The 115,343-nt window shown below is 71.1% G+C and carries 99 protein-coding genes (2 of these 99 cut by a window edge); 53 read left to right on the top strand and 46 right to left on the bottom strand.

The features are described 5' to 3' along the window. Both AB0B39_RS14425 and AB0B39_RS14420 read left to right on the top strand, forming a co-directional pair. Positions 1–139, top strand: the end of a protein-coding gene (locus tag AB0B39_RS14425; protein ID WP_357574526.1) for a CDP-alcohol phosphatidyltransferase family protein. Its footprint begins 455 nt before the window's first position; 139 of the gene's 594 nt are visible here — the last part of the coding sequence; its start codon lies beyond the left edge, outside the window; its stop codon occupies positions 137–139. Beyond that, positions 136–606 (top strand): VTT domain-containing protein, encoded by a 471-nt coding sequence (locus AB0B39_RS14420; protein WP_357574525.1) that lies wholly within the window; start codon positions 136–138, stop codon positions 604–606. The genes AB0B39_RS14425 and AB0B39_RS14420 overlap by 4 nt, the downstream gene beginning before the upstream one ends. Positions 607–846: 240 nt before the next feature. Here AB0B39_RS14420 and AB0B39_RS14415 read toward each other — a convergent pair whose 3' ends face one another. Continuing rightward, positions 847–1,380, bottom strand: a complete 534-nt coding sequence (locus AB0B39_RS14415; RefSeq protein ID WP_357574524.1) for a hypothetical protein — start codon at positions 1,378–1,380, stop codon at positions 847–849. Between the two features lie 108 nt (positions 1,381–1,488). On the opposite strand from AB0B39_RS14415, the gene AB0B39_RS14410 reads away from it, so the two are divergent. From AB0B39_RS14410 to AB0B39_RS14395, 4 genes are all read left to right on the top strand, one after another. Continuing rightward, the gene (locus AB0B39_RS14410; RefSeq protein WP_357495417.1) at positions 1,489–1,911 is read left to right on the top strand and encodes a GNAT family N-acetyltransferase; all 423 of its coding nucleotides are present in this window, start codon (positions 1,489–1,491) and stop codon (positions 1,909–1,911) included. Positions 1,912–1,981: 70 nt separating this feature from the next. Then, positions 1,982–2,473 carry a YcxB family protein gene (locus tag AB0B39_RS14405; protein WP_357574523.1) on the top strand — a complete coding sequence of 164 codons (492 nt, stop codon included), beginning with the start codon at positions 1,982–1,984 and terminating at the stop codon, positions 2,471–2,473. A 387-nt stretch (positions 2,474–2,860) separates the two neighbouring features. After that, the gene (locus AB0B39_RS14400) at positions 2,861–4,150 is read left to right on the top strand and encodes a cellulose-binding domain-containing protein (protein WP_357574522.1); all 1,290 of its coding nucleotides are present in this window, start codon (positions 2,861–2,863) and stop codon (positions 4,148–4,150) included. 155 nt (positions 4,151–4,305) lie between these two features. Continuing rightward, positions 4,306–4,917 (top strand): YdeI/OmpD-associated family protein, encoded by a 612-nt coding sequence (locus AB0B39_RS14395; RefSeq protein WP_357574521.1) that lies wholly within the window; start codon positions 4,306–4,308, stop codon positions 4,915–4,917. A 111-nt stretch (positions 4,918–5,028) separates the two neighbouring features. Here AB0B39_RS14395 and AB0B39_RS14390 read toward each other — a convergent pair whose 3' ends face one another. The 5 genes from AB0B39_RS14390 to AB0B39_RS14370 form a co-directional block, all read right to left on the bottom strand. Further along, on the bottom strand, positions 5,029–5,331 hold the full coding sequence (locus tag AB0B39_RS14390) for a transcriptional regulator (RefSeq protein ID WP_357495405.1): 303 nt from the start codon (positions 5,329–5,331) through the stop codon (positions 5,029–5,031). Between the two features lie 3 nt (positions 5,332–5,334). Then, positions 5,335–5,790: a hypothetical protein gene (locus AB0B39_RS14385; protein ID WP_357495403.1), complete on the bottom strand. Its 456-nt coding sequence runs from the start codon at positions 5,788–5,790 to the stop codon at positions 5,335–5,337. Between the two features lie 148 nt (positions 5,791–5,938). After that, entirely contained in the window at positions 5,939–6,691 is a 753-nt protein-coding gene (locus tag AB0B39_RS14380; protein WP_357574520.1) for a GNAT family N-acetyltransferase, read from the bottom strand. A gap of 4 nt (positions 6,692–6,695) precedes the next feature. Further along, complete coding sequence (locus tag AB0B39_RS14375; protein ID WP_357574519.1) at positions 6,696–7,700, bottom strand: sigma-70 family RNA polymerase sigma factor; 1,005 nt, start codon at positions 7,698–7,700, stop codon at positions 6,696–6,698. A 263-nt stretch (positions 7,701–7,963) separates the two neighbouring features. Next, positions 7,964–10,027, bottom strand: a complete 2,064-nt coding sequence (locus tag AB0B39_RS14370) for a glycogen debranching N-terminal domain-containing protein (RefSeq protein ID WP_357574518.1) — start codon at positions 10,025–10,027, stop codon at positions 7,964–7,966. A gap of 594 nt (positions 10,028–10,621) precedes the next feature. Here AB0B39_RS14370 and AB0B39_RS14365 point away from each other — a divergent pair. From AB0B39_RS14365 to AB0B39_RS14330, 8 genes are all read left to right on the top strand, one after another. Then, complete coding sequence (locus AB0B39_RS14365) at positions 10,622–11,938, top strand: cellulose binding domain-containing protein (protein ID WP_357574517.1); 1,317 nt, start codon at positions 10,622–10,624, stop codon at positions 11,936–11,938. A 553-nt stretch (positions 11,939–12,491) separates the two neighbouring features. Continuing rightward, positions 12,492–14,033 (top strand): non-reducing end alpha-L-arabinofuranosidase family hydrolase, encoded by a 1,542-nt coding sequence (locus AB0B39_RS14360; protein WP_357574516.1) that lies wholly within the window; start codon positions 12,492–12,494, stop codon positions 14,031–14,033. A 95-nt stretch (positions 14,034–14,128) separates the two neighbouring features. Next, entirely contained in the window at positions 14,129–14,527 is a 399-nt protein-coding gene (locus AB0B39_RS14355) for a VOC family protein (protein WP_357495393.1), read from the top strand. Positions 14,528–14,789: 262 nt separating this feature from the next. Continuing rightward, complete coding sequence (locus AB0B39_RS14350; RefSeq protein WP_357495391.1) at positions 14,790–16,610, top strand: ABC transporter ATP-binding protein; 1,821 nt, start codon at positions 14,790–14,792, stop codon at positions 16,608–16,610. Positions 16,611–16,615: 5 nt separating this feature from the next. Further along, complete coding sequence (locus AB0B39_RS14345; RefSeq protein ID WP_357495700.1) at positions 16,616–18,388, top strand: ABC transporter ATP-binding protein; 1,773 nt, start codon at positions 16,616–16,618, stop codon at positions 18,386–18,388. Positions 18,389–18,411: 23 nt separating this feature from the next. Further along, a complete protein-coding gene (locus AB0B39_RS14340; protein WP_357495389.1) occupies positions 18,412–19,647 on the top strand; it encodes a glycosyltransferase in 1,236 nt (411 codons plus the stop codon). Between the two features lie 48 nt (positions 19,648–19,695). Beyond that, a complete protein-coding gene (locus AB0B39_RS14335; protein ID WP_357574515.1) occupies positions 19,696–20,973 on the top strand; it encodes a glycosyltransferase in 1,278 nt (425 codons plus the stop codon). Continuing rightward, on the top strand, positions 20,970–21,791 hold the full coding sequence (locus AB0B39_RS14330) for a PIG-L family deacetylase (RefSeq protein WP_357574514.1): 822 nt from the start codon (positions 20,970–20,972) through the stop codon (positions 21,789–21,791). The genes AB0B39_RS14335 and AB0B39_RS14330 overlap by 4 nt, the downstream gene beginning before the upstream one ends. On the opposite strand, the gene AB0B39_RS14325 is transcribed toward AB0B39_RS14330, so the two are convergent. The 3 genes from AB0B39_RS14325 to AB0B39_RS14315 all read right to left on the bottom strand — a co-directional run bounded on the left by AB0B39_RS14325 (position 21,754) and on the right by AB0B39_RS14315 (position 24,232). Continuing rightward, positions 21,754–23,001, bottom strand: a complete 1,248-nt coding sequence (locus AB0B39_RS14325; protein WP_234582946.1) for a sigma-70 family RNA polymerase sigma factor — start codon at positions 22,999–23,001, stop codon at positions 21,754–21,756. The genes AB0B39_RS14330 and AB0B39_RS14325 overlap by 38 nt on opposite strands. Position 23,002: 1 nt before the next feature. Next, positions 23,003–23,359 carry a YciI family protein gene (locus tag AB0B39_RS14320; protein ID WP_234582944.1) on the bottom strand — a complete coding sequence of 119 codons (357 nt, stop codon included), beginning with the start codon at positions 23,357–23,359 and terminating at the stop codon, positions 23,003–23,005. A gap of 114 nt (positions 23,360–23,473) precedes the next feature. Next, complete coding sequence (locus tag AB0B39_RS14315; RefSeq protein ID WP_234582943.1) at positions 23,474–24,232, bottom strand: LLM class F420-dependent oxidoreductase; 759 nt, start codon at positions 24,230–24,232, stop codon at positions 23,474–23,476. A gap of 235 nt (positions 24,233–24,467) precedes the next feature. Between AB0B39_RS14315 and AB0B39_RS14310 the strand changes: the two genes are divergently transcribed. Next, positions 24,468–25,706: a cytochrome P450 gene (locus AB0B39_RS14310; RefSeq protein ID WP_357495382.1), complete on the top strand. Its 1,239-nt coding sequence runs from the start codon at positions 24,468–24,470 to the stop codon at positions 25,704–25,706. Positions 25,707–25,796: 90 nt separating this feature from the next. Here AB0B39_RS14310 and AB0B39_RS14305 read toward each other — a convergent pair whose 3' ends face one another. Beyond that, complete coding sequence (locus AB0B39_RS14305; protein WP_357574513.1) at positions 25,797–26,537, bottom strand: SDR family oxidoreductase; 741 nt, start codon at positions 26,535–26,537, stop codon at positions 25,797–25,799. A gap of 248 nt (positions 26,538–26,785) precedes the next feature. Here AB0B39_RS14305 and AB0B39_RS14300 point away from each other — a divergent pair, with 248 nt between their 5' ends. Together AB0B39_RS14300 and AB0B39_RS14295 are read left to right on the top strand one after the other, a co-directional pair. Continuing rightward, positions 26,786–27,967: an acyl-CoA dehydrogenase gene (locus AB0B39_RS14300; RefSeq protein ID WP_234582939.1), complete on the top strand. Its 1,182-nt coding sequence runs from the start codon at positions 26,786–26,788 to the stop codon at positions 27,965–27,967. Positions 27,968–28,173: 206 nt separating this feature from the next. After that, positions 28,174–28,596, top strand: coding sequence for an SgcJ/EcaC family oxidoreductase (locus tag AB0B39_RS14295; RefSeq protein ID WP_234582937.1), 423 nt, complete (start codon positions 28,174–28,176; stop codon positions 28,594–28,596). A gap of 173 nt (positions 28,597–28,769) precedes the next feature. On the opposite strand, the gene AB0B39_RS14290 is transcribed toward AB0B39_RS14295, so the two are convergent. Next, the gene (locus AB0B39_RS14290) at positions 28,770–29,435 is read right to left on the bottom strand and encodes a MerR family transcriptional regulator (RefSeq protein WP_357574512.1); all 666 of its coding nucleotides are present in this window, start codon (positions 29,433–29,435) and stop codon (positions 28,770–28,772) included. 915 nt (positions 29,436–30,350) lie between these two features. Between AB0B39_RS14290 and AB0B39_RS14285 the strand changes: the two genes are divergently transcribed. From AB0B39_RS14285 to AB0B39_RS14270, 4 genes are all read left to right on the top strand, one after another. Further along, the gene (locus AB0B39_RS14285) at positions 30,351–31,163 is read left to right on the top strand and encodes a helix-turn-helix transcriptional regulator (RefSeq protein WP_357574511.1); all 813 of its coding nucleotides are present in this window, start codon (positions 30,351–30,353) and stop codon (positions 31,161–31,163) included. A 127-nt stretch (positions 31,164–31,290) separates the two neighbouring features. Next, positions 31,291–32,406, top strand: coding sequence for a carboxymuconolactone decarboxylase family protein (locus AB0B39_RS14280; RefSeq protein WP_357574510.1), 1,116 nt, complete (start codon positions 31,291–31,293; stop codon positions 32,404–32,406). 109 nt (positions 32,407–32,515) lie between these two features. Next, positions 32,516–33,073: a hypothetical protein gene (locus AB0B39_RS14275; protein ID WP_234582933.1), complete on the top strand. Its 558-nt coding sequence runs from the start codon at positions 32,516–32,518 to the stop codon at positions 33,071–33,073. A 2-nt stretch (positions 33,074–33,075) separates the two neighbouring features. Continuing rightward, a complete protein-coding gene (locus AB0B39_RS14270; RefSeq protein WP_357495371.1) occupies positions 33,076–33,609 on the top strand; it encodes a copper resistance CopC family protein in 534 nt (177 codons plus the stop codon). A 69-nt stretch (positions 33,610–33,678) separates the two neighbouring features. Here the strand turns inward: AB0B39_RS14270 and AB0B39_RS14265 are convergent, their stop codons facing one another. Beyond that, positions 33,679–34,839: an epoxide hydrolase family protein gene (locus AB0B39_RS14265; protein ID WP_357495369.1), complete on the bottom strand. Its 1,161-nt coding sequence runs from the start codon at positions 34,837–34,839 to the stop codon at positions 33,679–33,681. Between the two features lie 218 nt (positions 34,840–35,057). Between AB0B39_RS14265 and AB0B39_RS14260 the strand changes: the two genes are divergently transcribed. The 4 genes from AB0B39_RS14260 (at position 35,058) to AB0B39_RS14245 (ending at position 38,985) form a co-directional block, all read left to right on the top strand. Continuing rightward, entirely contained in the window at positions 35,058–36,383 is a 1,326-nt protein-coding gene (locus AB0B39_RS14260; protein ID WP_357495367.1) for an FAD-binding monooxygenase, read from the top strand. Positions 36,384–36,513: 130 nt separating this feature from the next. Beyond that, a complete protein-coding gene (locus tag AB0B39_RS14255) occupies positions 36,514–37,323 on the top strand; it encodes a TIGR03084 family metal-binding protein (RefSeq protein ID WP_357495365.1) in 810 nt (269 codons plus the stop codon). A 195-nt stretch (positions 37,324–37,518) separates the two neighbouring features. Then, on the top strand, positions 37,519–38,502 hold the full coding sequence (locus AB0B39_RS14250; RefSeq protein WP_357574509.1) for a DUF1702 family protein: 984 nt from the start codon (positions 37,519–37,521) through the stop codon (positions 38,500–38,502). A 33-nt stretch (positions 38,503–38,535) separates the two neighbouring features. Beyond that, positions 38,536–38,985, top strand: coding sequence for an SCP2 sterol-binding domain-containing protein (locus tag AB0B39_RS14245; RefSeq protein ID WP_357574508.1), 450 nt, complete (start codon positions 38,536–38,538; stop codon positions 38,983–38,985). 58 nt (positions 38,986–39,043) lie between these two features. Here the strand turns inward: AB0B39_RS14245 and AB0B39_RS14240 are convergent, their stop codons facing one another. The 3 genes from AB0B39_RS14240 to AB0B39_RS14230 are packed head-to-tail and all read right to left on the bottom strand — an operon-like array spanning position 39,044 to position 42,194. Beyond that, a complete protein-coding gene (locus AB0B39_RS14240) occupies positions 39,044–40,033 on the bottom strand; it encodes a carboxymuconolactone decarboxylase family protein (protein WP_357495361.1) in 990 nt (329 codons plus the stop codon). Next, the gene (locus tag AB0B39_RS14235; protein ID WP_357574507.1) at positions 40,030–41,667 is read right to left on the bottom strand and encodes a GMC family oxidoreductase; all 1,638 of its coding nucleotides are present in this window, start codon (positions 41,665–41,667) and stop codon (positions 40,030–40,032) included. Before AB0B39_RS14235 ends, AB0B39_RS14240 begins: the two co-directional genes overlap by 4 nt. Then, positions 41,664–42,194, bottom strand: coding sequence for a DUF5987 family protein (locus AB0B39_RS14230; RefSeq protein WP_357495698.1), 531 nt, complete (start codon positions 42,192–42,194; stop codon positions 41,664–41,666). The genes AB0B39_RS14235 and AB0B39_RS14230 overlap by 4 nt, the downstream gene beginning before the upstream one ends. A gap of 323 nt (positions 42,195–42,517) precedes the next feature. On the opposite strand from AB0B39_RS14230, the gene AB0B39_RS14225 reads away from it, so the two are divergent. From AB0B39_RS14225 to AB0B39_RS14190, 8 genes are all read left to right on the top strand, one after another. Further along, positions 42,518–43,501 (top strand): DUF1702 family protein, encoded by a 984-nt coding sequence (locus tag AB0B39_RS14225; protein ID WP_357495358.1) that lies wholly within the window; start codon positions 42,518–42,520, stop codon positions 43,499–43,501. Next, on the top strand, positions 43,498–49,281 hold the full coding sequence (locus AB0B39_RS14220) for an SDR family NAD(P)-dependent oxidoreductase (protein ID WP_357574506.1): 5,784 nt from the start codon (positions 43,498–43,500) through the stop codon (positions 49,279–49,281). The genes AB0B39_RS14225 and AB0B39_RS14220 overlap by 4 nt, the downstream gene beginning before the upstream one ends. A gap of 2 nt (positions 49,282–49,283) precedes the next feature. Continuing rightward, entirely contained in the window at positions 49,284–49,724 is a 441-nt protein-coding gene (locus AB0B39_RS14215) for an acyl-CoA thioesterase (protein WP_234582956.1), read from the top strand. Further along, on the top strand, positions 49,721–50,260 hold the full coding sequence (locus AB0B39_RS14210) for a flavin reductase family protein (protein ID WP_234582918.1): 540 nt from the start codon (positions 49,721–49,723) through the stop codon (positions 50,258–50,260). The genes AB0B39_RS14215 and AB0B39_RS14210 overlap by 4 nt, the downstream gene beginning before the upstream one ends. Beyond that, complete coding sequence (locus tag AB0B39_RS14205; protein WP_357574505.1) at positions 50,257–51,615, top strand: cytochrome P450; 1,359 nt, start codon at positions 50,257–50,259, stop codon at positions 51,613–51,615. The genes AB0B39_RS14210 and AB0B39_RS14205 overlap by 4 nt, the downstream gene beginning before the upstream one ends. 94 nt (positions 51,616–51,709) lie before the next feature. Beyond that, positions 51,710–53,680: a CRTAC1 family protein gene (locus AB0B39_RS14200; RefSeq protein ID WP_357574504.1), complete on the top strand. Its 1,971-nt coding sequence runs from the start codon at positions 51,710–51,712 to the stop codon at positions 53,678–53,680. After that, a complete protein-coding gene (locus AB0B39_RS14195) occupies positions 53,677–54,732 on the top strand; it encodes an enediyne biosynthesis protein (RefSeq protein ID WP_357495349.1) in 1,056 nt (351 codons plus the stop codon). Before AB0B39_RS14200 ends, AB0B39_RS14195 begins: the two co-directional genes overlap by 4 nt. A gap of 134 nt (positions 54,733–54,866) precedes the next feature. Continuing rightward, entirely contained in the window at positions 54,867–55,808 is a 942-nt protein-coding gene (locus AB0B39_RS14190; protein ID WP_357574503.1) for a hypothetical protein, read from the top strand. Here the strand turns inward: AB0B39_RS14190 and rph are convergent. Further along, positions 55,799–58,426, bottom strand: a complete 2,628-nt coding sequence (gene rph / locus AB0B39_RS14185) for a rifamycin-inactivating phosphotransferase (protein ID WP_357574502.1) — start codon at positions 58,424–58,426, stop codon at positions 55,799–55,801. The genes AB0B39_RS14190 and rph overlap by 10 nt on opposite strands. Before the next feature lie 248 nt (positions 58,427–58,674). Between rph and AB0B39_RS14180 the strand changes: the two genes are divergently transcribed. Beyond that, a complete protein-coding gene (locus AB0B39_RS14180; protein WP_357574501.1) occupies positions 58,675–59,238 on the top strand; it encodes an alpha/beta fold hydrolase in 564 nt (187 codons plus the stop codon). Positions 59,239–59,285: 47 nt separating this feature from the next. After that, the gene (locus AB0B39_RS14175) at positions 59,286–60,122 is read left to right on the top strand and encodes an alpha/beta hydrolase (RefSeq protein WP_357574500.1); all 837 of its coding nucleotides are present in this window, start codon (positions 59,286–59,288) and stop codon (positions 60,120–60,122) included. Positions 60,123–60,138: 16 nt separating this feature from the next. Here the strand turns inward: AB0B39_RS14175 and AB0B39_RS14170 are convergent, their stop codons facing one another. Further along, positions 60,139–60,852 carry a hypothetical protein gene (locus AB0B39_RS14170; RefSeq protein ID WP_234582908.1) on the bottom strand — a complete coding sequence of 238 codons (714 nt, stop codon included), beginning with the start codon at positions 60,850–60,852 and terminating at the stop codon, positions 60,139–60,141. A gap of 165 nt (positions 60,853–61,017) precedes the next feature. After that, positions 61,018–62,661, bottom strand: coding sequence for a lectin (locus tag AB0B39_RS14165; RefSeq protein WP_357495339.1), 1,644 nt, complete (start codon positions 62,659–62,661; stop codon positions 61,018–61,020). 275 nt (positions 62,662–62,936) lie between these two features. Here AB0B39_RS14165 and AB0B39_RS14160 point away from each other — a divergent pair, with 275 nt between their 5' ends. Further along, positions 62,937–63,830, top strand: a complete 894-nt coding sequence (locus tag AB0B39_RS14160) for an SGNH/GDSL hydrolase family protein (RefSeq protein WP_357574499.1) — start codon at positions 62,937–62,939, stop codon at positions 63,828–63,830. 133 nt (positions 63,831–63,963) lie between these two features. Here the strand turns inward: AB0B39_RS14160 and AB0B39_RS14155 are convergent, their stop codons facing one another. The 4 genes from AB0B39_RS14155 to AB0B39_RS14140 form a co-directional block, all read right to left on the bottom strand. Next, positions 63,964–65,109 carry a DUF6596 domain-containing protein gene (locus AB0B39_RS14155; RefSeq protein ID WP_357574571.1) on the bottom strand — a complete coding sequence of 382 codons (1,146 nt, stop codon included), beginning with the start codon at positions 65,107–65,109 and terminating at the stop codon, positions 63,964–63,966. Positions 65,110–65,117: 8 nt separating this feature from the next. After that, positions 65,118–65,525, bottom strand: a complete 408-nt coding sequence (locus AB0B39_RS14150) for a YciI family protein (protein WP_357495335.1) — start codon at positions 65,523–65,525, stop codon at positions 65,118–65,120. Between the two features lie 101 nt (positions 65,526–65,626). Next, positions 65,627–66,691, bottom strand: a complete 1,065-nt coding sequence (locus tag AB0B39_RS14145) for a LacI family DNA-binding transcriptional regulator (RefSeq protein ID WP_357574498.1) — start codon at positions 66,689–66,691, stop codon at positions 65,627–65,629. A 44-nt stretch (positions 66,692–66,735) separates the two neighbouring features. Then, positions 66,736–68,310, bottom strand: a complete 1,575-nt coding sequence (locus tag AB0B39_RS14140; RefSeq protein WP_357495331.1) for a glycoside hydrolase family 43 protein — start codon at positions 68,308–68,310, stop codon at positions 66,736–66,738. Positions 68,311–68,788: 478 nt separating this feature from the next. Here AB0B39_RS14140 and AB0B39_RS14135 point away from each other — a divergent pair, with 478 nt between their 5' ends. Further along, a complete protein-coding gene (locus AB0B39_RS14135; protein WP_357574497.1) occupies positions 68,789–71,635 on the top strand; it encodes a glycoside hydrolase N-terminal domain-containing protein in 2,847 nt (948 codons plus the stop codon). Between the two features lie 71 nt (positions 71,636–71,706). Here AB0B39_RS14135 and AB0B39_RS14130 read toward each other — a convergent pair whose 3' ends face one another. Next, positions 71,707–72,018 (bottom strand): hypothetical protein, encoded by a 312-nt coding sequence (locus AB0B39_RS14130; RefSeq protein WP_357574496.1) that lies wholly within the window; start codon positions 72,016–72,018, stop codon positions 71,707–71,709. 45 nt (positions 72,019–72,063) lie between these two features. Then, positions 72,064–72,513 (bottom strand): hypothetical protein, encoded by a 450-nt coding sequence (locus tag AB0B39_RS14125; protein WP_357495325.1) that lies wholly within the window; start codon positions 72,511–72,513, stop codon positions 72,064–72,066. 249 nt (positions 72,514–72,762) lie between these two features. Between AB0B39_RS14125 and AB0B39_RS14120 the strand changes: the two genes are divergently transcribed. Further along, complete coding sequence (locus tag AB0B39_RS14120; RefSeq protein ID WP_234582897.1) at positions 72,763–73,776, top strand: LacI family DNA-binding transcriptional regulator; 1,014 nt, start codon at positions 72,763–72,765, stop codon at positions 73,774–73,776. Between the two features lie 48 nt (positions 73,777–73,824). Here the strand turns inward: AB0B39_RS14120 and AB0B39_RS14115 are convergent, their stop codons facing one another. The 4 genes from AB0B39_RS14115 to AB0B39_RS14100 are packed head-to-tail and all read right to left on the bottom strand — an operon-like array spanning position 73,825 to position 78,649. Beyond that, complete coding sequence (locus tag AB0B39_RS14115) at positions 73,825–75,537, bottom strand: trehalase family glycosidase (RefSeq protein WP_357495322.1); 1,713 nt, start codon at positions 75,535–75,537, stop codon at positions 73,825–73,827. A 56-nt stretch (positions 75,538–75,593) separates the two neighbouring features. Continuing rightward, a complete protein-coding gene (locus AB0B39_RS14110) occupies positions 75,594–76,418 on the bottom strand; it encodes a carbohydrate ABC transporter permease (RefSeq protein ID WP_234582895.1) in 825 nt (274 codons plus the stop codon). Next, entirely contained in the window at positions 76,415–77,386 is a 972-nt protein-coding gene (locus AB0B39_RS14105; RefSeq protein ID WP_234582894.1) for a sugar ABC transporter permease, read from the bottom strand. Before AB0B39_RS14105 ends, AB0B39_RS14110 begins: the two co-directional genes overlap by 4 nt. Before the next feature lie 18 nt (positions 77,387–77,404). After that, positions 77,405–78,649, bottom strand: a complete 1,245-nt coding sequence (locus tag AB0B39_RS14100; protein ID WP_357495320.1) for an extracellular solute-binding protein — start codon at positions 78,647–78,649, stop codon at positions 77,405–77,407. Positions 78,650–78,949: 300 nt separating this feature from the next. Between AB0B39_RS14100 and AB0B39_RS14095 the strand changes: the two genes are divergently transcribed. Together AB0B39_RS14095 and AB0B39_RS14090 are read left to right on the top strand one after the other, a co-directional pair. Further along, positions 78,950–80,785: an RICIN domain-containing protein gene (locus tag AB0B39_RS14095; protein ID WP_357574495.1), complete on the top strand. Its 1,836-nt coding sequence runs from the start codon at positions 78,950–78,952 to the stop codon at positions 80,783–80,785. A 189-nt stretch (positions 80,786–80,974) separates the two neighbouring features. Further along, positions 80,975–82,567 (top strand): arabinofuranosidase catalytic domain-containing protein, encoded by a 1,593-nt coding sequence (locus AB0B39_RS14090; RefSeq protein WP_357574494.1) that lies wholly within the window; start codon positions 80,975–80,977, stop codon positions 82,565–82,567. 120 nt (positions 82,568–82,687) lie between these two features. On the opposite strand, the gene AB0B39_RS14085 is transcribed toward AB0B39_RS14090, so the two are convergent. After that, positions 82,688–83,305: a TetR family transcriptional regulator gene (locus AB0B39_RS14085; RefSeq protein ID WP_357495314.1), complete on the bottom strand. Its 618-nt coding sequence runs from the start codon at positions 83,303–83,305 to the stop codon at positions 82,688–82,690. Between the two features lie 176 nt (positions 83,306–83,481). On the opposite strand from AB0B39_RS14085, the gene AB0B39_RS14080 reads away from it, so the two are divergent. Both AB0B39_RS14080 and AB0B39_RS14075 read left to right on the top strand, forming a co-directional pair. Continuing rightward, entirely contained in the window at positions 83,482–85,122 is a 1,641-nt protein-coding gene (locus AB0B39_RS14080; RefSeq protein WP_357495312.1) for an MDR family MFS transporter, read from the top strand. Positions 85,123–85,206: 84 nt separating this feature from the next. Next, positions 85,207–85,977 carry a phosphatase PAP2 family protein gene (locus tag AB0B39_RS14075; protein WP_357574493.1) on the top strand — a complete coding sequence of 257 codons (771 nt, stop codon included), beginning with the start codon at positions 85,207–85,209 and terminating at the stop codon, positions 85,975–85,977. Positions 85,978–86,051: 74 nt separating this feature from the next. Here the strand turns inward: AB0B39_RS14075 and AB0B39_RS14070 are convergent, their stop codons facing one another. The 7 genes from AB0B39_RS14070 to AB0B39_RS14040 form a co-directional block, all read right to left on the bottom strand. After that, on the bottom strand, positions 86,052–86,621 hold the full coding sequence (locus tag AB0B39_RS14070; RefSeq protein WP_234582886.1) for a hypothetical protein: 570 nt from the start codon (positions 86,619–86,621) through the stop codon (positions 86,052–86,054). Positions 86,622–86,989: 368 nt separating this feature from the next. Further along, a complete protein-coding gene (locus tag AB0B39_RS14065) occupies positions 86,990–88,468 on the bottom strand; it encodes an arabinofuranosidase catalytic domain-containing protein (protein ID WP_357574492.1) in 1,479 nt (492 codons plus the stop codon). A 666-nt stretch (positions 88,469–89,134) separates the two neighbouring features. Continuing rightward, positions 89,135–89,494: a hypothetical protein gene (locus tag AB0B39_RS14060; protein ID WP_357574491.1), complete on the bottom strand. Its 360-nt coding sequence runs from the start codon at positions 89,492–89,494 to the stop codon at positions 89,135–89,137. 10 nt (positions 89,495–89,504) lie between these two features. Next, positions 89,505–91,271, bottom strand: a complete 1,767-nt coding sequence (locus AB0B39_RS14055; protein WP_357574490.1) for a hypothetical protein — start codon at positions 91,269–91,271, stop codon at positions 89,505–89,507. 19 nt (positions 91,272–91,290) lie between these two features. Next, a complete protein-coding gene (locus AB0B39_RS14050; protein WP_357495302.1) occupies positions 91,291–92,214 on the bottom strand; it encodes a hypothetical protein in 924 nt (307 codons plus the stop codon). Between the two features lie 473 nt (positions 92,215–92,687). Then, positions 92,688–93,020: a putative quinol monooxygenase gene (locus AB0B39_RS14045; RefSeq protein ID WP_234582879.1), complete on the bottom strand. Its 333-nt coding sequence runs from the start codon at positions 93,018–93,020 to the stop codon at positions 92,688–92,690. Positions 93,021–93,188: 168 nt separating this feature from the next. Continuing rightward, a complete protein-coding gene (locus AB0B39_RS14040) occupies positions 93,189–93,455 on the bottom strand; it encodes a helix-turn-helix transcriptional regulator (RefSeq protein ID WP_234582878.1) in 267 nt (88 codons plus the stop codon). A gap of 103 nt (positions 93,456–93,558) precedes the next feature. Here AB0B39_RS14040 and map point away from each other — a divergent pair, with 103 nt between their 5' ends. Beyond that, the gene (gene map, locus AB0B39_RS14035; RefSeq protein WP_357495299.1) at positions 93,559–94,377 is read left to right on the top strand and encodes a type I methionyl aminopeptidase; all 819 of its coding nucleotides are present in this window, start codon (positions 93,559–93,561) and stop codon (positions 94,375–94,377) included. Between the two features lie 12 nt (positions 94,378–94,389). On the opposite strand, the gene AB0B39_RS14030 is transcribed toward map, so the two are convergent. The 4 genes from AB0B39_RS14030 to AB0B39_RS14015 all read right to left on the bottom strand — a co-directional run bounded on the left by AB0B39_RS14030 (position 94,390) and on the right by AB0B39_RS14015 (position 98,141). After that, on the bottom strand, positions 94,390–95,385 hold the full coding sequence (locus AB0B39_RS14030; protein WP_357574489.1) for a histidine kinase: 996 nt from the start codon (positions 95,383–95,385) through the stop codon (positions 94,390–94,392). Continuing rightward, the gene (locus AB0B39_RS14025) at positions 95,382–96,554 is read right to left on the bottom strand and encodes a DUF418 domain-containing protein (protein ID WP_357574488.1); all 1,173 of its coding nucleotides are present in this window, start codon (positions 96,552–96,554) and stop codon (positions 95,382–95,384) included. Before AB0B39_RS14025 ends, AB0B39_RS14030 begins: the two co-directional genes overlap by 4 nt. A 72-nt stretch (positions 96,555–96,626) precedes the next feature. Next, the gene (locus AB0B39_RS14020; protein ID WP_357495293.1) at positions 96,627–97,271 is read right to left on the bottom strand and encodes a response regulator transcription factor; all 645 of its coding nucleotides are present in this window, start codon (positions 97,269–97,271) and stop codon (positions 96,627–96,629) included. Positions 97,272–97,313: 42 nt separating this feature from the next. Then, positions 97,314–98,141 carry a PIG-L family deacetylase gene (locus AB0B39_RS14015; RefSeq protein ID WP_357495291.1) on the bottom strand — a complete coding sequence of 276 codons (828 nt, stop codon included), beginning with the start codon at positions 98,139–98,141 and terminating at the stop codon, positions 97,314–97,316. Between the two features lie 202 nt (positions 98,142–98,343). Between AB0B39_RS14015 and AB0B39_RS14010 the strand changes: the two genes are divergently transcribed. Beyond that, positions 98,344–99,237, top strand: coding sequence for an alpha/beta hydrolase (locus AB0B39_RS14010; protein WP_234582869.1), 894 nt, complete (start codon positions 98,344–98,346; stop codon positions 99,235–99,237). A gap of 9 nt (positions 99,238–99,246) precedes the next feature. On the opposite strand, the gene prfH is transcribed toward AB0B39_RS14010, so the two are convergent. Together prfH and AB0B39_RS14000 are read right to left on the bottom strand one after the other, a co-directional pair. After that, the gene (gene prfH / locus AB0B39_RS14005; protein WP_234582868.1) at positions 99,247–99,855 is read right to left on the bottom strand and encodes a peptide chain release factor H; all 609 of its coding nucleotides are present in this window, start codon (positions 99,853–99,855) and stop codon (positions 99,247–99,249) included. Beyond that, complete coding sequence (locus AB0B39_RS14000; RefSeq protein ID WP_357574487.1) at positions 99,852–101,039, bottom strand: RNA ligase RtcB family protein; 1,188 nt, start codon at positions 101,037–101,039, stop codon at positions 99,852–99,854. The genes prfH and AB0B39_RS14000 overlap by 4 nt, the downstream gene beginning before the upstream one ends. Positions 101,040–101,276: 237 nt before the next feature. Here AB0B39_RS14000 and AB0B39_RS13995 point away from each other — a divergent pair, with 237 nt between their 5' ends. Next, a complete protein-coding gene (locus AB0B39_RS13995; protein WP_357495284.1) occupies positions 101,277–101,807 on the top strand; it encodes an adenylate kinase in 531 nt (176 codons plus the stop codon). Positions 101,808–101,962: 155 nt separating this feature from the next. On the opposite strand, the gene AB0B39_RS13990 is transcribed toward AB0B39_RS13995, so the two are convergent. Both AB0B39_RS13990 and AB0B39_RS13985 read right to left on the bottom strand, forming a co-directional pair. Beyond that, the gene (locus AB0B39_RS13990) at positions 101,963–103,192 is read right to left on the bottom strand and encodes an ice-binding family protein (RefSeq protein ID WP_357574486.1); all 1,230 of its coding nucleotides are present in this window, start codon (positions 103,190–103,192) and stop codon (positions 101,963–101,965) included. 204 nt (positions 103,193–103,396) lie between these two features. Then, the gene (locus AB0B39_RS13985) at positions 103,397–104,032 is read right to left on the bottom strand and encodes a methyltransferase domain-containing protein (protein WP_357495280.1); all 636 of its coding nucleotides are present in this window, start codon (positions 104,030–104,032) and stop codon (positions 103,397–103,399) included. A gap of 133 nt (positions 104,033–104,165) precedes the next feature. Between AB0B39_RS13985 and AB0B39_RS13980 the strand changes: the two genes are divergently transcribed. After that, positions 104,166–104,915, top strand: coding sequence for an NAD(P)H-binding protein (locus AB0B39_RS13980; RefSeq protein WP_357574485.1), 750 nt, complete (start codon positions 104,166–104,168; stop codon positions 104,913–104,915). 32 nt (positions 104,916–104,947) lie between these two features. On the opposite strand, the gene AB0B39_RS13975 is transcribed toward AB0B39_RS13980, so the two are convergent. Together AB0B39_RS13975 and AB0B39_RS13970 are read right to left on the bottom strand one after the other, a co-directional pair. Further along, positions 104,948–107,143: a hypothetical protein gene (locus AB0B39_RS13975; protein ID WP_357574484.1), complete on the bottom strand. Its 2,196-nt coding sequence runs from the start codon at positions 107,141–107,143 to the stop codon at positions 104,948–104,950. Between the two features lie 177 nt (positions 107,144–107,320). Continuing rightward, the gene (locus tag AB0B39_RS13970) at positions 107,321–108,247 is read right to left on the bottom strand and encodes an AraC family transcriptional regulator (RefSeq protein ID WP_357495274.1); all 927 of its coding nucleotides are present in this window, start codon (positions 108,245–108,247) and stop codon (positions 107,321–107,323) included. An 82-nt stretch (positions 108,248–108,329) separates the two neighbouring features. On the opposite strand from AB0B39_RS13970, the gene AB0B39_RS13965 reads away from it, so the two are divergent. From AB0B39_RS13965 to araB, 7 genes are all read left to right on the top strand, one after another. Continuing rightward, complete coding sequence (locus AB0B39_RS13965; RefSeq protein ID WP_357495272.1) at positions 108,330–109,298, top strand: SDR family NAD(P)-dependent oxidoreductase; 969 nt, start codon at positions 108,330–108,332, stop codon at positions 109,296–109,298. Positions 109,299–109,385: 87 nt separating this feature from the next. Next, positions 109,386–110,597 (top strand): FUSC family protein, encoded by a 1,212-nt coding sequence (locus tag AB0B39_RS13960; RefSeq protein ID WP_357495270.1) that lies wholly within the window; start codon positions 109,386–109,388, stop codon positions 110,595–110,597. 66 nt (positions 110,598–110,663) lie between these two features. Then, entirely contained in the window at positions 110,664–111,191 is a 528-nt protein-coding gene (locus AB0B39_RS13955; protein WP_234582859.1) for a hypothetical protein, read from the top strand. A gap of 59 nt (positions 111,192–111,250) precedes the next feature. Continuing rightward, entirely contained in the window at positions 111,251–112,093 is an 843-nt protein-coding gene (locus AB0B39_RS13950; protein WP_234582857.1) for a DUF4097 family beta strand repeat-containing protein, read from the top strand. A 33-nt stretch (positions 112,094–112,126) separates the two neighbouring features. Next, on the top strand, positions 112,127–113,104 hold the full coding sequence (locus AB0B39_RS13945; protein ID WP_357574483.1) for an ATP-binding cassette domain-containing protein: 978 nt from the start codon (positions 112,127–112,129) through the stop codon (positions 113,102–113,104). After that, positions 113,101–113,889 (top strand): ABC transporter permease, encoded by a 789-nt coding sequence (locus AB0B39_RS13940; RefSeq protein ID WP_234582854.1) that lies wholly within the window; start codon positions 113,101–113,103, stop codon positions 113,887–113,889. The genes AB0B39_RS13945 and AB0B39_RS13940 overlap by 4 nt, the downstream gene beginning before the upstream one ends. Before the next feature lie 680 nt (positions 113,890–114,569). Then, positions 114,570–115,343 carry the start of a ribulokinase gene (araB, locus tag AB0B39_RS13935; protein WP_357574482.1) on the top strand. Its footprint extends 909 nt past the window's final position, so 774 of the gene's 1,683 nt are visible here — the first part of the coding sequence; it begins with the start codon at positions 114,570–114,572; its stop codon lies beyond the right edge, outside the window.

The following is a 115,343-nucleotide window of genomic DNA, read 5'->3' as shown; positions in this document are numbered from 1 at the left end:
CAACACCGCCGGAGTCGTCGGCGCCATCGCGTTCGGCCAGTACCGGCTCGCGCTGGCCGTCGCCGTCGCCGTCGTCGTGGTCAAGCTGTGGTCGGTCGCCGCGGTGGCCCGGCTGCTCGACCGGGACGGCCGGGCGTGAGCAGCCTCGCCGAGGCCGTGGTGGCGCTCGGTTACGGCCTCGCGTCGGCCCTCGTTCCGGTCGTCAACGCGGAGGCGTACGTCGTGGTCGCCGGCCACCGTGGCGGCCCCGTTGTCGTCGCCGTGCTCGCCCTGGCGCTCGGGCAGACCGCCGGCAAGCTGCTCCTGTTCGAATCCGCGCGCCGTGGAACGGGACGGCTGGCCCGCCGGCTCGGGAGACAGCGCGGGTCAGGTCGTACGGCGGCCCGAGCCGCCCGGTGGACCGGGCCGATCCGGCGCTGGCTCTCCCGCCGCCGCACCGCGGTTCCCACAGTTCTGGTCTCCGCCGCGGTCGGGGTCCCACCGCTGGCCGTGGTCAGCGTCGCCGCCGGCACCGTGGGCCTGCGCCGCTGGGAGTTCGCCGCCGCCTGCCTCGTGGGGAGGGTGATCCGTTTCGCCCTCCTCGTCCTGCCGGCGACGCTGACCTGACCCCGTCGTCAGGTGGCCGCACCAGAGCGCGTACGTGTGGATGACCGGCAACCCGCCCGCCACGCGCACCGCCGCCACCTCGATCGACCGGTCCGGGTACGTGTCCCGACAGACCCAGGCGAGGATGTGGCAGGCCCCGGCCGCGAAGAACGCCTGGTCGGTCCGTTCCCAGCGACGCGCTGGTCTGATCGCTCGATCGCGGTCCGGCGAAAGGCTCCCGCTGCCTGCACCACGCGCACGTTAGTGGGTGACACGGGGCCGACGGAGTTCGCGCAGCACGCCGTGGCGGCGCACGGCCCACGCGAGGCGTCGGACGCTCGGGTGCCGCACGAACAGTGCCGCCGCCCGGCGGATCAGGCCGAAGCGGTTGTCGCTGACCTGGTTCTCCATCGCCTGCCAGATCAGCTCGCGCACCTTGGCGCTGTCCAGGGCCGCCCGTACCTCACGGCGTACCGCAGGGTCCTCGGCCGCCGCGGCGATGGCGGCGGCCAGGCCCGGACGGGCCGCAAGCGGCTCCACCGCCGCGGCGACGAGCGGCCGGCGCACCTCGTCCTGCTCCAACAGCAGCAGTACGGCCTCCCGGATCTCGACCGTTTCCAGGCCCGAGCGCAGCAGGCTCAGCAGGCTGCGCTCGACCTCGCCGTCGTGGTCCGGGACGGACAGCGTGGCCAGCAGCAAGGACACCTCGTCGAGGTCGATGAGGTGTCGCACCCCGCTGCGGAACTCCGGCAGCTCCCAGGCGACCTGGAGAGCCCTGACGAGATCGCGGTTCATGCGCCATCCGCTACCCGCAAGCGACGGCCGGCGAAACTCCGCCGGCCTGCCCGGCACGACGGGCCGCTCGGGCGCCCGCCGGTGCCGTGCTCGCCTAGACTCCGACGGGTGGACGTGCGCAAGGGCGGCGTGGCGGACGCGGCGGCGCTCGCGGAACTACGCGGCGTCGACGGACACAAGCTCGGGGCGTACGCGGACTGGGTGGCCGCCCACGCGGAGACCCACCTGCCGTTCGTCGCCGAACTGGACGGCCGTGTGGTCGGAGCCGCCTGGCTCCTCGTCGCCCAGCGGGTGCCCAGCAACGAGTCGATGGGCCGGTGGTACGGCGACGTGCAGTCCGTCGCGGTCCGCGAGGAGTACCGCGGTCGCGGTGTCGGTGGTGCGCTGATCGCCGCGATCCTGGCCGAGGCCCGGACGCGGGGGCTGCTGCACGTCACCGTTCACTCCAGCCGCCGCGCGGTCGACTTCTACCTGCGCAACGGGTTCGTCCACCACCGTGAGCTCCTGCTCTGGGAGCCGCCCGCCTCTTGACCGGACGGGTATCCCGCACGGGCGACGGGTCCGGCGGTGCCCGGGGCGGTCGGGGAACTATCGTGCTGGGGTGCACATCCGTTTCGACGTCCCCGCTGATCCCGACTACCCGGGGCGCGTGGCGGCCACGCTCGGCGGTGTTCGGCTGCGCCGGTACAGCTACGTCGGCGCGGTGCTGGCGGCGGTGGGGGTGATCGGTCTGGTCGTCTCGCGCGGATTCGCGTCCGGCGAGCGGTCGACACCGCTGTGGATGGCGTTGCTCGTGGGCGGCGTGCTGTCGATGCTGTACCTGCCGTGGGTGCGGTGGCGCGCACGTCGCCGCTCCGGTCGTTACGCCGTCGAGGGCGGCTACGACATCACCGACGACAACATCATGATGCGCAGCGGCTCGGAGTCCGGTGGTATCGCGTGGGACGGCGTCGCCCAGGTGAAGGACACCCCGGACTTCTGGATCGTGTACGTCGGGCGGATGCCGGCGACCGTGATCCCCCGGTGGTTGATGTCCGCCGAGGATGCCGAGACGCTGCGGGCCTTCATGGCCAACCGCGGGCTGCTCCGCTAGGCGCGACCTCGTGTGCCGCGTCGCGGCGGGCAGAGCACGGCGAGGACCCGACGTTTCAGGATCGGTGTCGGGGCTGGGCGGGGAAGCGCAGGTACTCCGGCCGGTCGAACGGGTTGCCCTCGGTGCGGGGCCGGTGCGGCGGGCCGCCGGACACCCTTGATTCGATAGGAATCTGTCAATAGATTGAGGGCGGGCGCCGCCGAGGTCCGGGCAACCGGGCCGTCGGCGACTGACAGGTCCACCCCGAGCCGGGCACGTCGGTCGTACGCATCGACCAGTCGCTGTGGCGCATCGCCGCGCCGCACCCGGCGCGTTTTGCCGCGCCGCGTCCGTCACGGACGCGCGCTGCCGCGCCGATTCCCCAGCTTGATGGCAGAAGGACTTCTCATGACGATTCTCCGCGCCCGCCCCGCCCCGACCCTGGCGGTCGTCGCCGCGCTGGCCGCCGCCGTGACCGCGACCGGAACGGCAGTGCTCGTGGTGCCCGCCGCGGCTGCCCAGGGCTGCCGGGTCGACTACACGCCCAACCAGTGGCCCGGCGGCTTCACCGCCAACGTCAAGGTCACCCCCGGCGACAGCGCCGTCTCCAGTTGGACCGTCACCTGGACGTACGCCGGGGACGAGCGCGTCACGAACGGCTGGAACGCCACGGTCAGCCAGTCCGGATCGACGGTGACCGCCCGCAACATGTCGTACAACGGCAGCATCCCGGCCGGCGGCGCCACCGAGTTCGGCGTGCAGGGCACGTACGGCACCAGCGGCGGCTCGCCGAGCGGGTTCAGTCTGAACGGCGTGCCGTGCAACGGCACCGGGCCGACCCCGACGACCGGCGTGCCCACCACGCCGCCACCGACGACGCCTCCGCCCACGACGCCGCCGCCGACCACCCCGCCGCCGACCACGCCTCCACCGACCACCCCGCCGCCGACGACGCCTCCGCCCACGACGCCTCCGCCGACGACGCCACCGCCCACCACACCGCCGCCGGCCGGGTGTGCCGGTGCGGTGCTCTGCGACGGCTTCGAGAACCAGACGGGCTCGACGCCGTCGGGTGACTGGACGGTGGTGAACCCGGACTGTTCCGGCGCCGGCACGGCCACCATCGACACGACCACCACGCACAGCGGCAGCCGGGCGGTCCGGATCAACGGCGCGGCCGGGTACTGCAACCACGTCTTCATCAGGTCCACCAAGAACCTCAGCAGCGTGGGCAGTGTGCGGTACGGCCGGATCTGGGTGCGGCACACCACCGCCCAGCCCACCGACCACACGACCATGATGGCGATGGCCGACGCCGCCGACGGCAACAGGGACCTGCGGATGGGCGGCCAGAACGCTGCCCTGCAATGGAACCGCGCCTCCGACGACGCGACCCTGCCCGAGCAGAGCCCGGCCGGGGTGGCGCAGAGCGTGCCGCTTCCCACCAACCGGTGGACCTGCCTGGAGTTCATGGTGGACGGCTCGGCCGGTCAGCTGCGTACCTGGCTGGACGGCACGGCGATCGCGGGGCTGACCGCGGACGGCGTACCGACGCACGACATCGACGGCCAGTGGTACAACCGCACCTGGCGTCCGCAGCTCACCGACCTGAAGCTCGGCTGGGAGAGCTACGGCAACGGGGCCGACACCCTCTGGTACGACGACGTCGCGGTCGGGTCCAGCCGGATCGGCTGCTGACCCTCCGGAACCTGGCAGGAGACAGCTGGATGTGCCAAGGGTGTGGCCCGGTCGACGTGTCACACCCTTGGCCGTTCCGACTGCCCCGGCCGGCGGTCGGGTCGGGACGTCCACCGACAGCCGTAGCTGTCACAGGGCGGCGATAGCCTGCTGCCATGGCGAGCGCCGAACTGGAAGAGTTGATCGTCACGGACGCCGGCGCGCTGCGCGCATGGTTGTCGGAGAACCACGCCACGTCGCCCGGCGTCTGGCTCGCCCTGACCAAGAAGGGCGGCACGGTCACCACGCTGACCTGGCAGCATGCGGTCGACGAGGCGCTGTGTTTCGGCTGGATCGACGGGCAGGCCCGCAAGCGGGACGAGCAGTCCTCCTGGATCCGGTTCACCCCTCGCCGGGCCCGCAGTGTCTGGTCCCGACGCAACGTCGAAAACGTCGCCCGGCTCGAGGCGGAGGGACTGATGATGCCCGCGGGCCGCGCGGTGGTGGAGGCCGCGAAGGCCGACGGCCGGTGGGCCGCCGCGTACGCCCCGCCGTCGGAGGCCGAGGCGCCGGCCGACCTGCTCGCCGCCATCGCCGCCGAACCCGCCGCCCAGGCCATGTTCGACGTGCTCACCAAGGCCAACAGGTTCGCGCTCATCTACCGCCTCAACGCCGTCAAACGGGCGGAGACCCGCGAGCGGAAGATCGGCGAGTTCGTCGCCATGCTGGCCCGCCACGAGACCGTCTATCCGCAGAAGGCCCGGCCGGCGGGCGCCCCGCCTTCGTGATCACGGCGCTCCGCTGGCCCCAACCCGGGGCGTCGAACAGGTCCGCCCGGCCGCGCGCCGCGACAACGACGTCCGCCGACCGTACGCGCCCGGGGAACGGCGAAAGCGCTCTCAGTCGGCGCCGTCCACGCGGGCGGCGATCTCGCGCAGGGCGGCGATGTGGGCGCTCAGGGCGGCCCGACCGGCCGTGGAGAGGTTGATCCAGGTCCGTGGGCGCTTGCCCACGTAGCCCTTGCGTACCTCCACGTACCCGCCGTCGCTCAACGTCGAGATCCGCTTCGACAGGGCGGAGTCGCTGAGCTCCACGGCGTCGCGGACGAACGCGAACTCGGCCCACTCGGTCCCCGCCAGCAGCGCCAGGATGGCCAGCCGGGTGGGATCGAGCAGGGCCGGGTCCAGCTTCGGGTCGGCCACCGGTCAGGCCGTGCGGGTGAGCACGCGGTGCTGCCACCACGGGCCGGCGGCGGCCAGCAGGACACCGATGATCACGCCGCTCCACAGCCAGACGTGCGGGACGTCCAGAGCGGTGGCGAGCGCGGTGCCGCCGATCAGCAGGGCCAGCACCAGTGCCGACCACAGCAGGCTGGCCGGGCTGGGGACGATGCGCGGGCGCACCGGCCGGCGCAGCAGGGTTGCGCCCCACCGGGTGTTGCCCGCCATGGAGAGCAGCAGCAGCAGGATGACGATTGTGGTGCCGTACGTGCGCACGAAGTCCGGATACCGGTCCGCGAGGACTCCGTAGGCCGCGACGAGGACACCGGCCCCGAGCCAGGTCCACCGTGACCGACTGGCGGCCGCTACGGTCTGGCCCCGCCGCCGGTCGACGTCCTGCAGAGCCCGTCGTGCCTCTTCGGGCGTCGGAGTGGTGCTCATCAGGCAGCTCCTCGGGGTGGGGAAAGTACTTGCTCGTACGGAAAGCTAACACTCACTTTCCGTACGAGCAAGTACTTGCCGGGGCGGGAGGTCCCGGGTGGCAGCGCTGCCGCCCGACAGTCATGGACCGGGCGGCAGCGCTGGGGAGTCACTCCGGGAGCTGGTAGAGGCGGTAGCGGGCGACGGTCTCGAAGCCGATCTGCCGGTACACCGGCTCGCCCTCGCTGCTCGCCTGGAGCGTGACGATCTGCCGTCCCGAGGCGCGGGTGAGGCGCAGCGCCTCGCGGGTGAGCGCCGTGGCGATGCCCCGCCGACGGAAATCGGGGTCGGTGGCGATGCAGTACAGAGCGCCGATGTTGGTGCCGAGCGACAGGGTGCACGTGCCGACGGTGCGGCCGTCGATCGTGCCCGCGAGGCGGACCACGTCCGGGTAGGCGAAGTTCAGCTCCCGGTCGACGGCGAGCCCGGGATCCCCGGGGAGGCCGAGCGGCCCGGCGTACGCGCCGACGTACTCCCGCATCTCGGACGGGTCGGCGACGTGCCGGATTCGCAGGTCGCTCGGCGCATCGACCTCGGCCACGGTGGTCACGTCCACCGCCATCACGGGCATGTCGGCGATCTGCTTCGCGCCGCGGTCGAGCAGGCCCTCGGCGGTGCCCTCGTCGCTGTCCGCCCCCACCCACCAGCCCCAGTGCGAGCCGGTCAGGTGCTTCCTCGCCTCCGTGATCGCCTCGTCGAGTGGCAGACCGCGGACGCGAAGGACCCCGTTGAGCAGCGGGTGCGCAATGTCGGTGCGATAGGTGGGCAGGTCGGTGTCGGGGTCGGTGCCCGCCCAGCCGCACCAGTACCGGCGGTTGGCGGCGAGTTGCGGTTCCAGGTCGTGGATGGAGTACGTGGTCATACCCTCAGGACATCGCTGGGCTGGCAGAAGTTCGATTCGCCGCGGAAGAAATCTCCGGCCGGGCCGGCCGCGGGGTGTGCAGGAGGCGCACCTCGCGTACCAGGCCCCCTTTCTCCCGGAGCAGCCAGGTCGCGCCGGGTGGGCAGTGGAACGGGTCCTCCGGCGGGTTGATGAAGGCGTTCTCCCAGATCGTGATGCCGGAGCCGGCCAGCACTCCGGTGATCTTGTGGCTGACACCGAGGTCGTTGTCCTGCCGAATGACCGCGAAGAGTGGTTCCCTCCCGATCGTCCGGGTGCCGTCCGGCCACCAGAAAACCATGTCCTCGGCCCAGCGCGCGGCCACCTTGGTCACGGACGCGCCATCGGCCACCGCCGACAGGATCGTCGCCGCCTCCTCGCGCCGCTCGGCGCGCAGCGTCCCGGCCCCGTCGTGCCGCGCGTCCCGGACGCGGGGGAGGACCTCGGCCAGCTGCCGACGCGCCTCGCTCAGGCGGCTGCGGACGGTGCCGACCGGGGTCCCGCACAGCTCCGCGATCTGCTCGTACGAGTTGTTCTCGGTGAAGTAGCGCAGCAACGCCACCGTCTGGGCGGCCGGCGACAACTGCTGCAGCCCGTGCCAGACCCAGTCCCGCATGGCGCTCTGCTCGATGCGGGCGACCGGGTCGTCGAGCTCCGAGGGGAGCAGGTTCTCACCTGCCACTCCGACCGGCACGGGCCTGCGCGCGCGCAGCATCGTCCGGCAGTTGTTGCGGACGATGGCGTGCAGCCACTGTCGCACCGCGCCGGGATCGCGCAGCTCACCGATCCGGCTGAACGCCGCGATCGCCGCGTCCTGGCAGGCGTCCTCGGCGTCGGGCCCGCCGCCCAGAATGCGGTGGGCCACGGCGAGCATGCCGGCGTAGTGACAGTCGAACAGCAGCGCGAAGCTGCGGGGATCGCCCTGCTGGGCGCCCCGGACCAGCTGCGCCGTGTCGTCGGCCGGCACGGGTCTCGAGGTCGAAAGGAGCATGCCGGAACGCTAGCTCGACCTCCACGAGAAGTGGTCTTCCCCGAATCTCGACAGCCAGGGCCAAAGCGGGCAATGGAAGCCGGGTGACGCGCCGAGCCAGGCACAGACCTGGGCGGTCGAGAGCAACGGCGACCACCCCAAGCTGGCGGACATGGCCGCGTCCGGTCAGGCCGGCCCGAAGGACGTCCGTGACCGAGCACGAGCCGCTCACCGACGCGATCGGCGCGTACCGCGATTTCGATCTGCGCAGCCCCGGGCGCCGCTCAGGCGGAGGAGGGCAGGCGCGAGCCCGAGGCGTCGACGGTCTGCCGCGTCCCGTGCACGGTGACGCCGGTCAGCCGGATGCTCCCCAGTGCCTCGGGGATGCGCGGATCGGTGCCGAGACGGCCGTCGCGGACGTCGAGCCCGAGCATCGACCGCAGGAGCAGCAGGGGTGCGCCGCTGGCCCAGGCCTGGGGATTGCAGGCGGTGGGGTAGGGCACGGGCCGTCGTCCGAGCGATCGGTCGTACCCGGAGAACGCCTCGGGCAGGCGGTAGTCGAAGTGTGCCGCCGCCTCGAGCATCGCCATCGCGATCCGGTTGGCCGCGTCCCGGTGGCCGTACCGGGCGAGCCCGGCCGCGATGATCGAGTTGTCGTGCGGCCACACCGTGCCGAGGTGGTAGCCGATGGGGTTGTATCCCACATCCTCGGTGGACAGGGTCCGGACACCCCAGCCGGAGAACATCGCGTCGGACATCAACTGCCGAGCCACCGCGGCGGCGCGATCGGGCGGGACGATTCCGCTCCACAACAGGTGACCCATGTTCGAGGTCATCGAGTCGATGGGCCGCTTGTCGGCGTCGAGGCCGATCGCGTAGTAGCCGCCGCGCGTCGGCAGCCAGTAGTCACGGTTGAACCGCTCGCGCAGATCGGCGGCCTCGCCACGCAGGCGTCGCGCCAACGGGGCGTCGGCCCACGGCCCGTCGGCGAGTTCCGCGGCGCGGAGCTTGGCGTCGTAGGTGTAGCCCTGGATCTCGCAGGTGGCGACCGGCAGGTCGGGGAGCCTGCTGTCGGCGAACTGCACACCGTCCGGTGAGTCGCGCCAACACTGGTTGCGCATCCCGTCGGGGGAGCGCGTGGCGTACTCGACGTAACCGTCGCCGTCGCGGTCTCCGAATTCGTCGATCCACCGCAGAGCGGCGTCGGCGTTGGGCCGCAACTGCCGCACCAACGCGTCGTCGCCCGTCCACCGCCAGTACTCCGAGAGCAGGATGAGCCACAGCTGGGTGGTGTCGGCCGAGCCGAAGCAGGGGCCGTACGGTGCGATGCCGAGCTGCGTCAGCTCCCCGGAGCGGAACTCGTGCAGGATCTTCCCGGGCTCCTGGTCGCTGAAGTGGTCGACGGTGTTGCCCTGGTGGGCGGCGAGCGTCACCAGCGCACCCCGCGCGACGTCCGGTCCACAGCTGATGCTCTGGTAGGCGGTGACCAGCGTGTCCCGCCCGAACACGGTCAGGAACCAGGGCATCCCGGCGGCCAGCAGGACGACCTTCTCGCCGTTGATCTCCTTGACGATGCGCATCGACAGCAGGTCGGCGGCGGACTTGTGATAGACGTTGCGCAGCAGTTCCGAATCCGCGCTGAGGTCCGGCTTGTTGGCCACCCACCGCGATGCCAGGTCGTCGGCGTCGGGGTCGTGTGCCTCGCCGAAGGCGCGGCCGCGCGGCCGGTAGTCCGCGCCCTGGCAGTTCAGCAGCACGCGCAGCTCGCAGTTCCAGGTGTCACCTCGCCCCAGGTGCACGTCCCAGACCAGCGCGTCGCCTTCGACCTGGTCGGCAGGTGGGTTTGCCTCGACGGTCGTGCCGGCCGACCAGTGCGAGTTCTGGTAGGAGAAGCGCAGGGTCGAGCCGTCCGACAGGTGGGTTCGGCGGATGTCGGCCCGTCTGCTCCGCCCCGCCCGCTTGATCTCGAAGAGGTCGGCGAAGTCCACACCAACATCCAACCGCAGGCGTACGCGGACCGGTTCGGTGCCGAAATACTGCACCGCGATCCGCTCGTGCATGCCGTCTCCGACGAACCGTTCCCGCCGCACGCCGATCCTGTTCGCCTGCAGACCCGGCAACTCCGGATTGGCGAGGAAGAACGCCGCGGAATAGGCATCGACAGCGCTGGCGCTGAGCACGAGTGGGGCGAGTCCGTCGAGAGTCAGCTGCCAACGGCTGAGGTAGCGGGTGTCGTCGTGCACCAGACCGGCGATGGAGTCGCCCGGCACGTCACCTGTCGAATTGGACAACATGAAGGTCCGGCCTTCAAAAATGCCGATGGAGTCCGAGCCCAGTTCCGGGGGCATGTCGCGATTGGCGCCGCCGTGAGCCTGTTCCTGCTGTTGCGTCGGCCGCGAATTCATGGCACCCGCACCTCCCCGTTTGGCAGGGGCGGCCCCGCCGTGCACGTTCGCAGTCTAGGACTCGAAAAGATGACCTCGCTGCGATATCGAAGGGCACTGCCAGCGGCGTCCGCAAACCCGGGGCCGGACCGCTCCGTCCGCTGTGGCCGGTTCCGCGGCACTCGGCCGGTTGAGGATGTTATCGATAACATGCTATCTTTCGGCGCGGGAGCGAAGGGCACGCTCCCAGTCACCTCAGTCAATCGGCAGAGGCACGCCGAGGGCTCTCCCTCGGGCCGCTTCGCCGGTCGGTGACCAGTCCGGGCCGCTCCGCCACTGCCAGGCGACCGCAGGCGGTCGTCGGACGACCCTGGTCCGGCTGCACTCCCCGCTTTCCTTGCCCCGTCACGGACAACCCCGGCAGCGACGGTACGGCCCGTACGCGACCCGTGTGCGCCATCCGGCCCCAGGAGCATGCCGGCCCGCACACCGGTGCGAACCGACTCGTCGACGGCGAGGTGCATGTCCTACGGACGATCAACGGCAAGGAGTCGAGCAATGGTCAAACGGAGACAACTCTTCTCGTTCGTCGCGGCCGCGGTGGTTCTCGCCGCGGCGACAGGTGGTGCGCTGCGCGGCGGATTCGGCACCGAGGCGGTGGCTGCCACCAACGGCACCCTCGCGGCGACCGCGGGCTGCGGCAAGGCGCCCACTCTCACCAGCGGGACGCGCACGATTTCCAGCAGCGGCCAGAATCGCAGCTACATCCTCCAGATCCCGGGCGGTTATGACAGGAACCGTCCGTACCGACTGATCTTCGGCTTCCACTGGCTGAACGGCTCGGCCAACAACGTCGCCTCGGCCGGCTACTACGGGCTGGCGCCGTTGTCGAACAACAGCACGATCTTCGTCGCGCCCCAGGGCATCGACGCCGGTTGGGCCAACACGAACGGTCGGGACCTGACCCTGTTCGACGACATCTCCCGGCAGGTCGAGAACGACCTCTGCGTCGACACGACCCAGCGTTTCGCCCTCGGCTGGAGCTACGGCGGGGCCATGAGCTACGCGGTGGCCTGCGCCCGACCCACAGTCATCCGCGCGGTCACCGTGCTCTCCGGGGCCAACCTCAGCGGCTGTAGCGGCGGCACCCAGCCCGTCGCGTACTTCGGCATCCACGGCATCCACGACAGCGTGCTGAACATCTCCCAGGGCCGGGCGTTGCGCGACACGTTCGTCCGGAACAACGGCTGCACCGCACAGAGCCCGCGCGAGCCCAGCCAGGGCAGCCTCACCCACATCACCACCACCTACTCCGGCTGCCGCGCGGGTTACCCCGTGCAGTGGGCCGCGTTCGACGGCGACCACACCCCGAGTCCGGTCGACGGGTCGTCCAGCCCCAACGACTCCAGGACCTGGACCTCGGCGGAGATCTGGCGATTCTTCAGCCAGTTCCAGTCCACCACGCCGCCGACCACGCCCCCGCCCACCACGCCGCCGCCGACCACGCCTCCGCCGACCACGCCGCCGCCGACCACGCCGCCGCCGACGACGCCGCCGCCGACCGGGGAGCCGGGCAGCTGCGCCGCCACCTACCGGGCAGTCAACAGTTGGCCGGGCGGCTTCCAGGGTGAGGTCACCGTCGCCAACAACACCGCCACCTCCATCAGCGGCTGGACCGTACGCCTGACTCTGGCCAGCGGCCAGGCCATCAGCAGCCTCTGGAACGGCACCAACACGGGCACCACCGGCAACGTCACTGTCCGCAACGCCGCCTACAACGGCGCCCTGGGGCCGAACGCCTCGACCACCTTCGGGTTCACCGCCACCGGCAACGGTGACACCGCGCCCAGCAACGTCACCTGCACGAGCCCCTGACCACTGAGCCCGGGGTCCGGAGCCACCAGCTCCGGGCCCCGGGTCGGGGTTCGACCCGGCGGTCACCGCCACGGCGGGCAGCGTTCGCGCGGCGGGGGCCGTGCGCCGGGTGACGCGAGCTTCGGCGGCACGCCTGTCGGAGTGCCGACGCCCGAGGCGGCCGGGACCAGGTCATGAGTGGACGTCGATGTTAGCGCCAACCATTCCGGATCTTCCGAGGCGTCTTCCCCGTTCGAGGACCGCGGACGGTGTGGCGGCCGCGCATGATCGGCGTCGATCGGTCGCGCCGTGCGTGGGCGCGGGTCGCCGGCTCACCGAAGCGCCAATGTTACGACTTGACGAACAGCATGTTATCGCTCACAGTCGATGGTCAAGGACGGCGGCGGCTACGGCTTACGGGGCGGGCCTGCTCCGCCGACCTTGGTTCAGGCGTGCGTCCACAGCATGCAGGGGATCTTGTTAGCGCGAACATTCCCGACGCATGCACCCGGTCGCGTGTCGCGGTGCGCCCAGCTTCGGGTGACCGTTCGGCTCCTGGTGATTGAGGAGGATCATGTCTGCCTTTGGTAGGTCTCCGTCGACGGCACCGCCCTCGCGGCGGCGAGGGTGGTTGGTGCGGGCAGTGGCCGCCGGCGCGGCAGCGGTGGTGGTCGCCGGCGCCGCAGCGATGGCGGTGTCGTCACCCGCGTCAGCGGCGACTGTGGACACCAGCGCGTGGTACGTGTTGGTGAACCGCAACAGCGGCAAGGCTGTGGACGTGTACAACCTGGCCACGAACGACGGTGCGCGGATCACGCAGTGGACGCGTAACAACGGGAACCAGCAGCAGTGGCAGTTCGTGGACTCCGGAGGTGGTTACTACCGGGTCAAGTCGCGGTTGTCGGGCAAGGTGCTGGACGTCTCCGGCCGCTCGACCGCCAACGGCGGGGCGATCGTGCAGTGGTCCGACAACAACGGCACCAACCAGCAGTTCCGGCTGGCCGACTCGGACAGCGGCTATGTGCGGTTGATCAACCGCAACAGCAACAAGGCGATGGAGGTGCAGGGCGCGTCGACCGCCGATGGTGGCAACATCGTGCAGTACGACGACTGGAACGGCACCAACCAGCAGTGGCAGCTCGTGCGCGTCGACGGCGGGGGCAACCCGACCACGCCGCCGCCCACCACGCCGCCGCCGGGCGGCACGTGTGATCTGCCGTCGTCGTACCGGTGGTCGTCGACCGGCGCGTTGGCGCAGCCGAAGTCGGGCTGGGTGTCACTCAAGGACTTCACCGTCGCCCCGTACAACGGCCGGCAGTTGGTCTACGCGACCACCCACGACTTCGGCTCGTCGTGGGGCTCGATGAACTTCGGCTTGTTCACCAACTGGTCGGACATGGCCTCGGCCAGTCAGAACACGATGAACAGCGGCACCGTCGCGCCGACCCTGTTCTACTTCGCGCCCCGCAACATCTGGGTCCTGGCCTACCAGTGGGGCGGCGCCGCGTTCTCCTACCGCACCTCCACCGACCCGACCAACCCCAACGGCTGGTCCGCGGCGCAGACCCTGTTCACCGGCAGCATCTCCGGCTCGGGCACCGGCCCCATCGACCAGACCCTCATCGCCGACAGCACCACCATGTACCTGTTCTTCGCCGGCGACAACGGCAAGATCTACCGCGCCAGCATGCCGATCGGTAACTTCCCCGGCAACTTCGGCAGCACCTACACCACCATCATGAGCGACTCCACCAACAACCTGTTCGAAGCCGTGCAGGTCTACAAGCTCCAAAACCAGAACCGCTACCTCATGCTCGTCGAGGCCATCGGCTCGCAGGGCCGCTACTTCCGCTCCTTCACCGCCACCAGCCTCGGCGGCACCTGGACCCCCCAGGCCGCCACCGAGAGCAACCCCTTCGCCGGCAAAGCCAACAGCGGCGCCACCTGGACCAACGACATCAGCCACGGCGAGCTGATCCGCACCAGCGCCGACCAGACCTTCACCGTCGACCCCTGCAACCTGCAACTGCTCTACCAGGGCCGATCCCCGTCCTCCAACGGTGTCGACTACGGCCTGCTGCCGTACCGACCGGGCCTGCTCACCCTGCAACGCTGACCCTCCACCACCCCACGACGCGGGGCGGGTTCGGCGTGGCGCCGAACCCGCCCCGCGTCACGTGCCAGGGCCGTCCGTCCGTGCCAGGGTGGGTCATGCCACTGAACGCACACCATCTGCGAACATCGGTCGCCGTTTCCGACATCGCGCGGGCCGTCGAGTTCTACGAGGGCAAGCTGGGGCTGGTACCGCTGTGGTCCGCGCCCAGCGCCACCATCGCCGACGGTAGCCGCATCTACGCCTCCGGTGGCGGTCCCGCCCTCAACGTGTACCAGTCGGTCACCGCCGGGAAGACCCCTGCGACGCTGGCGACGTGGTACGTCGACGACATCGACGAGATCGTCGACGAGCTGTCCTCGTCCGGCGTCGAGTTCGCCCGCTACGAGCAGATCGAACACGACCGGAAGGGGATCACCGAGCGGGCCGGCGGTGGTCGTATCGCGTGGTTCCAGGACCCGGACGGCAACACCTTCGCCATCGAAGCGGACGTCTGACCGCTGGGTGCCGCCGCGCGGGAACGGGCCCGGCTGAACTCTGACGGGCCGGAACACGGCGAGACTTCTTCAACCGTGCCGCGTTGTCCCAGGGCCGGCCGCTCCGGCCATCTTCCGTGATGGAATTCGGTCCCCGTGTCGATCTCGGCCGCTCGATGTTCGTCGAACCAGTGACAGCACCGGCGGTCGAGTAGGGAGATCGATGGACATGCGCAGCAGCCTATGGGGCCTGATATCCGCGCGTGCGAGCATCCTCCGCCTCATGCCCAGAGCGGGCTTCGGTCTCCTCGGCGCGCTCCTCCTGCTCAACCTGTTCCTCGCCGCACTGCCGATCGCGTTCGTCGTCACGTCCAGTGTGGTGTTGGGCAAGGTGCCGGGGGCCGTGGACGGCGGTCTCGACTCGACGGCGTGGCGGGAGCTGGTGCCGGTCTTCGCGGCAGCGGCCGGCATCTTCGTGTTGCAGCAGGTGTTGGCGCCGGCCCAGCTCTCGCTGGGTGAGCTGCTGGCGCGGCGGATCGACGGCACCGTGGTGGACGACGTGATGCGGGCGTCGACGCGCAGCACCGGGGTCGGGCCGATGGAGGACCAGTCGGTCCTCGCCGACCTGCGCTACGCCGCCCGCGAGCTGGAGCACGGCCTGCAGATGTGGGGGCCGGGCAGCGCCTGCGCCGGCACTCTCGCCCTGATCGCGCGGTACGGCCAACTGGTCGGTTTTACGGCCATCATCGGCGTCGTCTACTCCTGGTGGGCGGCAGTGGCGGTGGCCGTGACAGTCCTGTGGTTCCGCAACGTGCAGCGCGGCGGCCTGCGGCGCTACGCCCACGCCCGGTTCAGCCTCATGCCCCAGCAGAACAAGGTGGAGTACGTCCGCAACCTGGCCGTGCAGCCGCCGGCGGGCAAGGAGATCCGGGTCTTCGGGCTGGCGAACTGGATGGACGGCGAGATGCGGGCGTCCTACCGCGCATGGTTCGCGCCGCTGTGGGCGGCGCGGCGGCGGGTCTACCTGTGGCCCGGCGTGTGGTCCACCGGGTTCAGCCTGCTCGCCTGCGGGGCGATCTTCGCGACGATCGGCGCCACCGCGATCAACACGCTCACGCTCACCGAGTTCGTCCTGATCATGCAGGCGGCGCTTGGTGCCATCCGGCTGTCGGTGTTCTACCCGGAGGCCGACCTGGAGACCGCGATCGGCACCGAGACCCACCGGGCGGTGCGCCGGTTCGCCGACCACATCGACAGGTACACCGTGCTGGAGCCGGCCGGCTCCGGGAGCCCGGCGCCCGAGCCGGTCAGTGAGATCCACTTCGATGACGTGTCGTTCCACTATCCGGGTCAGGACCGGCCGGTGCTCGACGGACTGGACCTGCGAATCCCCGTCGGCAGCTGCACCGCGATCGTCGGGCTCAACGGCGCGGGCAAGACGACGCTGGTGAAGCTGCTTGCACGACTCTACGAGCCCGACCGCGGGGCCGTACGTCTCGACGGCGTCGACATCCGCACGTTCGAGCTGTCGCAGTGGCGGGCCCGGCTGGCCGTGATCTTCCAGGACTACCTGCGCTACGAGTTCTCCGCCGCGGACAACGTGGCGTTCGGCGCGGTGGGCTCGGCTGACGATCGGGACGGCGTCCGGGAGGCCGTGGCGGCGATGGGCCTGACCGAGGTGGTGAACTCGCTGCCCCGCGGCCTGGACACGCCGCTGGCCACACATGTCACCGGCGGGGCCGAGCTGTCGGGCGGTCAGTGGCAGCGGCTGGCGCTGGCGCGGGCCCTGTTCGCGCTGCGGCACGGCGCGTCGGTCGTGGTGCTCGACGAACCGACAGCGAGCCTCGACGTACGCGCCGAGGCGCAGTTCTTCGATCAGTTCGCGGGGCTCACCCAGGGCGCCACCACGCTGCTGATCTCCCATCGTTTCTCGACGGTGCGGCATGCCGACAAGATCGTGGTGCTGCACGACGGCCGGGTCAGCGAGGAGGGCTCGCACGACGAGTTGCTGGCCCGCAACGGGCGCTACGCCGAGCTGTTCAGGTTGCAGGCCAACCGCTTCGCCGACAACAGCGACCCGGACCGGGACGAGGTGCTGCTGTGAGCGAGATGTTCGCAGGCGTCGGCAGGCTGCTGTCCGCGGCGTGGCGGATCGACGCGCGCAAGACGGTGGTCGCCACCTTCCTCATGCTGGCCCTGGCCGCGTCGGCCGCCCTGCTCGCCGTAGCGCTCGGCGCGATGACCGACGCGGTCATCGGCGGGGACGCGACCGAGGCCGCCGTGTTGGGCGGGGTGGTGGCCCTGCTCGCCATCCTGGCGCAGTCCTCCGGCCAGTTCGCCATGGTCGCGTACTTCGAGCTGTCCGAACTCATCGAGCTGGACCTGCACCGGGAGCTGCTGGCGGTCTCCAACGGATCTGCGGGGATCGGCCATCACGAGCGCCCGGAGCAGGCCGACGAGCTCACCGTCCTGGTCCAGGACAGCGGGCAGTTCCGCAGCAGCATGGAGTCGCTGTTCCAGGCGGCGACGATGGTGCTGTCGGTCGTCCTGGGCGCGGCGATCCTGGCGTGGCAGAGCCCGTTGCTGTTGTTGCTCCCGGTGGCCGCTGCCGTGCCGTTGTTCACCGGCCGGCTGGCCGAGAGCGCCCTGGAGCGGGCCAAGACGGCGGTCGCCGAGCCGACCCGTGTCGCGCTCAACCTCTTCCAGGCCACGACCAGCGCCCGCTACGCCGGCGAGCTGCGGGTGTTCGGCGTGGAGAAGGAACTACGGCAGCGGTACGCGAGCTTGTGGCGAACCGCCACCCGTGGTCTCTACGGCGCGCACCTGAAGGCCATGGCGCTACGGGCGGCGGGTCAGGTCGTCTTCGGTCTCGCGTACGTCGGAGCGGTGTTGCTCGTCGTCCGTAACGCGATAGCCGGGCAGCAGAGCGTCGGCGAGGTGGTCCTGGTCATCGTGCTGGCCACCCAGGTCAACCAGCAGGTGACCGGCGCCGTCACGCAGTTGCAGCAACTGCAACGCCTCGCCAACACCTATCTGCGGCTGGATCGGCTGCGCGACGCGGTCGCCGGTGCCGGGTCCCCGGCCGACCAGCCCGTCCCGGACCGGCTGGTCACCGGGATCGCCTTCGAGAACGTGAGCTTCAGCTACCCGAGCGCCGATCGGCCGTCGCTGCGTGACGTCAACCTGACGTTGGCCGCCGGCAGCACGGTGGCGATCGTCGGTGAGAACGGCGCCGGCAAGACGACACTCGTCAAGCTGCTGTGTGGCTTCTACCAGCCCACGGCCGGCCGGATCCTCATCGACGGTGTCGACCTTCGACGGCTGCCCGTCGACAGGTGGCGTGAGCGGATGGCCGCAGGCTTCCAGGACTTCGTGCGGTACGAGATCCGGGCGCTCGAGGCGATAGGTGTCGGTGACGTGGCGCGGGTGTCGGACGAGGCCGCGGTCAACGAGGCGTTGGTGAAGGCCCACTCCACCGACGTCATGCGTGCCCTGCCGGACGGCTTGTCCACCCAGCTCGGCACGTCGTACGCCGAGGGCACCGAGCTGTCCGGCGGCCAGTGGCAGAAGCTCGCCCTGGGTCGGGCGCTCATGCGCGACAACCCGATGCTGCTGCTGCTCGACGAACCCACGTCGGCCCTCGATCCGCAGGCCGAACACGAGCTGTTCGAGCGCTACGCGGAACACGCGAGGCGTACCAGCGCGCAGACCGGCGCCGTCACGGTGTTGATCTCGCACCGCTTCTCCACGGCACGGATGGCAGACAAGATCATCGTGGTCGGCGACGGGCAACTGCTCGAGGTCGGAGACCACGACACCCTGATGCGCGCCGGCGGCTCCTACGCCGAGATGTTCGCCATCCAGGCCAAGGCATACCGCTGACACGACCACGCGAGGAGAGAACCATGGGCCACCGGATCCGGGTATCCGTCATCATCGCGACCTACAACTCGGCCGACCTGCTGGCCGACACACTGCGCTACCTCGTCCGGCAGACCATCCCCACCAACGAGTTCGAGGTGATCGTCGGCGACGACGGGTCGAGCGACAACACCGCCGAGGTGGTGCGGTCCTTCGCCGACAAACTCCAGGTCAAGTACGTCTTCCAGGAGGACCGGGGATTCCGGGCCGCCGCCGCGCGCAACGCCGCGGCCCGGCTCGCCGCCGGCGCGCTGCTCATCACTCTCGACACCGGCTCGATGGTGGGTCCGGATTTCCTCGCCGCGCACCTGGCCGCCCACGAGGGCGGCGAGTCGCGGCGGGCGGTGATCGGCCTCAGCTACGGCTACAACCCCGAGGTGCCGACGGCGCGGGTGGACGAGCTTCTCGCGCAGATGCTCCCGGAGACGGCTGTGGAGCGGTTCCGCGACCTTCCCGAATTCCAGGACGTCCGCCAGTCCTACTTGACCGACTGCGAGATGGACCTGAGCAGGAGGTTGGTGGCCTGGCAGGCCTTCTGGACGTTGAACGCGTCGGTGCGGACCGACGACTTCCGCCGGGTCGGTGGCTTCGAGGAGAAGTTCGAGGGCTGGGGCGGCGAGGACATGGAGCTGGCGCTTCGGCTGCTGCGCGCCGGCCTGACGATCGAGGTCGCGCCGGAGGCATGGGTAGTGGTGGCGCCGCACGAGCGCGACCACAAGGCCAACTTCGACGCGCTCTTCGTGAACATGCGGATGTTCCTGAGCAAGTTCCCGGAGCCGATTGTCGAGATGGGCCTGGGCGTGATGATCGACAAGGGGGAGTTCTGGCACTGGGAGCAGACGTACCGTGAGCTTCTCGACTGGCAGCAGCAGGCCGGCGGCCTGAGCGTCGCCGACGAGATAGCCAAGGCCCTGGCGGACGTGCCGGACGATGAGTCGGTAGCCATCGTCGGATGCGGCGCCGAGCTGCCCGCGACGCTTACCAGCGCGGTCCTCGTCGACTTCGATGACCAGCTCCTCGACCGTGCCGTGCGGTCGGGGGACCACAGCGGCTACCACGCCGTCGGGCTGCACACGCTGCTGGCCGACGACAGCGTCGACACGGTCATCATCACCTCCCGGATGGCCGGCCTCTGGGGCACCTGGAGTGCGGAGATCCTGGCCGAGGCCGACCGGATCGGCAGGCGCACCATCTCGTACGCCGGCCCGGCGACCTCGTGAACACGTAGGCCAGTTCGAACGGCTGAACCGACCATGCGAAGGAGAACCATGGGCCACCGGCGGCGGGCATCCGTCATCATCGCGACCTACAACTCAGCTGACCTGCTGTCGGAGACCCTCCGGCAGCTCGCCCGGCAGACGATTCCCACCGACGACTTCGAGGTGATCGTCGGCGATGACGGGTCCACCGATCACACCGCGGAGGTGGTGCGGTCCTACGCCGACCTGTTGCACATCAAGTACTTCCACCAGGAGGACCGGGGGTTCCGGGTCGCGTCCGCCCGGAACGGCGCGGCCCGGATGGCGGTCGGCGCACTGCTGGTCATCCTCGACACCGGCTCGATGGTGGGTCCGGATTTCCTCGCCGCGCACCTGGCCGCCCACGGGGGCGGCGAGTCGCGGCGGGCCGTGGTGGGGCCCAGCTACGGCTACAACCCCGACGTGCCGATGGTGGGGGTGGACGAACTCCTCGCCCAGCTGCCGCCCGAGCTGGTGGTGGAGCGCTACCGCCACCTACCGGAGTTCCAGGACGTCCGTCAGCCCTACTTCGTCGGCTGCGACATGGACCTGAGGAAACGGTCGATTCCCTGGCAGGCCTTCTGGACCGGAAACTGTTCGATCCGGATGGACGACTTCCGCCGGGTCGGCGCGTTCGAGGAACGATTCCAGGGCTGGGGCGGCGAGGACATGGAGCTGGGATTCCGGCTGCACCGCGCCGGCCTGACGATCGAGCTCGCGACGGAGGCGTGGGCGGTCGTCGCGCCGCACGACCGCGACCACAAGGCCAACTTCGACGAGCTGTTCGCCAACATGCGGTTGTTCCTGAGCAAGTTCCCCGAGCCCGCTGTCGAGATGGGTCTGGCCGTGATGGTGGAAAAGGGGGAGTTCTGGCAGTGGGAGCCGATGTACCTGGAGCTCCTCGACTGGCAGCAGCGGGCGCGGGGTCTGAGCGTCTCCGACGAGATCGCCGACGCCCTGATGGACGTGCCCGACGGTGAGGCGGTCACCATCATCGGGTGCGGCGGCGAGCTGCCCGCGTCGCTGACCGGCGCGACAGTCGTCGACTTCGATCACGAACTCCTCGAACGCGCCGTCCGCTCGGGTGACCACAGCGGCTACCACGCCCTCGGGCTGGCGACGACGCTGAGCGACGACAGCGCCGGCACTGTCGTCATCACCTCCCGGATGGCGGGCCTCTGGGCCACCTGGGGCCCAGAGATCCTGGCCGAGGCCGGCCGGATCGGCCGGCGGACGATCTCGTACGCCAGCCCGGTCACCTCGCCCGCACATTCGCAGGAAATCCACTTCGAAGGGAGAGCCGCATGACAACCCTTGTCGTGTCACCGCATCTCGATGACGCGGTGCTGTCCTACGGCGGCCACCTCGTCCAGTTGGCCGGCGCCGGCGAACACGTCGTCGTCTACACGGTGTTCGCCGGCAGTCCCACGCCGCCGTACTCACCGATCGCTGCCACCTTCCACGACCAGTGGGCGATCGTCGGTGATCCCGTGGCGGCGCGGCGCGACGAGAACGACGCGGCCCTCGCCGCGCTCGGCATCGACCCGCCGTACCTGTGCGGCCCGTTCCTCGACTCGATCTACCGCAGGAACGCGCAGGGCGGATGGGTGATCGACGACGAGAACCCGATGGACCACCACGCCGACGACGAGGACGACCTGGTCGCCGCCGTAGCCGCCGACATCGAGCGGGTGATCGGGGAGTTCTCGACCGACCGGGTCGTCACGTGCGCGGCCGTCGGCAATCACGTCGACCACCGGCGTACCCGCGACTCCGTCCTCGCCGCGGTGGCCAGGACGGGCTCACCGCTGTCGCTCTGGGACGACTTCCCCTACCTCGCGTGGCCGGGGGTCAACGTGATGCCGCCGCTGCCGGCGGGCGTGCGGGTGGCGGAGCCGGTGGCCGTCGCGGTCAGTGACACCGACTGGGCTCGCAAGCTCCGCGCGGTAGGTGCCTACGCGAGCCAGATCGCGATGCTGGAGAGCGGTGGCCAGACCATGAGCGAGCAGTACGCCGACGACTGCGCGAACCGCCGTGGCCAGTACGGGGTCGACGGATTCTACGAGACCGTCCGAGAGGTGCTGGCGGTCACAGATTCCGCTCCACTTCGGTCAGCCGCTCGCTGAGGAACGCGCGCTCGACGTCGTTGTCGGTGAGGGTCAGCGCCTCCTCGTAGGCCGTCCGGGCCTGCGACCACCGCCCCAGTTGGCGGAGGAAGTCGGCCCGGGCGGCACTGAGATATCCGTACGTGGCCAGGGCCGGGTCGGCGAGCAGGGGGTTCAGCGCGTCGAGCCCGGCCCGGGGGCCGTCGCGCAGCCCGACCGCGACGGCACGGTTGAGATCGACCACGGGCGAGGGCCAGAGCCGGAACAGGGCGTCGTAGAGCCGCACGATCTGGGCCCAGTCGGTCTCCCTCCAGCTCGGTGCCTCGGCGTGCACTGCGGCTATCGCGGCCTCCAGGGCGTACCGCGTCGGTGGCCGCCGGCGTAGCGCGTCGGCCACCAACGACCGGCCCTCGGCGATGAGCTGCCGGTCCCAGCGCGAGCGATCCTGCTCCGACAGCAGCACCAGGCGCCCGTCCGCGGACATGCGGGTGTCCTGGCGCGAGGCGTTGAGCAGCAGCAGCGCGAGAAGCGCGCTGATCTCGGCGTTGGTCGGCATGAGCAGATGCAGCATGCGGGCCAGGCTGATCGCGCTCTCCACCAGATCCTGCCGAACCAACTGGGCGCCCAGCGGTGCCGTGTGCCCGGTGGTGAAGATCAGGTGGACGACCTCGAGGACGGCGCTGACCCGCTCCTCAAGCTGGTCCGGGCCGGGCACGCGGTATGGAATGCGGGCCGCCGCGATCTTCTTCTTGGCCCGGGTGATCCGGGCTGCCATGGTCGCCGGCTGCACCAGGAACGCGCGCGCCACCTCGGGGGTGGAGAGCCCGCAGACCAGGCGCAGCGTCAGGGCGACCTGCGCCTCCCGGGCCAGGGCGGGGTGCGAGCAGGTGAAGATGAGGCGCAGCCGGTCGTCGACCAGGCCGTCCTCGGGCCCGGGAGTGGTCTCGTCGGCGACGAGCAGCGGCATCTTGCGACGGAACACGGACTCGCGGCGCAGGACGTCGCGGGCCCGGTTGCGCGCGATGGTGGTCAACCAGGCGCCCGGTCGATCGGGGACGCCGGTCTCCGTCCAGGTCTCCAGGGCCTGTGCGAACGCGTCCTGCGTGCACTCCTCGGCGAGGTCGAGGTCGCGGGTCAGATGGGCCGTGGTGCTGAACACCTGGGCCCAGTCGCGGCGGTGCGCCTGGGCGACCGCCGCGACGACCTCGTCTTTCGTCCGTGGATCGGCCACGTCAGCCGTGGTCGACCACCGGGCGGATCTCCACACCACTGTGCGAAGCGTGCACCTCGGGTAGCAGCGTCGCCATCGACAGAACCTCGTCCAGGTCGGTCGCCTCGATCAGGTAGTAGCCGCCGAGTGCTTCCTTGGTCTCCAGGAACGGACCGTCGGTCGTCTGGATCTGACCTGCCGGGTCCGAGCGCAGCGTGGTGGCCGTGGCCGTCAGCTCCAGCTGCTGGCCGTCGATGATCTGCGTGCCGGCCTTGGCGGCGAACGCCTCGTGCGCCGCGTCGTGCGCCTTCCACTGCTCGTCGGTCATCGCGTCCCACTGCTGGGGGTCGCCGTAGATGAGGATCATGTACTTGGCCATATCTCAGGTCCTGTCGTGTGCCGGCCCCCACGGTGGTGGCCTCTACATTACGACGGGTCGCGCGGGCGGTAGATCGACAGCAGCGCCGAAAATCTGGGCCGCGCCTACCGGCGTTCAGTCCATCGCGTGTGCGAGCAGGCGGTCCAGGGGCTCGAGGTCGAACGGGGTGTCCAGGCCGAGGATGACGTGGGTGGCGCCGGCCTTGAGGTAGGCGTCGACCTCGTCGACCTCAGCCGTCTCGATCATCGTGGTGCGCTCGATCTCGGCGGGGTCGCGGCCCTGCTCGGCGCACCAGCGGTCGAGGACGGCGCTCTTGTGGGCGAAGCGCTCGGCCGAACCGAAGTCGTTCCACATGTCCGCGTACCGGGCCACGATGCGCAGGGTCACCTTCTCGCCGCCGCCGCCGATCAGCAGCGGCACCCGTGCCGCCGTCGGGACCAGCGCGGCCAGGCGGGACCGCACGGTCCGCACGCCGTCCTCCAGCGCCCGCAGCCGCTCGCCGGCGCTGCCGAACCGGTAGCCGAACTCGGTGTAGTCCCGCTCGAACCAGCCGGCGCCCAGACCCAGGATCACGCGACCGTCGCTGATCTGGTCGACGGTGCCCGCCATGGCCGCGAGCAGGTCGGGGTTGCGGTAGCTGTTGCACGTCACGAGCGAGCCGAACCGGACGCGCCGGGTGTCGGCGGCGAGCGCGGCCAGCGTGGTCCAGCACTCGTAGTTCGCGCCGTCCGGGTCGCCGTAGAGCGGATAGAAGTGGTCCCAGGTCCAGACGGTGTCCACACCGAGCTCCTCCGCCGCACGCCAACCCTCGCGTAGCTGGGCCATCTCGCAGTGCTGCGGCTTGAAGAGCACCCCGACCTTGAATCGAGCCATGACCGTCTCCTCTGGATTTACGCGTTATCGAGTCGAGGATGCCCGCCACGACCCCGCAAAACCTCTTCAAAATTGCTGTTCCGACGCCATGAAGGCACACGCGGAGTGGATTTCCGCGCTCGGCAATTGAGAAGAAATATGGAGCCGGGGAGGTCATTAGGTTCAGCGGCAGATTCCGTTCTTCGCACCACCGGATTCCTGCCCGGTGCCGTGCACCGAACCATGGAGGCCCGCGATGGGTAAATGCCCGATCATGCTCGATCCTGAGGGACGTGACATTCATGCCGAGGCTGCCCGGATCCGCGCCGAGGGCCCGGTCACCCTCGTCGAGGTTCCCGGCGGCTACCACGCCTGGTGCGTCACGACGTACGACATTGGCAAGAAGCTGCTCGCCGGTGACCAGCTCTCCAAGAACGCGAAGGAGGACTGGCCCCCGTTCGTGCGCGGCGAGGTGCCGCACGACTGGGAGCTCATCACCTGGGTGGCGATGGACAACCTGACCGTCCGGGACGGCGCCGACCACGACCGGCTGCGCAAGCTGGTGTCGCACGCCTTCACGCCGCGCGAGGTCGAGAAGGCCCGCCCCCGCGTCGAGTCGATCGTGCAGCGGCTGCTGGACGACATGGAGGCCAGCACCCGACCGGGTGAGACCGTCGACATCAAGGGCCAGTTCACGTACGCGCTGACCGCCACACTCATCTGCGACCTCTTCGGCGTGCCGGAGGAGGTGCGGGAGGAGGCGCTCAAGGGCACCAAGCAGAACAGCCTGACCAACCACACCGGCGAGATGGCGGCGGCGAACCTCGACCAGTGGCACGACGCCATGTCCAAGCTCGCCGCCCGCCGCCGTCAGGACCCGGGGGACGACCTCACCAGCGTCCTGATCGCCGCCACCGAGGACGGCGAGACGCTCTCCAACGAGGAGCTGATCGGGAGCCTGCACGTCCTGCTCGGCGCGGGCTCGGAGACGTTGAGCAACGTTTTGGCCCACTGCATCATCGACCTGAGCACCCACCGCGACCAGCTGGAGTTGATCCGCACCGGGCAGTACACCTGGATGGACGCCTTCGACGAGGCCGTCCGCAAGGACGCCGCCGTCGCCCAGCTGCCCTTCCGCTACGCGAAGGAGGACATCGACGTCGCCGGCGTCCACATCGCCAAGGGCGACCTGGTCCTGATCGCGTACGCCGGAATCGGCCGGGACCCGGCGCTGCACGGCGACACCGCCAACGACTTCGACATCACCCGGGCGGACAAGACGAACCTGTCCTTCGGGCACGGCGAGCACTACTGCCTGGGACGACCGCTGGCCACGATGCAGTCGATGGTGGCCCTGCCGGCCCTCTTCGAGCGCTTTCCCGACCTGACCCTGGCCGTGCCGCGCGAGGAACTGCCTCCACAGGGCTCGTTCATCATGAACGGCTACGACCGGGTGCCGATGTACCTCACCGCCGCGGTCCCCGCGGTCGCCTGAGCCCCGTGCCGACCGTCATGGCGGTGGCCACCACGATGGTGGCCACCGCCATGCGTACGTCTGGTGGCTCCGAAGCGGTCCCGCGCGGGCTCAGGGCAGTCGCGCCAGGCCGGCGCCGGTCAGCAGATGCACGGTGCCGGACGGGTCCGGGTCGCCGCCGAGCCGCAGGAAGGCCGCACCCGCCGCCTCCGGCGTCAGCACCGGACGCATGGGCTCGACGAACGTCTCGGGCGGGACGCCGGCGCGCTCGGCGTACGCGTCGACAGCCGCCCGACCGAGGCCGGTCTCCGGAGTGAGCTGCGGCAGCACCGTGTGGAACGTGATGTCCAGCCCGGCGCGCGCGGCCTCCTGGGCCGCGTAGTCGGCCAGGAAGCGTACTGTCGCCTTGCCTCCGGCGTAGCCGCCGCTGAGCACGGAGCCCTTCAGCGCGGCGCCGCTGCTGGTCACGATGACCCGGCTGCCGGGCGCCAGGGGCTGGCGCAACACCTGCCGCAGCCAGAGGAACGCGATGCGCACGTCGGTGTTCCAGGGGGTGGAGAACGTCTCCCAGGTCTGCTCCGCCAGCGGCCGTAGCTCGGGTGCGGCGCCGGCCACCAGGGCGAGGACGTCCGGCGGGTTCCGGCGGAGCACGTCGAGACTGGCCGGGTCGGTGGCGTCCGCGTCGACGAGGCTCAGGGTGCGGTGCGCGTCGGCCAGGGCGGCAAGCGGTGCGGTGTCCCGCGACAGGGCGGTCACCGTCGCGCCCGCCGCCACGAACGCCTCGGTCACCCCGCGGCCGAGGCCACGGCTCGCGCCGACCACGAGCACCTTCCGATCGGACCAGTAACTCATCTCGCCCACCATTCATGATGCCGTCGGTCAATTGGTCACCGTAAAGCTACGATCCTGGTCGAGCCCGATCTTCTTTCAGAATGCGCGGTTCCGCACGACGCTCTGATTTGTCTTTTCCGACCGCCGCCCAGGGGTTAACGTGACTTCCTGAATTCCCGGCAACGACCTTCAGCGCTTCATGCAGCCGCCCATTTGCGCCATCCGCTTCCCGGCGGGGGTGCGATGGGGCCGTACCAGGAGGAGACCCCGTGCAGACAACCGAGACGTCACACCGAACCGATCTGACGAAGAGGGCGGCCGACATCGTCCCGGTGCTCCGGAAGAATTCGTTGTGGCAGGAGGAGAACCGCCGGCTCGCCGACGAGAGCGTCGAGGCGATGACGGCTGCCGGAATCTTCCGGATGCGTACCGCGGCGCGTTTCGGCGGGTACGAGGCGGACGCCCACACGCTGCTGGACGTCGGCATCGAGCTGGGTCGCGGCGATGGCGCCGCGGCGTTCGACGTCGCCGCCTGGTGGATCACCTCGTGGAACGTCGGCCTGTTCCCGGACGAGGTGCAGGACGAGATCTTCGCGGACCCGGACGCCCGGATCAGTGGGACGCTGGCGCTCAACGGCACCGGCGTCCCCAAGGACGGCGGCATCGTGGTCAACGGTGAGTGGGCGTTCAACAGTGGCGCCGCGCACAGCGGGTGGAAGCTGCTCTCCACCCTGCTCATCCCGTCCGACGGCGAGCCCGAGCCGGTGATGGCCGTGGTGCCGATGAGCGCGCTGCGCATAGTGGACGACTGGCACGTCTCCGCGCTGTCCGGCACCGGCAGCGTCCGGGCCGTCGCGGAGGATGTCTTCGTGCCCGGCGCCAACGTCATGCGGATCGCCGCGTTCACCGCCGGCGAGTACGCGTCCGAGCGCAACCGGGACCTGCCGATGTTCCAGTCGCCGCTGGTCGCGGCGGTAGCGGCGTCGACCTCCGGCAAGATGATCGGCATGGCTCGTGCCGCCCAGGAGCAGTTCTACGCCCGGATCAACGAGCGGCCCATCTCCAACACCAACTACGAGCGTCAGGCGGACGCGCCGATCACGCACCTGCAGGCGGCCGACGCCGCCCTCAAGATCGACGAAGCCGAGGGGCACGCGCGCAGGCTCGCCACGCTGGTGGACGAGCGCGGTCTGACCCGGGAGCCGTGGACGATCCGCGATCGCGCGTACGCCCGTGCCGTGGCCGGTCGTGTGCCGCAGCTGACCGCCGAGGCTGTCGACATCCTGGCGGGCGCCTGTGGCGCGTCGTCCATCTACACGAGCGAGCCGATCCAGCGGATCCGGCGCGACGTCCGCGCGGTCACCCTGCACGCCCTGCATCTGCCGACGACCACCATGGAGCTCTACGGCCGGGTGCTGTGCGGCCTGGAGCCCAACACGTTCTTCATCTGACCGCTCCACCAGCTCGCGGATGTCCACCGATACGTCGGTGGGCATCCGCGCGCCTGTATCCGGGTGCTTCCGGCCTGGCCGCCGGCACTTCTCGGACGTTGCGCCCTGCCGACCCGGCGCACGCTGGAAGACGCCAGGACCGCGCGGAGCCGGCCACGATGGTCATCAGTTGCCATCAATGGACAACCGACGGAAGTGGGTAGCAGATGACCACCAACACGACGGCTCCGGTCCTGGACGGATCGGACCAGGCGGCGATCGGCGCGGTCTCGGCCCGGATGGTGAAGGCCTGGGCGGCACACGACGCCGACGCCTTTGCCGACCTGTTCGTCGAGGACGGCACGCTCATCCTGCCGGGCGTGTACGTCAAGGGCCGCGCGGCCATTCGCGACTACATGGCGGACGCCTACCAGGGCGTGTACGCCGGCACGACAGTCACCGGGAAGCCGATCGACCTCAAGCCCCTCGGGCCCGGCGCGGTCGCGCTGGTGACCGTCGGCGGGGTGATCGCGGCCGGCAGCACCGAGCTGGCCGCCGCGGACGCCATCCGGGCCTCGTGGATCCTCGTCAAGCGGGACGACGACTGGGTGCTCTCGGTCTACCAGAACTGCCCGCGTGACCCAGCCTGAGTAGCCAGTTCCGAGGGCCGGCCAGATGGCCGGCCCTCACGCGTCAGCTGCGGCGGCACAGGCACAGTCACTGTGCTCTGCCGCGGCTGACCGCGTCGGGTGATCGGGCGGGCGCCGCCCCCCCTCGCGGCCCGTCCCGGTCTGGTCGACCCGTGCGCCTCAGCTTCGGGGTGTCAGGAGCGTTCGCCGTCGTCGGCCGTGCCCTGGTTGGCCGGCACGAGGCCGAATCGCCGGGACAGGTGATGCTGCTGCCCGAGCTGGCGCATCGCCGCGAACGCCTGGTGCAGCAGAACGTTGCGGGCGAGGGCCTCGATGCGCGCCGTGCGGTCGTTCTCGATCCGACTTACCTCGTGCCGGGCGAGCCGGTCAGCCGCCTCTCGGTAGACGTCGAGAAAGTCCGGATCGCAGTCGCAGCCCAGGCGCCGCATCGCGGCGAGCGCGAGGGTGAGGTGTGAGCGGGCGGCGGCGTCCGGGTCGATCTCCCAGCCGGACGCCTCGATGATGCGGTTCGCGTCGACCCGGGCGAGCTCGAGGCTCTCGTCCTCCTCGACGACGGTGTCCTTGCCCGCCATCGACACCTGGTTGAGCACCTCGAACAGCTCGATCGACGACAGGTGCTCCTCCTCGGCGGCGATCAGGAGCCGTCGCACCGACGTGAGGTCGAGTTCACCGATGGAGGTGAATATCTTGATCAGCCGAAGGCGTCGCAGGTGATTCTTGTTGTAAAGTGCCTGGTTGCGCCCCGTGGGTTCGCCGGGTGGGAGCAGGCGCTCGCGCAGGTAGAACTTGATCGTCCCGACCGGCACCCCGGACTGCCGGCTCAGGTCAGATATTCGCATCGTGGCTCCCCGTGATCAACGTTTCAGGCCCATGGATCGCGACGCTCGGCGAACTGTGGCTGCGCCGCGGAAATAACGCGGTCGTTGCGGCGTCGCTGCCGGCGGAGGTCGTCGTGGCTGTCCTGGGCTGGTGCGGACCGAGAAGCACGGGTGATCCGCTCCTTCCGAGCGTGGTGCCGGATGCGCAATCGAGATGGCTGATGGTCGCGCCGTCCGATAGGAGACTAGGAGACTCGGAGATACTTCGGCAACCCTTAATTGCCACACAAACACTGTTAGTAACCAAAGGCGGCCAGCCAATCACGTCCGTCACAGGCCGTGAACGGATGAGGGCGACCGCGTCCGCGAGCCACACCCGTTGTCGCGGTTGACTGCACAAATAGAACTGTCCACCATGAAAGCCCTGCCTGCGGCACGTAACTGAGGGTTCATCGCCATGCTGATCACGTTTCCGGCTTGTGTCGTCGCCGGGTATCGTCGGGGAAGTCGACCGATGGCGGCAGGGGCCGGACCGGCCTGCTGGCAGCCGGCCAGCGTCCGTCACCGCCAGCTGTCGAAGACCGACCGCGTGCGCTGCGAGCAGTGCCAATGATGATCAGTTCCAGTCATCCGTCGGCGGATCGCGGCCGGCTGGGCAGGTCTGGGCCGCCTCGGTCGCAGCGTGTGCATGTATCGGCGATAGACGCTATCTATATCCAGTAGCGCCAATATCTGCCGCTTCTTCACGATTGCGTCGCACGCTCACCCAGGGTTGATTGCCGACGTGCTGTCGGTTAGTGTTGCCATAAGTCGAGAGATCATCGGCGTCAATGACCGCACTGTTCCGGCTTTTATATTCAATTGTCAGGTAGGCGCGCAGATATCTGACTGCCACGAGTTGAATAGTTTCAGCGGAACAGCACCTGGGGGAGTGTCATGAAAGACGTTTCTGAGCAAGCGGTGCTGCGCGCAGTCGCAGCGATGCACGACCGCATGGGTGAACAGTTAACTGTCGATGACATGGCTCGCGCCGCAATGTTCAGCAAATTCCACTTCACTCGCATCTTCCGGCGGGTGACGGGTGTGTCGCCGGCGCGCTTCCTCTCGGCGCTGCGCCTCCAGCGGGCGAAGGACCTGCTCATCACCACCTCGATGAACGTCGCCGACATCAGCGTCCGCGTGGGGTACAACAGCGTCGGTACGTTCAGTTGGCGGTTCAGCCGTAGCGTCGGTATGTCGCCCACTGCGTTCCGTCGACATGCCGGCTACACGCAGTCTATCCACCCGCACTTTGAGTGGCGCTCCGGGCGATCGCCGAGCGGCCAAGTGTCATGCCAGGTCCGTCTCGCCGAGGAGCATGACCATCCGCTTATTTTCGTCGGTCTGTTCAGTGGCCGTATTCCGGAGGGACGGCCGGCGCGGTGCGCCGTTCTGCAGCAACCCGGCTCGGTCCACTTCGACGCGGTTCCTCTGGGCTCCTGGTACCTGTTGGCCCAGGCGGTGTCCGCCGGTGCGGACGGTGCCGAGCAGCGAGCCGACGTGGCCGATCGTGCCGTGTCGGTGGCGACGTACGGTCCGATCACCGTCCGTGCCGACTCGAAGGTCACCGCGAGCATGGTGCTGCGGCGTAGCAGCGCACTGGATCCGCCGGTGCTGCTCGCCCTGCTCGACGCGCGTAAGTACGCGCTGAGTCAGGCCCAGCATGGCGGTACTACCGCGGTGCGGGGCCGGGTGGGCGCGGCCGCCTGAGGGCGTCGCCCCGCGGGGCGGGAAGCCACCAGGCCCGGCGGTGGATGCTCCGATGCGCGAGGCGCGCGGGCACCGGCGGGCCGACAGACGGCGAGAGCAATCGGCGAATCTGACGCGGGAGGTTCTGATGGTCGCGAGACGGGTTGCTTCCTCGGTCGCTCAGAAGCACGTCAGATTCCTCACCGTCGTGCCCGCCGCGACGGCGCGCGGACTCGTCGCGGCGGTGTATCGCCAGGTCGCCGAGGAATTCCAGATCGTGGTGCCGCCGGCGTTGCTGCACTCGCCGTCCGACGACGTCCTGGCCGCCTACTGGGCCCTCACCCGGGAGCCGCTGTTGCCGGCCGGCGCGGTGGACCGCGCGGTCAAGGAAGCGGTCGCGGCCACGGTCTCGGTGGCCAACACCTGTCCCTACTGTGCCGATCTGCACGTGGCGGGCCTCTTCGAACTCTCCGACGAGCGCGATGCCGAGGCGATCGCCGCGGACCGGCCGGACGAGATCGTCGACCTCCGCGTACGACGCGTCGTGGAGTGGGCGCGCGGCGCGCACCGTGCCGACGGTCCGCCGCTGCCATCGGACGTGTCCGAAGTGGAGCGCGCGGAGCTGGTCGGGGTAGTGGTGGGCTTCCACTACCTGAGCCGCGTGGTCAACGTCTTTCTCGCCAACTCGCTGCTGCCGCAGGGTCTCGGCCCGCGGGCGCGGCGCCGGCTCAATCAGGGGCTCGGCCGGGTGCTCCGGCCGACCCTGCGAGGACAGCACGTCGCCGGCCGCGCCACCCGCCTGCTCGACGCCGCGCCGCCGACCTCGGACGTCAGCTGGGCCTCGGGCAGCCCGCGCATCGCAGACGCGGTGGCGCGCTCCTACCGGGTCTTCGAGGTCGCCGGGCAGCGCTCGCTCGACCTCGAGGTCCGCAGCCTCGTGCTGACCCGGCTCGACGGGTGGGCCGGGGAGGATGCCGGCCTCAGCACCCGCTGGTGCGAGGAGCTGATCGAGCCGCTGACCGCACCGCAGCGGGCGGCGGCACGCCTCGCGCTGCTCACCGCGTTCGCCTCCTACCGGGCGGGCCCCGAGGTCGTCGAGGACTTCCGCCGCCATCACCCGGCGGACGCCACGCTTGTCGACGTGGCCGCCTGGGCCAGCTTCGCCGCAGCCCGTCGGATCGGTGTCCGGCAGAGCGCACACGAGGAGAAGAACGACGGGCGTCCCCGGCGTGACAATGGCGCTGTCGTGCCTCACGAGTCGTGAAAGGCGCGGACGAAGAGCCAACGCCGGTGAGAACCAGTGTCGTTTCTCGTTGGCCCCGTGCTGCGGCGATGCGGCGCGTGAATCGAACCCCCCGGAATAGGAGAACCGAATGGCGGTCGCACCGGTTCGCACACTCAACCAGGCCCATCACCGGGCAGCGCTCGGCGGATTCCTGGTGATCACGCTCGCGCACTGGGCCGAGCACCTGGTTCAGGCGTACCAGATCTGGGTGCTCGGTTGGGCCCGTCCCCAGGCCCGCGGCGTGCTCGGGCAGTTCCTCCCGTGGCTGGTGACCTCGGAATGGATGCACTACGGGTACGCGCTGGTCATGTTGGTCGGCCTGTTCCTGCTCCGCCCCGGCTTCGTCGGCCGGGCCCGGACCTGGTGGACTGTCGCCCTGGCGATCCAGTTCTGGCACCACATCGAGCACTTCCTGCTGCTGTTGCAGGCGCAGACGCACCACAACTTCTTCGGCGCGGCGGTGCCGACCAGCGTCCTGCAACTGATCTATCCGCGGGTCGAACTGCACCTGTTCTACAACTCGGTCGTGTTCCTGCCGATGATCATCGGAATGTATCTGCACCTGCGCCCGAACGATCGGGAACTGGAGCAGACGCACTGCAACTGCGTGCAGACGCAGGCGCACCCGAGCGTCGTAGCGGCCTGACGGTGTCCCGTCGGACCCGCCTGCTCATCGCCGCCGTGCTGGTCCTGCTGCCACTGGGTTGGCTCGTCGCGGTCACCTACCGCGCTCCGGCGGTACGCCTCATGGGCAGCTCGCCCGCTGACGCGCAGAGCCTGACGACGGCACCGGGCGAGGCACGACTGAACCTGTCGGCGGCTGCCGACCCCGCGCTGTCACACCTCTCGGTGGTCGACAGCGCGGGGCGGCGGGTGGACTCCGGTGCGGTGACAGCCGGGCCGGGCGACGTCCTGCGCGTGCCCGTCCGGATCCCGGCCAACGGCACCTACACGGTCGTCTACCACGTCATCGGCGTCGCCGGCGGGCAGACCAGCGGCGTCATCCGCTTCGCCGTCGGCACCCAGGCGTCCGGCGCCGCGCCCGCCGACATCCACGCGGCGCACGAGCACGGCGTCGACCCGCTCAGCGCGGTACTTCTTTTGCTCAACTTCGCCACTGTCGTCGTCCTGGCGGTCCTGCTCGTCCGCCGACCAGCGCCGCGCCGCGTACCTCCGCGGTAGCGCCGCCGTCGACGAGCCGCATGGCGAAGGCCCCGGATGCCGAGACATCCGGGGCCTTCGTCGTGCGGTTCAGCTGCGCAGGGTCGCCACGAACGAGCGCAGGTCACCGACCAGCAGGTCCGGCTGCTCCATGGCGGCGAAGTGGCCACCCCGCTCGAACTCGGTCCACTGGACGATGTTCGTGAAGCCCCGCTCGGCGAAGCGCCGGACGGGCTGCCCGGGGTCGCGGGGGAAGATCGCCACGCCCAGGGGCACCGGCAGGGGCGGCGGGGGCGGCGGGGGAGTCTTGGCGATGGGCAGCAGCTCGGCGTTGTCGTAGTAGAAGTGGGCAGACGACGCGCCGGCGCCGGTCAGCCAGTACAGCATCACGTTGGTGAGGATCCGGTCGCGGTCGATCGCCTCTTCGGGGGCCTTGGTCGAGTCGCTCCACTCGTGCAGCTTCTCGACGATCCAGGCGAGCTGGCCCACCGGCGAGTCGTTCAGGGCGTACGCCAGCGTCTGCGGCCGGGTGGCCTGGATCTTCATGTACCCGGACTGGTCGTCGACGTAGTTCATCAACAGCCCCAGCCGGCCCCCCTCGACCTCGGTCAGCCCGGCCAGGTCGGCGGGGTCGCCCGAGGGCGGCGTCGGCAGGAAGTTCACGTGCGCGCCGATGACGTGCTCGTGGTCGAGGCCCGCCAACACCAGGCTGATCCAGGCGCCGAAGTCGCCGCCCTGGACGACGTACCGCTCGTAGCCCAGGCCGGCCATCAGTTCCGCCCAGGCGGCGGCGACCCGCGGCATGGTCCAGCCCGGACCGCTGGGGGGCCCGGAGAACCCGAAGCCCGGAATGGTGGGAATGACCAGGTGGCACGCGGTCGCGGGATCGCCGCCGTGGGCGCGCGGATCGGTGAGCGGCCCGATGATGTCGGTGAACTCGGCGAACGAACCGGGCCATCCGTGCGTGATGATCATGGGAGTGGCGTCCGGCTCGGGGGAGCGCACGTGCAGAAAGTGCACTGTGGTGCCGCCGACCTCGGTGGTGAACTGCGGGAAGGAGTTGAGCCGGGTCTCGGCGGCACGCCAGTCGTAGCCGGTTCGCCAGTACTCCACCAATTCGCGCAGGTAGGTCGCCGGCACGCCCCGGCTCCAGTCCTCGGCGGGCGAGTCGGCAGGCCAGCGCGTGTCGGCGAGACGGCGGCGCAGGTCGTCCACGTCGGCCTGCGGAATGTCGATCCGGAACGGTTTCATGCGGCAATCCTCACTCGATGAGGGAACGGAACGCTATTCCTCGCGACAAGGGGCATCGCGGCGGCGTCCGCGGACCATGTTAGCGATGTGAAGGTGCGCCGGAAAGGTTTGCGGAATCCCTTTCCGGACTGAGCATTCTGGAAGAAGAAATGACGCATCCGGTCGATACGATAACTGGAAAGAATTGATTCTTATCCCAATCCAGGAGGCTGACGATAATGGGCGTTCCGCCGATTGCGCATGCGGTGGTCCTCGGCGGCAGCGTCGCCGGATCACTGGCGGCCCGGGTCTTGTCCCCGGCCTGCGAGCGGGTCACCGTCGTCGACCGCGACGATCTCTTCGGGCCGGTGGAGCCCCGCCAGGCGGCGCCGCAGGGTCACCACATCCACGCTCTGCTCGCCCGCGGCCAGCAGATCCTGGATGAGCTGTTCCCGGGTTTCACCGACGAGCTGGTGGCCGGTGGGGTGCCGATCGGCGACTTCGGCACCAGCCTCAGCTGGTACTTCAACGGCCAGATGATCCGTAAGGCCGAGACCGGGCTGGTCTGTGTCGCGAGTGGACGGCCACTGCTCGAGTCGCGCGTACGCGCCCGGGTCCGGGCCCTGGGCAACGTCACCTATCGGGACCACACCGACATCGTGGGCCTGGTCGCGTCGCCAGACCGCCAGCGGATAGTCGGCGTCCGCGTGCAGGGGCGGGAGCTGGGCGCACCCGAGGAAGTCCTCGACGCGGACCTGGTCGTCGACACCACCGGGCGCGGCTCGCGGACGCCGCTCTGGCTGGAGGAGCTGGGCTACCAGCGGGTGCCGGAAGAGCGGGTCAAGATGGACCTGACATACACCACAATGGACTTTCACGGCCCGCTGTCGTTCGACCCGATCGGCGAGGACATCGCCCTGCTCCCGGTCGCCACCCCGGCGCAGCCGCGCGGCGCGATCTTCGCCCGGATGCCCGACCGGTACGCCATCTCACTGACCGGCATCCTGGGCGACCGGCCGCCGACCGACCACGAGGGCTTCCTGTCCTATGTGCAGTCCCTGCCCGTACCGGAGATCTACAAGGCGGTCCGCGACGCCGAACCGATGGGACCGGCGGCCACTTTCCGGTTCCCGGCGAGCATCCGCCGACGCTACGAGCGGCTGGCGCGGACGCCGGATGGGCTGATCGTCCTCGGTGACGCCGCGTGCGTCTTCAACCCCGTCTACGGCCAGGGCATGACGGTGGCGGCGATGTCCGCCCGATTGCTCGGTGAACACGTGCTTTCCGGTCCGCCCGCGCCGCGGGCCTTCTTCCGGGACCTGTCCCGGCTCATCGACGCGCCCTGGGACATGTCAGCCGGAGCCGACCTCGGCTTCCCCGGTGTCGTGGGCCGACGGACGGCAAAGGTACGGATGGGCAATCTGTACATCCCCCGCCTGCAGGCGGCAGCGGCTCACGACGGCGTGCTGACGACTGCCTTCCTGCGCTCCGCCGGCCTGGTCGACCCGCCGCAGGCGCTCATGCGCCCCGCAATCATCTCCCGCGTGCTGCGCTCGCGGCGCTGACCCGCTTCCGCCATCGAGACCGCCATCGCCCTGCTGGGCGGACGCCGGCAGGTCGCCCCCCGCCGAACTCGCGACAGTTCCCCGGCACTGACCGAGCTATCCGGACGCCATCGAACCGAGAGGCAGAACCGTGACCGAACAGCAGATTCCCAAGGTGATCGCCGACCTGACGGCCGACGGCGAGGATCTCGACCGCCTGGTCAGCGACCTCGACGCGGCCGCGTGGGCGCTGCCGACCCCCGCGCCCGGCTGGACCGTCGCCCACCAGGTCGCCCACCTCGCGGCCACCTTCCGCATGGCCGGACTCGCGGCGGCCGACCCCGACCGGTTCGTCGCCATGACGGGGCGGCTGGGCGCCGACTTCAACGCCAACGTGACAGCGGCACTGTCCGGCTACCTCGCCGAGGAGCCCGCCGAGTTGTTGCGGCGGTGGCGTGAGGAGCGGGCGTGGGCCGAGAAGGCGCTGGGCGCCCTGCCGATGAACCAGCTCGTCCCGTGGTTGGTGCGTCCGCTGCCGGCGGCGGTGCTGGCCATGGCCGGGATGATGGAACTCTTCGCCCACGGTCAGGACATCGCCGACGCCCTCGGCGTACGGCGTACGTTCACCGACCGGATCGGGCAGATCGTGGGGTTCGCGGTCCGGACCTGGGACTTCGGTTACCAGGCGCGCGGGCTCGAAACCCCGGACGTCGAGTTCCGCTTCGAGATCACCGCACCGTCCGGCGCCCTGTGGGAGTTCGGCCCGGCGGAGTCGCCGGAGCGCGTCACCGGGCCCGCGGAGGACTTCTGCCTGCTGGTCACCCGCCGCCGGCACCGCGACGATCTCGCGGTACGAGCCCAGGGGGACATCGCCACGCACTGGTTGGAGATCGCCCAGGCCTATCGGGGCCCCGCCGGCCCCGGCCGCGAGCCGGGTCAGTTCGCCGATCGGGCCAACTGAGCTGAGCGTCGTCGCCGGGTGGACACACCCGGCGACGACGCCGGTCCCATCCCGGGCGTGCGGGACCACGTCGAAAGCCCAGCGCAGGGCCGGAAATCGACCGGGCACGCTCGGAGACGCGCGGCTCACCGAACCCGGTGAGGATGAAATCGCCGCGGTGACCGCCGCCGTGGCCCCGAACGAAGGGTGGCCGGTATGTCCAGAGTGTTGGGTTCGATGCGCCGGATGGTTCTCGCGCCGTCGCTAAAGCAGGTCTCCTTCGCCACGCTCGGTTTCCCGGTCACCACCTCCGCCACCACGGTCCACCTGGAGGCGATCCCGCAGGCGGTGGTCTGCGGCTTCGAGTGGGGGATCGAGGGTCCGAGCGTCGCCGAGCTGGAACGCCGGCTCGCTCTCGTCGACCCGGAACGTCGTGGCTTCGCCTACGAGGGCGCGACGATGGCCTACACGGTCCTCGACGCGACGGCAGGCGGTTCCCGCACCCGGGAGCTGCTGGAGGGGCCGGGACGGCCGCACTACTTCCTCGCCTGCATCGGTATCGGCTTCGCAATGGCCCGGCTGCCGCGCGTGTTGTGGCGCAAGGTGCTGCCGGACCTCACCGGGATCCCGTACCACCCGACGATGAGCTGGCTGGCCGTCGACGGCTACGGCTTCGACAAGGCGTACTTCGACCAGGCCACCTGGATCACCGGGCAGCGACTGCCGCGGCCGTACCCGTGGCAGGGGCACGCCGACTACTTCGCGCGGGCGTTCGACCAGGGCGTCGGCCGGGCGCTGTGGTTCCGGCACGCCGCCGATCCGGCGGCGGTGGCCGTGACCGTCGACGGCTTCGCGGCCGCGCGCCGCGCGGACCTGTGGAGCGGTGTGGGACTGGCCGCGACGTTCGCCGGCGGGTGCGACACCGCGGGCTTCGAGGCGTTGCGGTCGCTGGCCGGCGAGTACGGCCCGCACCTCGCCCAGGGCTCGGTCTTCGCGGCCAAGGCGCGGACGTGGGCGGGCTACTGCCCGGAGCACACCGACGCGGCGGCGCGGGCGCTGACCGGCCTGTCGTCGCAGGCCGCCGCCGAGCTGGCCGACGCCGCGGCGGTCGACGCCCCCGCCGACGGCCTGGCCTACGAAGAGTGGCGGCGGGTGATCCGGGAGCGGGTCATCCAGCCCGCTGGTGTCAGCGACAGCTAGGACCGCCGCGGACGACGACCAGAGGAGTCTTCGATGACCACCAACAACGCCGATCCGGCGGCGCTGGCGCCCCGTGATCTCGCCATCTTCGTCAAGAGCACCCCGATGCCGGACGTCCGCGCGCTGATGAGCGGGGAACGCCGGGACGCCCTGTTGCGGGAGGTGTTCCGGCGGATGCCTGACGTGTTCCGGGCCGACCGGGCCGCAGGTCTCGACGCTGTCATCCACTGGGTGATCGGTGACCGACCCGACGGCGGTGTCGACCGCTACCAGCTGGAGATCGCCGACGGGGTGTGCCGGGTGTCTCCCGTCGCGGACCGCGAGCCGAAGCTGACGCTGACGATCGGCGGCGCCGACTTCCTGCTCGTGGTGACGGGCAACGCGCATCCGGTCGTGCTGACGATGAAGGGCCGGCTGCGAACCCGGGGCGACCTCACGCTGATCGCGAAGTTCCCCTCCCTGTTCGACGTGCCGAAGGTCTGACAGCGCACCGAAACAGGCCCGGCCGATATATCCGGCCGGGCCTGTGGTCGTGCGCCGGTCAGCCGACCGCCTCGTACGCGGTGGCCAGCACGTCGCCGTGCCGACGTGCCGCGGTCAGGGCGGCCCAGGCCGCCAGGGCGAGCAACGCGACGTCGTCGTGGCCCTCGGCGCGTACCGCGGCAACCGCCGAGTCGGAAACCCGGTACGAGGCGAAGGCGACGAGCATCGCCAGTCGTCCGGTCGCCCGGTCGGCGACGGAGAGCCCCGCCAGCCGCCTGTCGAGCCAGTCCGCCATCCCCGCCAGGTCGCCAGGGGCGGCGTCGTCGACGAGGCACTCGCGTACCAACCGCCGTACGGCGGGAGGCACCGCCCGCTGCCCGGCGTCCTCGATGACCGCCACCGCTCCGGTCATAGCGGCGGCGACGTGTGGCAGCCCCGCAGCCCACCGGAGGTCGTCCGGTAGGCGCCGAACAGTGCCGGCCGTGCCGGGCAGCAGCGGCAGGGACTGCCCGGCCACCGCCTCCCGACCGGCCAGCCGACCCATCAACCGTGCCGCGACGCTCCGGGCGCCACCGAGCAGGGGAGCGGGAACCGCAGCCAGCGGTGATTCCCGCAGGAAGACGTTCACCATGCGGTTGAGGTAGTGGAAGTCGACGGCCACGCCGATCAGCTCCGGCGACAGGACCGTCGGCAGCGGCGGCGGCGAGCTGCCCCGCCGCCCGAGCCCGCGTACGGCTGCCTGGTGGACGTCCACGCAGTAGGGGCAGGCGTTGGCGGCCGACACCGCTGCCGCCACCGCCTCGCGCTCACGACGGCTCGTCGTGCCCGAGACGAGCAGGGTCTCGCGCAGCATGCACCAGGCCGCGGCGAGCAGGCCCGGCGCGCGGGCGTGCAGGGCGATGGGCGGCGCGAGCAGGCCGAAGTCACGTTCGACCTGCTCGTACACCCGGCGGACCGGCACCGGCGCGGCCCCCGGAGGCACCGGGGAGACATATCGCAGGTGCGCGAAGGTGCTCCGCCGGGCCAGCCCGGCGACCGTGAAACTCATGACCGCAGGTGGGCGACCGCACGCCGACCGGCGGTCTCGCCGTCCGGCGACGGCGCACCGTAGGTCACCTCGACACCCCGTTCCCGCGCGGCCCGCACGATGCCCGGCATGGCGCGTTCGGCGAGGGCCGCGATCGTCGAGGCCGGATTGACGGTCAACGCACCGGGCACCGCCGATCCGTCGGTTACGAAGATGCCCGGATGCCCCCGCAGCTCGTGGCGGTCGTCAAGCGCCGACGTCGCCGGGTCGTCACCGATGCGGCACGAGGCCAGGGGATGCACGGTGTAGGCGCCCACCAGGTCGTTGGTCCACGGCATCACGCGGGACAGCCCGTCGCGCTCAAGGATGTCCTTGACGTCGGCGTCGGCCAGGGACCATCCGCGCCGGGTGTTCGCCGTGGGCTGGTACCGCAGCGGGCCGTGGCCCAGCATCTGCTGCGAGAAGCGGTGGGCGTTGCCGGTCTCCGGCGGCGGGCCGAAGACGCCCTCGTTGTCGTCCTCCGACATGGTGAAGATCGTCAACCACGACTGCCAGCGGCGCAGCATCTCCTTCTTGTCCCGGCCGAACCAGCTGGGGCTCGCGTCGGGCACCTGCGCCAGGATCGTGCCCAGCGCCGGCGGGAAGTAGAGCTGTTCGAGGGAGTACCGCTCGTACTCGGGCAGGGTGCCGTCGAGCCGGTCCCAGCTGGCGACCGTCGGGCCCCGTCCGATCTGGTACGCCTCGTAGGCCCGTCCGTCCGGCCGCGACAGCTTCAGCACCTCGCGGACCCGGTCCTCGTCGAACACTGCCGTGTTGAGGCGCTCACCGTTGCCGGAGAAGTACCGCCCGACCGCGTGCGGCATCCGGCCCAGATGGGGCTCCGACCGTTGCAGGATCACCGGTGTGGCGCCCGCGCCGGCGGCGATCACGACGATCTTCGCGTCGATCGTCCCCTCGCCGTGCAGGATCCGGTAGTCCTCCTCGTCGACCACGCGATAGTGGACCCGGTAGCTGCCGTCGTCGTTCCGGACCAGGTGCTGCACCTCGTGCAGCGGCCGGATCTCGGCGCCGTGCGCCAGGGCGGCCGGCAGGTAGTTGAGCAGCAGCGAGCGTTTGGCGTCGAAGCGGCAGCCGGCCATCATCCAGTTGCAGTTCGTGCACATGTCCACATCGATGGCCGACGGCGCCGGGTTGGCGGTACGTCCGGCGTGGTGGCAGGCGGCGCCGAACAGGCCACCGGCGTACGGAACCCGGTCCCAGGTCTGCTGGGTGATCGGCAGTGCCTCGGCCACCCGGTCGTACCAGGGCTCCAGGGTGTCGCGGCTGATGGCGGCGGGCCACATGCGTCGCCCGATGCTGCCCTGGCGCTCGAAGACGAAACGTGGCGCCCGCGGCATCGTGGCGAAGTAGACGACGCTGCCGCCGCCCACGCAGTTGCCACCCAGCACGCTCATGCCGTCACCGATGACGAAGTCGAAGACCCGGGTGTACGACGAGCCCAGCTTGAAGTCGTGCTCGAAATCGTCGGCCTTGAGCCACGGACCGCGCTCCAGGACCGTCACCCGGGCGCCGCCGGCGGCGAGGTGGTACGCGGCGATGGCGCCCCCGAAGCCGCTGCCGATGACCAGGACGTCGGTGGACTCGGTGGCCGTCATGCGGGGCTCCCCGTTGCGGTGGTGGACGGATGGGGGTTGGCGAGCTGCCGGCCGTACGAGAACGTGGGGAACCGCCAGAGCCCGTCCGAGTCGGGCGTCTCGTAGCCCATCGCGAGCAGGCCCGGATGCCCGGTGGCCAGCGCCTCCACGGTGTGCAGGTGTGGCGCGCTGTCGAAGGCCATGTTGCAGAAGAGCGCCAACCCCACCCACATCTGCTTGTCCGGGTGATCGGGGCTGGTCAGCTTCTCGATCAGCGCGGTCCGGGCCTCGAACGGCAGGCCCACGAAGGGCGGCAGGTCCGGGTTCAGGTCGAGGCCCGTGGTGGCGGCGTGCTCCCGGGCGTACTCGTCGAGTTCCACGCAGATCGTGTCGAGCGCCGGCGCCAGCCCTCCGGCGGGGTCTTCGAGCAGTTCGATCGCGCCACCCGCGACGGCACCGCCGCCGACGTCGACGCCGGCGATCGCCGCATCGTCAGGGCCGCGCTTCTCACCCGGGATGATGGTGTCGGCAAATGCCTCCAGAATCATCGTACGCACCCGGTGTTCGGCCGCTTCGTCGGATTCCACGGCACGCTCCTTCGAGGAAGTCCGGATGTCAATTCCGGAGGTGTCGGTCGGATGCCAGTCATCGTGGTATCGGGCCGCCCCCGAGTCCATCTCCTGTGTTGCGCTAACCGCGCCGCAATGGTCATTCCCGCTGTCCACTATCCACTCGGCTGCCGGTAGATGGCCTTGACCTGCGAAAACCTGCCGCCTTCACCGCGTCATCGGCAACCGCCGCAATGTTGGAGAAGTTCCGTCGCGCATAGTCGCGTAACAATGAGGTCTCAGCGGGAAGGCCGGAGCATACGATGAGTTCATTGACCAGACTGCGACGTCGTATTATGACCCCCGACGTGCGGGAGACCAAAGTCAGCACGCGCGGATTCCACCTCAAGGACGAACAGGCCCGCGAGCGCCTCGAAACAGTCGGCAGCTCGTTCCTGCACGGATTCGGGGCCGCCGCGGAGGCGCACGGCCCGGCGGATGCGGCACCCACCGTCGAGGCCACGCCTGCCGCGTACCGGGGCTTCGCCTACGAGGGCGCCGCGATGGCCTTCGCCATCCGCGACGCCCTGCCCGGGCGGTCGCGGCACGTCGCGCGGTTCCTCGCCGACCACGACGAGCACGTCTACATGGCGTACGTCGGCGTGGGCTGGGCGATGGCCCGCCTGCCGCGTCTGCTGTGGCCCCGCCTGTACGCCCCGGACCCGCTGCTGCGCTGGCTCGTCCTCGACGGGTACGGGTTCCACGAGGCGTACTTCAGGACCGACAGGTACGTGCGCCAGCGGTATCGGCCGGCCACCTTCGCGTGGCCTGCCGACGGCCCCCGGGACTACGCGGTACGCGCCATCGACCAGGGCATCGGCCGGGCCTGCTGGTTCGTCGCCGGAACGGACCCGGAGCAGCTCGTCCGCCTCCTCGACGAGTTCCCCGCCGAACGCCGGCGCGACCTGTACGCCGGGGCGGGCCTCGCCGTCTGCTACGCGGGCGGCGCGAGTGAACGGGAACTGACCTGGCTCGCCGAGTGCGCGGGGCCGTACCGGCCGGACCTCGCGCAGGGCGCGTCGTTCGGCGCCGCGGCCCGGCTGCGCGCCGACCTCGTCACGCCGCACAACGAGCTGGCGACCCGTGTCCTCTGTGGCATGACGGTGAGCGACGCGACGCGGGTGACCGACGAGGCGCGGGTCGGGCTGCCCCCGGACGACGTCCTGCCCGCCTACGAGGTGTGGCGCCAGCGCATCAGGAATGCCTTCGACCCGTCGCCAGCGACACGAAAGCCGAGTGAGCAATGACAAGTATCGCCGTGGTGGGGATGGCGTGCCGCTACCCCGACGCCCGTTCACCGCAGGAACTGTGGGAGAACGCGATCGCGGGTCGCCGGGCGTTCCGGCGGCTCCCCGACGTCCGGATGAACGCCGACGACTACTTCGACGCCGACCCGGCCGCCCCGGACCGCTTCTACGCGCGCAACGCAGCAGTCATCGAGGGCTACGAGTTCGACCGGGTCGGCTACAAGGTCGCCGGGAGCACGTACCGGTCGACCGATCTGGCCCACTGGCTGGCCCTGGAGACCGCCGCGACGGCACTGGCCGACGCCGGTTTCCCGGCCGGCGAGGGGCTGCCCCAGGAGCGCACGGGCGTCATCGTCGGCAACACGTTGACCGGTGAGTTCTCCCGCGCCAACCAGATGCGGCTGCGCTGGCCGTACGTGCGCCGGACCGTGGCCGCGGCGTTGCGGGCCGAGGGCTGGGACGACGAGAAGCTGTCGGCCTTCCTCGCCACCTACGAGGAGGCGTACAAGAGCCCGTTCCCGCCGGTGAACGAGGACACGCTCGCCGGCGCACTGTCGAACACGATCGCCGGACGTATCTGCAACCACTTCGACCTCAAGGGCGGCGGCTACACCGTCGACGGCGCCTGCTCGTCGTCGCTGCTGTCCGTGGTGACCGCGAGCCGGGCCCTGCTGGACGGAGAACTGGACGTCGCGATCGCCGGCGGTGTCGACCTGTCCATCGACCCGTTCGAGGTCATCGGCTTCGCGAAGACCGGCGCCCTGGCCAGCGGGGAGATGCGGGTCTACGACCGCGCATCCAACGGGTTCTGGCCGGGTGAGGGCTGCGGCATGCTGGTCCTGATGCGCGCCGACGAGGCCGCCGAGGCGGGTCACCGGATCTACGCCTCGGTGGCCGGCTGGGGCGTCTCGTCCGACGGCCGCGGTGGCATCACCCGGCCCGAGGTCGACGGCTACCAGCTCGCCCTGCGCCGCGCGTACGACCGGGCCGGGTTCGGCATCGACACCGTCGGGCTGTTCGAGGGGCACGGCACCGGCACCAAGGTCGGGGACACCACCGAGCTCACGGCGCTGTCCAGCGCCCGCGAGACGGCGAATCCCGACGCTCCGCCGGCCGTCATCGGCTCGGTCAAGGGGATGATCGGTCACACCAAGGCCGCCGCCGGGGTGGCCGGTTTCATCCGCGCCGCGATGGCCGTGCACCACGAGGTGCTTCCCCCGAGCGTCGGCTCCGTCGACCCCCACGAGATCCTCACCGCCGACGGCGCCCGGCTGCGCACCCTGCGCAAGGCCGAGGCGTGGCCGAGCGCGGTCCCGGTGCGGGCCGGCATCACCGCCATGGGCTTCGGCGGCATCAACACGCACGTCGTGCTCGAACGCCACGGCCCGCGCCGGCCCGTGCCGGATCGCCGCGTCCGCACCCTGGCCGCCTCCGCGCAGGACGCCGAGCTGCTGCTGGTGGACGCGGCCTCGCCGCAGGAACTGGCCGTCCGGCTCGCCGAGCTGAGCGACTTCGTGTCCGCGATCTCGTACGCGGAGCTGGGCGACCTGGCGGCGACGCTCCACCGCGACCTGCAGGACCGGCCGTTCCGGGCCGCGATCGTGGCCTCGTCACCCGAGGAGGCGCAGCGGCTGTTGACCGCGGCCCGCGAGGCCGTCGAATCCGGCGAGGCGGCACTGATCCGCCCCGACGGCCGGTTCCTGCTCGGGCACGTCAGCGGCCCGGCCCGGATCAGCTTCCTCTTCCCGGGGCAGGGTTCCGGACGAGGCGTCAGCGGTGGCGCCCTGCGGCGGCGGTTCGCCGAGGTCGACGACGTCTACCTGCGCGCCGCGCTGCCCACCGGCAGCGACGTCGTCGCGACCGAGGTCGCCCAGCCGCGCATCGTCGCCGGGTCACTGGCCGGGCAGCACGCCCTGGCACTGCTCGGCATCGAGGCGTCCACCGCGATCGGGCACAGCCTCGGCGAGATCGTGGCCCTGCAGTGGGCCGGCGTCCTCGACGAGGAGGCGCTCCTGCGCGTCGCAGGCGTCCGGGGCCGGACCATGGCCGGGTACAGCCAGGCCGGCACGATGGCCGACATCGGGGCGCCCCCGGAGACGGTCGACGGGATCATCGCGGGGCTGCCGGTGGTGGTGGCCGCCTACAACGGGCCCGAGCACACGGTCGTCTCCGGATCCGTCGACGCGATCGAGGCGGTCTGCCACAAGGCTCGGGCCGCCGGCCTGAGCGCGACGCGGCTGCGGGTCTCGCACGCCTTCCACTCCCCGCTTGTCGCGCCGGCCGCGGACACGTTCGCCGACGCCCTCGCCGGCGAGACCTTCCACCAGGTCGGCGCCCGGGTCGTCTCCACCGTCACCGGTGAGGTGCTGCCCGCCGGCACCGACGTGCGGGGCCTCCTGCGCCGCCAGATCACCGACCCGGTCCTGTTCAACCAGGCCGTCGCGTTCGCCGCCAAGAGCACCGACCTGTTCGTCGAGGTCGGGCCCGGGCGGGTGCTCACGGGACTGGCCACGACTGTCACGGACGTCCCGGCGGTCGCCGTGGACACCGACGACGACTCGCTCACGAGTCTGCTGCGGGTCGCCGGCGCCGCGTACGTCGTCGGCGCGGCCCCGGCCCCGGCGGCGCTGTTCGACGGGCGGTTCGTGCGGCCGTTGGAGGTAGGCGCCGCGTTCTCCTTCCTGACCAGCCCCTGCGAGCAGGCGCCGGAGCTCAGCGCGGCGATCGAGCGTGGGCCCACCACGGCCACGTCCACCACCACCACCGATCCGGTCGAGGTGGGGGAGGAGTCCACCGAGGACCTCATGCGGCGGCTCACCGCCGAGCGCGCCGAGTTGCCGATCGAACTCGTCCGGCCGGACAGCCGCCTGCTCGACGACCTGCACCTGAGTTCGATCACGATCGGCCAGGTGGCCAACCAGCTCGCCCAGCGTCTGGAACTGCCACCGGCGCAGATGCCGCTCAACTTCGCCACCGCCACCGTCCGGGAACTCGCGGCGACGATGGAGACCCTCGCGCGTACGGCCCGGGACAGCGACGCCACCGCCACGCCGGTGGTGGCCGGTGTGGCCGGCTGGGCGCGGCCCTGGCGGCTCGACCTCGACGAGGTGCCGTTGCCGGCGGTTCCCGGCGACGCCACCGCAGCGAACGGTCCGTGGCACGTGCACGCGTCGGCGGACCACCCGTTCGCCGCGGCTCTCGGCGCGGCGCTCGAACAGGCCGGGCTCGGCGGCGGCGTCCTGGTCTGCCTGCCACCGGACTGCACCGAGGAGCAACTGGAGCCGGCCCTGCGGGGAGCGCAGCAGGCCATCTCCACCGGCAGCACCCGCTTCGTCCTGGTCGGGCACGGTCGGGGCGCGGCGGCCATCGCCCGGACGTTGCATCTTGAGGCGCCGTCCGTGCGGGTCACCGTCGTGCACCTGCCGGCCGCCGGCGACCCGGCGGTGGAGCTGGTGGTGCGGGAGGTCGCCGCCACGACCAGCTTCACCGAGGTGCACCACGACGACGGGGTGCGGCGCGTCCCGACGCTGCGCGCGCTGCCGGTACGCCCCGCGGCGGCGGTGGCCCCGCTCGGCCCGGACGACGTGCTGCTGGTGACCGGCGGGGGCAAGGGCATCACTGCCGAGTGCGCCCTCGCCCTGGCCACCGACAGCGGCGCCAGCCTCGCGGTGCTGGGCCGTTCCGACCCCGCCGAGGACGCCGAACTGGCCGCGAACCTGGCCCGGATCGCCACCGCCGGTGTCACCGTGCGGTACGCCCGCGCCGACGTCACCGATGCCGCCGCCGTACGGCAGGCGGTGCAGGACCTCTCCGCCGAACTCGGGACGATCACCGGTGTTCTGCACGGCGCGGGCCGCAACGAACCCGCCGGCCTGACCAGCCTGGACCCGGCCGCGTTCCGACGCACTCTGGCACCGAAGGTCGACGGCCTGCGGGCGGTGCTCGACGCGGTCGAGAAGCCCCGGCTCCGGCTGCTCGTGACGCTCGGCAGCATCATCGGCCGGGCGGGGCTGCGAGGCGAGGCGCACTACGCCACCGCCAACGACTGGCTGGCCGAGGAGACCGTCGCCTTCTCCCGGGCGTACCCCGAGTGCCGCACCCGGTGCCTCGAGTGGTCGGTCTGGTCGGGCGTCGGCATGGGGGAGCGGCTGTCGGTGGTCGAGTCGCTCAGCCGCGAGGGCGTCACGCCCATCACCCCCGACCAGGGCATCGCGATCCTGCGGCGTCTGGTCGCGGACACCACCGCGCCGGTGGTGGTGGTGATCAGCGGCCGCACCGAGGGCATCCACACGGTCCGGTACCACCAGCCGGCGCTGCCGCTGCTGCGCTTCGTCGACCGCGCCCTGGTCCGCTACCACCAGGTCGAACTCGTGGTCGAGACGGAACTCAACGTCGGCACCGACCGCTACCTGGAAGATCATGACCTGGACGGCAACCTGCTGTTCCCCGCGGTCTTCGGGATGGAGGCCATGGCGCAGGTGGCCGCGGCCCTCTCCGGCGCCGACGTCCTCCCGGTCATCGAACGGGCGGAGTTCCTGCGGCCCATCATCGTCGCGCCCCACGGGCACACGAGGATCCGGGTGGCGGCCCTGGTCACCGACGACGACGTCGTCGAGGTCGCGATCCGCAGCGAGGAGACCGGCTTCACCGCCGACCACTTCACCGCCCGGCTGCGCCTCGGCGCCGACACGGTGCCCGACGGCCCTCCGGACCAGGTGCCGGACGGTCTCGCGCCGGCCTCGATCGCCCCGCTCGACGACCTGTACGGAGACACCCTGTTCCAGGGCGGCCGGTTCCAGCGGCTCCGGCAGTACCACCGGGCCGCCGCCCGGCACGTGGACGCGATAGTGGAGGCCGACGACTCGACTGCGTGGTTCGCCCCGTACGTCTCCGCGACGCTGCTGCTGGGCGACCCCGGCGTCCGCGACGCGCTCATGCACGGCAACCAGGTGTGCGTGCCGGACGCCACGCTGCTGCCCGTCGGCGTGGAACGCATCCACCCCGGCGGGGAGAAGCTGTCGTCCGCCCGCGAGCTGCGGTACTGCGCCACCGAACGCGAGCGCGACGGCGACACGTACGTCTACGACATCGCCCTGCGCACCGAGTCCGGAATGACCGTCGAGCGTTGGGAGGGCCTGCGGCTGCGCGCGGTCCGCAAGCAGGACGGCGCCGGCCCCTGGGTGCCACCGCTACTCGGCTCCTACCTGGAGCGTGTGCTCGGCGACCTCGGGCTCACCGGCGTCGCCGTCGCCATCGAGCCCGACGCGGTGTCACCCGAGCCGGGCGAGCACACCGCCACGCGCCGACGCAACAGCGTCCGCGCGGTCGGGCAGGCGCTCGGGCGGCCGGTCGAGATCACCTACCGGCCGGACGGACGGCCCGAGGTCGCCGGGGAGCACACCGTGTCGATCGCGCACGGCGCCGGGGTGACGCTGGCCGTCGCCGGGACGGGCGTCCTGGGCTGCGACCTGGAGAGCGTGGCGCGGCGCAGCCCCGAGGAGTGGAAGGGCCTGCTCGGCCCCCACGCCGAACTCGCCGAGCAGTTGGCCGGCGACTCGGGCGAGGACGCCGACACCGCCTCCACCCGGGTCTGGACCGCTGTCGAGGCGATGCAGAAGGCCGGCCTGCCGATGCGCGGCCCACTCGTCCTGGGCGGTACGGCACGTCCCGGCTGGGTGCTCTTCGCCGCCGGTGGCGCTCGGGCCGCCTCGTTCGTCACGAGCCTGCGCGGCAGCGACGGACGGGTCGTCATCACTGTTCTGGCCGGTGCGGAGGGATGAGCATGGAGAGCTACTACGAGCTGCGGCACACCGTCGGGTTCGAGGAGACGAACATCGTCGGCAACGTCTACTACGTCAACTACCTGCGGTGGCAGGGCCGCTGCCGGGAGATGTTCCTGAAGGACCGGGCACCGACAGTCCTCGCCGACCTGCAAAACGACCTCAAACTGTTCACGCTCAAGGTCGAGTGCGAGTTCTTCGCCGAGATCACCGCGTTCGACGAGATCGCCGTTCGGATGCGGCTGCTCGAACTGGCCCAGACGCAGCTCGAATTCGGTTTCGACTACGTGCGGACCGGACCGGCCGGCGAGACACTCGTCGCCCGCGGCGCCCAGCGGGTCGCCTGCATGCGCGGCCCGAACAACCGGACCGTTCCCACCCGGGTCCCGGAGGCGCTCGAACGCGCTCTGGAACCGTACGCCGCCGCCGGGGTCCGACGATGACGACCTTCGGGACGGAAGAGTTGACGGACCCGGTGCTGATGCGCCGCGTCTGCGGGACCTTCGCCACAGGTGTCACGGTGGTCAGCGTCGGCGGGGACGAACCGCACGCCATGACCGCGAACTCGTTCAGCGCGGTGTCCCTCGACCCGCCGCTGATCCTGGTGTGCGTCGGGCGGGACGCCCTCATGCACCAGGCGCTCAGCCGGGCCGGCGCGTTCGGCGTCTCCGTCCTGGCCGCCGATCAGGAGGCGGTGGCGCGCTACTACGCCGACCGCCGCCGTCCACTCGGACCGGAACAGTTCGAGTTCACCGAGTGGCGGCCGGGCGCGCGGACGGCGGCGCCGTTGCTCGGCGGCGCCGCCGCCCACATCGAGTGCGAGCTCTGGCGGTCGTACGACGGGGGAGATCACACGATCTTCCTGGGCCGTCCGTGCGGGATGCGCCGGTACGACGACGGCGACGGCGAGGCCCTCGTGTTCCTCGGTGGCCGGTTCCGCCGGCTCGAGCGGGCGCCGTCGGCGGTGGTGGCGTCATGACCGCCGTCACCGGCCCGGCGCCGTCCCTTCCCGGTCCGTCGCGCGCGTCGGCCGTCAGCATGCTCATCACGATGGGCCGCGACCGCCTCGGCATGATGACGTCGGCGGCCGCCCGCTACGGCGACGCCGCGCTGCTGCCGGTCGGTCCGAAGGAGCTCTACTTCTTCAACCACCCCGAGCACGCCAAGCACGTGCTCGCCGACAACGCGGCCAACTACCACAAGGGCATCGGCCTGGTGCACGCCCGCCGGGCACTCGGCGACGGGTTGCTGACCAGCGAGGGTGAGCTGTGGCGCAAGCAGCGCCGGGTGGCGCAGCCGGCGTTCCAGAGCCGGCGCATCGCCCAGCAGGCCGGCATCGTCGCCGAGGAGGCGGCGGCCCTCGTCGGCCGGCTGCGGACGCTCGGCCGCCAGGGTCCGGTGGACGTGCTCCAGGAGATGACGGGTCTGACTCTCGGCGTGCTCGGGCGCACCCTGCTCGACACCGACCTCGGGCGGTTCCCGTCGATCGGGCGCGACTTCGCCGTGGTGCAGGACCAGGCCATGTTCGAGCTGGCGTCGTTGAGCGCCGTGCCGCCCTGGGTGCCGCTGCCGCGGCAGGTGCGGTTCCGGCGGGCCCGCCGCCGTCTCCAGACGATCGTCGACCAGCTCGTCGCCGAGCGCGGGAGCCACACCGGTGACCGCGACGACGTGCTGTCGCGGCTCATCGTGTCGGCCCGGGCCGAGCCCGACCCCCGGGTCGGACGGCAGCGGCTGCGCGACGAGCTCGTGACCCTGCTGCTCGCGGGGCACGAGACCACCGCCAGCACGTTGAGCTGGGCGCTCTACCTGCTCGACAGGCATCCCGAGGTGCGCCACCGGTTGCGGGAAGAGGCGGTCGCGGTGCTTGGCGACCGGCTGCCGACCTTCGACGACCTGGGCCGGCTGCGGTACGCCGCGATGGTCATCGACGAGGTGGTACGCCTGTACCCGCCGGTGTGGATCCTGCCCCGCAAGGCGCTCGCCGCCGACATGGTGGGCGGGTACGCGGTGCCGGCGGGCGCCGACGTGCTGATCTGCCCCTACACGCTGCACCGCCACCCGGACTTCTGGGACCAGCCCGAACGCTTCGATCCGGAGCGCTTCGACCCGGCCCGCACCACCGACCGCCCGCGGTACGCCTACATCCCGTTCGGCGCGGGACCGCGGTTCTGCGTCGGGAACCACCTGGGCCTGATGGAGGCCGCCTTCGTCCTCGCCGTACTGGCCCGGGACCTGACGCTCACGACGGTCGCCACGCACACCGTCGTACCCGAGCCGATGCTGTCGCTGCGCATACGCGGCGGCCTGCCGATGAGCGTGCGTCCGGCGGACTGAGGACACCGCCGGGTGACCGCGGACCGCTGTCACCCACTACCGCACCACCCGAACGCCCGACCCGGCCGGGTCGGGCACCACCCGAGGGGGATCGTTGCCACCGAAACCAGTGGGTCCGCTGCGCAGACTCATTCCCGTCGTCTTCGTCCTGGTACTCGTCGCGGGGCTGTTCACGATCTCGCGGCTGCCGACCGCATCCGCGGCCGACCGACGCGCGATGGCGTCACAGTTCGCGTTCACCGAGATGCCCATCGCCCTGCCGCCGGGTCTGCCGCAGCGCACGATCCGGACGGTGAACCCGAAGTACGAGCACATCCGGTCCTGGATCTCGTCGGTGGGCGCCGGAGTGGCGGTCAACGACCTCGACGGGAAGGGCGGCGCCAACGACCTCTGCCTCGTCGACCCCCGCAGCGACAGCGCCATCGTGACGCCGGCGCCCGGCGGCGGCGCCCGCTACGCGCCGTTCGTGCTGGACCCGGCGCCGCTGCCGATGGGACCGGCGATCGCCCCGATGGGCTGCACACCCGGCGACTTCAACGTCGACGGCCGGACCGATCTGCTCGTCGTCTACTGGGGACGCACGCCTGTCGTGTTCCTGCAGACCGGAGACGCGGCGGACCTGAGCCTCGCGTCGTACCACCCGGTCGAGCTGATCCCGCAGCAGCAGACCGCCGACGGCCGCTACCACGGGCCACTGTGGAACACCAACGCGACAGCTGTCGCGGACTTCGACGGTGACGGCCGGCCCGACATCGGGATCTTCAACTACTTCCCGGACTCCCAGGTGCTCGACGCACAGGGCCTGCCGAACGTGCAGATGAACCACTCCATGTCCCGCGCGCAGAACGCCGGCGGGGCGCACATCCTGCGCTGGACCGCGGCCACCACCGGCGCCGAGCCGAGCGTCACCTACGAGCAGCAGAGCGCGATCGACCCCCGGTACGCCACCGGATGGACGCTCGCCTCGGCCTCCGCCGACCTCGACGGGGATCTGCTGCCCGAGCTGTACCTCGCCAACGACTTCGGCAACGACCGCTTCTTCCACAACGTGTCGGCTCCCGGCCGGATCAGGTTCGCCCTGGCCGAGGGACGCCGCGGCCCGCTGGACCCCAAGTCGCTGGTCGTGGGGCACGACTCGTTCAAGGGGATGGCCGTCGACTTCGCCGATCTGCGCGGCACCGGCCGGTTCGACGCCTTCGTCAGCAACATCACCGAGTCGTGGGGGCTGGAGGAGAGCAACTTCGTCTGGCAGAACACCGCCGCCAACCCGCAGGAGGCGCGGGAACGGCTCTCCAAGGGCATCGCTCCCTTCGAGAACAAGGCTTCGGCCAAGAACCTCGCCTGGGTCGGCTGGGGCTGGGACGTCAAGATGGCCGACTTCGACAACAGCGGACGCCTCGTCGTGGTCCAGTCCTGCGGCTTCGTCAAGGGCACTGTCAACCGGTTCAACTGGCTCCAGGAGTTGGCCGCCAGCAACGACCTGATGCTGCGCGAGCCGGACATGTGGCCCAACGCGCAGCCGGGCGACGACATCGCCGGCTCGAACGCGCTGGCGTTCTGGGCACCGGAGGACAACGGCCGCTACGTCGACCTGAGTCCGCAGCTCGGACTCGACGACCGGACCCCGACCCGCGGTATCGCCGTGGGTGACACCGACGGCGACGGCCGCCAGGACTTCGCGGTGGCACGCCAGTGGGGACCGCCCGCCTACTACCACAACACCAAGGCGCAGGTCGGCGACTTCCTCGGGCTGCGGCTGCACCGGCCCGCACTCGGCGCCGCCACGGGCAACGACGCCCGCACCCCGGCCTACGGCGCGCAGGCTCGGGTGACCACTGCCGACGGCCGCACCCAGCTCGCCCAGCTCGACGGCGGCGGCGGGCACTCCGGCAAGCGCAGCTTCGACCTGTTCTTCGGACTCGGTGACCAGGGCGGCACGCCCGTCACCGTCGAACTGAGCTGGCGCGACCTCGACGGTGTCCAGCATCAGCAGACCCTGCCCCTCTCCGCCGGATGGCACGACCTCACGCTCACCGACCGAGCCCAGGAGCTGACCACACCATGACGGACGTCAAACGCGCCCCGGTGGGCGTGACCACCACGGCCGAGGTCGCCGACGCGACCCGCAACGGCAGCGGACCCGACCGGGCACCGGCCGGCGTCGACAGGCGACCGCCCGTACCCCGGGTGGACAAGCGCGACCCCCGCTACCTGGCCCTGCGGAACTTCGCCATCTCCATGTCCATCCTCAACATCCTCGGCTACACGATCCTCGGGTTCGAGCAGCCCTGGACCTGGCCGCTGTTCGCCCTGGCGATCGGGTACACGGTCGAGATCGCGATCGAGGCGGTCGCCGCCCGCTCCCTGGGCCGCCGACCGGCCTACAGCGGCAACGGCGCGTGGGGCGTCTACACGTTCCTGCTGCCGACCCACATCACCGCGCTCGCCGCGAACATGCTGCTGTACGCCAACGACATGTTCTGGCCGATCGCCTTCGCCGTGGTCGTGGCCGTCGGGCAGAAGGCCGTGCTGCAGGCCCCGATCGCCGGACGCATGCGGCACTTCATGAACCCGTCGAACTTCGGCATCACCATCACGCTGCTCGCGTTCTCCTGGGTCAACGTGGCCCCGCCGTACCACTTCACGGAGAACGTGCCCGACGTCTTCCGGATGTTCATCCCGATGGTCGTGCTCACCGCGGGCACGATCCTCAACGCGATGCTCACGAAGAAGGTTGCGCTGATCGTCGGCTGGGTCGGCGGCTTCGTCATCCAGGCCCTGATCCGGCACTACGTCTGGGACGTCCAGCTCTGGTCGGCGCTGAGCATCATGACCGGGGTGGCGTTCGTGCTGTTCACCAACTACATGATCACCGACCCGGGCACCACGCCCTCCAAGCCCCGCTGGCAGTTCATGTTCGGCTCCTCCGTGGCCATGGTGTACGGCGTCCTGATGCTGTTCAACGTCGTCTACACCCTGTTCTTCGCGGTCACGATCGTGTGCCTGGCCCGGGGTCTGTTCTGGTGGGGCAGGTGGCTCGCCGAACGGCGTGGCGCCCGCACCCCCGTGCAGCCGGTGCCGCCGCCGGCGGCGGTGGAGCTGCCGATCGCCCGCTGACCCCGTCGGTCGCCCCGGACCGGCCGGCCGTCCTCCGCACGCGGGAAACCGCAAGCAGGAAGACGACCGGCCGGTCCGCGGCGCGAAGAATCAGTCAGTGCATCCCGCCGTCACAGATTCGGAAAGAGGCTGCCATGACCGCCACGCAGAGACCGGCCGTGCAGACCCCGCCCTCCCCGACGCCGGCACGCTCGGACCGGCGCGGCGCGCTGATCGTGGGCAGTGTGCTCGCGGGAATCGCGTTGTCCCTGCTCTGGTCATACCAGTTCGTCGACCAGACGATCGGCGACAACGTCGCCAACACCCTGCTGGGCCACGACGCGAAGGCGACAGCGATCGGCGGCACCGCGGCGGGCCTGCTGTTCGCGTTCGTCTCCGGCCTGGCGGGCACGTTCACTGCCTGCAACATCGCGATGGCCGCCTCGGTCGGGCCGATGACACACGCCGGCGCCGGCGGCACACCGGCGGCGGGGCTGCGCTTCATGCTCCGGCCGGTGGGCCTGCTGGCGCTGGGCATGGTCGTCGTCTCCGCCACGTACGGCTTCATCGGAGTCCTGCTCGGCGACTCGCTGCCGCAGCTGTCGACGGAGACGACTGCCGGCGGCATGCCCGTCCGACTCGTGCAGTCGGTGGTGGTCTTCGGCGTGATCGGTCTCGCGTTCATCTATCTCGGTCTCGCGGCGCTCGACAAGGTCCCCGATCCCTTCGCGCGTCGCCCGTTCGCCCGCGTCTTCGTGCTCGGCATGCTGGTCGGCGCCTTCCTGATCGGGCGGCCCTACCCGCTGTTCCACAAGCTGTTCCAGTGGGCCGCCGACAACGGCAACCCCCTCTACGGCTCGGCCGCCTTCGTGCTGCAGTCGCTGGGCAACATCGCGATCGTGGGCATCCTGTTCGCACTCGTCGTCCTCGCCACCCGGGGAGGGCTGATCCGCTGGTTGTCCGCGCGACCGGCACGCACCCTCGCGGTCACCGGCTCGCTGCTGCTCGCGCTGGGCGTCTTCACCCTCGTCTACTGGACCGTCCGGGTGCCCGCGATGTTCGGCTACGGCTGGTTCCCGACGATGCCCTACAACTGAGCGCGGCCGTCGGCGTCGTTCGGCGGTGGCAGGATCTCGACGTACCCGTCGGTGCCGTGCACGCGGATCCGCTGCCCGTCGCGGATCAGCCTGGTCGCGTCCGCCACCCCGACGACGGCCGGCAGGCCGTACTCCCGGGCGATGACCGCCCCGTGGGTCATGAGGCCGCCCACCTCCGTCACCAGGCCCTGGACCGCGACGAACACTGGTGACCAGCTCGGGTCCGTGTAGGAGGTGACCAGGATGTCGCCGGGTTCCAGCTCGGCCTCGGCGATGTCCAGCAGGACGCGGGCGCGGCCCTCGACGACCCCGCCGGAGACTCCGAGGCCGGCCAGCGCTCCGGCCGGCACGTTGTCGCGCCGGTACGCCCCGGCGATGGCCTCGCCCTCGGAGGTGAGCACCCGGGGTGGCGTCAGCGTCCGGTGCCACCGGAAGGTGTCCCTGCGCTGGTCGATGAGGTGGTCGTCGACCTGGTGCGTCCGCACGGCGTCGTGCAGCTCGGCGAAGGTGAGATAGAAGATGTCGTCCCTGTCGCGGAGCACGCCGGCCCGCGCGAGGCGCTCCGCCTCGGAAAGCAGGGCCTGCTTGTAGACGAAGTAGCGGCTGATGATGGCGTACTTCGGATACTCCCGGTACCCGATGAAGGTGCGGACCCGGTCGATCATGCGCCTGGTCTCGTCGGCCTTGGTGTCCCCGTCCGGCAGGGCCCGCAGCCGTTCCAGCAGTTCCTCGCGTTTCTGCTGCGCCGCCTGACGCCCCTGCTCGAAGCGCCGCCCGGCGGCGCCCGGTTCGAGGAGCCTGATGTTGTCGAGGATCAGGGGCACGAGGGTGCTGGGGCGTTCGCTCCAGCGCGGTCTCGTGATGTCGATCTCGCCGACGCAGCGCATGCCGTACCGGTCGAGGTAGGCCGAGATGGCGTCGCGCGCCTCGGCTCCGCCCGCGAGCCTCGGCAGTTCGTCGAGGAAGCCGTCGTCGTCGACCTCCTGCAGGAAGGCCATCACCTCCGGATGCGGTCGGATCACGTCCGCGACGTCGAGCAGCGCCAGGCCCATCTCCGACGTGATGTTGCCCGGAGCGGACAGCGTGAGGGTGTCGGCGGCGTTCTTCTCGCCCAGCCATTCGGACAGCTGCTCGTTGAGCCACCAGGTGGCCTGCATGCCCGCCATGATCGCCTGCATGCTCAGGGGGTCACTGAGGAGCTGCTTGTGCTCCTCGAACGCCTTGTGCAGGAAGTCGAACAGCGCCGGGCCCGTCACCGTCGCGATGTCGCGCCGCAGGGCGGCGAGTGACGCCTCGCTGCGCTCGATCAGCTCGGTGACGATCGCCGGATCGTTCTCGATCGTGGTCGGCTTGCCGCTGATCCGCGGGATGTCGGGACCGTCTGCAAGCGCCGGTACGAAGTCGGGGCGGCCGAGGATGGTCTCCAGCGCGTCCCGCGTCAACGGGTCGGACCGTCCCGCCATGTCGAGGAAGCCGGCGCGGCTCGCCGGCGCTGCCAGGATCCCGGTGGCGTCGACGAAGAGCCTCCCACCGGCCTCGTGCATCGGCGCCATGGCCGTCAGCTGCCACATGGAGAACCCCAACGGCTTCATGGCGTCGGTCATCATCTGCTGGTGGCCGACCGAGAGGTAGACGTGGTTCTCGCTGTCCCGGGCCGCCGGAACGGGGAACAGCGTCGTGATCGGCCGGCTCTGCACGATCTGGACGTCACCGTCGACCAGGCACCATTCGATGTCCTGCGGGCTGCCGGCGTGCGCCTCGATCCGCCGGCCCACGTCCACCAGCCGCAGGACCTGCGCGTCCGTCAGCGCCGGCTGCTCCTGTCGCTCCGGGCTGATCGCCTGTTTCGTGGTACCGCCGGCCGGCAGCGCCTCGATGGCGAGACGCTTGCTGGCGATCGTCCGGTCGATGATCGCGCCGTCGCGCACCCGGTAGGAGTCCGGGTTCACCAGCCCGGAGACCAGGGCCTCGCCGAGGCCGAAGCTGGCCTCCACCGAGGCGACCTTCCGGTTGGACGTGACGGGGTCGGCCGTGAACAGGACGCCGGCCGCCTGCGGAAACACCATCGTCTGCACGACGACGGCCAGGTGGACCGCGCGGTGGTCGATGCCGTTGCGCTGACGGTAGGTGACCGCCCGCTCGGTGAAGAGCGAGGCCCAGCACCGGCTGACGTGCGTGCGGATCGCCGCCGGACCCCGCACGTTCAGGTACGTGTCCTGCTGGCCCGCGAAGGAGGCCGTCGCCAGGTCCTCCGCCGTGGCGCTGGACCGGACGGCGTAGGCAGCCTTCTCGCCGTGCCGGGTGAGCGCCCGGGTGATGGCCGCCGCCACGTCGTCGGGCAGGGCGACCCCTTCGATGGCCCGGCGGATCTGGGCGCTGAGGTCGCGGATCCCCTCCCGGTCGTCCGGCTTCAGGCGCGACAGCTGATCGAGCTGATCGTCGATCGAGGGCACCTCGGCGATGACCCGTCGGAAGGCGTCGGTCGTCACGCAGAAGCCAGCCGGCACGCGGATGCCCTCGATCCGCGACAACGTCCCCAGACGGGCGCCCTTGCCGCCGACGATCGCGACCTGAGTCTCGTCGACCTCGTCCAGATCTCGCACGTACTTGTCGATCATCGAGCCCCGTTTCTTCGTCCATTCCGGTGTCCGGCGGACGATTCTGCGGCAAGACGGGGGTCTTGCGGCAAGGCCCCCGGTGCGATATACGTTAAAGTGGGAGCGGATACCAGTGGTGTTTTTCCCCGCTGTGCAGGAAATCGTTCCGCTGATCCCCCCTTGTTGATCCCCCGCCTGTCGATCCCTGCGGCTCGCCCCGCCGTCGGCGCTTGATGCCGCTTCGACGCAGTATGCGAGAGGGGATCGTCATGGCAGCGACCACGCAGGTCCTGTTCATTCAGGGCGCTGGCGCCGGCACGCACGACGAGTGGGACAACAGGTTGTCCGACAGCCTGCGGCGCGGGCTCGGGGACGGGTACGAGGTTCGGTACCCGCGGATGCCCGACGAGGGCAACCCGAGCTACGTCACCTGGAGCGCCGCCATCCGGCGGGAGATCGCGGCACTTGACGACGGGGCCGTCGTCGTGGGCCATTCGGTGGGCGGAGCGATCCTCGTCCACGCGCTCGCCGAGCGGCCACCCGAGCGGGACCTCGCGATGATCGTGCTGGTCGCCGCCCCGTTCGTCGGTGCGGGCGGCTGGCCCGGCGACGATTTCGAGCTGCCACCGGACCTCGGCGTCCGACTGCCGCGAGGCGTACCGGTGCGGGTCTTTCACGGGCTCGGGGACGAGACGGCGCCGCCGTCGCACGCGGATCTGTACGCGGGCGTCATCGGCCAGGCGCGGGTGTACCGGCTGCCCGGGCGCGATCATCAGCTCAACGACGACCTCGGTGACGTGGCGGCGGTGATCAGGCTTGACACTCTTGGCTAACCGTATTAGCTTAAAGCTAACGCAATTAGCCGAGCACGGAGGATCCCATGACCGAGTACCTGACCGTCGACGGCGGCACCCTGGCGTACGAGGTGACCGGCGCCTCCGGGCCGCTCGTCGTTCTCGCCCACGGCATGGGCGACAGCCGCGAGGCGTACCGCTTCGTCGTGCCGCGCCTGGTGGCCGCCGGCTACCGGGTGGCTGCCGTCGACCTGCGGGGCTGCGGCGAGTCGAGCGCACAGTGGCAGTCCTACAGCCGCACCGACATCGCGGGTGATCTGCTCGCGGTGATCCGCCACCTCGGCGGTCCGGCCGTGCTGGTCGGCCACTCGATCTCCGGCGGGGCCGCCACCATCGCCGCCGCCCAGGCACCCGAGCTGATCACCGGCATCGTCGAACTGGCCCCCTTCACCCGCAAGCAGTCGATCAAGCTGGGCGACCTGCGGGTCGCCCGCTACCGCACGGGCATGGCCCGACTGCTCGGCACCGGCCTGCTGGGCAGCGTGCCGCTCTGGCGCAGCTACCTCGACATCGCCTACCCGGGAAGGAAGCCGGCCGACTGGGCCGCCCGCACGGCCCGGATCGACGCCATGATGCGCGAGCCCGGCCGGATGGCGGCGATGCGCAAGATGGGCCAGTCGGCGCCGGTCGACGCCGGGGCGCAGCTGGGCAACGTCCGCTGCCCGGCCCTGATCGTCGAGGGGTCGCTCGACCCGGACTGGGCCGACCCGCGGGCCGAGGGGGAGGCGATCGTGGCCGCGCTGCCGGCCGGGTTGGGCCGGCTCGAAGTCATCGAGGGCGCGGGTCACTACCCGCACGTGCAGTACCCCGACGAGACGGCCGACCTGCTGCTCGCCTTCCTGAGCGCGAACGCCCGCGCCTGAGATCCCGGGTCCGCCGTCAGGCCAGCAACTGTTCGCGCATCCGCGCGCCCAGGTTGATCCGTCCCACCGCGCGCGGGCCGGCCGGATCGTGCACGTCCACCGTGTTGTTGCGACGCATCAGCGCACGGACCGCAGGTGGCAGCCGGGGTGGGTCGTCCATCGCGGCGAGGATCTGCGCCGCGCTCGTGATCAGTCGATCGACGAACGCGGCGGCGTCGGTGTCCACCCGCACCCGGCCGTACTCCCAGCCGGCGGTGGTGAGGTCGAGCACCTCGAACACGTGGGTCACCAGCGGGGTCGGATCGGTCACCCGATCGAGCCGGGCCGCCCGGCCGCCGACCACCGCGACGGCGGCGGCCACCTGGGCGTACGGGTGGAAGCCGCACGGCAACGCGAACAGCGGCCACCGCAGCCCGGGACCGGCCTCCATCCACAGCGGCCGGTAGTTCCGCCGGTGCACCAGCAGCCGCCGGCCCGTGCGCCGGTGGATGTCCTGCGCCTGCGCCAGCAGATCCGCGTGTGCCTCGTCGGCGACCTGGTTCAGAATCCGGGCCGCCACCACCAGGCCGTCGTCGCCGCCCAGCATCCCGGTCGCCGCTTCGACCTGCGCGGGAAACGGAACCCGCGCCTGCGTGCCGTATCCGTGCTGGAGGTCTCGCAGCAGCGCCTGCTGCCGCCCCGGGTCGAGCTGGACCCGCCCGCCGCCCAGCAGCCGCTGGAGCCAACGCATGTCGCCTCGTTTCAGCAGAGCCGTCCCGAACCGTGGCAATGCTATGCGTCGGACGTTGCCCGGGTGCCGCAGGGGTGAGCATGGCGCGGCGCGCGCCGGCCGGGCGACACGCGGGTCGGTGCCCGCGACCGCGCCCGGCCGGCCCCGCCTGTCGGGGCGGGTCGCTCAGCTGCGGCTCCACCGCTGGCTGGCCGCGCCGTTGCAGTCCCAGATCTGGGTGCGTGTGCCATTCGCCGTACCGTTGCCCACCAGGTCCAGGCAGCGGCCCGAGGCGACCGCCGTGATCGAGCCGTCGGCGTTGAAGCGCCACTGTTGGTTCGCCTGGCCGTGACAGTCCCAGATGATCACCGACGTCCCGTTGGCGGTGCCGGCGTTGAAGACGTCGAGGCACTTTCCTCCGTAGACCCGCAGCTCCTGGGCGCTCGTCGAGGTCCAGGACTGATTGGCCTGGCCGTGGCAGTCCCAGATGATGGCCGTGGCGCCGTTGGTCTGGGACGCGCCGTTGACGTCCAGGCACCGGCCGGCGGACGTGCTGCGGATCGTCGACGTCGAGCCCGGCGGGGGAGTGCTCGGCGGAGGCGTGGTCGGTGGAGGTGTGGTCGGCGGGGGCGTGCCACCGCCGGTGACCAGGAGCATGGCGGCGCCGTGCGCCGGCACCGACGCGCTGATCGTGCCGGTAGACGTCGAGGTGGTGTGGGACCACAGGTCCCGCACCGCGTACGAGCCGGCGCTGCCGAGGCCGAGCGCGCTGGCCGTCGTGGAGATCGTGGTCGTGCCGCTGCCCCGGTTGAGCAGGACGGTGGCCACCCCGCCGGTGGACATCGGCTTGCGCCAGACCTCCAGGTCACCGGAGTCACTGATCTTGCGGCCCTGCTGGCCGCCCCAGTCCTGGTTGACGGCGATCACGTCGGTGTTGGTGAGGATCGTGCGGGTGGCCGCCGACATGGTGCGGATGTCGTTGCCCGCCAGCAGCGGGGCGTTCAGCAGCGCCCACAGGCTGAAGTGGGCCCGGGACTCGGTGTCGGTGGGGCCGTTGCCGACCTCCAGCATGTCCGGGTCGTTCCACGCGCCCGGACGGGCGTACGACTCCTTGCCGACCTGCTGGTCGAGGATGCTCATGATGGAGTTCCAGTTCCCACCGATGTCGCCTGTGGTACGCCAGGAGTTGCCCACCCCCGCGCCCCAGGTCCAGACGCTGTCCTGCCCCCAGCTGCACAGGCTGTAGAGGATCGGCCGGTTGGTTGCCGCGAGCGCGTCCCGCATCGCGGTGTAGCGCTGCTGCGCGCTCCGACCGAGGTGGTCGCCGCAGTTGTCGTACTTGAGGTAGTCGATCCCCCAGGACGCCCAGAGGTTGGCGTCGCGCTGCTCGTAGTTGATGCTGGCCGGGTACCCGGCGCAGGTGAGGGTCCCGGCCGAGGAGTAGATGCCCAGCTTGAGGCCCTTGCCGTGGACGTAGTCGGCGAGAGCCTTGATGCCGCTCGGGAACTTCTGCGGATCGGCGACCAGGTCGCCGCTGGCGTTGCGCTGCTTGGTGGACCAGCAGTCGTCGATGTTGACGTAGCGGTATCCGGCCGCGGCCATCCCGCTGGAGACCAGCGCGTCGGCCGTCTGCCGAATGAGCGTCTCGTTGACGTTGCAACCAAACGCGTTCCAGTCGTTCCAGCCCATCTGTGGCGTGCGGGCCAGCCCGTTCTCCAACGCCTGCGCGGGTTGCGTGGTGGTGAGCACGACCGCGCCGCTGACCACAGCGGTGCCGAGGGCGGCTGCGAGGAGCGCGGGGAGCAGGAGGGCCATTCTTCGTCTGAGCACGTGCACTCCTTGCGGGTGGTTGGCGGCGAGGGCCCGCTGCCGGTCCACAGGGAGCCAACGACATAGATCGATGCCAATTTAACTCGTACGACATATGACGTCAACGTCGCCGACGTCCGGCGCGGACGCCGGGGGGTCGGAGCCTGCCGCGCAGCCCTCCTGACCCACACTGTGGGACGGCATTTAGTGAGTGTCATCTATATTGACGCCACTCGGTGGGCGGCGACAGGATCTCGGCACCACCATCGCCACCGCGATCTCCCCTGGGAGGCGTCATGCCCCGTCCCCGCCTGCCGCTCCTGCGGGCAGCCACCCGACTCGCCGCGCTCGCCGCGGCCACCGCCGGTGTGCTGTTCGCCGTCGCCACACCCGCCAGCGCCGCGGTCCCCACCGGCCGCTACGTCGCGCTCGGCGACTCGTACACCGCCGGTCCGCTGATCCCCACCCAGGTCGACCTCAACTGTCTCCGGTCGAACCGCAACTACCCCTCCCTGGTGGCCGCGTCCGCCGGCTCGACGTCGTTCGCCGACGTGAGCTGCTCCGGCGCCACCACCGACGACATCCTCTACGGCGGCAGCGGCCAACTGGGCATCAACCTGCCACCGCAGCTCAACGCGGTCACGTCGAGCACGGCGCTGGTGACGGTGCAGATCGGCGGCAACGACATCGGCTTCGCCGACATCATCGGCGAATGCGCGGAGGCGAGCCTCAGCAGCCCCCTCGGCTCGCCGTGCAAGAACCGGTACACCGCAGGCGGCACCGACCAGCTACAGGCCCGGATCGCGGCCACCGTGCCGAAGGTGACGACCACGCTCCAGGCGATCCGCCGCGCCGCGCCGAGCGCGCGGATCGTGGTGCTCGGATACCCGGCGATCCTGCCCGACAGCGGCTACGGCTGCTGGCCCGTCGTCCCGATCGCCTACCAGGACGTGCCCTACCTGCGCGGCATCGAGAAGTCGCTCAACGCCATGCTGGCCAGCGCCGCGGGGGCGAACGGCGCCACCTACGCCGACGTCTACACGCCGTCGATCGGTCGGGACGCCTGCAAGAGCAGCAGCACCCGTTGGGTCGAGGGGCTGGTACCGCAGAACGCGGCCGCGCCCTTCCACCCGAACGCGCGCGGTGAGCAGGGCATGAGCACCGCGCTGATCGCCACTCTGAACCGCTGACCGAGCGGGATCACTCGTGCCGGCCCCGTCACGCGACGACGGCGGGGCCGGCGGTCGAAGCCGGTCCGGATGACAGGTGCTCTGCGTCGTTGCCGTCGTCGACCGGCGCGTTGCCCGCGTCGGTCGGACGCCGTCACCGCTGTCGGCGGGCGTTGAGCCGGGCGGCCTGGCGCGTCAGGTGGTCGCGCTCGGCGAGGTTGGGGGCCTGGTGGGCCGCCGCGACGTACAGGCGTGCCGCCGCCGCGAGGTCGCCGGCGCGCTCGTGCAGGTACGCCGCCACCGCCGTGTGACGGGGCAGCGAGTCGTCAAGCGCCGCGAGCGCCGCCAGGCCGGCCCGGGCGCCGTCGGCCTCGCCGACGGCCACCGCGCGGTTGAGCCGGACCACCGGGCTGTCGGTCAGGCGTGCCAGCTCGTCGTACCACTCGACGATCTGCACCCAGTCGGTCTCCTCGGCGGTGGGCGCGTCGGCGTGCAGCGCCGCGATGGCGGCCTGGGCCTGAAACTCGCCCAGCCGGTCGCGGGCGAGGGCCGCCTGGAGGATGTCGACACCCTCGGCGATGAGTGCGGTGTCCCACCGGCCGCGGTCCTGCTCGGCGAGCGGCACCAGGCTGCCGTCGGACGCGGTCCGGCTGGCCCGTCGGGCGTGGTGCAGCAGCATGAGGGCGAGCAGCCCCGCCACCTCGGGATGGTCGATGGCGGCGGCGAGCTGCCGGGTGAGCCGGATGGCCTCGGCGGCGAGGTCGACGTCGCCGGTGTATCCCTCGTTGAAGACCAGGTAGAGGACGCGCAGCACGGTCGCGACGTCACCGGGCTGGTCGAACCGCACGGTGGAGACGGTGCGTTTGGCCCGGCTGATACGTTGCGCCATGGTCGCCTCGGGCACCAGGTAGGCGTCGGCGATCTGACGGGTGGTCAGCCCGCCCACGGCCCGTAGCGTGAGCGCGACGGCGGACGACGGCGTCAGCGACGGGTGGGCGCAGAGAAAGTAGAGCTGGAGGTTGTCGTCCACCGCCGGCGTGGGCCCGGGCGCCGGCTCGGAGTCGACGAGGTCCTCACGACGGCGACGGGCGGCGTCCGCCCTCGTGGTGTCGAGGAACCGGCGCCAGGCCACGGTGATCAGCCAGCCCCTGGGGTCCCGCGGCGGGTCGGCCGGCCAGACGCGGATAGCCTCGACCAGCGCGTCCTGTACGGCGTCCTCGGCCGCCGCGAAGTCAGCTCCGCGGCGGACGAGGATGCCGAGCACGCCCGGCGTGAGGCTCCGGAGCAGTGCGTCGTTCATCGCCGAGGTCACTCGGCGATGGTGGGGGGCTCGGTCAGGAAGGGGCGCACCTCGAGCCACTCGTGGATCGGCTTCCCGCCCGCCCCCGGAGCGGCCGACAGTTCGCCGGCCAGCTCGACGGCGCGTTCGTACGTGTCGACGTCGATCACCATCCAGCCGGCGATGAGGTCCTTGGTCTCGGCGAACGGGCCGTCGGTGACCGGGGGGCGTCCCGGGCCGTCGTAGCGGACCCACGCTCCCTCGGGGGCGAGCGCCTGACCGTCGATGAACTCACCGGTCTTCTCCAGTCGGGACGCGAAATCGTTCATGTACTGCATGTGCGCCGAGATCTCCTCCGGCGTCCACCGGTCCATCGGCACGTCGTTGACCCCGGCCGGGGCGCCGCGGTAGTGCTTCAGCAGCAGGTACTTCGCCATCGTCGTGTTCCTCCTCGCTGGTGTGACCCGTTCCGGTCACGTTCACCTCGGGGACGGAGCCGCGCGCCGTTTCTCGACATGGCCGCCAAGAAATTTCTGGCTCACGGGCGGAGGGTGGCCTCCGACAACCGCGAACCGGGCGGCCCGGTGCTGGCACGCACGACCAGCGCGGTGCCGAGCTCGTACCGCTCCTGGGCCAGCGCATGGCCGTCGGTCAGCGCCAACGCGAGCCGGGCGGCGGTGGCCCCGATCTCGCTGAACGGCTGTCGCACCGTGGTGAGAGGTGGCGTGGTCCAGGCCGCCTGGTCCACGTCGTCGAAGCCGACGACGCTGAGGTCGTCGGGGATTCGCAGACCGGCCTCGTAGGCCGCCGTGTAGACGCCGAGCGCCTGCAGGTCGTTGCCGCAGACGACGGCGGTGGGGGGTTCGGCCAGGGTCAGCAACTCGCGGCCGAGGTCGCGGCCGTCCTCGAAGCTGAAGAGTCCGCGCCGTTCGAGGCTGCTGTCGAACGGAACGCCGGCATGGTCCAGCGCGGCTCGGAAGCCGTCCAGGCGAGCCCGCGCCGACAGATCCTGCTCCGGCCCGGTGACCACGCCGATCCGTCGGTGACCGAGGTCCAGCAGATGCCGGGTGGCGGCCAGGGCGCCGCTCCAGTTGTTCGACCCGACGGCGGGCGTGGGGAACAGCTCGCCGACCGGGTCGATCGCCACGAGCGGGATGCCCATGGCGGTGAGCTGTCTGCCGTGCTCGGCGGTGACCAGGGAGCAGACCGCGATGACGGCGGTGGGCTGTCGCAGCAGCAGCGGCTCCATCCAGGGCAGCCCCGCCGCCACCCGATGGCGGATGTCGATGAAGCCGACCGTGCAGTCCCGGGAGCCGGCGACCTCCTGGATCCCCCGCAGGATCTCCAGGGCGATCGAGGGCAGCATCCGGTGAAAGAGCACCTCGATGCAGAGCGTCCTCGCGGCGGTCTCCGGCCGGCGGTAGCCATGGTCACGCAGCAGTGCCTCCACCCGCTGCCGGGTCTGCTCGCCCACCCCGGCGCGACCGTTGAGAACCTTCGACACCGTGGGAGGGGACACCCCGGCGAGCTCGGCGATCGTGGCGATGGGCAGGTCACCGCGCCGGGGCTTGCGCGCGTGATGCCGCCGGCTCTCCTCGATCACACGGGGAGTCTACGGTGATCCCTCGATGGCGAGCCGGTCCGCGCTCAGTCGGTAGGCCGCGCTGCCGGTCGGTAGTCGAACCAGTCGAAGGCGGCGCTGTCCCCGGTCACGTACATGCCGATGACCCGGCCGGTGAAGCCGCCGGCGACCTCGGTGGACAGGTAGCGCCCGTCGAGTTCGGCCAACAGGACGCGGCCCTCGGAGGTCTCCACCTCGAACGCGATCATGTCGGAGGTGGCGGGGCGTACGCCGAAGGGTTCGTCAGCGGCCGCCAGCCCCGCGGCCGAGGTCACGGTCGGCGGGTAGAGGCAGTGGGTCCGGGTGGCGATCGTCAGAACCAGCGGGCCGGCGGGTACGTCGAGGGACGCGAAGACCTGCCGGAACGGCCCGACCCGGCCGACGACGCGGACGCTGCCGCCGCCGACCTCCAGGTCGTAGTGGTGCGCCTCGTCGATGCGGATGGTGAGCCCGGTCGTGCCGCTGCCCGGATCGACCCGCGTGCTGGCCCGGCAGTCATGGTGGCGCTGGCGCGTCGCCACCATCGTCGCGCCGGCGCGGTCCAGCGTCGTACCGGTGGCGTGCAGGGTGAGCCATCCGGGCCGCTCGGTCAGCGACCAGGCCGCGTCGGGGCGGGAGCGGGGCGAGATCCAGCCGGGCGCGAGGGTTGTCGCGTCGAAGTCGTCGTGGTGGGCGACCGGGCCGGGCGGGGCCGCGAGGGCCGGTGCGCTGCCGGCGGGCGCCGCGGTGACCTCCCGGACGACGTCCACGACGGGCCACCCGCCGTCCCAGCGAACCGGCGCGAGGAACGTCTCGCGGCCGAGCACGTGAAAGGGCGGCCACTGGCCCTTCGCCCGGATGCCCAGAAGGACCATCCACCAGCTGCCGTCGGTGGCCTGCACCAGATCGGCGTGCCCGGCGGCCTGCACCGGCAGGTTGGTGCTGCGGTGCGTGAGGACGGGGTTGCTCGGCGCGGGCTCGAAGGGCCCCCGGGGGCTGCGTGCGCGGGCGACCGACACGGCGTGGCCGGTGTGCGTGCCACCCTCGGAGAGCAGCAGGTACCACCAGTCGCCGATCCGGTAGAGGTGCGGCGCCTCCGGGTACTGGCCGCCGGTGCCGGACCAGAGCGGGATCGGCCCCTCCAGCACCTGACCCCGGTCCGGGTCGATCCGGTAGGCGTCCACCCCGGAGGTCGTCAGCCAGCAGGTGCCGTCGTCGTCCCAGGCCAGGGACGGGTCGACGTGGGGGAGGTCGAGGTAGACCGGCTCGGACCACGGGCCGGCGGGGTCCCGCGCGGTGACGATGAGGTGGCGGCCCAGGCTGACGTTGGTGGTGATCATCCAGAACCGGCCGTCGTGGTGGCGGATGGTCGGCGCGAAGATGCCTCGGGACGCGTCGGCGTCCGGCGGGATCTCCAGCTGGCTGGGACGGTCGAGGATGTTGCCGATCTGTCGCCAGTTCACCAGGTCCCGACTGTGCAGCAGCGGTACGCCCGGAAAGTACTCGAAGCTGGAGCAGGCCAGGTAGTAGTCCTCGCCGACCCGGCAGACACTCGGATCGGGATAGAAGCCGGGCACGACCGGATTGCGGTAGCCCGAGACGGCAGCCGTGCCTGCGAACACTGGGTGCACCTCCCCGCGCGGTCCCTGCCCGATGCCACAGAATGTTCGCGATAACATCGTGTGTCCTGGATGCTACGAAGATGCCGTCGGGATGGCAACCCGGTGCGCGCGTCGGGGCGGGGGCCAGCCGCGCGACCTCGCGGGGACGCTGGCGGGAAACATGGCCGACATCTCTTGACGAGCGGCACTGCCATCTACGAAGGTCTATAGAGGGTGAGTTGACGCGCCGCCGGGAGCTCGGGGCGTCGGTCCCCGGCTGTGAACGGTGCTGCAGGGTGCGAACGGGCGGCACTTGTTAGCGCTAACAGCAGGGCGCCTCACCACACGTCCAACGACAGCGGCCGTACGTCTCGCACGGGACCTCGAACGGCGCGCTGGCCGTCGGCACGTCCCCGACATTCGACTTCCTCCGCGGTGGCCCGGCAGGGGCGCCGTTCTTCACCCTCCTGCGCCGCTAGCTGCGCTGATTGGAGAGACCATGCCTGACGTGACACGAAGGAACGTGCTGAGGGCCGGTGTGGCGGGCGCCGGAGCCGCGCTGCTGCCGGTCGCGTGGTCCGCCGTCGCCCGCGCCGGCTCGGTGGCGCCGTCGCAGGTGCTCGCCGCCGGCGACATGGCCCTCTGGTACGACGAACCCGCGGGCACCGACTGGCTACGGGCGCTGCCGATCGGCAACGGCCGGCTCGGCGCGATGGTGTTCGGCAACGTCGACACCGAACGGCTGCAGCTCAACGAGGACACCATCTGGGCCGGCGGCCCGTACGACTCCGCCAACACCCGGGGAGCGGCAAACCTGGCCGAGATCCGGCGGCGTGTCTTCGCGGACCAGTGGACCCAGGCGCAGGACCTCATCAACCAGACGATGATGGGAACCCCGGGCGGCCAGCTCGCCTACCAGCCGGTGGGCAACCTCCGGCTGGCCTTCTCCTCGGCCAGCGCGTCGCAGTACAACCGGACGCTGGACCTCACCACCGCCACCGTCACCACGACGTACGTGCTCAACGGTGTCCGGTACCAGCGTGAGGCGTTCGCCAGCGCTCCCGACGGGGTGATCGTGCTCCGGCTGACCGCCGACCGCGCCAACTCGATCACGTTCAACGCCACCTTCGACAGTCCGCAGCGGACGACCATGTCGAGCCCGGACGCCGCCACGATCGCCGTCGACGGCATCTCCGGCGCCATGGAAGGCGTCAACGGGTCGGTGCGCTTCCTCGCCCTGGCCCAGGCGGTCGCGACCGGCGGCACGGTCAGCAGTTCCGGAGGCACCCTGCGCGTCTCCGGCGCCACGAGCGTGACCGTACTGATCTCGATCGGCTCCAGCTACGTCAACTACCGCATCGTCAACGGCGACTACCAGGGCATCGCGCGCAGCCGCCTCACCGCCGCCCGGGGCGTGAGCTTCGATCAGCTGCGCAGTCGGCACCTCGCCGACTACCAGGCCCTGTTCAACCGGGTGAGCATCGACCTGGGTCGTACGGCCGCCGCCGATCAGCCGACCGACGTGCGGATCGCCCAGCACGCGAGCACCAACGACCCGCAGTTCTCCGCCCTGCTGTTCCAGTACGGCCGCTACCTGCTGATCTCCTCGTCGCGGCCGGGCACCCAGCCGGCGAACCTCCAGGGCATCTGGAACGACTCCATGACGCCGCCCTGGGACTCGAAGTACACCATCAACGCCAACCTGCCGATGAACTACTGGCCCGCCGACACGACGAACCTCGCCGAGTGCTTCCTGCCGGTCTTCGACATGATCAAGGACCTCACGGTGACCGGTGCGCGCGTCGCCCAGGCGCAGTACGGCGCCGGCGGCTGGGTCACCCACCACAACACGGACGGGTGGCGCGGCGCCTCGGTCGTCGACGGGGCACTGTGGGGCATGTGGCAGACCGGCGGCGCCTGGTTGTCCACCCTCATCTGGGAGCACTACCTGTTCACCGGCGACGTCGGCTTCCTGTCGGCCAACTACCCGGCCCTCAAGGGCGCCGCCCAGTTCTTCCTCGACACGCTGGTGGCCCACCCGACGCTCGGCTACCTGGTCACGAACCCGTCGAACTCGCCCGAGCTGCCGCACCACTCGAACGCCAGTGTCTGCGCGGGCCCCACCATGGACAACCAGATCCTGCGGGACCTGTTCGACGCGGTCGCCCGCGCCAGCGAGGTGCTCGGCGTCGACACGACGTTCCGCTCCCAGGTGCGAACGGCCCGGGACCGGCTGGCGCCCACGAAGGTCGGCTCGCGCGGCAACGTCCAGGAGTGGCTCGCCGACTGGGTCGAGACCGAGCGGAACCACAGGCACGTCTCGCACCTGTACGGCCTGCATCCCAGCAACCAGATCACCAGGCGCGGCACCCCGCAGCTGTACGAGGCCGCGCGCCGGACGTTGGAGCTGCGCGGCGACGACGGCACCGGCTGGTCCCTCGCGTGGAAGATCAACTACTGGGCCCGGCTGGAGGACGGCACCCGCGCCCACAAGCTCCTGAAGGACCTCGTGCGCACCGACCGGCTCGCGCCGAACATGTTCGACCTGCACCCACCGTTCCAGATCGACGGCAACTTCGGCGCGACCTCCGGCATCGCCGAGATGGTCCTGCACAGCCACACCGGCGAGCTGCACCTGCTGCCGGCGCTGCCGAGCGCCTGGCCCACCGGCCAGGTCGCGGGGCTCCGCGCTCGCGGCGGATACACCGTCGGCGTGGCCTGGACCAGCGGGCAGGCCGACGAGATCAGCGTCCGCGCCGACCGGGACGGCACCCTACGACTCCGCTGCCGGCTCTTCACCGGTTCCTTCACCCTCGTCGACGTCACCGACGACAGCACGCCCACCACCACCCGACCCGAGACGGACGTCGTCCAACTCGCCGTCCGCGCCGGGCACACCTACCGCGCCGCGCGGCCCGGTGTGACACCGTCACCGACGCTGACCAGCACGCCCTCGCCCACCGTCTCGCCGACCCCGAGTCCGACCGACACACCGAGCCCGATCCCGACGCCGACGCCGACCGTGTCCAGCACGCCCTCGCCGTCCGGCGCGCGGGCCACGTACACGGTGACGAACTCGTGGTCGGGCGGCTTCCAGGGCTCGGTCACGGTGACCGCCGGCGCGACGGCGATCCGGGGCTGGACGGTCTCCTGGACGTTCCCCAACGGGCAGGCGATCACCCAGATCTGGGGTGGCACGCACACCCAGAGCGGTGCGAACGTGCGGGTGACGAACGTCGACTACAACGGGTCGCTGCCGGCCGGTGGCTCCACCACGTTCGGCTTCCTCGCCTCCGCGACGGGAACCAACAACCCGCCGACCGACATCACCTGCACGACCACCTGAGCTGGCGCGTTCCCGCCCGCCGCCGGCCCCGCGTCGGCGGCGGGCCGGGCGCGCTGCCCACCCGCTGACTACTACGTCGCGTCGCCACCGGTCCCTCGGGGCCGCCTGCGCCACCGCTGGTGCCGCCAGACGGCGACCACGCAGGCCACCGCGATGAGCAGGGCCGCGGCGCCCTTCCAGGCGCGCTCCCACCACGGTCGGTCGGTGCCGAACGCCGCCTCGCCGCTCGCCATGACCCACACGCCCACCCACGCCCACTCCCAGCCGCGCGGCCAGGAGAACTCCTCCGGCGGGTCGGTGAACGCGCCGACCGCGATGACCGCAGCGCCGACGACGAGGACCAGCGGTACTCCGACGTCCGTGACGAACTCCCAGAACGACACCTGGCGATCATCGTCGTCGCGCGCAAGGGGCGCCAGAGCCGTGGCTCAGGAGACCGCCGCGCGCACCAGCTCGACGACCCTCTTCTCCACCTCGGGGCTCCAGGTCCGCAGCGCGTACGACACCGGCCAGAGGTCACCGTCGTCGAGGTTGGCCGTGTCCTGGAAGCCCAGGGTCGAGTAGCGGTAGTTGAACTTGCCGGAGTCCTGGAAGAAGACGACGATCTTGTCGGCCGCGTTCGCGTAGGCGGGCATGCCGTACCAGGTCTTCGGCGTCAGGTCGGGGGCGGCGGCGGTCACCGCCACGTGCACGCGCTCGGCGAGCGCGCGGTCGTCGGGCGCCATCTGCGCGATGCGGTCGAGGACCGCCTGCAACCCGTCGGCCCGCTTGGCGCCCTTCTTGCCCTCGGCGCGCAGTTCGGCCGCACGCTCCTTCATCGCGGCGCGCTCCTCGGCGCTGAAGCCGTCGGACTCGGTCGTGGAGGTCTTCGCGGACATGTCGGGCTCCCTCTCGATGTTCTCCGGCCCGGCGTAAGGCCGGCTACCTGGGAAAAGGCTAGGCCGGGCTGCCGGCCGGGCGCTTCTTGATTCCTGACCGGGTCGCCTCGGGCGCAACGGGCGGGTCGACCCGGTCGGGCAGGCCGAACGGGCCGGGCGGGGCGTCCGGGCGTCGGCGCGGAGCGCCTATGCTCGGAACCGGAGCTGGGCGCGTCCCCGTCGGGGCAGGAATCGATTCGAGGGCGGCGTATGAACATCGGGGAGATCGCCCGGCGGGCGGGGGTGTCCCGCAGCACCGTGTCGTACGTGCTGAGCGGCAAGCGGACCGTCTCGGAGGCGACCCGGCAGCGGATCCAGGCGGTCATCGACGAGCTGGACTACCGGCCGAACGCCAGCGCCCGCGCCCTCAAGGAGGGGCGTACGCGCACCCTCGGGCTGGTGATCCCACCGGCGAGCCAGCGGTTGACCGACATGCAGCTGGGCTTCGTCGCCAGCGTCGTCGAGGCCGCCGCCCGCCACGACCTGGATGTGCTGCTGTCCCCGTCCGGTGGCGACCACGACAGGTCGTTCGAGCGGATCGTCAGCGGGCGTCGGGTGGACGGCGTGGTCCTCATGGAGATCCGCTTGGAGGACGACCGGGTCACGCGCCTGGCCAGAACGGGTCTGCCGTTCGTCACGATCGGTCGGACGGCGCAGGCGCACGGCATGAGCTGGGTCGACATCGACTACGCCGGGCTGATCGCGCGCTGTGTGCACCACCTGGCCGATCTGGGGCATCGGCACGTGGCGCTGGTCAACCGCTCCGCCGAGTTGGTGGCGGCGGGTTACGGGCCCAGCCACCGCGCCCTGGCCGGTTTCCAGGCGGCGGTGGCGGAACGGGGTCTGGTCGGCGTGGACGTCTGCTGCGGTGATGACACGGCCTCCGGTGAGGCGTGCGTCGAGCAGTTGCTCGGGACGCACCCGGACGTCACGGCGGTGGCCACCATCAACGAGGCGGCGTTGCCGGGCATGCAGCGGGCGCTGACCAGCGCCGGGTTGTCCGTTCCGGCCGACTTCTCCGTCACCGGGGTCGCCGCCCAGCACTGGGCGGAGGACTTCCGCCCACCGCTGACCGCTGCGGACGTGCCCATGCGGGACATGGGCGCGGAGGCGGTGGCACTGCTGCTGGAGATCATCGCGGCCCCCGGCAGCGTGCCGCGGCACCGCCTCTACAGCCCACCCATCTCGCTGCGGTCCAGCACCGGCCCGGTCCGGACCGACTGATCCTCCACCCGTGCGCGGGCCCCGCCGATCGGGGCCCGCGCCGTCCGACTACCGTCGTGCGGCCCGGCGTTCCTCCTGGGCGGCCGCGAGGATGAGGTAGCTGCTGGCCGTCCAGGTGTACGCGCGATCCCGCAGCCCGGCGCCGGTCTCGGCGTCGAAGTTCTCCGCGAAACCGGACTTCTCGCACAGCGCGAGGAAGCGCTGGCTGATGTCGTCGGCGATCCCGGTGTGCCCGGCCCGCCGCAGACCGTCCTCGACCAGCACCGTGGAGGGCGCCCAGATCGGGCCCCGCCAGTAGCCGTCGGCCAGGTAGTGGGCCGAGTCCGTCGGTTCGGTGGCCAGCCCGTGCGTGGTGAGGTGGGTCTCGACGCCCCGGGCCAGCGCGTCGGCGATCGGGGCGGGCAGGTCGGCGCCGAGAGCGACGGGCATCAGATCGAGCAGGCTGCGGCTGGTCCGCCGCTGCCCGGTGTGCGGGCTGCGGGCGGTGAAGCGCTCACCGTCCCACAGCTGCCCGATCATTGCCGCGCGGATCCGGTCGGCCTCCCGGGACCACCGGTCGGCGGGTTCGCCCAGCTCGGTGGCGAGGTCGGCCAGGCACCGCAGCTGGGAGACCAGGAACGCGGCCAGGTCGGCGGTCTGCACGACCCGGCCGTCGTCGAACGTGGTGGCGTTGTCCCAGCCGCTGTCGTTGCCGTGCTGGTAATGCGGCAGGTCGTGGCCGGGCGCGCGGCGCGCGTCGAGCCAGAACCCGGTCCAGCGGGCCAACCGGTCGTACGTCTGCGCGAGCGCCGCCCGGTCCGGTGGCTCAGGGAGGCGTCGGCGCAGGTGGCGCAGCGCCCAGCCGTGGATGGGCGGCTTGACGTAGTTGTGCAGGACCTCCGAGTGGGTGACCGAGTCGGGCAGGGCGCCCGCGCCGTCCTGGTGGTCGAAGGGCAGGTGGAACTGGTGCCAGGCGAGCTCCGGCTCACCGGCCGCGAGCGCGATCGCGTTGAAGCAGTGGTCCCAGCTCCACACCTTGTCCATCCAGTGCTTGGACATCAGGACGGCGGGTCGGGTCACGAAGCCCGCCGGGGCGACGGTGGCGGACCACAGCACGTACGCGGCCAGTTCGGCGGCGGGCGTGTCCGCGCCGCGCCACGGCGCGATGGCGTCGACGAACGCGGCGAACTCGGCGCTGCGGTCGCGGCACACCTGGTCGAAGGGGACGGTGGTGGCGTACGGCCGGCGGGCGGTGGCGTACTCCTCGATGGCGATCTCCCAGGGCTCGTCGCCGGGGAGGTCCAGGCAGCGGTCGGCGGTGCCGAGCGCCTCGACGCCGTCGGCGCGGCGCAGCGCGCCGGAGAGCACCGTGACGCGGTAGCGTCGCCCGGTCTCGTACGAGGTGAAGACGTGTGCGCCGTCGACCGGGTCGAGGTAGAGGTAGGTGCCGCTGAACGGGGTGAGGGTGCCGGCGGCCGCGGCGATCCGCAGCCCGAGGTGCCGGCCCCGGATCCGCAGGGTGTCGGGTGTGTCGTAGACGGCCTCGATGTGACCGGAACCGGCACGCCAGGTCAGCAGCGCGGGCGTGGCCACGACGGTGGAGCCCGCGGCCGTGGGGGAGAGGCGCAGCACCGGGTGCAGCCCGGTCTGGTGCGACACCAGGTGCAGGTCGTCGGCGTACGTCTTCTCGGCTACCACCGGGGAGATGTTGAACCAGGATCCGCGGTAGCTGAACGGGATGTCCTGGATTCCGAACTCCGGACCGGACGGGGCGACGGTCATGGGTGGCGGGTGCCTTTCTGTGGTGCGGGTGGTCAGTCCTCGACCGCCGCGGATGGTCAGTCCTTGACGGCGCCGGCGGTCACGCCCATCGAGACGTACCGCTGCGCCAGGATCAGCAGCACGGCGGCGGGGATCGAGGCGACGACGGCGGTGGCCATGATGGCGTTCCACTGCTGGTTGTTGTTGCCGATGTAGTGGTAGATGCCGAGGGTGATCGGCTGGTGGTCGCCGCCGCCGGCCAGGGTCGAGGCGAAGATGAAGTCCGACCAGGACCATAGGAACGCGAAGAGCGACACCGTGACGATCGAGTTGCGGCTGACCGGCAGCACTATCGACCAGAAGGTGCGCAGCCGTCCCGCGCCGTCGACCACGGCGGCCTGGAGCAGTTCGTCGGGGATGCCGGACATGAAGGCCGTGAAGATCAGTACGGCGAACGGCACCGCGAGTGTCGTGTCGGCCAGGATCAGGCCCGGCAGCGTGTTGAGGACGCCGAGGGTGAGGTAGATGGCGTAGAAGCCCATCGCCATGATGATTCCCGGGATCATCTGGGCGATCAGCAGCAGGAAGCTCAGCGCCGGGCCGCCGGGTGGCCGCAGCTTCGCCAGCGCGTAACCGGCGGGGGCGGCGAGCGCCACGGTCAGTGCCACAGTGCCGAGCCCGACGAGAAAGCTGGTGCCGAGGTACGGCAGTTGCTGGTCGAGGACGGCCCGGTAGCCGTCCAGCGTGCCGTTGGTCGGGAACAGGTGCGGGGGACTGGCGCGCATGTCCTGGTCCCGGGTGAACGACACGTTGATCATCCAGTACACGGGGAAGAGCATCAGCCCGGTCAGCACCAGACCGACTGCGGTCTTCCACCAGACGCGACGCGGTGACGTGGTCATCGTAGGTGCTGCCTCCGTTGGGACCTGATGTAGACGAGCCCGGCGACCAGGGCCATCACGATGAGCAGGTTGCCGACGGCCGCGCCCGGACCGAACTCGGGCAGCAGGTTGCCGAAGCCGAGACGGTACGACCAGGTGGCGAGCGTGGCGGAGGAACCGGTCGGGCCGCCCCTGGTCATGATCCAGATGATGTCGAAGACCTTCAGCGTGTAGATCAGCCCCAGCAGCAGCGTGATCGCGGAGACCGGGCGCAACAGCGGGAACGTGATCGACCAGAACCGTTGCCAGCCGGTCGCGCCGTCGAGCGCGGACGCCTCGTAGACCTCGACCGGGATCGCTTGGAGCCCGCTGTAGAGCACCACCAGGTTGAACGGGATGCCGATCCAGATGTTCGCGATGATCACCGAGGTGAGCGACCAGGTCGGCGAGGTGAGCCAGTTGACCGGGTCGATCCCGACGACGCCCAGTGCGGCGTTGACCAACCCCGAGTCGCTGTTGAGCAACCACGACCAGGTCGAGGCCGACACGATCAGCGGCAGCAGCCACGGTACGAGGATCAGCGCCCGCAGGGTGCCCGACAGCGGGAAGTGCTGGCGGAAGAAGAGGGCCAGGGCCATGCCGATGCTGAACTGGAAGACGAGCGACGCGCCGGTGAAGATCAGCGTGTGTGCCAACGTCGGCCAGAACGCCGGGTCGGCCAGGACGGTGCGGTAGTTGTCCAGGCCGGCGAAGGGTGCGCCGCCCTGCACGAACGAGCGGACGGTGTACTCGCGCAGGCTCAGCTCGACGTTGCGGTAGAGCGGGTAGGCGTAGAAGGCCAGCAGGTAGACGACCGTCGGCGCCAGGAAGCCCCACGCCAGCCATCGTCCGGGCCGGCGGGTGCGAGGCGCGGGGGGCCCGGGTGGGGCGGCCTCAGCCGCCCCACCGTGGCCTCGCGTGGTGGTGGAAATACGCGTCGTGGGGGTCATCGTGTCGGTTCGACGCGCTTACTTGCTCGTGGCCGAGGCCTGCGCGGCGGTCAGCGCCTCCTGCGGCGACTTGCCGCCGCTCAGGGCTGCCTGCACGGCTGTCCACAGGGGTTCGGAGATCTTCGGGTACTTCGTGCCGAGGTTGTCACCGGTGCGACCCTTGGCCGCCCGGACGGCCTCCACCCAGACCTTGAGCTTGGGGTTCTCGGTAGCCTGCCGGTCCTGCACGGCGGCGACGGGCGCCACGTAGGAGAGCGTGGTGTCGGTGGTGAGGAGATTGTCGGCGCTGGTCAGGCAGGTGACGAGCTTCTGCGACGTCGCGTACCGGCCGGTCTTCTTCTGAACCGGGATGGAGACGAACTCGCCGCCGGTCGGCGCCGGGGCCGGCCCGCCCGCGCTGGCCGGGATCGCGATGGTGCCGTACGAGAAGCCGAGCTTCTCGGCGTTGGCCAGCTGCCAGGTGCCGTTCTCCGCGAACGCGAAGTCGCCGGTGGCGAACTCCTGCCAACTCGTGGTCTGGGTGTTGTTGATGACCGAGTTCGGGGCGTAGCCCTGCCCCAGCCAGTCCGTCCAGAGGCTCAGCGCGGACACCGCCTGCGGCGAGTCCAGGCTGGTCAGCTGGGCGCCCGATCCCCAGAACCAGGGCAGGAACTGGAAGCTGCCCTCCTCGGTGCCGATCGCGGAGAAGGTGATGCCCTTCTTGCCCTTGGCCTTGACCTTCGTCAGCGCCGCGGTCAGTGACGTCCAGTCCTTGACCGAGGCCGGGTCGACGCCGGCGGCGGTGAGCAGGTCCTTGTTGTAGTAGAGCGCGAGGGTGTTGGCCCCGATGGGCACCCCGTACGTCTTGCCCGCGCTCTGGCCGGCGCCGAGCAGGTTCGCCGCCATGCTCGACACGTCCAGCTTGTTCTCTTCGGTGGTGGTGAGCGCGCCGGCCTCGGCCAGTGTCGAGATGACCGGGTTGTCGACGATCAGCACGTCCGGCGAGTTGCTCTGCTGGGCGGCGAGCAGCGCCTTGTTGGTGAGGTCGGTGGTGTCGTAGCCGGTCCGCTCGACTGTCACGCCCGCCGAGGTGCCGCACTTCTTGAGCAGGGCGACCCAGTCGGAGTCGTCGGCGAACTGCGGATACGGGTCCCAGACGAGGTACGCGCCGCCACCGCCGTCGTCGGAGTCGCCGGACGACGACGAGCAGGCGCTGGCCGTCACCGCGGCGAGCGCTAGCACGGCAACGGCGGCCAGGCGCCGCCGTCGGTTGAGTCGTGTCATGTGCTGCCTCACTTCAAGTCGATCGTCAGGTGGGGTGTCGTGGGTTGACCGTCGCGGGCCGGACCACGTCCGACCATGAGGCGAACCGATTCGACGAAACGGTTCGCACGAAGATAGGACCGCCCATGCACGGTGGTCAAGGGTTGGCGAGCGTCCAGGGAGGCGCTGCTGGGAAACACCGGCTTCACGCGATCGTCGCTTCATTGACACAGGTGAGTCCCCGACCTACGATCCGTGCGAATCGATTCGCAAGCGCAGCCCTCCGGAGAGCGTCCCCCGCGCCCCACCAAGGAGCCGCCCGTGAAAACCCCGTCCCGCAGCAGGTCGGGGCGAGCCCACGCGCTCGTCGCCCGACTCGTCGTCGGCCTGCTCGCCGCAACCACCGCCGTCACCGTCGCCGCGTCCCCGGCCCAGGCCGCCGACGAGTCGATAAGCGTCAACTTCTCCACGACGACCGGCACGCCCACCTACCGCGCGTCCGGCTGGATCTACGGCATGACCGAGAACGCCAGTGGGCCGCCGGACCACTTCTACCGCGACGTCAACTTCCGCTACATGCGCGCCGGTGGTGCGCAGTTGCCCGGCAGTGGCTGGGTCGGCGGAAACTACGACCGCCGCTGGAACGCCACAGTCGCCCAGGCCCGTCGGACCGTCGCCCTCGGCGGGCAGTTCATCCTGTTGCCGCACGACCTGTGGGGCGCCGACGGCGCCGGCATCTCCCGCTTCCCGGGCGACAACGGCAACTGGACCGACTACGACAACTTCCTGACCCGGGTCATCAACGACGTCCGGGCGTCCGGCCTGTCGGTGCAGTGGGACATCTGGAACGAACCCAACATCACCATCTTCTGGAACCGGCCGATCACCCAGTACCTCGAACTCTGGCGGCGCACGTACCAGCGCCTCCGGACGGAGTTCCCCAACCAGCTCATCGTCGGGCCGAGCTGCGCCTGCGTGCCGTCGACCAACCACGCGTTCTGGAACCAGTACCTGGACTTCGTGCGCTCGACCAACACGGTGCCGGACATCATCAGCTGGCACTCGCTGCCCGGCGACCCGGTCGCCAACGTCGCCGCCGCCAACGCCACCCTCGACCCGCGCGGCATCCCGCATCCCCGCCCGTACCAGATCAACGAGTACGGGGCGTCCAACGAGCAAAACCCGGCCGACGGTGCCTGGTACATCGCGCGCCTGGAGCGGGCCGGCGCGGACGGTCTGCGGGCCAACTGGGCCAGCGCCGGCAACCTGCACAACGACCTCGGCAACCTGCTGATCCGCAACTCGGCCGGCCAGCACCAGCCCAAGGGCGAGTGGTGGGTCTACCGCTACTACGCCTCCCAGGCCGGCCAGATCGTCTCGGTGACCGGCAGTCAGTCCTACGACGCGTACGCCACGAAGGCGAGCGGCGTGGCGAAGGTGCTGGTCGGTGGCGGTCGTACGACCGGGAACCTGGCCGTCAACCTGCAACGCCTCGACACGACGAGTGGCGTGGTGCAGAACAACCAGGTGCGGGTGCTCACGCAGCGCATCCCGTACAACAACGGTGGCGCGGTGCAGGGGCCGGTCACGGTCTCGAACAGCGTCGTCACCGTGTCCAACAACAACGCCACGGTGACCCTGCCGTACGCCAACCAGAACGACACGTACACGGTGACCCTGCTGCCGCCCTCGGAAGTGGGCTTCCAGTCGGTGGCGGTGGCCCAGCACTCGCAGCAGTGCCTGGACAACACCGGCCTGAGCACCGCCGACGGCAACGTCCAGCAGCAGTTCTACTGCGAGGGCGGTGACCAGCAGCTCTGGAACTTCCGGCCGGTCGCCGGCGTGGCCGACACGTACATGGTGGTCAACCAGCAGAGCGGCAAGTGCCTGGACGTCAGCGGCGTCTCCACCGCCAACGGCGCCGCAGTGCACCAGTGGACCTGCCAGAACGGGCTCAACCAGCAGTTCACCCTCCGGAAGGTGACCTACTCCGGTAACGACTCGCACGACTACCAGCTCGTCGCCCGGCACAGCGGCAAGTGTGTCGACGTCAACGGGGTCTCCACGGCGGCCCGTGCGACGGTCCTGCAGTGGACCTGTAACCCGGTCGGCCAGGGCAGTCCGCTGAACCAGACCTGGCGGATCTGGGGGCGGTAGGCGTCGCGGAAGAGGTCCGGCGGCGGCCGTCGGCACGGACGGCCACCGCCGGACTCCCGCCGAGCGGGCTTACATTGACACTCATCGAAAATTGATCCTACGATTGCCGCGAATCGATTCGGCTGCCCCCGCCACCACCACCCGCGGCGTCGGCACTTCCACGCTGTCACGACTCCGAGGAGCCACCTCGTGCGAACCCCGTCCCCCGCCGGGCCCGGCATGGCCCACGATCCCATCCCGAGACGTCGCCTCCCGCGCCTGGCCGTCCTGGCCAGCGCACTGGCCGGCGTCCTCGTCCTCGTCACCGTCGGTGCGGCGGCCGGTGCCGGATCCTCCTCCGCCGAGGCCGCCGCCGCGCCGCTGGCCGCCGCCATCGCACCCGGGCAGAGCACCACCATCGTCGGCGTCCCGTCCGGTCGATGCGTCGAGGTCCCCAACTCCGGCACCACCAACGGCACCCAGACCCAACTGTGGGACTGCAACGGCGCGGCGGGGCAGACCTGGACCTGGACGTCGAGCAAGCAGCTCACGGTGTACGGCAACAAGTGCCTGGACGCCTCCGGCCGCGGCACCACCAACGGCACGCAGGCGATCATCTGGGACTGCAACGGCCAGACCAACCAGCAGTGGAACGTCAACAGCAACGGCACCATCACCGGTGTGCAGTCCGGGCTGTGCCTGGACGCCAACGGCGCGGCCACCGCGAACGGCACCAAACTGATCCTCTGGGCCTGCAACGGCGGCGCCAACCAACAGTGGACCTCGCCGACCACCCCGCCCACCACCACCCCGCCGACCACCACCCCGCCGCCGAGCGGCGCGCGCCCGTGCGACATCTACGCCTCCGGCGGCACCCCGTGCGTGGCGGCCCACAGCACGACGCGAGCCCTCTACGCGACGTACGCCGGCAACCTCTACCAGGTCCGGCGCTCGTCGGACAACACCACCCGCAACATCGGCCTGACCGGCACGGGCGGCACCGCCAACGCGGCGACGCAGGACTCGTTCTGCTCCGGCACGACCTGCGTGATCACCGTCGTCTTCGATCAGTCCGGGCGCGGGAACGACCTCTGGTACCAGGGCTCCAGCGTGGTTCCGGGCTCGCCGCAGAGCAAGCCGGCGACCGCGACCACGGAGTCCCTGACCGTCGGTGGCGCCAAGGCGTACTCGCTCTACATCAACCCCGGCAACAGCTACTGGCGCGACGGGCACCTGACCGGCGTGCCGACCGGCTCGGCGCCCGAGGGCATGTACATGGTGACCAGCGGGACCCACGTCAACAGCGGCTGCTGCTTCGACTACGGCAACAGCGAGACGACGCGCAAGGCCGACGCCGCCGGCGCGATGGACGCCATCAACTTCGGTAAGCAGTGCTGGTTCGGCGGTTGCTCCGGCAGCGGTCCCTGGGTGCAGGCCGACCTGGAGTGGGGCCTGTTCCCCGGTGGCAGCAGCTCGTGGAACCCGAACCAGCGGGCGTTCACCAGCAAGTTCGTCACGGCGACGCTCAAGAACAACGGCACGTCCCGCTTCGCCATGAAGGGCAGCGATGCCCAGTCCGGCAGCCTCTACACGCTGTGGGACGGCTCGCTCCCGTCGGGATACAGCCCCATGAAGAAGCAGGGCGCGATCATCCTGGGCAGTGGCGGTGACTGCTGCAAGCCGGACGGGGGCGCGAACCTGAGCGCCGGCACCTTCTACGAGGGCGCGATGGTGGCGGGTTATCCGTCCGACGCGACCGAGAACGCGGTGCAGGCCAACGTGGTGACCGCCGGGTACCGCTGACCCGTCGACGGCGGGCCTCGTCCGCCGGCCACCACCGCCGCAAGCGGTGGCGGCCGGCGCGACGGGGCCCGCCGTCGTTGCGCCGCGGGGCGCGCAGGGCGGCGGTCGGTGCGCGTGGCGTCAGGTCGTCGAGTCGTCCGCCGGTGCGGCGGCGGTCGGGGGAGCGACCTCGGCGAGCGCGGTTCGAACGATCTCCAGCAGATCGTGGCCGGGATGGTCGATCCAGTGCTGGATGGCGACGCGCAGGGCGGCCAGGAACGTCGCGGTCAGCAGACGGGAGCGCAGCTCCACCGCCGTGCCGCTGAGCCGGTGTGCGAGCTCCGCCGCCAGCTCGCGCTCGACCGCCGTGTACGCCGCCACCTGGTATGCCGCCAGGCCGGGGTGCCCGCGCAGCTGCCGGCGTCGGGTCAGCCAGCCGCCGTCGCGATCATCTGATGATTCCCTGGTGACGTTCTCGGCCGCCCGGCTCAGCGCGGTCCACGGCGGCTCGGTGTTCGGCCGCTCGCACACCAGCTGCAACAGCCGCCGCAGGCGCACCGTGTCGCCGTGAAAGAGCGCCTCCTCCTTGCTGGAGAAGTAGTTCGAGAACGTCCGTCGGGAGACGTTCGCGGCGTCGGCGATCGCCTCGATGGTCACGCAGTCGGGGCCCTGCTCGGCCGCGAGGCGCAGGGCTGACTCGTGCAGGGCGAGGCGGGTGGCCGCCTTCTTGCGCTCCCGTAGGCCGGTGATCTCGTCCATCGCGCTCAGCGTACGTCGAGTGACCGGCTTCTCAATGTGCAAACTTGCCGACTAGGCAAGATCGGTAGATGCTTGCGTGAGGCAACCAAGTCAGGTGCGCAAATGTCGGGTTCGTGAGCCCGCGCAGCCCTGTTCGGCGTCGCCCTCGTCACCCACGACAAGCTGGAGGCCGCGCGATGAGCGCACCCACCACCACGGCCGGCACCGAGCCGATGACCCATCGGCAGACGCTCGAGGCGCTCAGCGGTCTGCTGCTGGTGCTCTTCGTCGCGATGTTGAGCAGCACGGTCGTCTCGACCGCGCTTCCCAAGATCATCGGGTCGTTGAACGGCTCCCAGAACCAGTACACCTGGGTGGTCACCGCGACCCTGCTCACCGCGACCGCCACCACCCCGATCTGGGGCAAGCTGGCTGACCTGTTCAACAAGAAGCTCCTCATCCAGGTCGCCATCGTGGTCTTCCTGCTGGGCTCGGTCATCGCCGGCTTCTCGCAGAGCGCGGGACAGCTCATCGCGGCCCGCGCGTTCCAGGGCATCGGGGTCGGCGGCCTGCAGGCCCTCGTCCAGGTGGCGATCGCCGCCATGATCCCGCCGCGTGAGCGGGGCCGCTACAACGGCTATCTGGGCGGCGTCATGGCTGTCGCGACCGTCGGCGGCCCGCTGCTCGGCGGCCTCATCGTCGACACGTCCTGGCTGGGCTGGCGCTGGTGCTTCTTCGTGGGCGTGCCGGTCGCCGTCATCGCGCTGATCCTGCTCCAGGCGACCCTGCACCTGCCGACGCTGCGGCGGGAGAATGTCAAGATCGACTACCTGGGCGCCACCCTGATCGCCGCCGGCGTGAGCGTGCTGCTGATCTGGATCTCCTTCGTCGACGGCTCGTTCGCGTGGGTCTCCTGGCAGACCGGGGTCATGGTGGGCGGCGCAGTCCTCCTGCTGGCCCTCGCGGTCTGGGTGGAGTCGCGGGCGGCCGAGCCGGTGGTCCCGCTCGGCATCGTGCGCCAGCACACCACCGCGCTGGCCATCCTCGGCAGCCTCGCGGTCGGCATGGCCATGTTCGGCGGCGCGGTCTTCCTCGGCCAGTACTTCCAGATCGGACGCGGCTACAGCCCGACCGAGGCCGGTCTGCTCACCATCCCGATGATGGCCGGTGTCCTCGGCTCCTCGATCGTCGCCGGCCGGCTGATCACCAAGACCGGACGGATCAAGCCGTACATCGTCGCCGGTTCGATCATCCTGGTCGCCGGGTTCGCGCTGCTCGGCACCATCGACCACGAGACGTCGCTCGTCCTGGTCGGCGTCGCCATGTTCATCGTCGGCACCGGCGTCGGCATGACCATGCAGAACCTCGTCCTCGCCGTCCAGAACACGGTGGCCCTCAAGGACATCGGCGCGGCCAGCTCCAGCGTCGCGTTCTTCCGGTCGCTCGGCGGCACCATCGGTGTCTCGGTGCTCGGCGCCGTCCTGGCCCATAGGGTCACCGACCAGATCACGCGCGACCTGACCGCCGCCGGGATCCCCGCCTCCGGCGCCGGCGGCGACAGCAACCTCAACATCACCGCGCTGCCCGACGGGATCCAGCACATCGTGCGGGCCGCGTACGGCGATGCCACCGGGCACATCTTCCTCATCTCGGCCGCCATCGGGGTGGTCGGTGTCATCGCCGCGCTCCTGCTCCGGCCGGTGACCCTGCGGACCAGCCTCGACCTGCCGGACGCCGCCACGACGACGGCGCTCGGCGCCGACGCGGTCGACGGGGCGCCCGCGTTCGACCAGGCCTTTGTCGACCCCGCGCCGAAGGGGGCGCCCGACCGGCGCTGACGTCCGACCCGCAGCGGGCCGCCACCGTCTCCAGACGGTGGCGGCCCCATTTCACCCGGCGACAGCGACTGAATCGAGGTGCCTGTGGATATCGCCGAACTGGTGGTGCCGCAGCCGGTGGCACCCGGCCGGCGGGCCACTCCGGCACGCCGCGCGGCGCGCGAGCTGCTGCTGGTCGCCACGCTGTTCCTGCTCTACAAGCTGGCGCGGATGGCGGTGGCCGGTCGGGTGTCGACCGCGCTGGCCAACGGCGAGTCGATCTGGCACCTCGAGCGGCTGTTCCACCTGCCCGACGAGGCTGCCGTCCAGCATCCGCTGCTCGCGAACGACCTGGTGGCACACCTGGCCAACGGTTACTACGCGTACGTGCACTTCCCCGCCACGGTGATCACCCTCATCTGGCTGTACCTCCGACACCCGGCGCACTACCTGTGGACGCGTCGCGTGCTCGCCTGTCTCACCGCGGCGGCTCTGGCCCTGCACCTCCTGGTCCCGCTCGCGCCACCCCGGCTGACCGCGCTCACGGGCCTGGTGGACACCGGCCGCCGGTTCGGGCCCACCGTCTACGGTCCACCCGACACCGACACCCTCAGCAACCAGTACGCGGCCATGCCGTCCCTGCACGTCGGGTGGGCGCTGGCCGTGGCCGTGGCCCTCGTCGCGGTGACCCGCGGACGCCTGCGCTGGCTGTGGCTGGCCCACCCGCTCGTCACCCTGCTTGTCGTCGTGGCCACCGGCAACCACTACTGGCTCGACGGTGTGGTGGCGGCACTGATGCTCGGGGTCGTCCACCTGGTCCTGCCCACGCCCGCCGAGCGATCCGAGTCTCTGCCCAACCTGGAACCACATCTGTAGCTGGCGTTGACGATCACCGCCGGCGCCCGGCCCCGGCAGCGCCCGCCCGGCCCGATGTCAACGGAAACGAGATCTCAGCCCACCGGTACGCCGTACTCGCGCTCGGTGAACAGGTCGACGTCGCGCGGTCCCAGTTTGGCGACCCGGCGGGCGTGCAGGGCGAGCTGCCGACGTGCCTCGCCGAGGCGGCGGCTGGCGATCGTCATCTCGTCGGACGCCTCGAACGGCTCCGTTCCGCTGGCCCGCAGCGCGGCGGCCAGCACCGCGTTGAACGCGGTCATGAGCCCGTTGGCCAGCGCGATACCGTCCTGGTCCGCGCGGGTCCAGATCTCCGACCAGGCGGCCTCCACAGTGACCATGTCCCGGGCCAGCCAGTCGTGCAGCCCCATCGGCCCCAGCGGCTTGTGCCCTCCGAGCAGCTCGTTACCCGCCTCCGGAAGGCCCGATCGCCAGTACCTGGTCTGCCGCAACGCCTCGGCCTTGTGGGCGAGGCGTAGGGCGCCGGACAGAACCAGGACGTACGCCCGCTGAAGCTCGGCGCGCTCCCGCTGCCGCCGCTTGATCCGACTGTGCACCCACACCACGGACAGCGATGCGAAGGCGGTGATGGCGGAGCCGAGCAGGGCGGCCAGGGTTGAGTTCACGCCGACATGATGCCTGCCGTCGCTCGGCGTCGCCGCGCGGGCTCACCCCGGCCGGAGCACCGCCCGGGGACCGATCGGTCGACCGTTGCGCCCCGCACGGCACCACCGACAACGTCCTCAACATCTCGCAGGGCCGCACGCTGCGCGACACCCTCGCCCGCGACAACGGCGGTACGGCGCAGAGCCCGCGCGAGCCGGCCCCGGGCGTACCCGATCCGGTCGGTCGTGACGGATGGGCGCGTGCGCGACGCGCGGCCTGAACCCACGCGTGGCCCGATTCGGGAGCTTCCCCGAGTCGGGCCACGCGGCGTAGCGCGCCTGGCCGCGGCCGCCGCGCCCGCCGAGGCGAGGGTGGCGGCCGCGGGATCTCAGCGGTAGCCGGCGGCGGTGATGTTCGCCTGCACCGCGTTCTCGGTCGCGTCGGACGGGTAGCCGGCGACCATCGCCCCCTCGTAGAAGGTGCCGACGCTCTGGTTGGTGTTGTCGATGCAGCAGTCCCCACCGCTGCCGAGGATGATCGCGCCCTGCTTCCTCATCGGGCTGTACCCGCGTGGCAGCGACCCGTCATAGAGGGTGTAGAGGCCGCCGGACTGGGCGTTGCTGCCCTTGATGGCGAAGCGTGAGGTGCCGTTGTTCTTCAGGGTGGCGGTGACGAACTTGCTGGTGAAGGCCCGCTGGTTGCTGTTCCAGGAGCTGCTGCCGCCGGGGTAGAGGCCGTACTCCAGGTCGGCCTGCACCCAGGGGCCGGAGCCGGAGCAGCCGCCGAACCAGCAACTGGTGCCGAAGTAGATCGCGTCCATCGCGCCCGCGCCGTCGGCCCGGCGGGTGGTCTCGCTGTTGCCGTAGTCGAAGCAGCAGCCGCTGTTGACGTGGGTGCCACTGGTGACCATGTACATGCCCTCGGGGGCGGCGCCGGTCGGCACCCCGGTCAGGTGACCGTCGCGCCAGTAGCTGCTCCTGCCGGGGATGTAGAGCGAGTAGACCTTGTCGCCGCCGACCGTCACCGACTCCTTGTTCGCGACCGCCGGCTGGACGGCGCCACCGACGCCGCCGGCACCCTGGTAACCGAGATTGTTGCCGCGTCCGGACTGGTCGTAGATGATCGTGATGACGCAGGTGGTGTTCGCGCAGAAGCTGTCCTGGCTGGCGGCGTTGGCCCGCCCACCGGCTGACAGCACGCCGATATTGCGGGTGCTGTTGTCCGAGGATCGGCGTACCTGGTAGAGCGAGCCGTTGTAGGAGGCGTACAGGGCGCGGGTGGTGCTGTGCGCCGCGACGCAGGGTGTGCCACCGGCCGTGTAGATGTCACAGGGCAGCGTCGTGCTCGGCGGCGGCGTGGTCGGCGGTGGGGTGGTGGGCGGCGGGGTGGTCGGCGGTGGCGTCGTGGGTGGTGGCGTGGTGGGCGGCGGGGTCGTCGGGCTCACCCCTCCCGTGCAGGTGGTGCCGTTCAGGGCGAAGGAGGCCGGTTCGGGGTTGCTGCCGGTCCAACTGCCGTTGAAGCCGAAGCTCGTGCTGCCGTTGGTGGGAATGCTGGCGTTGTAGGGGGCATTGGTGACGGTGACCTCGCTGCCCGCCTGCGTGTAGCTGCCGTTCCACAGTTGGGTGACGGCCTGGCCGGCGGCGAAGTTCCAGGTCAGTCGCCATCCGTTGACGGCGTCGCCCAGGTTGGTGATGGTGACGTTGGCGCCGAAGCCGCCCTGCCACTGGGAGCTGACCGAGTAGGTGACCTGGCATCCGGCGGCGGCCGCCGAGGCGCCGGTCTGGGTGAGGGCGGCGCCGACGAGCACGAGTGTGGCGGCGGCGGCGATGAGCGCAGGCCGCCGGTGTTGGGGTTGTCTGAGTCGCACGTGCTCTCCTCATCGGTGAGAGATTGACGATGTGCGGGGGCCGGCCCGTTCCCCCTGCTCGGGCCCGGACTCTGAGCAGGGGGACGGCGGGCGTGACCCGGTCTGCGGCCGCGTACGACGACACCGGGGCCGTGCTGCGCCGGGAGAGCCGTCACGACGGCGCGGTCGGCGGGACAGGCGGTTCGGTACGTGGCGATACGGTTGCCGGCCACCGCCCGCGGCCCTGCCCGGGGACGCGGCGGTGATCGATGAAGTGGCCGTGGCCTGGAATCGTCCGGCCCTCGGCGCGAGTCGCCCGGTGGTGATCTCGGGCCGTCCCGTGCCGGCCACGCTCCACCCGCCCACGCCGCGAACGATGTCGACCGCACAGCCGGGACCAGCGATGACAGGCCCTTCGTGACGGTCGGATTACGCTCAGATATCGACGGTCGTCGGCTACGTTAGCGTTAACAGGATGGCATGTCCATAGACGACCGTTGGTGTCTTGCCCGGCTGCTCCTGGTCGGCGGGGTCCACATTCCGCAGCACGCACGGTCGGACCGACGGTGTTGGCGCTAACAGCAGCGTGACTCACCCAGGGGTTCGCCGAGGACCTGCGGACCCTCCCGGGAGTGCGCGTCGCACCCACCACCGGGCCCGCTCACGGCCCGGGAAAGTCCCCACCGGTCAGAGCGGCCAGTGCTGAGAGACGATGTCGATGGCGGCCCGGACCGCCTCGGCCAGCGTGCCGCCGACCGTGGCCAGCGCGGCAAGTGTCTCCAACGACGTCAGCACCGGCTTCGGATCCCGCTGCCGTTGCTCGCGGGCGACCTCGATCGCGGCCACCTCGCGGCCGGCGCTTTCCGGGTCCTCGAAGTCGCCGACATGCTCCTTCAGGGTGCGCAGCAGCGCGTCGAACCGCTCGGCGAGGTCGTTGGTCCCGTTGTGCTGGACCATCGTGAAATGGTCGCTGCCGATCGCCTGCATACCACCATGGATCGTGTTGTGGAACACGATCGACCGGGCCGGCTGATCCGGGTCCGCCATCGAGGGCCTCCTAGTTGTGCTGTTCGAATTTGACATTGGAGCTGTCGAACGCCTGCTGCCCGCCGAAGATGTTGTTGACGTTGCCGAAGATGTTCTGGACCTCGGACGCGCGCTGCACCAGATTGCCGGTGTCCAGGCCACGCTCGTTCAGGAACGACACGACCGCCTCCAACACGGTCCGCTCCAGGAGCTTGGTGTACTTCCACTCGTCGAGCAGTTGCAGGTGCTTGACCGCGTTCCGCTCGGCGACGAGCTGACGCACACTGACCCGGGCGCCGTAGTCGTGCGTCCGGAACTGCTCGCTCGCGGCGAGCGCGTCGTCCATCCGGGTCTTCATGCCTCGATCGTGCCGCAGCCGCTTGACGAGGCGCCAGCCGCTGAGCACCGAGTCGGTCACCATGTTGGCCAGCACGTCACGCACGATCCGGACCATCGACTGCTCGGGTTGCAGCCGATCGACAAGCGCGTACCGGCCCTTGATGGGTGGCATCACCGTGGTGACGAACTCGACGTAGAGCAACCCACCCTCGACGGCGACGTGCACGAACGCGGAGATGTCGATGCCGAGGCTCTGCTCGGGCAGCACGAGTCGTCCGTCCGCGGTGTGCAGGGGCTTGCCGGCGCCGCTGACGACGATCCGGTCGTAGTAGCGCAGGCCACCCTGTGGATGCCGGACGATCACGTCGATCACCTCTTCCGAGGCGCGGCTGCGCGGCATCCCGGTCGCCGGGTCGAGCAGCGGGTCACCCTGCCGGCGTACCCCGTCGGCGACGATGTGCGGCACCAGGGAGAGCCCCGGTACCCGGACGGCGCGGGGAAGCGGATCCTCCCGCATCCGCCGGACCGCCGCCCGGACGTGCGCGGTCAGCGCGGGCCCCAGCTCCGCCTGGTCGATCGGTGGGGCCTCCGGGCCGCCGTCGTGGCCGGCGGCCCGGCCGGGGGCGGGCCGCACCGGGATGGCGTACGACCAGCCGTGCTCGGCCGCACCGCAGCCCAGAAAGGGATCCCGCTCCTGGACGGTGATGTTGCCGTACTGGGCGCGGGCCACCAGGTCGAGTCGGCGGGCCACCCGTTCGTTGGGCAGGGTCGGCAGGACCGGTGGCCTGCCGGGGCCCAACTCGCCGGTCAGGATCCGGTGGGTGGTGCGCTCGAACCGGACGAGGACGACGAGCGTGGCGACACCGAGCAGGAGGGGCAGCCAGGCCAGGAACCCGAAGACGCCGGCCGCCACCCTGAGCTGGAGCGTCTCGACCAGTGAGTCGACACTGAGGTCGGAGCCGGTGCCCAGCAGGGAGCCGATGAAGATCTGAAGGCCGGTGGACACACTCAGCAGGGGCAGCACGAGCGACAGGCCGCCGGTGCACAGCACGATGGTGATCAGCGTGCCGAACAACAGGAAGCGGACCGGCAGGGACAGCTCGCGCAACTCCCGGGACCGGGCCAGCAGCACGATGAGCCCGAGCACCACCCAGCCCACCGTGGCGGTGATCGAGGTCAGCACACCGATGACGAGCAGCCCGAACAGGAGGCTGTCGCGGACCAGGTAGCGGCGCTGTGCCCGGAAGCAGTGTCGGACGACCGCGTTGAGATCGAAGCCGAACGAGGGCGCGACGGCACGCCGCTCGTCCTCGATCACCTCTCTGATCACCGTCTCGGCGTAGTCCTGGTCGAGGTAGGCCGCGCCGCACAGGTGCCGCGTGGTGTCGGACAGCCGCGGTGGCATCTGGTACGACGGGAAATCGAAGTGGTCGGTCTGTGCCGCCTCGGTCACCGTCACGTCGTCATCTCCGGGCTCCCTAGATTTCCTTGCTGGTGCGGGTGGGCAGCCCGCAGGAGACGGCGATCGGGTTCCACCGGCGCAGAAACTCGTTCTTGGCCTTCTGGGACTGCTCGGAGAGCTGGTTGCCCCGTCGCCAATTGGCGTCGAGCGAGCAGCCGGAGTTGATGGAGCGCCGCGTCCAGGCGGCGTAGGCCGCGTCCGCGTCCCCGGCGTACGTGAAGGCGGAGACCAAGTGGGAGCGCATCGCCGGGCCGTCGGTGAGCGCGTCGACGGTCAGTGCCCCGGCCTGGTCGCGCTGGGCGCGGCGTTGGCGTGTCACGCCGTCCAACAGGCCGAGCGAGCGGTTCAGGTCGCGGCACTCACCCACTGCCGCGATGGCGGTGGCCAGGTCGCCGCGCGAGGCGATCGACTCCGACAGCAGCGCGTCCACCGCCTCCGCCTGCGTACGCCGTCGGGCGTCCGGATCGTCGCTCACCGTCGGTGTCGGTGTCTCCGGGCCGAACGTCGTCGGGACCGGGTCGGGCGTCGGCGGCGTCCCGGTGGGCACCTCGTCCTCGGCGGTCGGGGTCACCGAGGTGGACGTCGCCTCGGAGACGGCGTCGGGCAGCGGCACTGTCAGGCCCGCGACGAGCGCCACCGCGACTGTCACCACGAGCGTGGGCACCAGAAGCTGGAGCCCTCGCCGCAGGTCACCGTCACGCCCGTCACCACGGGCCGCGCGCGCCCACAGGTGCCCAGGTGACTCGGGTACGCCCCGGACGGCCGTCAACAGGTAGATGGCGACGGCGAGGGCGGCGAGCACGTAGTGCCACAGGGCCAGTCGACCCGGCACCTCGGACGGGTCCTCGGCGCCCCTGGCGAGCGCGATGAGCAGGAGCACCAGCACCCAGCCGGCGAACAGCACCGCGCACACGAGCAGATCCCACAGCGGGGGCGACACGGCAGCCCCCGACAGCGCGCCCGAGGCACCGCCGACGACTGGCGACGCTCCCGGCGACGAGGCCTCGACCGGTGTCGCGTTGGAGGACTCGGCCTCAACGGGTGTCGCGTTGGGAGGTTCGTCCGCGACGGGTGTCGCGTTGGGAGGTTCGGTCGCGACGGAGGACGCGTGAGGCGGAGGCTCCGGCGGCGGCGCGGCGGCGCCGGGCAGGGCCGAACCGCACCGTTGGCAGGTGGGGAGCGCCGCATCGGTGTCGGCCCCACAGGTGACGCAACGCATCGATCACCGCCTTCCCCGGCAGGCGCTTGTCACGGTGGACCTTAGTGACGAGATCGATGTGCGACATCCTCCGCCCGGGCCGGCGTTGGCGATCGCGGATATCCGACAGTCCCCAGTGGAGCAACCGGCCCGGGTCGGGCGAGGAGAGCCGAGCGGATCCGGCGGGAGTGGCCCCGGCCGGCGCCGGCAGGCGGTCAGTGGGCCTCGGGTACGGCCATCTCGCCGAGCAGCGACCAGTCCTGCTGCGGGACCGTGGCGTTGACGATGCGCGGCGTCTCGGCCAGGTGCGGCGGCAGCGTCTCCTGCGCGGCCCGGAAGTGGGCCGACTGGACGTGCGCCGCGCCTGCCTCGTCGTCGCGGAAGGCCTCGACCAGGACGTACTCGGTCGGGTCGTCCAGGCTGCGGGACCAGTCGAACCACAGGCAGCCCGGCTCGGCGCGGGTCGCGTCGGTGAACGCGGCGGCGATCTGCGGCCACTGGTCGGCATGCTCGGGCAGCACCCGGAACTTGGCGGTAATGAAGATCATGGCCTGAAGGCTACGACTCGAAGCGCTGCTCCGCACCGATCTGGCACAGGGTGCGGGGGAACCAGGTGGGCAGGATGGATCGGTTGGTCGTCAGGCGATCGCGGATATCCGACTGGACGCAGACCGGTCGAACCACGGGCGGCTGCCCAGTGGTCGTCGACCGAGCGCTCAGGACGCCTCGCGGACGCGCAGGTCGGCCAGCCACACCTCGGCCAGGTCGCTGAGTGCGACGCCGAGGACCTCGCTGAGGCAGACCACTGTGCCGAACGCGGGCGCCGGGAGCCGGCCCACCTCGATCTTGCGCAGCGTCTCCGGTGAGATGCCGGCCGCCAGGGCCACCTCGACGAGGCTGCGGCTGCCCCGTGCGACCCGGAGAGCCGCTCCGAGGCGTTGCCCCGCGGCGATCTGTTCCGGGGTGAGGGGTGGGCGGACCATGTGAGCAGGATAGATGCGCCCGCACGGACCGGCAATGTCGACCCGCCGGCAGCCCCGGCCAGCGTGGTATAAATATACCGCACCAGAGAGGGAAGGGTTGATCGTGATCGAGCTGAAAACCGCAGCGGAAGTCGATCGAATGGCGGTGACCGGCCAGTTCGTCGGCGAGCTGCTGGCCGAGTTGCGCGCCGTGGCCGCGACAGGGGTCAACCTGCTGGACCTGGAGCACCACGCGCGCCGCCGGATCAGGGAGCGGGGCGCCGACTCCTGCTACTGGGACTACACGCCGTCGTTCGGTCGCGGCCCGTTCCGCAACGTCCTGTGCCTCTCGGTCAACGACGCCGTGCTGCACGGTCTGCCGCACGACTACGTCCTGCGCGACGGTGACCTGCTGAGCATCGACATGGCGGTCGGGATCGACGGCTGGGCTGCCGACTCCGCGCTGTCCTTCGTCGTCGGCACCCCCGACCCGGAGGATTTGAAGCTGATCGAGGCCACCGAGGTCGCGCTGGCGGCCGGCATCGACGCCGCGCGGCCGGGCAACCAGCTCGGCGACATCTCCGCCGCCATCGGCCAGGTAGCCCACCGCTACGGCTACCAGGTCAACGACGAGTTCGGTGGGCACGGCATCGGCCGCACCATGCACGAGGCCCCGCACGTGCCCAACAACGGGCGACCCGGGCGGGGCATGAAGCTCAAGCCCGGCCTGACGCTCGCGATCGAGCCGTGGTTCTGCCGCAGCACCGGCAAGATCAAATTTGATCAGGACGGCTGGACGATCCGCTCCGCGGACGGCTCGCGCTCGGCCCACTCCGAGCACACCGTCGCGGTCACCGAGGCCGGCCCCCGGGTGCTGACCGACCGCCCGGGCCAGGGCGTACGGCCGGACAGCCGCAGCGGGCAGTCGACCGCGACGTCCTGAGGCGTACCGCTGTCAGCCCGGCTCGATCGGGATCGTGACGGTGACCCGGGTCGGGCCGCCGACCGGGCTGTCCACCGACAGGCGGGCGTCGATGGCGTCGAGGCGACCCACGATGCCGCGCAGGCCGGTGCCGCGGCCCGGGTCCGCGCCACCGGAACCGTCGTCGTCGACGTGGATCCGTAGCATGTCGCCGGCCCGGTCGAAGGTCACCGTCGCCGCGGTGGCGGCGCTGTGTTTCGCCACGTTGGCAAGGGCTTCGGCGACCGCGAAGTACGCCGCGGTCTGCACCGCCGGCGGGAGCTGCGCGGGTGTGTCGCCGGTGACGGTGACGGGCACGGCGAGGTCGAGCGCGAGGGCACGGACGGCGTCACCGAGGCCACGGTCGGCGAGCACCGCCGGATGGATGCTCTGGGTGACGGTGCGAAGGTCGTCGAGGGCGGCGGTCGCCGTGGCGCGGGCCTCTGCCAGCAGCTGCGCGGCGCCGTCGACGTCGCGGCGCAGCAGGTCCCCGGCCAGGCCGAGGGCCAGCGACAGGGACACCAGACGGGCCTGGGCCCCGTCGTGCAGGTCGCGCTCGATCCGCTTCAGCTCGGCGGCCTGCTGGTCCACGGCGCTGCGGCGGGAACGGGTCAGGGTGGCGACCCGCTCGGTGAGCTCCCGCTCGCGGGCGCCGGGAGGGCGACTGACCACCCAGGCGTGCAGCCCGACGATCGTCACCAGGCCGAGCAGTGTCCAGGCCGGCCAGAAGTAGCCGCCGCCGGTGAGCACCCAGACGCTGAGGTCGGCGCACCCGATCAGGGTGCAGGCGGCGGCGTCGAGGGCGAGCCAGAGACGCCGGCCCGGCGGCACCCGCAGTGCCCGCCGCAGCAGGAGCCGGCCGAGCAGGATCATGCCGACCCCGAAGTACACCCATCGGGGCCAGAACACGCCCCGGCCGGTGACCAGCCAGGCGACCGTGGCCGCGACGCAGAGCGCCCCGGCCACGGTCCTGCGGATGGTGGCGGTCATCGGCGGGTGGTGCGGTAGGTGATCCGTCGCAGCAGCGTCTCCGCCGGCCCCCGGCGACCGGTGACGCTCAGAGCCCAGGCGGCGGCCAGCGAGACCAGCCAGGTGACGACCGCCACGCCGGCGGCGGCGTACGTGCCCTCCAGGTGCATCGCCCACGGCGCGAACACCGCCAGCCACACCGCGGACTGCAACAGGTATCCGCTCAGCGACCGTTGCCCGAGCGCGATCACCGGGGCGAGCAGGGCAGGGCCGCGGCGGGCGCGGTCGAGTCGCAGCGCCAGCAGGCCGAACAACGCCACGTAGCCGGGCCCGCCGTACTCGCCGCTCACGGCGTGGACGAGTGCCATGGCCTCGACCGTAGCGGCGTCGACGTGCACGGCACCAGCGGCGATGAGCGCGTACGGGAGCGCGCCGACGACGGAGATGGCGAGGCAGCCGACGGCGACGCGGCGCAGCAGCACGCGGTGCGCGGCGGGGTTCTCCAGGATGCGGTGCCGGGCCGCCCAGATGCCCAGCCACACGATGACGATGAACGGGAGCACGGTGGCGGTGTGGACGGGCCACTCGGCGAGACGGTCGAGGATGGACTGCCCGTACGACGAGGCGGCCAGCGACGGGTTCGGCGTGTTGGCCAGGACGGCGTCGCCGCCGCGCGCGCCGACGAGCGCGGTCACCGCCAGGACCACTGCGTACGCGGTCTGGATGCCCCAGAGCCACAGCACGACGCGGTGGAACCGGTCGCCGCGGCGCAGCAACAACAGGGTGGCGACGATACCGACGATGCCGTACGCGCCGAGGAAGTCCCCGAAGTACAGCAGCGTCGCGTGACAGAGGCCGAAGACGATCAGGGCGGCGTTGCGCCGCAGCAGGATCCGCCGTCCGTTCTCGCCCTGTCGTCGGGCGATCTGCACGAGGCCGTACCCGAACATGACGGCGAAGACCGGGTAGGCGCGGCTGTCGACGAACATCGCCAGCACGGCGTTGACGACGCGTTGCGCGCCGTGCGGCGTGCCGTCCAGGCCGGGCTGGCCGGCGAACGCGGCGTTCGCGGCGTTCGCGAGCGCGATGAACAGCAGCATGGCCCCGCGGGCGAGGTCGGGGGCGAGGGCGCGGTCGGAGCGGGGGACGGGGCCCGGTTGAAGGGCCGTCGTGCCAATGGTTGCGGTCATGGTCTCAGGCTCGCCGCTGGCGCGACGCCTTTCGAGGAGCCTGGAACCCCTCCCGTGGTGGTACCAGTACCCCTATGCGTCGAGGTAGGCGAGGACGGCCAGGACGCGCCGGTTGTCGTCCTCGGACGACTGCAACCCGAGCTTGGCGAAGATGCTGTTGGTGTGCTTGGCGACGGCCTTCTCCGTGATGAACAGGGCGGCGCCGATGGCGGCGTTGGACCGGCCCTGCGCCATCTGGCCGAGCACCTCCCGCTCGCGGGGGGTCAACCGGTCCAGGGGCAGCACCCGCGCCCGGCTGTCGAGCAGCTTCGCCACCACTGTGGGGTCGAGCGCGGTGCCGCCCGCGGCGACCCGGCGGACCGCGGCGACGAACTCGTCGAGGTCGGACACCCGGTCCTTGAGCAGGTAGCCGATCCCGCCGTGGCCGTCGGCGAGCAGTTCCCGCGCGTACAGCCGCTCCACGTACGCCGAGAGCACCAGCACCGGCAGTCCCGGCACCTCGGCCCGCGCCGCGAGCGCGGCCCGCAGACCCTCATCGGTGTACGACGGCGGCAGCCGCACGTCGACGACTGCCACGTCGGGGCGCCGCGTGACGAGTTCGGTCAGCAGATCCGGCCCGGTGCCCACGGCGGCGACCACCTCGAAGCCGTGGGCCTCCAACAGCCGGATCAGCCCGTCCCGTAACAACATCAGGTCTTCCGCCACCACCACCCGCACCCGGCAACGGTAGCGGGCCCCGCCGCCGGGTGTGGGTACGCGTCAGCGCAGGCCGGCGAAGAGGTCGTCCTCGGGCACCGGCGCGTCGGTGGTGTCCCGTACCCGGACGAAGGTCTCGGTGCCCATCAGCTCGGTGAACCGCTCCTGGCCCAGTTGGAGGAAGAAGATGTTCTCGGTCTGGCTGGCGTGCGCGGCCAGGGCCTCGAACTTCTGCGCGCCGTAGCTCCGGGTGTCGACCCAGGTGGTGATCTCGTCGTCGGGCAGCCCCAGCTCAGGCTGACCCGACGACGGGTCCGGGTCGTCCCACTCGATGCCGAGATCCTTCATGATCCGGCCGAACTCCGCGAACGCCGTCCGCGGCACGGTGGTCCAGTAGACCTTCGCGGGGACGTCGGTCTGCGCGACGGCGGCCATGGTGATGCGGTGCGCCTGGATGTGGTCCGGGTGGCCGTAGAAGCCGTTCTCGTCGTAGGTCACGATGACGTCCGGCTGGTAGCGGCGGATCAGGTCGGCGAGCCGCTCCGCGGCCTCGGCCACCGGCGTCGTCCAGAAGGAGCCGGGCTGGTCGTTCGTCGTCCAGCCCATCATCCCGGAGTCGGCGTAGCCGAGCGTCTCCAGGTGCGTGACCTTCAACGTGGCCGCGCTGGCCTCCAGCTCGGCCTGACGCATCGCCACGACGGCGGCCGGGTCGTGGCCGGGCTCACCGGGTTTGACCCCGCCGGGGCCGTCGCCGCATCGCCCGTCGGTGCAGGTCACGAGGACCGTGGTGACACCTTCGGCCGCGTACCGGGCGAGGACGCCACCGGTGCTCGTCGCCTCGTCGTCGGGGTGCGCGTGCACCGCCATCAGGGTCAGGGATCGCTCAGCCATGGCACCACCCTACGACCAGCGTGGCGACCACACGGAGCGTGTCGTGTTCGCGCACGCATTCTAGTGATCCGCGCGCCGGCCCTGCCGTTCTTGCGCAACTCGCTGTCGGTCGGCTCGCGGATTCCTACGATTTCGGGGCTGGGCCGCTGGTCCGGAGCCGCGTTTCGACAGCGGGAATCAGCCGAGGAAGGGGACCGGTTCCATGGCCCTGTTCGATGACGTGCGACAGGTCGACGCCGGGGTCCTGAACGTCGGATACGTGGACGCCGGCCCGGCCGACGGGGCCCCGGTGATCCTCCTGCACGGCTGGCCGTACGACATCCACAGCTTCGTCGACGTCGTACCGCTGCTCACCGACGCCGGCCACCGGGTCGTCGTGCCGTACCTGCGGGGTTACGGCACCACACGCTTCCGATCCGACGACGCCGTCCGCAACGGCGAGCCGGCCGCGATGGGGCTCGACCTCATCGCCCTCATGGACGCCCTGGGCATCGACAGCGCGAAGCTGGCCGGGTTCGACTGGGGCGCGCGTACGGCAGATGTCGTGGCCGCGTTGTGGCCGGAGCGCTGCTCCGGTCTGGTGTCGGTCAGCGGCTACCTGATCGACGGCCAGGAGTCGGGCCGGACGCCGCTGCCGCCCAGGGCCGAGTTCTCCTGGTGGTACCAGTACTACTTCGCCACCGAGCGCGGCCGGCAGGGGTACGACCGCAACCGCCGCGACTTCGCCCGGCTGATCTGGCAGACGGCATCGCCAAGGTGGACGTTCGACGACGCGACCTTCGAGCGCAGCGCCGCCGCGTTCGACAACCCCGACCACGTCGACGTCGTGATCCACAACTACCGGTGGCGGCTGGCGCTGGCCGACGGCGAACCGCAGTACGACGAGGTCGAGAAGCGCCTGGCCGGCAAGCCGAAGATCACGGTGCCCAGCATCACGCTGGAGGGTGACGCCAACGGCGCTCCCCATCTGGACCCGGGTGTCTACGGCAAGCAGTTCACCGGCCGGTACGAGCACCGGACCGTCGGCGGCGGGATCGGGCACAACCTGCCCCAGGAGGCGCCCCGGGCCTTCGCCGACGCGGTCCTGGAGGTCTGATCCGCCGGCCTACGGGCGTTCGACGCGGGTCGGGTCGCCCCGCACGAGGTCGTCGTGGATGCGCCAACGTGCGGTCGTGACCGCGCGGCGGGCCGCCTCGTCGCCGCGCTCGACGCGCTGGCGCAGCAGGTCGAGGGCGATGCGCCGGTTCAGACTGAACTGCCGTTCGTCGTCCACCACCACGACCAGGCCCGAGGGTCGGTGGGTGGCGCGTACCGCGGTGCTGGCCTTGTTCCGGTGCTGGCCGCCGGGACCGCCGGTGCGGCACCCGACGATGTCGACGTCGGCCTCGGTGAACGTCGTCGTCGGCGCGTCGCTCGGCGGCGGTTGGGCTGTCACGTACCAGTTCTTGCGACCCGCGCCGCTCCGGTAGGGGCTGGGCGCCTGCCAGCACAGCGTCCCCGTCCAGGAGGCGGCGAACGCCTCGACGTCGGCGCCGGACAGCCGGATCAGCACCGACCGGTAGGTGCCGGGCCGGTCACCGGACACGGCGTCGACCCGCTGGACCGTCACGCCCCGCCGGGTGGCCTCACCCTCCAGGCGGCGCAACAAATGGGCCAGCGCCCACGCGCACTCCCGCGGCCCACGGCCGGCGGACAGCAGCAGGTGCGCGCTCACGACCGACCCCGCCCGCGACGCTTGTCGCGCCGGTCCGACCTCGGCCCGGCCCCGACATCCGGCGTCTTGTAGGTGACCAGGGGAATCGTGGTGGCCACCGGGGTGGCGAGCCGGCGCTCGACGAGATCGCCGATCACCTGCTCGATCCGCTTGTACGCCGTGGGCGCCTCCTCGAAGAGCAACTGGCGGTCGCCACACACCACAAGCGAACCCACCGGGGTACGCCGTAGCTCCTCGACCGTGTGCTTGGCCCGGCCCCGGCGCAGCGCGTCGGCGCGGGACATCTTCCGACCCGCGCCGTGCGCCACCGAGTGGTTGGCGTCCGCCCCGGCGTGGGCGGCCACCAGGTACGACGCGGTGCCCCGCGTACCGGCGACGAGCACGTCGCGGCCGTCACCGGGCGCCGCTCCCTTGCGGTGCAGGTAGACGCCGTCGCGCACCTCGACCAGGTTGTGGCACTGGTCGACGACTGGCTCGGTCGGCTCGGCGCCCAGGGCGTACGCCACCCGGGCGGCCAGCAGCCGCCGGTTGAGCGAGCCCCAGCGCACCGCCTCGTCGTGTCGGGCCAGGTACGCGGCCGGGTCGGGTGCGGGGCCGGCCCCGTGCGTCTCGGTGTGCGTGCGCAGGATCCGCTCACCCAGGCCCCGCGAGCCGCTGTGCACGACGAGGACGAGGTCACCGGTGGCCAGCCCGAGACGGTGCGCGTGCTCGGGTGCGAAGACGGTGTCGACGCGAGCCAGCTCGACGAAGTGGTTACCGCGACCGACCGTGCCGAGACCGTCCCGGTGACCGGCGGGAACCTCGCCCCCGACGACGGCCCAGGCCGGGTCGTCGGCGTCCCGGTCGGGGTCCAGCGCGTGGTCGAGGTCGGGGAACCGGGCGGCCAGTCGCTCGGGTACGACGCGTCGGAGTCGAATGGGGAACACCGCGATGCCGCAACCGATGTCCGAGCCCACCAGGAACGGGTACAGGACTGTCGACGCCATGGCCGCGCCGATGGGGGCGCCCTTGCCCGGGTGCAGGTCCGGCATGCCGGCAACGTGGACCATGCCGTCGAGGGCGGCCACCTGCCGGCACTGGTCGAGCGCGGCGGACTCGATCCAACTCGCGGGCGACGCGAACACGGTGACGGTGGCCGGGGCGGACGGGTACGAAGACTCCCGAGGGGAGTGGTGCTCAGACAACGACGCTCACTTCTCGCTGAATCGCAAGGGGACGGACGGCGGTACGGCACCGGGCGGCGCAAAGCGGCCTCGGCGCGGTGCTCAGGTGGTGTCCGTCAGTACGTCATGGGCACCACTCTGGCCGCGCCCCGCCGACTGCGGCAAGCGATTATCGGCGGGCCCTGCTGGCCAGACGGGCCGGCCCGTCTCGCCAGCATCTGGTGAAGCCCGCTGGACACCGCCGCGTACGCTTCCGCGATGACCGCACCGCGTCGCATCCTGATCTACGGGGTGTACGGCGCGGGCAAGTCCACTCTCGCCGCCCGGTTGGCGCAGCGTCTCGGGGTGCCGTGGTATCCGGTGGACGACCTGCTGTGGCTGCCGGGGTGGGTCGAGGTGCCCGTCGCCCAGCAGCGCAGCCGGATCGAGGAGATCTGCCGTCGGGACAGCTGGATCCTCGACGGGGCGTACCACGGATGGCGGGACGTGCCGCTGGCGCGCGCCGACCTGGTGGTGGCCCTGGACTACCCCCGGTGGCGCTCGTTCGGGCGGTTGCTGCGCCGTACGCTGCGCCGCCTGGGCACGGGCGAGGTGATCTGCAACGGGAACCGCGAATCTCTCGGCAGTGTGCTGTCCCGCGACTCGATCCTGCTCTGGCACGTCGGCGCGTTCGGCCGGGCGCGGCGGCGGATGCGGGCCTGGCAGGCCGATCCGACCGGGCCGCCGGTGCTGCTGTTCGCGAGCCCGGCGGCCCTGGACGACTGGCTGGCTTCCCTGCCACCTCGATGAGCGCCGGTTCGGTGTGAAGCCCCAGGCGGGCCGGCTGGACGGACCACGGCTCCGGGTCGACGAGGGCGCCCGACGTGGCGGCCGGGCGCCCTGGCGCGGAGCTACCGACGCCGATCGAGGCCCGGCCGGCAGGTCACACCGGCCGGGCCCGTCGATCAGGATTCGTGCAGTCGTCGGCGGCTGGCGAGGAAGAACGCCAGCACGCCCAGGCTGACCAGGACGCCTCCGACGCCCGTCAGGGCAGGCACCACGCCGCTGCCGGTGACCGGCAGGATGTTTTCGCCAGGGCTGCCCGGTGCGCCGGGGCTGCCGGGTGCGCCGGGTGCTCCAGGGCTGCCGGGTGCGCCAGGTGCTCCGGGGCTGCCAGGTGCTCCGGGACTACCGGGTGCGCCAGGTGCTCCAGGGGCTCCGGGACTGCCGGGTGCGCCAGGTGCCCCGGGGCTGCCGGGTGCGCCGGGGGCTCCGGGGCTGCCCGGTGCGCCGGGGCTGCCGGGTGCGCCGGGGCTGCCAGGTGCTCCCGGACTGCCGGGTGCGCCGGGGCTGCCAGGGGCTCCGGGACTGCCGGGTGGGCCGGAGGGACCGGCCGGGCCGGTGGGCCCGGCGGGGCCGGTCGGGCCGGGAGGTCCGGTCGGCCCCGGAGGTCCGGTCGGCCCGGCGCAGACCGGAGCGGTGATGGTGTTGGTGTCGAGGGTGACGGCGGCGGTCCGCGCCAACGCGCGGCCCTGCAGCGTCGCGCCTGTGGCCATCGTGATCGACGCCTGGGCCATGATGGTGCCCACGAAGGTCGTGCCCGTGCCGATCGTCGCCGAGCTGCCGATCTGCCAGAACACGTTGCAGGCCGACGCTCCGTTGATGAGGACGACGCTGCTGTTCGACGCCGTCGTCAGAGACGAGTCGACCTGGAAGATGAACACGGCCGCCGGATCGGCCTGACCGTTGAGGGTCAGCGCCCCGGTCAGCTGCGCGGCCCCGATCCGATAGACGCCCGGATTGAGAGTGTTGCCGCCGAGTTCCGCGGGCAGGTTGGTGAACGGCGTCCGGCCGGCGGCGTCGTTGTAGGCGATGGTCAGGTCGCTCTGGGCCTGCAGCGCCACCGCGTCGCCAAGGTGGACCTCGCCACCGATTGTCGCGGTCCCGAAGCCCGATGCGGTGTTGCCGGGGAACCTGCCGAGGCTCTGGGCGAGGAAGCTCGGGCCGGTGTTTGTCGGTTCGGCTCCCGCCAGGACGGAGAAGTTTCCGGCCGTACCCAACCCCACCGGCGCATCCGCCGCGTTGGCGGCGGTCGAGCTGAAGAGAAGCAGGCTGGCGGCGACGGCGACGGCCGCGGAAGCCCCGAGGGCCGGCAGGACCGCCCATCGCCACCGACGAATGGGTTGTGCTGTCAAGATCAACCTCCGTGCAGAAAACTCGCAGGAGGCGTCGCGCGTCCTGCTCGATCCGGCCGGCTGGAACAGGCCGAGTGCGCTGACCACCACATCATGCGATCGGGATGTTTGCCCATCAAATGGGGCAATAAGGAAGAAAGGTGGGGTAATGGGAAGTCGACTTCACATCAGGTCAGGCGGTCCTCGACCCGCCGTGCAGCCCGCTTACGGCCGGATCGCCCCGCCCAGAACGCACGGCGAGGAAGGGCCGGAACTGCCGGCCGGGAACCGGAAGCGACGCAGTTCGTCGATGGTGAACCCGGCCGCCTCGATGGCGGCCGTGGTGTCGCGACCGGTGTGGCAGCCGGCGAACAGTTTCGGCCAGAGCGTGGCGTCGGAGAATCGCTGGACCCGACGGAGGCGACCGGACTCCTCGGCGGCGACGTGCTCGAAGAAGCGCAGCTGCCCGGCGGGGCGCAGCACGCGGTGGATCTCGGCGAGCGCGGCGGCCTGGTCGGGAACGGTGCACAGCACCAACGCGACAACCACCGCGTCGAATTCGCCGTCGGCGGCGGGCAACGCCTCGGCCACGCCGTCCACGACCGTGATCGGCACGGGCGCGGCCGGGGCGGCCCGGACGGCGGCGGCACGCAGGCGGCGTTCCGGCTCGACCGCGACGACCTCGGTCACGGTCGGGGGGTAGTGGGTGAACATGCGGCCGTTGCCGGCGCCGACCTCGAGCACCCGGCCGGTCAGGCCGGCCACCAGGTCGCGGCGGAACGCGGCGGTGCCGGCGCGGTCCATGGCGATGCTGAGCCGCTCGTAGACCCGGGCGAACACCGGGTGGGACACAGCGGCCACGTCTACCTCCGGGATTCGCGGGCAGCGACCACAATCATGAGCGGCGATGTCAACCGCGCCGGTGAGGCGCGCTCCGTAGGCTGATTCCGTCCTGCGATTCCGCACGTCGCCCCAGACGGGAAGTGGTCCGATCATGAAGATCGTCGTCATCGGCGGGAGTGGCCTGATCGGCTCCAAGGTCGTCCGGAACCTCGCTGGGCAGGGCCACGAGGCGGTGGCCGCGTCACCGAAGACCGGCGTGAACACGCTGACCGGCGAGGGGGTGGCCGAAGCGCTCGACGGTGCCGATGTCGTCGTCGACGTGTCGAACTCCCCGTCGTTCGAGGACACCGCCGTGCGGGAGTTCTTCGAGACCTCGACGCGCAACCTCCTCGCCGCCGCCGCGACGGCCGGGGTGCGGCACTACGTCGTGCTCTCCATCGTGGGCTCCGACCGGCTCCCCGAGGGTGGGTACATGCGGGCGAAGGTCGCACAGGAGAAGCTCGTCGCCGCGTCCGGGCTGCCGTACTCGGTGATCCACGCGACCCAGTTCTTCGAGTTCGTCCAGGGCATCGTCGACGCCGCCACGGACGGTGACACGGTACGGCTGGCGCCGGTGCTCATCCAGCCGATGGCAGCGGACGACGTCGCGACGGAGGTGACCGCGGTCGCGGTCGGCGCACCGCTGAACGGCACTGTCGAGATCGCCGGCCCCGAGCAGTTCCGCCTCGACGAGCTGGGCCGGTCGGTCCTCGCCGCCCGCCACGACTCCCGCACCGTGGTGCGCGACCCCGCGGCCCGGTACTTCGGCGCGACGCTCAGCGAGCGCTCACTCGTCCCCGCCGACGGCGCCCGCATCCCCGGGACACGCCTGGACGACTGGCGTGCCCAGGCGGCGCGATAACCAGCCCTCTGGTGGCGCGGTGACGGCTCGTGTCACTCGCGCGGCGCGTGCCGCAGGCGCTGCGCCAACTCCCGTACCGCCTCGACGTACCGCTCGTCGGCCTCGGACGGCCAGTGCCCCTTGATCGGTGGCGGAACGCTGTCGCCCGGCGGGGTCACCACGTCGCTGGGATCGCGCTCCCGCCGGTCCACCGCGGCGGCCGGGTCACCCTCGGACGCCGGGAACCCCCGGTCGGGGAAGACGCGCCCGCCGATCGGGTCGGTGTCGCGCCACAGGTTCACCCACCGCCAGCCGACCCGGTTGCCGATCTCGCGCAGCACCGCGTCGTCGATGTACGCGGGAAAGAGCCGCGCGTACAGCCGGCGCAGCGGTGACCCGTACGTGAGCAGCGCGATCCGGTTGCCGATCCCGGGCGGCAACTGGAGGACTGCCGCGGCGAGCAGGACCGAGCCGTGGCTGTGCCCGGCGAGCAGCACGGCGTTGCCGCGCTCGACCAGGTAGGTGATGCGTCGGGTCAGCTCCGGCACGGCCCGCTCGGCATAGCAGGGCGGCGCGAACGGGTGGGCGGCCCGGGGCCAGAAGGTCCCGAGGTCCCAGATGACGCCGACGTGCCGCCGGAACCCCGCGGTGCGGTAGGCGAAGACTCCGCCGAGGATCAGCCCGACGATGGCCGCCGCCTTCGCCCAGCTGGCGAACGCGATGCCGAAGGTGATCGCGTCGGACGGCAACCGCGCGTACCGCTCGACGACGTCGCCCGGAAACAGCCCCAGCAGATCGAGGGTCGTGGTGGCGGAGCCGATCCCGGCGAGACACCCGAAGACCACGGCCAGCAGCACCAGGCGTTCGGTGAGTCTGGCTCGGGCGAGCGCGTCGCGGACCTGGCGCAGCCGCGGCCCGGCCTCCGCCGGCGCGTCCGGGTAGTCGCGCGCGACGATCGCCGCCGCCGCGCGGCGGCGGCCGGGGCGGGAGACCAGGACGACCAGGCCGGCGACGAGCGCCGTGACCACCACGGTGCGGAGAAAACCGAAGGTCGCCCAGGTGTACGCCCGAGGTGGGCCGGTCGCGATGCCCTCCCCGGTCGGCAGGTCGCGGTCGAGGTAGTCCGCCACCCGGTAGACGAGCTCGGCGGAGTACGCCACCGCCGCGCTGATCGCCGTGGCCGCGATGACCAGCGCTCCCAGGCCGAACAGGGGGCTGCCCCGGCGCCGCCAGAGCAGGACGACACCGAGCGCGGCCAGCAGTGCCGTCTGGGCGGAGAACAGCCAGATCAGGGTGGCGTCGTAGCCGGGCAGGGCATCCACCTCGCTCCAGGCGGCGGGGCTGGTCAGCGCATGGGCCACGACCACGACGGTCAGGATGATCGCGGTCGTCCGGAGGGTGGTGGTGATCGCGTCGAGCCGCCGGTCGGTGGGGGACCTGTCGATCACCTGTGGCGTGCAGAGCAGCACCACGCAGGCCGCCAGGAGCACGCCGGTGGTCACCGCCAACGCGACGGTGGCGATCGACGCGCCTTGTGCGGCGCGGGCGGCGAGCAGGACCAGGCTCAGCGTCCCGAACGCGGCGGCGACGTGAATGGACCGGAGCCGTCCGACCAGCGGTTCGGACGCCCACGTGCCGACCGTGCTGAGCCGATGCCCGGAGAACTCCTCGTCGGGCCCGCGAAACGCCTCGAACGACCGCCCGGGACGGTTGCTGAGACGCCAGACCACTGCGATCGCGACGGCCGGCACCAGCGCGAACACCGCCAGGCGTCGCCCGACGGGCTGGCCGCTGGACCAGGACAACCAGCTGCGACCGGCCAGGCAGCGGGGCGAGTTCAGGCAGTGCCACGCGACGAGGTCGAGGGCGACGCCGGCGATGGCGAGCACGTACAACGCGGTGAGCGTCAGCGCCAGCACCCGGCACAGGGACTTGACCATCGCCTCCGAGCGGGGGTTCGCCGGGCGCATCCAGATCGCCACGTTGACCAGCAGGAACGGCAGCAGGAGCACCAGCGCCAGGGAGCGGGCCACCGTCCCGGAGGGCAGGTCGCCCCAGCGATACGCCTCCAGCGTCACCCCTCGCGCCTCGGGCGTCGACCAGTGGGGGCGGACGCGGACGAAGCCGCCCATGCGGTCGCCGGCGACCTGCACCGTCCGCTCCAGGCCGAGAACCTGCTCGGTGCTCGCGCCGGAGACGCCGTGCACACGCAGTTCCACGATGTCGCCGAAGGTGTCGGGCTCGCTCACCCGCGCTGATCCATCCGCCATCGCCCCCCGAGGCGTCCGGCCGCCCGGTGCCGGCGATCCAGCCGCGGGCGGGCCCCACCACCCGCGTGGCAGACCGGGGTCTACCCCGCCCGGACGCGCCCAATCGCACCGGCGACATCCGCGGTGCGTGGGCCGCTCGCGGCGCTGTCGGGTCGCCTACCCGGTCGGGCTGCTCCCGGCCATCTGCCTGCGGTAGGTCCGTGGCGAGACGCCTGTGACACGCTTGAAGGCCACGCTGAGGGCGCTCTCCGAGCCGTACCCGACGGCCAGGGCGATGGCGGCGACGGTGTCCGAGCCGCGGCGGATCCGGTCCGCCGCGAGTTCGATCCGCCAGCGCGTGAGGTACTCCAACGGGCCGACGCCGACGACCTGCCGGAAGCGGGCGGCGAGCGTGGAGCGGGAGACGGCGGCGACGCGGGCGATCTCGTCCACCGTCCACGACTGCGCGGGTCGCCCGTGCATCGCCCGCAGCGCGGGGGCGACCACCGGGTCGGCGAGCCCGGCCAGCCAGCCGGACGTGTGCTGCGGATCGCGGGCCAGGTGCAGCCGCAGGACCTGGATCAGCAGGACGAGCGCCAGGTGTTCGGCGACGAGCCGCGACCCGAGCCGAGGCTGCCGCAACTCGCTGTCGATCTCGTCGAGCGCCCACCTGATGGTGGCCGCCGCGGGGGTGTCGGCGGGCACGTGGATGATCGGCGGAAGGCTGTCCAGCAGGAGACTTCGACCCCGGTCGCCCAGGGAGAACGCGCCGCCGATGAGGAACATGTCGTCGCCGTCGCCCGCGTGCGCCACGCCGTCGCCAGCGGCTGCGAAGATCGGGTACGCCGGCTGGACCGGTGCGTCGGGGTCACTGAAGAGCGTGTAGGCCACCGGCCGGGTCAGCAGGTAGCAGTCGCCCTCGGCGAGGCCGATCGGCTCCGGCTGGCCGTCGACGAGCAGGAAGCAGTGGCCGCGCCGGACGGCGTTGAACTTGGCGCCGGCCGGTGGGTCGAACCGGACCGCCCAGCGCCCTCCGGCGACGAGGCCGGCGGAGACGTGGCTTGTCGCACCGAGCAACGCCAGTACGTCCTCAAGGGGATCCATCAGCACCGTCCTGGACGATCACTAAAGTATCGCGGATCCTAGACTATAGGCAGTCCAATGCCAGGTTCCTAGTCTGGCTGACATGACAGCGAACCCACGCCTCACCACGTCGTTCACCGCCCGTACCACCGCCGCCGAGATCCTCGACGGCGTGGACCTCACCGGGCGCCGGATGATCGTCACCGGCGGCGCATCCGGCCTCGGTGTCGAGACGGTTCGCGCCCTGGCCGGCGCCGGCGCCGAGGTCACCGTCGCGGTCCGTGACCCGCGGCGGGCCGCCGGGCTCGTCGAGGAGTTCGCCACCGACGCCACCCGGGGCGTCGTCCGGTCGGCAGCGCTCGACCTCGCCGATCTGGCGTCGGTCGACGCCTTCGTCGCGGCCTGGCGGGGCCCGCTCGACGCGCTGGTAGCCAACGCCGGAATCATGGCGCTCGCGACCCGGCAGCTCTCCGCGCAGGGTTGGGAACTCCAGCTCGCGACCAACTACCTGGGTCACTTCGCGCTCGCGGTCGGTCTGCACGACAACCTGCGTGCCGCAGGGGCGGCCCGGGTCGTGGTGGTCAGCTCCGGTGCGCACCTGGGCGCCCCGTTCGACGTCGAGGACCCCCAGTTCGAGCGGCGCCCGTACGACCCGTGGTCGGCGTACGGGCAGTCGAAGACCGCGGACGTCCTGCTCGCGGTCGGCATCACCCGCCGGTGGGCCAAGGACGGGATCACGGCCAACGCCCTCAACCCCGGGTACATCCACACCAACCTGCAACGTCACCTGGACGACGACATGATGCGCGCGCTCGGCGCGATGGACGAGGCGGGCAACCTCGTCGTGCCGGACTACTACAAGACGCCCGCCCAGGGAGCGGCGACCACAGTCCTGCTCGCCGCCTCACCCCTGCTGGACGGCATCGGCGGCCGGTACTTCGTCGACAACCAGGAGGTGGAGGTGGTGCCCGGTGGCCCGGACGCCACCGGAGGGGTCGCGGACCACGCGGTCGACCCGGACGCCGCGGACCGGCTCTGGGCGTACGCCGAGAAGGTGCTCTGCTCGCGCTGAGCGCGACCGCCGTCGGGCGCGGCGCGCTCGCGCGTTACCGCGCCCGACGGCCAGGATTGATCGGGGTGCGGCGGGGTAGCCGCCGCCATGGTCGCTGCCGGCCCGCCCGCCGCGGACAGGGGTGCCGCGGCGCGTTCCGGCGCGCAAGCGGACGCCGCTGCGGCGACGACCGTCGCCCGGCTCCGCGCCCGTCTCTGGGGCACGCTGCGGGAGCGCTCGCGGCGGGTTCGGGGCATCGGCGGCCTCGCTCTGCAGGCCGGTCTGGCCGCGGCGCTGTCCTGGGTGGTGGCGCATCAGGTGCTGCACGTCTCGCAGCCGGTGTTCGCGCCGATCTCGGCGGTCTCGACCCTTGCCGCGTCGGTCGGGCAACGGCTGCGTCGCACCGTCGAATTGATCATCGGCGTCACCGTGGGGGTGCTGGTCGGCGACCTGCTGCTCACGGTCACCGGCACCGGGTGGTGGCAACTCGCCCTGATCGTCGTGCTCGCGATCCTCGTCGCGTTGTTCCTCGCCGGGAGCGCGGCGGTGGTGATCCAGGCCGGGGCGACGGCGGTGCTCATCGCCACGTTGAGCCCGTCCGTGCGGGACCTGGAGATTCCCCGCTTCGTGGACGCTCTCGTCGGGGGAGCGGTGGCGCTGCTGGTCACCGCCGTTCTTTTGCCGTTGAGCCCGCTGCGGGTGCTCAACCGTGCCGCGCGCCCGGCGTTGGACCTGCTCAGTGCCCAGCTCGACGCCACCGCCGGCGCGCTGGCCGACCGCGACATCGCCCGTGCGCTGGCCGCCCGCACGAAGCTGCGGGAGAACAAGGACGAGCTGCGGGCGCTCATCGAGGCGACCCAGGGTGCCCGGGAGGCCAGCACCCTGTCGCCGGCGCACTGGCATGAGCGGCACGGGCCGGTGGGCCGGTACGCCCAGGCGGCCGAACCGATCGACCGGGCGATGCGCAACGCCGGCACGCTGATCCGCCGCGCGGTGACCGTGATCGACGACGGCGAGCCGATCCCGGGAGCGCTGCCGGAGGCCGTCGCCGACCTCGCCGAGGCGGTACGCGTGCTCAAGCGGCAGTTCGCCGCCGGTGAGGAACCCACCCAGGCGCGGGAGCGGGCCCTGTGGGCGGTCTGCGTCGCCGGTGACGCCTACCGGGAGGGCGTTGGTTTCTCCGGTGCCGTCGTGGTGGCGCAGGTCCGGACGACCGTCAGCGACCTGCTGGTCGCCACCGGGCTGACGCAGGAGGTCGCGAACCGGCTGGTCCGGCGTGCGTTCGGGGGGTCGGAGCGTCTCGCCGGCGATCGACGATGACCCTCGTGGCAGCAATCTGAGCCATCGCTGTTGCATCCTGAGCCAAAGTGGTGCCATGATGGTGCCATGGACCTGAGGCCGTACGTCGAGAACCTGCGCAACGAGTTCGCTGTGGCCGCCGAGGGCGTCGACCCGGAGGGTCGGATGCTGGCCGAGCGGCTCTTCACTCAACTGGAGGCGGCGACCCACCTCACGCTGCTCGAGGCGCTGTCCGACGCGGCCGACGAGATCACCCGCGATCTCGCCCCCGGGTCGGTGCACGTCCGGCTGCGGGGGCGGGAGCCCAATTTCGTGGTGACGCCAGCGAGCCCGCCGGCGGACAGCGCGGATGCCGTCAGCGAACCGTCCCCGGCGCCGGCGCCGCTGCTCCCGCCCGAGGGCGACGAGGGCGGCACGTCCCGGATCAACCTCCGCCTCCCCGACCATCTCAAGGCCAGCGTCGACGGGGCCGCCAGCCGGGCCGGGCTGTCCGTCAACGCCTGGCTGGTGCGCGCCGTCGCCGCCGCCGTCGCGGCCGGCGGCACGGATCGCCAGCCACCGCGCCGGTTGGAACCACCCCGGCCCGGCCAGCACGTCACCGGCTGGGCGCGCTGACCGCCGCGCCCCCTCTCTGCTTCCGCTCGCCTTCGCCACGCACCTCTCGGGAGACCACCATGCCTGTTTTCGAGACACCAGAACCGATTTCCGTCCAGGTCGAGCTGCCCGTCGGGGACGCCTGGATCGCCGCGACCGACCGCACCGACACGGTGGTGCAGGTGCGCCCCCGCGACCCGTCGAGCAAGGCCGACGTGAGCGCCGCGGAGCAGACCACCGTCGAGTACGCCGCCGGGCTCCTGCGGATCAGGGTGCCGAAGAGCTGGCGCCGGTACGGCTTCGGCTCCGGGCCCTCGGTCGACGTCCTCATCGAGGTGCCGAGCGGGTCACGGCTGCATGCCGAGTCGGCGTGGGCCGCGTTTCGCGGGGAGGGGCGGCTCGGCGAGTGCCGCATCAAGACCGGCAGCGGCATCCGACTCGAGGAGACCGGGCCGCTGGAGATCGACAGCAGCCACGGCGAGGTCGCGGTGGAGCGGGTCACCGGTTCCGCCCGGGTGAAGGCCTCCTCCGGAAAGGTGCGCCTCGGCGCGGTCGACGGCACCGCGGAGATCAAGAACTCCTCCGGCGACTGCTGGATCGGCCGCAGCGGCGGTGACGTCCGCGTCAACACCGCGTACGGCGACATCGCCGTGGACGCGTCGACGGCCTCGGTGACGGCACGCACCGCGTACGGCAACGTCCGGCTCGGCGAGGTCGTCCGCGGGTCGATCGAGTCCCACACCTCGTACGGCGCGATCGAGGTCGGTGTCCGGAGGGGCACCGCCGCCTGGCTCGACGTCAGCTCCCGGCACGGGCGCGTGCACAACGCGCTCGAGTCGACCGACAGCCCGGCCGAGACCGACGAGACGGTCGAGATCCGCGCGAACACCTCCTACGGCGACATCACGATCCGCCGTGCCTGATCCTCCGCGACCCCCACCACAAATGAGGAGACCATGACCAGCAGCAGGAAACCCGCGATCGTCACCACCGAACTCCGGAAGTCCTACGGTGACAAGGTCGTGCTCGACGGCATCGACCTGATGATCACCGAGGGAACGATCTACGCGCTGCTCGGCCCGAACGGCGCCGGCAAGACCACCACCGTGCAGATCCTCTCCACCCTGCTGCGGGCGGACGGCGGCCACGCCCGCGTCCTCGGCCACGACGTGACCCGGGAGCCCGACGCGGTCCGTGAGCTGATCGGCGTGACCGGCCAGTTTTCCGCAGTGGACAACCTGCTCACCGGTCGGGAGAACCTGAACCTGATGGCCGACCTGTGCCACCTGGACCGGGCAGAGGGGCGCCGGCGGATCGCCGACCTGCTCGCGCGGTTCGATCTGGCCGAGGTGGCCGACAAGCCGGCCTCGACGTACTCCGGTGGTATGCGGCGTCGGCTCGACCTCGCGATGACCCTGGTCGGCGACCCCCGCGTCATCTTCCTCGACGAGCCGACGACCGGCCTCGACCCGCGCAGCCGCCGCGCCATGTGGCACATCATCCGGGCCCTCGCCGCCGAGGGCGTCACCATCCTGTTGACGACCCAGTACCTGGAGGAGGCCGATCAGCTCGCCGACCGCGTCGCGTTCCTCGACCACGGCCGGCTGATCGCCGAGGGCACCCCGCACGAACTCAAGCGGCTCATCCCGGGCGGTCACGTCGTGTTGTCCTTCGCCGACCAGGAAGGGCTCGACTCGGCGGCCCGTACGTTCGCGACGGGCACCCGGGACGACGCCGCGCTCACCCTCCAGGTGCCGAGCGACGGCGGGGTCGGCTCGTTGCGGTCGGTCCTGGACCACCTCGACCGCGACGCGATCACCGTGGCCGGCCTCTCCGTGCACACCCCCGACCTCGACGACGTCTTCCTCGCCCTCACCGGCCGACCCGACACCCGGGCCGGGCGGTCCGGCCACGAAAGGGCTTCCGCGCGATGAGCACCCTCAACCTCGCCCTGCGCGACTCGAACACCATGCTGCGGCGCAACCTCCTGCACATGCGGCGCTACCCGTCGCTGACCCTCATGCTCATCGGTCTACCCGTCATCCTCCTGCTGCTCTTCGTCTACGTCTTCGGCGGCACGCTCGGCGCCGGTCTCGGGCCCTTGGGCGGCCGCGCCGACTACGCCAACTACGTCACCCCGGGCATCCTGCTCATCACGGTGGCCAGCGCGGCGCAGGGCACCGCCATCTCCGTCGCCATGGACATGGCCGAGGGCATCATCGCCCGCTTCCGTACGATGGCGATCTTCCGACCGTCGGTCCTCACCGGCCACGTCGTGGGCAGCGTGCTCCAGACGATGCTCAGCCTCGCGGCCGTCACCGGTGTCGCGTTGCTCGTCGGGTTCCGTCCCACCGCCGGTGCCGTCGAGTGGCTCGCCGCGATCGGCGTCCTCACCATGATCACTTTCGCGGTCACCTGGCTGACGGTCGCCCTCGGACTGGCGACGAAGAGCGTCGAGGCGGCCAGCAACGTGCCCATGCCGCTGATGCTCCTGCCGTTCCTCGGCAGCGGGTTCGTCCCCACCGACTCGATGCCGACGGCGGTGCGCCTCTTCGCCGACTACCAACCCTTCACGCCGGTCATGGAGACGCTTCGGGGCCTCCTGCTCGGCAGCGGAATCGGCAGCAACGGGATCCTCGCGGTCGCCTGGTGCGCAGTCATCACGGTGGCCTCCTTCCTCTGGGCCAAGGCGCTCTACAACCGCGGCCGGACCGCCTGACCCGACGGGCCCGCGCGCCCGATCCGCCCGACCCGCCCCGGTCCGGCCCTGCGGGGCCGGACCGGGGCGCATGATCGACCCCGGTTCGACGATGTCGCGGTGTCCGGCCGACCGGATACCGCGACATCGCCGACTCCGGAGCTGGATCGAGATCGTGCGGGCGGCGGTCGCGAAACGTCGAATGTTATCGATAACACGAGTCCGGGGCCGGGCGCGGGAGGTGCACGTCGGCGACCGGATCGCGCGCTCAGGGGCTCGGCGGCGGCTGCGGCGCGGATCATAGATCTGATCATGCGAGGGCGGCGGCCGCCGCGATGTTATCGCTGACATCGCCGATGGTCACGCCACCGTCGCGATCGGAGCGTCCCGCCGGGGCGCGGTGGTAAGGGGCGTCGCTGTCGTCCTGGCGGGTGGGGGAGGCGCCGGGCCGACTGTTGGCCGATGCGGCGTCGGGTCGCGCTCCGGGCGAGGAGGTTTCGGCCGGCTGTCGTCCAGACGTCGCTCTTGCAGGGCTGCGCCAACCGGCCTGGAGACGCAATCGCGGCCTTTGCACCAATCCGGTAGCTACCCGCCCGACTGGGCGCGGCCTCCGCGTTCCGTTACGGAGCTGTTGCAGCTAGATGTCTTGACGGCGCTGGATGTGAGCGTTAACACTATCCCCGTTAACGGTGGAGGTGAACATGGAGCGTGTGGACGGAGCTGCCGAAAGCTACGTCGTGGGTGTCGATTTCGGCACTCTCTCCGGGCGGGCCCTCGTGGTCCGGGTTTCTGACGGTGCCGAGTTGGGGACCGCGGTGCACGAGTACGGCGACGCGGTCATCAGCGAGACGCTGCCCGGAGGTCGACAACTGCCCCCGGACTGGGCGCTGCAGAACCCGGACGACTACCGCGACGTGCTGCGCTACGCCGTCCCGGCGGCGGTGTCCGCCGCAGGGGTGGACCCCGCAGCGGTGGTGGGTATCGGCATCGACTTCACCGCCTGCACCGTGCTGCCGACCGACGCCCACGGCACCCCGCTCTGCGAGGTTCCCGAGCTGCGCGACCGGCCGCACTCCTGGGTCAAGCTGTGGAAGCACCACGCGGCGCAGCCGCACGCCGACCGGATCAACGCGCTGGCCCACGAGCGGGCCGAGCCGTGGATCGGCAGGTACGGCGGCAAGATCTCCGCCGAGTGGCAGTACGCCAAGGGTCTGCAGATCCTGGAGGAGGACCCGGAGATCTACCACCGGGCCGAGCGGTTCATCGAGGCCGCCGACTGGATCGTCTGGCAGCTCAGCGGCACCGAGACCCGTAACGTCTGCACCGCTGGCTACAAGGGCATCCTGCAGGACGGGCAGTACCCGTCCGAGAGCTTCCTGACCGCGCTCAACCCCGACTTCGGCGACTTCGTGGCCAAGCTCGACGGCCCGCTGCTGCCCCTCGGCGCCCGCGCCGGCACGCTCACCGCCCGCGCC

Source organism: Micromonospora sp. NPDC049114, from assembly GCF_040648635.1.
GTDB lineage: Bacteria > Actinomycetota > Actinomycetes > Mycobacteriales > Micromonosporaceae > Micromonospora.
Note: the sequence above shows the minus strand (reverse complement) of the source record. Positions and strands in the feature narration are given on the sequence as shown.

What these genes read in the sequence shown, in the direction of transcription:
- AB0B39_RS14240 (WP_357495361.1), bottom strand. Translation starts at nt 40,033, where the DNA reads ATGAGTTTCACGGTCGCCGGGCTGGCCCGGCGGAGCACCTTCGCGCAC.
- rph (WP_357574502.1), bottom strand. Translation starts at nt 58,426, where the DNA reads ATGATCGACAAGTACGTGCGAGATCTGGACGAGGTCGACGAGACTCAG.
- AB0B39_RS14195 (WP_357495349.1), top strand. Translation starts at nt 53,677, where the DNA reads ATGACGGACGTCAAACGCGCCCCGGTGGGCGTGACCACCACGGCCGAG.
- AB0B39_RS14295 (WP_234582937.1), top strand. Translation starts at nt 28,174, where the DNA reads ATGACCACCAACACGACGGCTCCGGTCCTGGACGGATCGGACCAGGCG.
- AB0B39_RS14150 (WP_357495335.1), bottom strand. Translation starts at nt 65,525, where the DNA reads ATGGCGAAGTACCTGCTGCTGAAGCACTACCGCGGCGCCCCGGCCGGG.
- AB0B39_RS14190 (WP_357574503.1), top strand. Translation starts at nt 54,867, where the DNA reads ATGACCGCCACGCAGAGACCGGCCGTGCAGACCCCGCCCTCCCCGACG.
- AB0B39_RS14215 (WP_234582956.1), top strand. Translation starts at nt 49,284, where the DNA reads ATGGAGAGCTACTACGAGCTGCGGCACACCGTCGGGTTCGAGGAGACG.
- AB0B39_RS14365 (WP_357574517.1), top strand. Translation starts at nt 10,622, where the DNA reads ATGGTCAAACGGAGACAACTCTTCTCGTTCGTCGCGGCCGCGGTGGTT.
- AB0B39_RS14245 (WP_357574508.1), top strand. Translation starts at nt 38,536, where the DNA reads ATGACCACCAACAACGCCGATCCGGCGGCGCTGGCGCCCCGTGATCTC.
- AB0B39_RS14310 (WP_357495382.1), top strand. Translation starts at nt 24,468, where the DNA reads ATGGGTAAATGCCCGATCATGCTCGATCCTGAGGGACGTGACATTCAT.
- AB0B39_RS14085 (WP_357495314.1), bottom strand. Translation starts at nt 83,305, where the DNA reads ATGGACGAGATCACCGGCCTACGGGAGCGCAAGAAGGCGGCCACCCGC.
- AB0B39_RS14205 (WP_357574505.1), top strand. Translation starts at nt 50,257, where the DNA reads ATGACCGCCGTCACCGGCCCGGCGCCGTCCCTTCCCGGTCCGTCGCGC.
- AB0B39_RS13965 (WP_357495272.1), top strand. Translation starts at nt 108,330, where the DNA reads ATGACAGCGAACCCACGCCTCACCACGTCGTTCACCGCCCGTACCACC.
- AB0B39_RS14350 (WP_357495391.1), top strand. Translation starts at nt 14,790, where the DNA reads ATGCCCAGAGCGGGCTTCGGTCTCCTCGGCGCGCTCCTCCTGCTCAAC.
- AB0B39_RS14100 (WP_357495320.1), bottom strand. Translation starts at nt 78,649, where the DNA reads ATGACACGACTCAACCGACGGCGGCGCCTGGCCGCCGTTGCCGTGCTA.
- AB0B39_RS13995 (WP_357495284.1), top strand. Translation starts at nt 101,277, where the DNA reads ATGACCGCACCGCGTCGCATCCTGATCTACGGGGTGTACGGCGCGGGC.
- AB0B39_RS14340 (WP_357495389.1), top strand. Translation starts at nt 18,412, where the DNA reads ATGGGCCACCGGATCCGGGTATCCGTCATCATCGCGACCTACAACTCG.
- AB0B39_RS14265 (WP_357495369.1), bottom strand. Translation starts at nt 34,839, where the DNA reads ATGAAACCGTTCCGGATCGACATTCCGCAGGCCGACGTGGACGACCTG.
- AB0B39_RS14175 (WP_357574500.1), top strand. Translation starts at nt 59,286, where the DNA reads ATGACCGAGTACCTGACCGTCGACGGCGGCACCCTGGCGTACGAGGTG.
- AB0B39_RS14370 (WP_357574518.1), bottom strand. Translation starts at nt 10,027, where the DNA reads ATGCCCCCGGAACTGGGCTCGGACTCCATCGGCATTTTTGAAGGCCGG.
- AB0B39_RS14290 (WP_357574512.1), bottom strand. Translation starts at nt 29,435, where the DNA reads ATGCGAATATCTGACCTGAGCCGGCAGTCCGGGGTGCCGGTCGGGACG.
- AB0B39_RS14120 (WP_234582897.1), top strand. Translation starts at nt 72,763, where the DNA reads ATGAACATCGGGGAGATCGCCCGGCGGGCGGGGGTGTCCCGCAGCACC.
- AB0B39_RS13950 (WP_234582857.1), top strand. Translation starts at nt 111,251, where the DNA reads ATGCCTGTTTTCGAGACACCAGAACCGATTTCCGTCCAGGTCGAGCTG.
- AB0B39_RS14230 (WP_357495698.1), bottom strand. Translation starts at nt 42,194, where the DNA reads ATGATTCTGGAGGCATTTGCCGACACCATCATCCCGGGTGAGAAGCGC.
- AB0B39_RS13945 (WP_357574483.1), top strand. Translation starts at nt 112,127, where the DNA reads ATGACCAGCAGCAGGAAACCCGCGATCGTCACCACCGAACTCCGGAAG.
- AB0B39_RS13955 (WP_234582859.1), top strand. Translation starts at nt 110,664, where the DNA reads ATGGACCTGAGGCCGTACGTCGAGAACCTGCGCAACGAGTTCGCTGTG.
- AB0B39_RS14110 (WP_234582895.1), bottom strand. Translation starts at nt 76,418, where the DNA reads ATGACCACGTCACCGCGTCGCGTCTGGTGGAAGACCGCAGTCGGTCTG.
- AB0B39_RS14335 (WP_357574515.1), top strand. Translation starts at nt 19,696, where the DNA reads ATGGGCCACCGGCGGCGGGCATCCGTCATCATCGCGACCTACAACTCA.
- AB0B39_RS14060 (WP_357574491.1), bottom strand. Translation starts at nt 89,494, where the DNA reads ATGGCGGACCCGGATCAGCCGGCCCGGTCGATCGTGTTCCACAACACG.
- AB0B39_RS13970 (WP_357495274.1), bottom strand. Translation starts at nt 108,247, where the DNA reads ATGGATCCCCTTGAGGACGTACTGGCGTTGCTCGGTGCGACAAGCCAC.
- AB0B39_RS14105 (WP_234582894.1), bottom strand. Translation starts at nt 77,386, where the DNA reads ATGACCCCCACGACGCGTATTTCCACCACCACGCGAGGCCACGGTGGG.
- AB0B39_RS14250 (WP_357574509.1), top strand. Translation starts at nt 37,519, where the DNA reads ATGTCCAGAGTGTTGGGTTCGATGCGCCGGATGGTTCTCGCGCCGTCG.
- AB0B39_RS14160 (WP_357574499.1), top strand. Translation starts at nt 62,937, where the DNA reads ATGCCCCGTCCCCGCCTGCCGCTCCTGCGGGCAGCCACCCGACTCGCC.
- AB0B39_RS14015 (WP_357495291.1), bottom strand. Translation starts at nt 98,141, where the DNA reads ATGGCTGAGCGATCCCTGACCCTGATGGCGGTGCACGCGCACCCCGAC.
- AB0B39_RS14135 (WP_357574497.1), top strand. Translation starts at nt 68,789, where the DNA reads ATGCCTGACGTGACACGAAGGAACGTGCTGAGGGCCGGTGTGGCGGGC.
- AB0B39_RS14025 (WP_357574488.1), bottom strand. Translation starts at nt 96,554, where the DNA reads ATGACCGCAACCATTGGCACGACGGCCCTTCAACCGGGCCCCGTCCCC.
- AB0B39_RS14280 (WP_357574510.1), top strand. Translation starts at nt 31,291, where the DNA reads ATGGTCGCGAGACGGGTTGCTTCCTCGGTCGCTCAGAAGCACGTCAGA.
- AB0B39_RS14355 (WP_357495393.1), top strand. Translation starts at nt 14,129, where the DNA reads ATGCCACTGAACGCACACCATCTGCGAACATCGGTCGCCGTTTCCGAC.
- AB0B39_RS14040 (WP_234582878.1), bottom strand. Translation starts at nt 93,455, where the DNA reads ATGGTCCGCCCACCCCTCACCCCGGAACAGATCGCCGCGGGGCAACGC.
- AB0B39_RS13940 (WP_234582854.1), top strand. Translation starts at nt 113,101, where the DNA reads ATGAGCACCCTCAACCTCGCCCTGCGCGACTCGAACACCATGCTGCGG.
- AB0B39_RS13960 (WP_357495270.1), top strand. Translation starts at nt 109,386, where the DNA reads ATGGTCGCTGCCGGCCCGCCCGCCGCGGACAGGGGTGCCGCGGCGCGT.
- AB0B39_RS14380 (WP_357574520.1), bottom strand. Translation starts at nt 6,691, where the DNA reads ATGACCACGTACTCCATCCACGACCTGGAACCGCAACTCGCCGCCAAC.
- AB0B39_RS14285 (WP_357574511.1), top strand. Translation starts at nt 30,351, where the DNA reads ATGAAAGACGTTTCTGAGCAAGCGGTGCTGCGCGCAGTCGCAGCGATG.
- AB0B39_RS14400 (WP_357574522.1), top strand. Translation starts at nt 2,861, where the DNA reads ATGACGATTCTCCGCGCCCGCCCCGCCCCGACCCTGGCGGTCGTCGCC.
- AB0B39_RS14320 (WP_234582944.1), bottom strand. Translation starts at nt 23,359, where the DNA reads ATGGCCAAGTACATGATCCTCATCTACGGCGACCCCCAGCAGTGGGAC.
- AB0B39_RS14170 (WP_234582908.1), bottom strand. Translation starts at nt 60,852, where the DNA reads ATGCGTTGGCTCCAGCGGCTGCTGGGCGGCGGGCGGGTCCAGCTCGAC.
- AB0B39_RS14225 (WP_357495358.1), top strand. Translation starts at nt 42,518, where the DNA reads ATGAGTTCATTGACCAGACTGCGACGTCGTATTATGACCCCCGACGTG.
- AB0B39_RS14125 (WP_357495325.1), bottom strand. Translation starts at nt 72,513, where the DNA reads ATGTCCGCGAAGACCTCCACGACCGAGTCCGACGGCTTCAGCGCCGAG.
- AB0B39_RS14180 (WP_357574501.1), top strand. Translation starts at nt 58,675, where the DNA reads ATGGCAGCGACCACGCAGGTCCTGTTCATTCAGGGCGCTGGCGCCGGC.
- AB0B39_RS14235 (WP_357574507.1), bottom strand. Translation starts at nt 41,667, where the DNA reads ATGACGGCCACCGAGTCCACCGACGTCCTGGTCATCGGCAGCGGCTTC.
- AB0B39_RS14115 (WP_357495322.1), bottom strand. Translation starts at nt 75,537, where the DNA reads ATGACCGTCGCCCCGTCCGGTCCGGAGTTCGGAATCCAGGACATCCCG.
- AB0B39_RS14330 (WP_357574514.1), top strand. Translation starts at nt 20,970, where the DNA reads ATGACAACCCTTGTCGTGTCACCGCATCTCGATGACGCGGTGCTGTCC.
- AB0B39_RS14360 (WP_357574516.1), top strand. Translation starts at nt 12,492, where the DNA reads ATGTCTGCCTTTGGTAGGTCTCCGTCGACGGCACCGCCCTCGCGGCGG.
- AB0B39_RS14315 (WP_234582943.1), bottom strand. Translation starts at nt 24,232, where the DNA reads ATGGCTCGATTCAAGGTCGGGGTGCTCTTCAAGCCGCAGCACTGCGAG.
- AB0B39_RS14155 (WP_357574571.1), bottom strand. Translation starts at nt 65,109, where the DNA reads ATGAACGACGCACTGCTCCGGAGCCTCACGCCGGGCGTGCTCGGCATC.
- AB0B39_RS14260 (WP_357495367.1), top strand. Translation starts at nt 35,058, where the DNA reads ATGGGCGTTCCGCCGATTGCGCATGCGGTGGTCCTCGGCGGCAGCGTC.
- AB0B39_RS14045 (WP_234582879.1), bottom strand. Translation starts at nt 93,020, where the DNA reads ATGATCTTCATTACCGCCAAGTTCCGGGTGCTGCCCGAGCATGCCGAC.
- AB0B39_RS14385 (WP_357495403.1), bottom strand. Translation starts at nt 5,790, where the DNA reads ATGAGCACCACTCCGACGCCCGAAGAGGCACGACGGGCTCTGCAGGAC.
- AB0B39_RS14375 (WP_357574519.1), bottom strand. Translation starts at nt 7,700, where the DNA reads ATGCTCCTTTCGACCTCGAGACCCGTGCCGGCCGACGACACGGCGCAG.
- AB0B39_RS14010 (WP_234582869.1), top strand. Translation starts at nt 98,344, where the DNA reads ATGGCCCTGTTCGATGACGTGCGACAGGTCGACGCCGGGGTCCTGAAC.
- AB0B39_RS14395 (WP_357574521.1), top strand. Translation starts at nt 4,306, where the DNA reads ATGGCGAGCGCCGAACTGGAAGAGTTGATCGTCACGGACGCCGGCGCG.
- AB0B39_RS14345 (WP_357495700.1), top strand. Translation starts at nt 16,616, where the DNA reads ATGTTCGCAGGCGTCGGCAGGCTGCTGTCCGCGGCGTGGCGGATCGAC.
- AB0B39_RS14030 (WP_357574489.1), bottom strand. Translation starts at nt 95,385, where the DNA reads ATGACCGCCACCATCCGCAGGACCGTGGCCGGGGCGCTCTGCGTCGCG.
- AB0B39_RS14415 (WP_357574524.1), bottom strand. Translation starts at nt 1,380, where the DNA reads ATGAACCGCGATCTCGTCAGGGCTCTCCAGGTCGCCTGGGAGCTGCCG.
- AB0B39_RS14220 (WP_357574506.1), top strand. Translation starts at nt 43,498, where the DNA reads ATGACAAGTATCGCCGTGGTGGGGATGGCGTGCCGCTACCCCGACGCC.
- AB0B39_RS13980 (WP_357574485.1), top strand. Translation starts at nt 104,166, where the DNA reads ATGAAGATCGTCGTCATCGGCGGGAGTGGCCTGATCGGCTCCAAGGTC.
- AB0B39_RS14305 (WP_357574513.1), bottom strand. Translation starts at nt 26,537, where the DNA reads ATGAGTTACTGGTCCGATCGGAAGGTGCTCGTGGTCGGCGCGAGCCGT.
- AB0B39_RS14080 (WP_357495312.1), top strand. Translation starts at nt 83,482, where the DNA reads ATGAGCGCACCCACCACCACGGCCGGCACCGAGCCGATGACCCATCGG.
- AB0B39_RS14210 (WP_234582918.1), top strand. Translation starts at nt 49,721, where the DNA reads ATGACGACCTTCGGGACGGAAGAGTTGACGGACCCGGTGCTGATGCGC.
- AB0B39_RS14275 (WP_234582933.1), top strand. Translation starts at nt 32,516, where the DNA reads ATGGCGGTCGCACCGGTTCGCACACTCAACCAGGCCCATCACCGGGCA.